Origin of the sequence: Rhizobium sp. BK196 (genome assembly GCF_014193255.1) — a bacterium.
Classification (GTDB): domain Bacteria; phylum Pseudomonadota; class Alphaproteobacteria; order Rhizobiales; family Rhizobiaceae; genus Rhizobium.
Genome location: NZ_JACHZB010000001.1, coordinates 329,093 through 438,693 on the forward strand (window position 1 = coordinate 329,093; position 109,601 = coordinate 438,693).

117 protein-coding genes, 3 pseudogenes and 1 riboswitch (2 of these 121 running past the window's edge) are annotated in these 109,601 nt (G+C 61.5%); of the genes and pseudogenes, 64 read left to right on the top strand and 56 right to left on the bottom strand.

All coding sequences use genetic code 11. The features are described from left to right. From FHT78_RS01785 to FHT78_RS01850, 14 genes are all read right to left on the bottom strand, one after another. Positions 1–547, bottom strand: the 5' portion of a protein-coding gene (locus tag FHT78_RS01785) for a stage II sporulation protein M (protein WP_183739716.1). The gene continues 521 nt to the left of window position 1, outside the view; 547 of the gene's 1,068 nt are visible here — the first part of the coding sequence; it begins with the start codon at positions 545–547; its stop codon lies beyond the left edge, outside the window. Further along, positions 544–1,851 (bottom strand): DUF58 domain-containing protein, encoded by a 1,308-nt coding sequence (locus FHT78_RS01790; RefSeq protein WP_183739719.1) that lies wholly within the window; start codon positions 1,849–1,851, stop codon positions 544–546. Before FHT78_RS01790 ends, FHT78_RS01785 begins: the two co-directional genes overlap by 4 nt. Then, a complete protein-coding gene (locus FHT78_RS01795) occupies positions 1,852–2,808 on the bottom strand; it encodes a MoxR family ATPase (RefSeq protein ID WP_183739722.1) in 957 nt (318 codons plus the stop codon). It lies immediately after the preceding gene. Continuing rightward, entirely contained in the window at positions 2,795–4,069 is a 1,275-nt protein-coding gene (locus FHT78_RS01800) for a hypothetical protein (RefSeq protein WP_183739724.1), read from the bottom strand. Before FHT78_RS01800 ends, FHT78_RS01795 begins: the two co-directional genes overlap by 14 nt. Beyond that, positions 4,062–4,814: a hypothetical protein gene (locus FHT78_RS01805; RefSeq protein ID WP_183741797.1), complete on the bottom strand. Its 753-nt coding sequence runs from the start codon at positions 4,812–4,814 to the stop codon at positions 4,062–4,064. The genes FHT78_RS01800 and FHT78_RS01805 overlap by 8 nt, the downstream gene beginning before the upstream one ends. Positions 4,815–4,819: 5 nt before the next feature. Further along, positions 4,820–5,260 carry a DUF805 domain-containing protein gene (locus FHT78_RS01810; RefSeq protein WP_183739727.1) on the bottom strand — a complete coding sequence of 147 codons (441 nt, stop codon included), beginning with the start codon at positions 5,258–5,260 and terminating at the stop codon, positions 4,820–4,822. Positions 5,261–5,453: 193 nt separating this feature from the next. Continuing rightward, positions 5,454–5,903 (bottom strand): DUF805 domain-containing protein, encoded by a 450-nt coding sequence (locus FHT78_RS01815; RefSeq protein ID WP_183739730.1) that lies wholly within the window; start codon positions 5,901–5,903, stop codon positions 5,454–5,456. 355 nt (positions 5,904–6,258) lie between these two features. Continuing rightward, entirely contained in the window at positions 6,259–6,561 is a 303-nt protein-coding gene (locus FHT78_RS01820; RefSeq protein ID WP_183739732.1) for a KTSC domain-containing protein, read from the bottom strand. A 181-nt stretch (positions 6,562–6,742) separates the two neighbouring features. After that, positions 6,743–7,009: a hypothetical protein gene (locus tag FHT78_RS01825; RefSeq protein WP_183739735.1), complete on the bottom strand. Its 267-nt coding sequence runs from the start codon at positions 7,007–7,009 to the stop codon at positions 6,743–6,745. Positions 7,010–7,057: 48 nt separating this feature from the next. Continuing rightward, positions 7,058–7,219, bottom strand: coding sequence for a hypothetical protein (locus FHT78_RS01830; protein ID WP_183739738.1), 162 nt, complete (start codon positions 7,217–7,219; stop codon positions 7,058–7,060). A gap of 50 nt (positions 7,220–7,269) precedes the next feature. Then, complete coding sequence (locus FHT78_RS01835; RefSeq protein WP_183739741.1) at positions 7,270–8,157, bottom strand: DUF1236 domain-containing protein; 888 nt, start codon at positions 8,155–8,157, stop codon at positions 7,270–7,272. A gap of 107 nt (positions 8,158–8,264) precedes the next feature. Beyond that, on the bottom strand, positions 8,265–8,663 hold the full coding sequence (locus FHT78_RS01840; RefSeq protein WP_183739744.1) for a DUF1236 domain-containing protein: 399 nt from the start codon (positions 8,661–8,663) through the stop codon (positions 8,265–8,267). A gap of 177 nt (positions 8,664–8,840) precedes the next feature. After that, positions 8,841–9,542, bottom strand: a complete 702-nt coding sequence (locus tag FHT78_RS29745; protein WP_348644698.1) for a DUF2314 domain-containing protein — start codon at positions 9,540–9,542, stop codon at positions 8,841–8,843. A 25-nt stretch (positions 9,543–9,567) separates the two neighbouring features. Beyond that, positions 9,568–10,974, bottom strand: a complete 1,407-nt coding sequence (locus tag FHT78_RS01850; RefSeq protein WP_183739747.1) for an adenylate/guanylate cyclase domain-containing protein — start codon at positions 10,972–10,974, stop codon at positions 9,568–9,570. A gap of 306 nt (positions 10,975–11,280) precedes the next feature. On the opposite strand from FHT78_RS01850, the gene FHT78_RS01855 reads away from it, so the two are divergent. After that, the gene (locus FHT78_RS01855; RefSeq protein WP_183741801.1) at positions 11,281–13,416 is read left to right on the top strand and encodes a M48 family metallopeptidase; all 2,136 of its coding nucleotides are present in this window, start codon (positions 11,281–11,283) and stop codon (positions 13,414–13,416) included. 49 nt (positions 13,417–13,465) lie between these two features. On the opposite strand, the gene FHT78_RS01860 is transcribed toward FHT78_RS01855, so the two are convergent. Next, the gene (locus FHT78_RS01860) at positions 13,466–14,683 is read right to left on the bottom strand and encodes a site-specific DNA-methyltransferase (protein ID WP_183739750.1); all 1,218 of its coding nucleotides are present in this window, start codon (positions 14,681–14,683) and stop codon (positions 13,466–13,468) included. After that, entirely contained in the window at positions 14,673–15,461 is a 789-nt protein-coding gene (locus tag FHT78_RS01865; protein WP_210289735.1) for an ApaLI family restriction endonuclease, read from the bottom strand. The genes FHT78_RS01860 and FHT78_RS01865 overlap by 11 nt, the downstream gene beginning before the upstream one ends. A 123-nt stretch (positions 15,462–15,584) precedes the next feature. On the opposite strand from FHT78_RS01865, the gene FHT78_RS01870 reads away from it, so the two are divergent. Then, entirely contained in the window at positions 15,585–16,091 is a 507-nt protein-coding gene (locus FHT78_RS01870) for a hypothetical protein (RefSeq protein WP_183739753.1), read from the top strand. 33 nt (positions 16,092–16,124) lie between these two features. Here the strand turns inward: FHT78_RS01870 and FHT78_RS01875 are convergent, their stop codons facing one another. The 6 genes from FHT78_RS01875 to FHT78_RS01900 all read right to left on the bottom strand — a co-directional run bounded on the left by FHT78_RS01875 (position 16,125) and on the right by FHT78_RS01900 (position 20,491). After that, positions 16,125–16,580, bottom strand: a complete 456-nt coding sequence (locus FHT78_RS01875) for a DUF4952 domain-containing protein (RefSeq protein ID WP_183739756.1) — start codon at positions 16,578–16,580, stop codon at positions 16,125–16,127. Positions 16,581–16,667: 87 nt separating this feature from the next. Beyond that, the gene (locus FHT78_RS01880) at positions 16,668–17,189 is read right to left on the bottom strand and encodes a cytochrome P460 family protein (protein ID WP_183739759.1); all 522 of its coding nucleotides are present in this window, start codon (positions 17,187–17,189) and stop codon (positions 16,668–16,670) included. Positions 17,190–17,290: 101 nt separating this feature from the next. After that, positions 17,291–17,692, bottom strand: a complete 402-nt coding sequence (locus tag FHT78_RS01885; RefSeq protein WP_183739762.1) for a response regulator — start codon at positions 17,690–17,692, stop codon at positions 17,291–17,293. Positions 17,693–17,701: 9 nt separating this feature from the next. After that, entirely contained in the window at positions 17,702–19,339 is a 1,638-nt protein-coding gene (locus FHT78_RS01890; protein WP_183739765.1) for a PAS domain-containing sensor histidine kinase, read from the bottom strand. A gap of 228 nt (positions 19,340–19,567) precedes the next feature. Beyond that, complete coding sequence (locus FHT78_RS01895) at positions 19,568–20,005, bottom strand: VOC family protein (RefSeq protein ID WP_183739768.1); 438 nt, start codon at positions 20,003–20,005, stop codon at positions 19,568–19,570. Positions 20,006–20,047: 42 nt separating this feature from the next. Beyond that, positions 20,048–20,491, bottom strand: coding sequence for an SRPBCC family protein (locus tag FHT78_RS01900; RefSeq protein ID WP_183739771.1), 444 nt, complete (start codon positions 20,489–20,491; stop codon positions 20,048–20,050). Between the two features lie 225 nt (positions 20,492–20,716). On the opposite strand from FHT78_RS01900, the gene FHT78_RS01905 reads away from it, so the two are divergent. Genes FHT78_RS01905 through FHT78_RS01915 form a run of 3 tightly spaced genes read left to right on the top strand, consistent with a single transcriptional unit; the run spans position 20,717 to position 22,801 of the window. After that, the gene (locus FHT78_RS01905; protein ID WP_183739774.1) at positions 20,717–22,033 is read left to right on the top strand and encodes a hypothetical protein; all 1,317 of its coding nucleotides are present in this window, start codon (positions 20,717–20,719) and stop codon (positions 22,031–22,033) included. Beyond that, the gene (locus tag FHT78_RS01910) at positions 22,021–22,425 is read left to right on the top strand and encodes an SMI1/KNR4 family protein (protein ID WP_183739777.1); all 405 of its coding nucleotides are present in this window, start codon (positions 22,021–22,023) and stop codon (positions 22,423–22,425) included. The genes FHT78_RS01905 and FHT78_RS01910 overlap by 13 nt, the downstream gene beginning before the upstream one ends. Positions 22,426–22,468: 43 nt before the next feature. Next, positions 22,469–22,801 (top strand): HNH endonuclease, encoded by a 333-nt coding sequence (locus tag FHT78_RS01915; protein WP_183739780.1) that lies wholly within the window; start codon positions 22,469–22,471, stop codon positions 22,799–22,801. 23 nt (positions 22,802–22,824) lie between these two features. On the opposite strand, the gene FHT78_RS01920 is transcribed toward FHT78_RS01915, so the two are convergent. Further along, positions 22,825–23,256 (bottom strand): helix-turn-helix domain-containing protein, encoded by a 432-nt coding sequence (locus FHT78_RS01920; RefSeq protein WP_183739783.1) that lies wholly within the window; start codon positions 23,254–23,256, stop codon positions 22,825–22,827. Positions 23,257–23,325: 69 nt separating this feature from the next. On the opposite strand from FHT78_RS01920, the gene FHT78_RS01925 reads away from it, so the two are divergent. Continuing rightward, complete coding sequence (locus tag FHT78_RS01925) at positions 23,326–24,582, top strand: MFS transporter (protein WP_183739785.1); 1,257 nt, start codon at positions 23,326–23,328, stop codon at positions 24,580–24,582. A 12-nt stretch (positions 24,583–24,594) separates the two neighbouring features. On the opposite strand, the gene FHT78_RS01930 is transcribed toward FHT78_RS01925, so the two are convergent. Next, positions 24,595–25,041 (bottom strand): hypothetical protein, encoded by a 447-nt coding sequence (locus FHT78_RS01930; RefSeq protein ID WP_183739788.1) that lies wholly within the window; start codon positions 25,039–25,041, stop codon positions 24,595–24,597. Between the two features lie 149 nt (positions 25,042–25,190). On the opposite strand from FHT78_RS01930, the gene FHT78_RS01935 reads away from it, so the two are divergent. Further along, entirely contained in the window at positions 25,191–26,258 is a 1,068-nt protein-coding gene (locus FHT78_RS01935; protein ID WP_183739791.1) for a DUF4375 domain-containing protein, read from the top strand. A gap of 54 nt (positions 26,259–26,312) precedes the next feature. Here the strand turns inward: FHT78_RS01935 and FHT78_RS01940 are convergent, their stop codons facing one another. Together FHT78_RS01940 and FHT78_RS01945 are read right to left on the bottom strand one after the other, a co-directional pair. Further along, positions 26,313–26,639 (bottom strand): hypothetical protein, encoded by a 327-nt coding sequence (locus tag FHT78_RS01940; protein WP_183739794.1) that lies wholly within the window; start codon positions 26,637–26,639, stop codon positions 26,313–26,315. Between the two features lie 139 nt (positions 26,640–26,778). Continuing rightward, complete coding sequence (locus tag FHT78_RS01945) at positions 26,779–27,537, bottom strand: SDR family oxidoreductase (protein ID WP_183739797.1); 759 nt, start codon at positions 27,535–27,537, stop codon at positions 26,779–26,781. A 201-nt stretch (positions 27,538–27,738) separates the two neighbouring features. On the opposite strand from FHT78_RS01945, the gene FHT78_RS01950 reads away from it, so the two are divergent. From FHT78_RS01950 to FHT78_RS01970, 5 genes are all read left to right on the top strand, one after another. Further along, positions 27,739–29,100, top strand: a complete 1,362-nt coding sequence (locus tag FHT78_RS01950) for a cation diffusion facilitator family transporter (RefSeq protein WP_183739800.1) — start codon at positions 27,739–27,741, stop codon at positions 29,098–29,100. Positions 29,101–29,175: 75 nt separating this feature from the next. Next, positions 29,176–29,454 (top strand): metal-sensing transcriptional repressor, encoded by a 279-nt coding sequence (locus FHT78_RS01955; protein WP_183741806.1) that lies wholly within the window; start codon positions 29,176–29,178, stop codon positions 29,452–29,454. Between the two features lie 4 nt (positions 29,455–29,458). Continuing rightward, on the top strand, positions 29,459–29,893 hold the full coding sequence (locus FHT78_RS01960; protein WP_183739803.1) for a YqaA family protein: 435 nt from the start codon (positions 29,459–29,461) through the stop codon (positions 29,891–29,893). Beyond that, positions 29,893–30,615 (top strand): sulfite exporter TauE/SafE family protein, encoded by a 723-nt coding sequence (locus FHT78_RS01965; RefSeq protein WP_183741808.1) that lies wholly within the window; start codon positions 29,893–29,895, stop codon positions 30,613–30,615. Before FHT78_RS01960 ends, FHT78_RS01965 begins: the two co-directional genes overlap by 1 nt. Positions 30,616–30,830: 215 nt before the next feature. After that, positions 30,831–31,496, top strand: coding sequence for a hypothetical protein (locus tag FHT78_RS01970; protein ID WP_183739806.1), 666 nt, complete (start codon positions 30,831–30,833; stop codon positions 31,494–31,496). 141 nt (positions 31,497–31,637) lie between these two features. Here the strand turns inward: FHT78_RS01970 and FHT78_RS01975 are convergent, their stop codons facing one another. The 3 genes from FHT78_RS01975 to FHT78_RS01985 all read right to left on the bottom strand — a co-directional run bounded on the left by FHT78_RS01975 (position 31,638) and on the right by FHT78_RS01985 (position 33,985). Continuing rightward, a complete protein-coding gene (locus FHT78_RS01975) occupies positions 31,638–32,576 on the bottom strand; it encodes a transglutaminase-like domain-containing protein (protein ID WP_348644699.1) in 939 nt (312 codons plus the stop codon). A 118-nt stretch (positions 32,577–32,694) separates the two neighbouring features. Beyond that, on the bottom strand, positions 32,695–33,126 hold the full coding sequence (gene crcB, locus FHT78_RS01980; RefSeq protein WP_183739808.1) for a fluoride efflux transporter CrcB: 432 nt from the start codon (positions 33,124–33,126) through the stop codon (positions 32,695–32,697). A 76-nt stretch (positions 33,127–33,202) separates the two neighbouring features. Then, a riboswitch (Fluoride riboswitch) is annotated at positions 33,203–33,264 on the bottom strand. Between the two features lie 445 nt (positions 33,265–33,709). After that, entirely contained in the window at positions 33,710–33,985 is a 276-nt protein-coding gene (locus FHT78_RS01985) for a DUF4242 domain-containing protein (protein WP_183739811.1), read from the bottom strand. Between the two features lie 153 nt (positions 33,986–34,138). Between FHT78_RS01985 and FHT78_RS29590 the strand changes: the two genes are divergently transcribed. After that, a complete protein-coding gene (locus FHT78_RS29590) occupies positions 34,139–36,727 on the top strand; it encodes a helix-turn-helix transcriptional regulator (protein WP_183739813.1) in 2,589 nt (862 codons plus the stop codon). 144 nt (positions 36,728–36,871) lie between these two features. On the opposite strand, the gene FHT78_RS01995 is transcribed toward FHT78_RS29590, so the two are convergent. Next, a complete protein-coding gene (locus FHT78_RS01995; protein WP_183739817.1) occupies positions 36,872–37,789 on the bottom strand; it encodes a LysR family transcriptional regulator in 918 nt (305 codons plus the stop codon). A 117-nt stretch (positions 37,790–37,906) separates the two neighbouring features. Between FHT78_RS01995 and FHT78_RS02000 the strand changes: the two genes are divergently transcribed. From FHT78_RS02000 to FHT78_RS02010, 3 genes are all read left to right on the top strand, one after another. Continuing rightward, positions 37,907–38,851, top strand: a complete 945-nt coding sequence (locus tag FHT78_RS02000) for an AEC family transporter (RefSeq protein WP_183739820.1) — start codon at positions 37,907–37,909, stop codon at positions 38,849–38,851. Between the two features lie 165 nt (positions 38,852–39,016). Beyond that, positions 39,017–39,202 (top strand): hypothetical protein, encoded by a 186-nt coding sequence (locus FHT78_RS02005; RefSeq protein ID WP_183739823.1) that lies wholly within the window; start codon positions 39,017–39,019, stop codon positions 39,200–39,202. A gap of 153 nt (positions 39,203–39,355) precedes the next feature. Beyond that, positions 39,356–40,078 carry a hypothetical protein gene (locus FHT78_RS02010; protein ID WP_183739826.1) on the top strand — a complete coding sequence of 241 codons (723 nt, stop codon included), beginning with the start codon at positions 39,356–39,358 and terminating at the stop codon, positions 40,076–40,078. Positions 40,079–40,083: 5 nt separating this feature from the next. On the opposite strand, the gene FHT78_RS29595 is transcribed toward FHT78_RS02010, so the two are convergent. Beyond that, a complete protein-coding gene (locus FHT78_RS29595) occupies positions 40,084–40,206 on the bottom strand; it encodes a hypothetical protein (protein WP_281412825.1) in 123 nt (40 codons plus the stop codon). 222 nt (positions 40,207–40,428) lie between these two features. On the opposite strand from FHT78_RS29595, the gene FHT78_RS02015 reads away from it, so the two are divergent. The 7 genes from FHT78_RS02015 (at position 40,429) to FHT78_RS02045 (ending at position 48,963) form a co-directional block, all read left to right on the top strand. Next, entirely contained in the window at positions 40,429–41,064 is a 636-nt protein-coding gene (locus tag FHT78_RS02015) for a hypothetical protein (RefSeq protein WP_183739829.1), read from the top strand. Continuing rightward, positions 41,057–43,150: a hypothetical protein gene (locus FHT78_RS02020; RefSeq protein ID WP_183739832.1), complete on the top strand. Its 2,094-nt coding sequence runs from the start codon at positions 41,057–41,059 to the stop codon at positions 43,148–43,150. The genes FHT78_RS02015 and FHT78_RS02020 overlap by 8 nt, the downstream gene beginning before the upstream one ends. Next, on the top strand, positions 43,131–43,625 hold the full coding sequence (locus tag FHT78_RS02025) for a hypothetical protein (protein ID WP_183739835.1): 495 nt from the start codon (positions 43,131–43,133) through the stop codon (positions 43,623–43,625). Before FHT78_RS02020 ends, FHT78_RS02025 begins: the two co-directional genes overlap by 20 nt. Further along, a complete protein-coding gene (locus FHT78_RS02030; RefSeq protein WP_183739838.1) occupies positions 43,618–44,130 on the top strand; it encodes a hypothetical protein in 513 nt (170 codons plus the stop codon). Before FHT78_RS02025 ends, FHT78_RS02030 begins: the two co-directional genes overlap by 8 nt. 8 nt (positions 44,131–44,138) lie before the next feature. Then, positions 44,139–46,667: a hypothetical protein gene (locus FHT78_RS02035; RefSeq protein ID WP_183739840.1), complete on the top strand. Its 2,529-nt coding sequence runs from the start codon at positions 44,139–44,141 to the stop codon at positions 46,665–46,667. 287 nt (positions 46,668–46,954) lie between these two features. Then, a complete protein-coding gene (locus FHT78_RS02040) occupies positions 46,955–48,553 on the top strand; it encodes a hypothetical protein (RefSeq protein WP_183739843.1) in 1,599 nt (532 codons plus the stop codon). Further along, the gene (locus FHT78_RS02045; RefSeq protein ID WP_183739847.1) at positions 48,550–48,963 is read left to right on the top strand and encodes a hypothetical protein; all 414 of its coding nucleotides are present in this window, start codon (positions 48,550–48,552) and stop codon (positions 48,961–48,963) included. The genes FHT78_RS02040 and FHT78_RS02045 overlap by 4 nt, the downstream gene beginning before the upstream one ends. A 59-nt stretch (positions 48,964–49,022) precedes the next feature. On the opposite strand, the gene FHT78_RS02050 is transcribed toward FHT78_RS02045, so the two are convergent. Then, complete coding sequence (locus FHT78_RS02050; protein ID WP_183739850.1) at positions 49,023–49,868, bottom strand: LysR family transcriptional regulator; 846 nt, start codon at positions 49,866–49,868, stop codon at positions 49,023–49,025. 133 nt (positions 49,869–50,001) lie between these two features. On the opposite strand from FHT78_RS02050, the gene FHT78_RS02055 reads away from it, so the two are divergent. Beyond that, positions 50,002–50,880 carry an aldo/keto reductase family oxidoreductase gene (locus tag FHT78_RS02055; protein ID WP_183739853.1) on the top strand — a complete coding sequence of 293 codons (879 nt, stop codon included), beginning with the start codon at positions 50,002–50,004 and terminating at the stop codon, positions 50,878–50,880. A gap of 261 nt (positions 50,881–51,141) precedes the next feature. After that, positions 51,142–52,133, top strand: a pseudogene (locus FHT78_RS02060) (carbon-nitrogen hydrolase family protein). Positions 52,134–52,190: 57 nt separating this feature from the next. On the opposite strand, the gene FHT78_RS02065 reads toward FHT78_RS02060, so the two are convergent. Continuing rightward, positions 52,191–52,523: a hypothetical protein gene (locus tag FHT78_RS02065; RefSeq protein WP_183739856.1), complete on the bottom strand. Its 333-nt coding sequence runs from the start codon at positions 52,521–52,523 to the stop codon at positions 52,191–52,193. Beyond that, entirely contained in the window at positions 52,520–53,230 is a 711-nt protein-coding gene (locus FHT78_RS02070) for a hypothetical protein (RefSeq protein WP_183739859.1), read from the bottom strand. The genes FHT78_RS02065 and FHT78_RS02070 overlap by 4 nt, the downstream gene beginning before the upstream one ends. A gap of 437 nt (positions 53,231–53,667) precedes the next feature. On the opposite strand from FHT78_RS02070, the gene FHT78_RS02075 reads away from it, so the two are divergent. Genes FHT78_RS02075 through FHT78_RS02095 form a run of 5 tightly spaced genes read left to right on the top strand, consistent with a single transcriptional unit; the run spans position 53,668 to position 60,794 of the window. Then, positions 53,668–55,908 (top strand): hypothetical protein, encoded by a 2,241-nt coding sequence (locus FHT78_RS02075; protein ID WP_183739862.1) that lies wholly within the window; start codon positions 53,668–53,670, stop codon positions 55,906–55,908. A 30-nt stretch (positions 55,909–55,938) separates the two neighbouring features. Beyond that, entirely contained in the window at positions 55,939–59,784 is a 3,846-nt protein-coding gene (locus FHT78_RS02080) for a hypothetical protein (RefSeq protein ID WP_183739865.1), read from the top strand. 55 nt (positions 59,785–59,839) lie between these two features. After that, on the top strand, positions 59,840–60,091 hold the full coding sequence (locus FHT78_RS02085) for a hypothetical protein (RefSeq protein WP_183739868.1): 252 nt from the start codon (positions 59,840–59,842) through the stop codon (positions 60,089–60,091). A 41-nt stretch (positions 60,092–60,132) separates the two neighbouring features. Then, positions 60,133–60,402, top strand: coding sequence for a hypothetical protein (locus FHT78_RS02090; protein WP_246715055.1), 270 nt, complete (start codon positions 60,133–60,135; stop codon positions 60,400–60,402). Further along, positions 60,399–60,794, top strand: coding sequence for a hypothetical protein (locus FHT78_RS02095; RefSeq protein WP_183739870.1), 396 nt, complete (start codon positions 60,399–60,401; stop codon positions 60,792–60,794). Before FHT78_RS02090 ends, FHT78_RS02095 begins: the two co-directional genes overlap by 4 nt. A 337-nt stretch (positions 60,795–61,131) precedes the next feature. Here FHT78_RS02095 and FHT78_RS02100 read toward each other — a convergent pair whose 3' ends face one another. Continuing rightward, the gene (locus FHT78_RS02100) at positions 61,132–61,581 is read right to left on the bottom strand and encodes a DUF2383 domain-containing protein (RefSeq protein ID WP_183739873.1); all 450 of its coding nucleotides are present in this window, start codon (positions 61,579–61,581) and stop codon (positions 61,132–61,134) included. 279 nt (positions 61,582–61,860) lie between these two features. Between FHT78_RS02100 and FHT78_RS29750 the strand changes: the two are divergent. The 3 genes and pseudogenes from FHT78_RS29750 to FHT78_RS02115 form a co-directional block, all read left to right on the top strand. Next, positions 61,861–62,229, top strand: a pseudogene (locus FHT78_RS29750) (hypothetical protein); the annotation flags it as partial. Between the two features lie 284 nt (positions 62,230–62,513). After that, positions 62,514–63,740, top strand: a complete 1,227-nt coding sequence (locus tag FHT78_RS02110; protein ID WP_183739877.1) for a biotin/lipoyl-binding protein — start codon at positions 62,514–62,516, stop codon at positions 63,738–63,740. A 125-nt stretch (positions 63,741–63,865) separates the two neighbouring features. After that, complete coding sequence (locus tag FHT78_RS02115; RefSeq protein ID WP_246715059.1) at positions 63,866–64,174, top strand: hypothetical protein; 309 nt, start codon at positions 63,866–63,868, stop codon at positions 64,172–64,174. On the opposite strand, the gene FHT78_RS02120 is transcribed toward FHT78_RS02115, so the two are convergent. Further along, positions 64,135–65,064, bottom strand: coding sequence for a LysR family transcriptional regulator (locus FHT78_RS02120; RefSeq protein WP_183739883.1), 930 nt, complete (start codon positions 65,062–65,064; stop codon positions 64,135–64,137). The two genes, FHT78_RS02115 and FHT78_RS02120, sit on opposite strands and share 40 nt — an antisense overlap. Before the next feature lie 90 nt (positions 65,065–65,154). On the opposite strand from FHT78_RS02120, the gene FHT78_RS02125 reads away from it, so the two are divergent. Both FHT78_RS02125 and FHT78_RS02130 read left to right on the top strand, forming a co-directional pair. Then, complete coding sequence (locus FHT78_RS02125) at positions 65,155–65,799, top strand: NAD(P)-binding domain-containing protein (protein ID WP_281412826.1); 645 nt, start codon at positions 65,155–65,157, stop codon at positions 65,797–65,799. Positions 65,800–65,811: 12 nt separating this feature from the next. After that, entirely contained in the window at positions 65,812–66,195 is a 384-nt protein-coding gene (locus FHT78_RS02130) for a limonene-1,2-epoxide hydrolase family protein (RefSeq protein WP_183739889.1), read from the top strand. Positions 66,196–66,233: 38 nt separating this feature from the next. On the opposite strand, the gene FHT78_RS02135 is transcribed toward FHT78_RS02130, so the two are convergent. Further along, entirely contained in the window at positions 66,234–66,857 is a 624-nt protein-coding gene (locus FHT78_RS02135) for a LysE family translocator (RefSeq protein ID WP_183739892.1), read from the bottom strand. Between the two features lie 230 nt (positions 66,858–67,087). Between FHT78_RS02135 and FHT78_RS02140 the strand changes: the two genes are divergently transcribed. From FHT78_RS02140 to FHT78_RS02165, 6 genes are all read left to right on the top strand, one after another. Beyond that, positions 67,088–67,384: a hypothetical protein gene (locus FHT78_RS02140; protein WP_183739894.1), complete on the top strand. Its 297-nt coding sequence runs from the start codon at positions 67,088–67,090 to the stop codon at positions 67,382–67,384. A gap of 78 nt (positions 67,385–67,462) precedes the next feature. Continuing rightward, positions 67,463–67,603 carry a hypothetical protein gene (locus tag FHT78_RS02145; RefSeq protein WP_183739897.1) on the top strand — a complete coding sequence of 47 codons (141 nt, stop codon included), beginning with the start codon at positions 67,463–67,465 and terminating at the stop codon, positions 67,601–67,603. A gap of 60 nt (positions 67,604–67,663) precedes the next feature. Next, positions 67,664–67,846, top strand: coding sequence for a hypothetical protein (locus tag FHT78_RS02150; RefSeq protein WP_183739900.1), 183 nt, complete (start codon positions 67,664–67,666; stop codon positions 67,844–67,846). A 64-nt stretch (positions 67,847–67,910) separates the two neighbouring features. Next, positions 67,911–68,156: a hypothetical protein gene (locus FHT78_RS02155; RefSeq protein ID WP_183739902.1), complete on the top strand. Its 246-nt coding sequence runs from the start codon at positions 67,911–67,913 to the stop codon at positions 68,154–68,156. A gap of 74 nt (positions 68,157–68,230) precedes the next feature. After that, entirely contained in the window at positions 68,231–69,130 is a 900-nt protein-coding gene (locus FHT78_RS02160; protein ID WP_183739904.1) for a transglutaminase family protein, read from the top strand. 68 nt (positions 69,131–69,198) lie between these two features. Next, positions 69,199–70,008 (top strand): transglutaminase family protein, encoded by an 810-nt coding sequence (locus FHT78_RS02165; RefSeq protein ID WP_183739906.1) that lies wholly within the window; start codon positions 69,199–69,201, stop codon positions 70,006–70,008. Positions 70,009–70,023: 15 nt separating this feature from the next. Here the strand turns inward: FHT78_RS02165 and FHT78_RS02170 are convergent, their stop codons facing one another. Further along, positions 70,024–70,656, bottom strand: a complete 633-nt coding sequence (locus FHT78_RS02170; protein WP_183739908.1) for a CatB-related O-acetyltransferase — start codon at positions 70,654–70,656, stop codon at positions 70,024–70,026. Positions 70,657–70,953: 297 nt separating this feature from the next. On the opposite strand from FHT78_RS02170, the gene FHT78_RS02175 reads away from it, so the two are divergent. After that, positions 70,954–71,490: a DUF1269 domain-containing protein gene (locus FHT78_RS02175; RefSeq protein ID WP_183739910.1), complete on the top strand. Its 537-nt coding sequence runs from the start codon at positions 70,954–70,956 to the stop codon at positions 71,488–71,490. A gap of 161 nt (positions 71,491–71,651) precedes the next feature. Further along, complete coding sequence (locus tag FHT78_RS02180; protein ID WP_183739912.1) at positions 71,652–72,164, top strand: hypothetical protein; 513 nt, start codon at positions 71,652–71,654, stop codon at positions 72,162–72,164. 30 nt (positions 72,165–72,194) lie between these two features. Here FHT78_RS02180 and FHT78_RS02185 read toward each other — a convergent pair whose 3' ends face one another. Then, on the bottom strand, positions 72,195–73,931 hold the full coding sequence (locus FHT78_RS02185) for a PAS domain-containing protein (protein WP_183739915.1): 1,737 nt from the start codon (positions 73,929–73,931) through the stop codon (positions 72,195–72,197). A 296-nt stretch (positions 73,932–74,227) separates the two neighbouring features. Next, positions 74,228–74,866, bottom strand: coding sequence for a helix-turn-helix transcriptional regulator (locus FHT78_RS02190; protein ID WP_183739917.1), 639 nt, complete (start codon positions 74,864–74,866; stop codon positions 74,228–74,230). A 285-nt stretch (positions 74,867–75,151) separates the two neighbouring features. Between FHT78_RS02190 and FHT78_RS02195 the strand changes: the two genes are divergently transcribed. The 8 genes from FHT78_RS02195 to FHT78_RS02230 all read left to right on the top strand — a co-directional run bounded on the left by FHT78_RS02195 (position 75,152) and on the right by FHT78_RS02230 (position 81,330). Beyond that, complete coding sequence (locus FHT78_RS02195; RefSeq protein WP_183739920.1) at positions 75,152–75,379, top strand: hypothetical protein; 228 nt, start codon at positions 75,152–75,154, stop codon at positions 75,377–75,379. After that, positions 75,372–75,578 carry a hypothetical protein gene (locus FHT78_RS02200; RefSeq protein ID WP_183739923.1) on the top strand — a complete coding sequence of 69 codons (207 nt, stop codon included), beginning with the start codon at positions 75,372–75,374 and terminating at the stop codon, positions 75,576–75,578. The genes FHT78_RS02195 and FHT78_RS02200 overlap by 8 nt, the downstream gene beginning before the upstream one ends. 79 nt (positions 75,579–75,657) lie before the next feature. Further along, positions 75,658–76,062, top strand: a complete 405-nt coding sequence (locus FHT78_RS02205; protein ID WP_183739926.1) for a hypothetical protein — start codon at positions 75,658–75,660, stop codon at positions 76,060–76,062. 95 nt (positions 76,063–76,157) lie between these two features. After that, complete coding sequence (locus tag FHT78_RS02210; protein WP_183739929.1) at positions 76,158–78,695, top strand: CHC2 zinc finger domain-containing protein; 2,538 nt, start codon at positions 76,158–76,160, stop codon at positions 78,693–78,695. Positions 78,696–79,044: 349 nt separating this feature from the next. Next, positions 79,045–79,836 (top strand): glycosyl hydrolase 108 family protein, encoded by a 792-nt coding sequence (locus FHT78_RS02215; protein WP_183739932.1) that lies wholly within the window; start codon positions 79,045–79,047, stop codon positions 79,834–79,836. A gap of 260 nt (positions 79,837–80,096) precedes the next feature. Next, complete coding sequence (locus FHT78_RS02220) at positions 80,097–80,438, top strand: hypothetical protein (RefSeq protein WP_183739935.1); 342 nt, start codon at positions 80,097–80,099, stop codon at positions 80,436–80,438. A 256-nt stretch (positions 80,439–80,694) separates the two neighbouring features. Beyond that, on the top strand, positions 80,695–80,973 hold the full coding sequence (locus tag FHT78_RS02225; RefSeq protein WP_183739936.1) for a hypothetical protein: 279 nt from the start codon (positions 80,695–80,697) through the stop codon (positions 80,971–80,973). A gap of 96 nt (positions 80,974–81,069) precedes the next feature. Beyond that, positions 81,070–81,330 (top strand): DUF982 domain-containing protein, encoded by a 261-nt coding sequence (locus tag FHT78_RS02230; protein ID WP_183739939.1) that lies wholly within the window; start codon positions 81,070–81,072, stop codon positions 81,328–81,330. Between the two features lie 479 nt (positions 81,331–81,809). On the opposite strand, the gene FHT78_RS02235 is transcribed toward FHT78_RS02230, so the two are convergent. The 3 genes from FHT78_RS02235 to FHT78_RS02245 all read right to left on the bottom strand — a co-directional run bounded on the left by FHT78_RS02235 (position 81,810) and on the right by FHT78_RS02245 (position 84,097). Next, entirely contained in the window at positions 81,810–83,153 is a 1,344-nt protein-coding gene (locus FHT78_RS02235; RefSeq protein WP_183739941.1) for a hypothetical protein, read from the bottom strand. Positions 83,154–83,361: 208 nt separating this feature from the next. After that, the gene (locus tag FHT78_RS02240; RefSeq protein ID WP_246715061.1) at positions 83,362–83,601 is read right to left on the bottom strand and encodes a hypothetical protein; all 240 of its coding nucleotides are present in this window, start codon (positions 83,599–83,601) and stop codon (positions 83,362–83,364) included. 292 nt (positions 83,602–83,893) lie between these two features. Beyond that, a complete protein-coding gene (locus tag FHT78_RS02245) occupies positions 83,894–84,097 on the bottom strand; it encodes a hypothetical protein (protein ID WP_183739944.1) in 204 nt (67 codons plus the stop codon). Positions 84,098–84,379: 282 nt separating this feature from the next. On the opposite strand from FHT78_RS02245, the gene dusA reads away from it, so the two are divergent. Both dusA and FHT78_RS02255 read left to right on the top strand, forming a co-directional pair. Then, positions 84,380–85,417 (top strand): tRNA dihydrouridine(20/20a) synthase DusA, encoded by a 1,038-nt coding sequence (dusA, locus tag FHT78_RS02250; protein ID WP_183739947.1) that lies wholly within the window; start codon positions 84,380–84,382, stop codon positions 85,415–85,417. Positions 85,418–85,521: 104 nt separating this feature from the next. Then, positions 85,522–86,040 carry a DUF992 domain-containing protein gene (locus tag FHT78_RS02255; RefSeq protein WP_183739950.1) on the top strand — a complete coding sequence of 173 codons (519 nt, stop codon included), beginning with the start codon at positions 85,522–85,524 and terminating at the stop codon, positions 86,038–86,040. A 15-nt stretch (positions 86,041–86,055) separates the two neighbouring features. Here the strand turns inward: FHT78_RS02255 and FHT78_RS02260 are convergent, their stop codons facing one another. Together FHT78_RS02260 and FHT78_RS02265 are read right to left on the bottom strand one after the other, a co-directional pair. Beyond that, entirely contained in the window at positions 86,056–87,372 is a 1,317-nt protein-coding gene (locus tag FHT78_RS02260) for an HlyD family type I secretion periplasmic adaptor subunit (protein WP_183739952.1), read from the bottom strand. Beyond that, positions 87,365–89,056: a peptidase domain-containing ABC transporter gene (locus FHT78_RS02265; protein ID WP_183739955.1), complete on the bottom strand. Its 1,692-nt coding sequence runs from the start codon at positions 89,054–89,056 to the stop codon at positions 87,365–87,367. Before FHT78_RS02265 ends, FHT78_RS02260 begins: the two co-directional genes overlap by 8 nt. Positions 89,057–89,482: 426 nt before the next feature. Between FHT78_RS02265 and FHT78_RS02270 the strand changes: the two genes are divergently transcribed. After that, a complete protein-coding gene (locus FHT78_RS02270; RefSeq protein WP_183739958.1) occupies positions 89,483–89,695 on the top strand; it encodes a hypothetical protein in 213 nt (70 codons plus the stop codon). 306 nt (positions 89,696–90,001) lie between these two features. After that, a complete protein-coding gene (locus FHT78_RS02275; protein WP_183739961.1) occupies positions 90,002–90,841 on the top strand; it encodes an SDR family NAD(P)-dependent oxidoreductase in 840 nt (279 codons plus the stop codon). Positions 90,842–90,878: 37 nt separating this feature from the next. Here the strand turns inward: FHT78_RS02275 and FHT78_RS02280 are convergent, their stop codons facing one another. Continuing rightward, positions 90,879–91,418, bottom strand: coding sequence for a Pycsar system effector family protein (locus FHT78_RS02280; protein WP_183739964.1), 540 nt, complete (start codon positions 91,416–91,418; stop codon positions 90,879–90,881). Between the two features lie 177 nt (positions 91,419–91,595). Between FHT78_RS02280 and FHT78_RS02285 the strand changes: the two genes are divergently transcribed. The 4 genes from FHT78_RS02285 (at position 91,596) to FHT78_RS02300 (ending at position 98,751) form a co-directional block, all read left to right on the top strand. Beyond that, a complete protein-coding gene (locus tag FHT78_RS02285) occupies positions 91,596–95,315 on the top strand; it encodes a FecR domain-containing protein (RefSeq protein ID WP_246715063.1) in 3,720 nt (1,239 codons plus the stop codon). 2 nt (positions 95,316–95,317) lie between these two features. Then, a complete protein-coding gene (locus FHT78_RS02290; RefSeq protein WP_210289737.1) occupies positions 95,318–97,330 on the top strand; it encodes an adenylate/guanylate cyclase domain-containing protein in 2,013 nt (670 codons plus the stop codon). 187 nt (positions 97,331–97,517) lie between these two features. Further along, the gene (locus tag FHT78_RS02295) at positions 97,518–98,210 is read left to right on the top strand and encodes a fumarylacetoacetate hydrolase family protein (RefSeq protein ID WP_183739970.1); all 693 of its coding nucleotides are present in this window, start codon (positions 97,518–97,520) and stop codon (positions 98,208–98,210) included. 10 nt (positions 98,211–98,220) lie between these two features. Then, a complete protein-coding gene (locus tag FHT78_RS02300) occupies positions 98,221–98,751 on the top strand; it encodes a gamma carbonic anhydrase family protein (protein ID WP_183739973.1) in 531 nt (176 codons plus the stop codon). Between the two features lie 27 nt (positions 98,752–98,778). Here the strand turns inward: FHT78_RS02300 and FHT78_RS02305 are convergent, their stop codons facing one another. Continuing rightward, a complete protein-coding gene (locus tag FHT78_RS02305; protein ID WP_183739975.1) occupies positions 98,779–99,477 on the bottom strand; it encodes a DUF1223 domain-containing protein in 699 nt (232 codons plus the stop codon). A gap of 310 nt (positions 99,478–99,787) precedes the next feature. Between FHT78_RS02305 and FHT78_RS02310 the strand changes: the two are divergent. Both FHT78_RS02310 and FHT78_RS02315 read left to right on the top strand, forming a co-directional pair. Beyond that, positions 99,788–99,961: pseudogene (locus FHT78_RS02310) on the top strand (molybdopterin-dependent oxidoreductase); the annotation flags it as partial. Positions 99,962–100,063: 102 nt separating this feature from the next. Then, positions 100,064–100,336: a hypothetical protein gene (locus FHT78_RS02315; protein WP_183739978.1), complete on the top strand. Its 273-nt coding sequence runs from the start codon at positions 100,064–100,066 to the stop codon at positions 100,334–100,336. Positions 100,337–100,425: 89 nt separating this feature from the next. Here FHT78_RS02315 and FHT78_RS02320 read toward each other — a convergent pair whose 3' ends face one another. The 8 genes from FHT78_RS02320 to FHT78_RS02355 form a co-directional block, all read right to left on the bottom strand. Further along, complete coding sequence (locus FHT78_RS02320) at positions 100,426–100,797, bottom strand: nuclear transport factor 2 family protein (RefSeq protein WP_183739981.1); 372 nt, start codon at positions 100,795–100,797, stop codon at positions 100,426–100,428. Positions 100,798–100,875: 78 nt separating this feature from the next. Then, the gene (locus FHT78_RS02325; protein WP_183739984.1) at positions 100,876–102,420 is read right to left on the bottom strand and encodes a DHA2 family efflux MFS transporter permease subunit; all 1,545 of its coding nucleotides are present in this window, start codon (positions 102,418–102,420) and stop codon (positions 100,876–100,878) included. A gap of 209 nt (positions 102,421–102,629) precedes the next feature. Next, positions 102,630–103,823 (bottom strand): arsenite efflux MFS transporter ArsK, encoded by a 1,194-nt coding sequence (gene arsK / locus FHT78_RS02330; protein ID WP_183739988.1) that lies wholly within the window; start codon positions 103,821–103,823, stop codon positions 102,630–102,632. Then, positions 103,798–104,226, bottom strand: a complete 429-nt coding sequence (gene arsC, locus FHT78_RS02335; RefSeq protein WP_183739991.1) for an arsenate reductase (glutaredoxin) — start codon at positions 104,224–104,226, stop codon at positions 103,798–103,800. The genes arsK and arsC overlap by 26 nt, the downstream gene beginning before the upstream one ends. Continuing rightward, a complete protein-coding gene (locus FHT78_RS02340; RefSeq protein WP_183739994.1) occupies positions 104,223–104,927 on the bottom strand; it encodes an MIP/aquaporin family protein in 705 nt (234 codons plus the stop codon). The genes arsC and FHT78_RS02340 overlap by 4 nt, the downstream gene beginning before the upstream one ends. Next, positions 104,924–105,367, bottom strand: a complete 444-nt coding sequence (gene arsN2, locus FHT78_RS02345) for an arsenic resistance N-acetyltransferase ArsN2 (protein WP_183739997.1) — start codon at positions 105,365–105,367, stop codon at positions 104,924–104,926. Before arsN2 ends, FHT78_RS02340 begins: the two co-directional genes overlap by 4 nt. Beyond that, complete coding sequence (locus FHT78_RS02350; RefSeq protein WP_183740000.1) at positions 105,367–105,897, bottom strand: arsenate reductase ArsC; 531 nt, start codon at positions 105,895–105,897, stop codon at positions 105,367–105,369. Before FHT78_RS02350 ends, arsN2 begins: the two co-directional genes overlap by 1 nt. After that, a complete protein-coding gene (locus FHT78_RS02355) occupies positions 105,894–106,250 on the bottom strand; it encodes a metalloregulator ArsR/SmtB family transcription factor (RefSeq protein WP_183740002.1) in 357 nt (118 codons plus the stop codon). The genes FHT78_RS02350 and FHT78_RS02355 overlap by 4 nt, the downstream gene beginning before the upstream one ends. A 42-nt stretch (positions 106,251–106,292) precedes the next feature. Between FHT78_RS02355 and FHT78_RS02360 the strand changes: the two genes are divergently transcribed. Continuing rightward, positions 106,293–106,811, top strand: coding sequence for a DUF6428 family protein (locus FHT78_RS02360; protein ID WP_183740005.1), 519 nt, complete (start codon positions 106,293–106,295; stop codon positions 106,809–106,811). A 230-nt stretch (positions 106,812–107,041) separates the two neighbouring features. On the opposite strand, the gene FHT78_RS02365 is transcribed toward FHT78_RS02360, so the two are convergent. Continuing rightward, entirely contained in the window at positions 107,042–107,695 is a 654-nt protein-coding gene (locus FHT78_RS02365; RefSeq protein ID WP_183740008.1) for a TetR/AcrR family transcriptional regulator, read from the bottom strand. Between the two features lie 184 nt (positions 107,696–107,879). On the opposite strand from FHT78_RS02365, the gene FHT78_RS02370 reads away from it, so the two are divergent. Further along, complete coding sequence (locus tag FHT78_RS02370; RefSeq protein ID WP_183740011.1) at positions 107,880–108,782, top strand: NADP-dependent oxidoreductase; 903 nt, start codon at positions 107,880–107,882, stop codon at positions 108,780–108,782. Between the two features lie 23 nt (positions 108,783–108,805). Further along, positions 108,806–109,601: the 5' portion of a TCR/Tet family MFS transporter gene (locus FHT78_RS02375; RefSeq protein ID WP_246715136.1), read on the top strand. The gene runs 416 nt beyond the window's last position; the window shows 796 of its 1,212 coding nt (coding positions 1–796); its start codon is at positions 108,806–108,808; its stop codon lies beyond the right edge, outside the window.

The window sequence follows — 109,601 nt, forward strand, 5'->3', positions numbered from 1 at the left end:
TCGTCGAGCGCAGGTAATCGGCCGATGCATCCGGCGTGCGCTGGTCGGCAAGCTCTGCCGGCACGAACGTATAGAACCAGCTGGGATCGCTGCTGCAGAGCCTGTATCCGGCAAAAGCGCCGAGAACGAGCGCCAGGAAGCCGATGAAGAGAGGCAGGGCCGAGCGGCGCACCGCCTGCGGAATGCCCTTCAGCAGCAGGCGGGAGATCAGCCCGCCGAGGCTTTCCTGCGGCGCATAGACGACGAGATAGGCGCGCGCGCAGAGGCTTTCCAGATAGGCGATCAGCGCCCGATCAAGCGAAATATCGCGCGCGACGCTGAGCGAATTCATCGCCTGCCGATAGCCGGCCGCAAGGTCGCGCACCTCGTTATAGCTGAGTGCCGCAGCGCCGCCCTCCTCCGCTCGGCTCACCAGATGGTCCAGCTTGCGCCAATGCGCCTCGCGCTCCAGCCTGAAGCGAGCCGAGCGCAGGAGGTCGTTCTGCACCCCGCCGGTATGGAGTGCAGCGCCACTATCCATCCTGGGGTCGATGCGCAGATCCGTCATATCATCTCCCGGGATTTGATTTCGATGTAGCGGGCAATGAGATCCGATGTCAGCGCCTCGGGCGTGCTGTCGAGGCAGAGCACACCGAGACGCGAAAGCTTCTCCATCACGGCTCGCCGCTCCTGCACGATCTGCCGTGCCGCGACCGAGCGGGCGATGGCATCGAGCGTCGTCTCCTCCGGCTCCACCAGCTTTGCCAGGACAGGATCGCGCAAGGCGACGTAAACGATGAAATGGTGCCGCGCGAGCACCTGCATATTCTCGATCATCAGCTCCGCCGTGATGCTGTCCACGAAATCGGAGAATATCACGATCAGCGAGCGGCGCTTGAGACGGCCGGAAAGATGCGTCAGCCCCAGCGTATGATTGGTCTCCTGGGTCTCATAGGCGAGCTCGCCGCATATCGTCTGCAGGCGCGCAAACGCCGTACGCCCCGGCAAGGCAGGCTGGAAGAGGCGCGGACGGCTGTCGAAACTGTAGAAGCCGACGAGATCGCCCGCGAGCCCTCCCGCCCAGCACATGGCGAGCGCCGCATTGATGGCGCGGTCGAGCTTGGTGAAGCCGCCGACCTGTTCGGCCATCAGCCGCCCGGAATCGACGCAGAGGATGATCTGGTGGTTTTTCTCCGCCCGCATCTCGCGCACCACGAGATTGCGCATGCGCGCCGAGCGCTTCCAGTCGATGCTGCGCGGATCCATGCCGGCGGCAAATTCCCGCAGCTGATGGAATTCCGACCCCTCGCCGCGCAGCCGCAAATCCTTCTGGCCGGCTTCGAGCGGCAGGATCTGCGTCTTGATCGCGCCTGACAGCACCGGCGAGATATCTGGAATGACGGCGATCTCGCGCGCCACCGGCAGGCGTACGATCCTGTCGATAAGCCTGAGGCGCGACGGCCATTTCAGCCAGAGCTCACGAACCGAAAACTGCCCGCGCCGCGTCAGCTGCAGATCGAAGGATGCCTTCACCGGCCCGGACTCGGCGCGCTCCATGCGACGCTCGCCGATGACAAGCTCCGGCGCGGCATCAAGTCTGAGATCGATCCCCTCGGGCAGCTTGCCCTTCTGCCTGTTGATGACAACAGTGAAAGAGGCCCTGTGGCCGACAAAACCCTGCGGCGGCAGATCGACATCGACGGCCATCCGGCCCGACAGCGCCGTGAAGACGAGATCGCCCGCCGTAACAACCGCCAGCACCACCCACAGGAAGACGAGCGGCATGCTCATGTCGCGCCACCACACGCTGACGATGACCGTCAGCGCCGCCATGGCAAGAACAAGCGCGATCAGGTGCGAGGACGGCCGCATTTACCGGGGCGCATCCACGCGGTTCCGGAGGCTGCGCAGCACATCGTCAGGCGTGCGCCCGTCGATCTCTGCCGAAGGCGACATCACGATGCGATGGCGCAAGGCCGGTGTCAGCAGCGCCTGCACGTCATCAGGCAGGCCGTAGTCCCGACCCTCGAAGGCAGCCCGCACGCGCACGGCCGCGGCCAGAGCATCGGCAGCACGGGTCGATGCGCCATAGAGAATATCGGCATCGGAGCGCGTCGCGCGCACGAGATCGACGATATAGGTCAGGATCGACTTGTCGAGATGGATCGCATCGATGAGCGCCCGGCCAGCGGCAAGCGCCTCGCTGGTGACCAGCGGCCGGATGCCGGCTTTGCCTATATCTGATTTCAGCGCCTGATCGGCATGGCGCGACAGGATCGAGATCTCCGTCTCGCGATCAGGGAAGTCGACCACCAGCTTGAACAGGAAGCGGTCGAGCTGCGCCTCGGGCAGCGGATAGGTGCCCTGCTGCTCGATCGGGTTCTGCGTGGCGAGCACGAAGAAATCCGGCCCGAGCGGGTAATCGACGCCGTCAAGCGTCACCATCCGCTCGTTCATTGCCTGCAACAGTGCCGATTGCGTCTTCGGCGGCGCGCGGTTGATTTCGTCGGCGAGCAGGATGTCGGTAAAAATCGGCCCCTTGGTGAGGTGGAACTGGTTGGTCTGAAAGTTGAAGAGATTGACGCCGAGCACATCGCCCGGCATCAGGTCCGGCGTGAATTGGATGCGCCGGTAATCGAGCGCCATGGCGGCCGAAACCGAGCGCGCGAGCAGCGTCTTTGCCGTGCCGGGAGGCCCCTCGACGAGGCAGTGCCCGCCCGAGAATATCGAGATCAAGACGAGATCGATGATCGCATCCTGTCCCTGCACCACCTTGCCGATCTCGCCCCTGACAGCGGCGATGAGATTGCGAAATTCACCCAGATCCAAAGTCGACGCCCCCTAGCGATTTCCTGAATGTCTCGAGATTGCGGTGCAGATCCGCAGATTTCATCAAATGCCCACGGTCGATCAGCGCCTGGGCCGACGAATGCAGCGCCTGCGCCTCCACCTGATCGCGGCGTGCCAGGCGTTTGAACAGCCGGTCTATGCCCGCCTCGTTTCCGGCTCCGGGGCCGAAGAGCAGCTGCGCCTTGTCCGCAAGCAGATGGAGCACGAACTGCGATACCATCCGCCCGTCATTGCCCGACAGGCGAAGCAGCCTGGCGGTTGCTTCGATCGCCGCAGATTTCGACAGCTCGATATTCCCCGATGCGTCCTTCAGCGGCGGCCCGAACCGCCAGAACCCGCGCCAGAAGCAGATCGCCACGACAACGAAGAGCGTGCCCCAGATGACGGAGAGCGGATAGGCGAAGAAGCGCTTAAGATCGGAGCTGGAACGCTCATAGGTGCGCCCTTCGTCCACGGGTTTCCTGGCCTCCAGCGGCGCGCCTGCTGTATCCAGATAGACCGGCCGCCTCTCGTCGACACCACGCAATCGCTGGATCAGCGACACTGCAAAAGCTGCGTTCTCGGCGAGAGCCAATCCATGATTGTTCAATAGATCAGGGTCCGACAGCAGATAGACTTGATGATAGTTTTCGCATCGGACGATCAGCGCACCCGTCTGCGTGCCTGCGAGCTCCTTGCAGGCGCTCGGCAGGCTTGCCAAATCGAAAGTCTGCGCCTCATACAAACCGATCCGGGCCGGTTGCCCCCAACTCGTACCCGGATGCGCCTCGGCAAATCCTGGATCGTTCCGATTGAGACGTAAATCTGCAGGCGCGATCCTGCCCAATTCTTCCTGAACCTCTTCGAGAGGCAGCAAATCGGCCTGCCGCGCAATCCCATCCGTCAACAGACGACTGCGCCATTTCGGCATGATGATCAGCGTCGGAAGCCCATAGCGTCGTGATTCGCTTCCCCAACTTTCCGGGCCAGCACTCTTGACGTCCTTGTCTGTACCGGAAGCGGCAGCTTCGTCGTTCTCCAGCGGCAGGGAAAGAACGCGCATGGAGATTTCCGCCCGCGCCCTGACGAAATGCGGATCGGAGCGGATCACGGGAATGCCCTTGGCCTCCAGCCACACCTGCAGCCCCTTGGCTCCGAGCGGCGAGTGATCGAAATCGTTCTCTCGCGGCCGCGCAAAGAGTGCCAGCGCCGCAAGCCCGACCAGAACCAGCAGGACGAGAACGGGCGCGGCATTACGCATGGCCGAGCCTGCCTGCGGACAACAAGGCTCGCGCCGAATTGAGAAGCGTATCGAAATGCCCATCCTGCAGTGGGCGACCGCCATAATGAACGAGTTCCGCCTCGGCCAGCAGGTGTTCCAGCCGCTCGCGGTCGGGCATGGTTGCCGGCAAGCGAGCAAAAACCGCCCGCTCCGTATCCGAGCGGAAAAGCCGCGTTCCCGTCACATCGGCCGCGTGCAGCAGGCAGTGCCGCAGCAGGAGCACTAGCGCCTGCCGGCGATCCGCCATGGCGGCAATGCGCTGTAGGAAATCACCGGGCCTTTCCTCGGTCCCGGCATCCGAAGTACGCCAGCTTTCCGGCGCTTCCCCCTGCCGCTTTTTCACGTCGCGCGGCGCCGACGAGAGCAGCACGCCCCCATTGCCGAAAAACATTGCAAGGCCGATGATGACGACAAGGGCGACGAGCACCAGTACGACCGCAGCGGAACCGCCGACGGCAGGCTCCTGCAGAGAAAACGAACGATTCTCACGCGAAAGCGTCGCGTCCGGCACAGCCTTCCGCGTTTCGGAACCATCACCATAGATGAGCTTGCAGCGTACGCCATTAAGCGCGCATTGCGTGGCATATTCGCTGCTGACGGAGCTGGAAGGCCGGTCGCCCTTCCCGCCCTGCTGACTACTGCTCTCCTGCGCCAGCGCAGGGGAAAGTTGGGCCGAGGCGGCCAGTGACAGGGCCACCAGCAACCCGGCATGACGAATGGCTATGCGGCTCAGGCAAAGACCTCCGCTATCGCTTCGGGATGCAGCGGGTCCGGCCCGAACCTGTTCGGACCTTCCGTGCCACGAAGCACACTGATCACGAAAATCGTCAGGCCAGAAATGACATTAAGATAGGGAACGAAACCGGCGATAAACAGCGCTAGGTACCACCAACCTGAAATGTTCCGATCGTGGAAGCGGCGAACCTGGAGCCCCACCTGCGGCAAAAACATTGCCAGAATAAATATTCCGCCGACGATCGTGATGATAGCAACCGTCACCGCAGGTGCGTCACGGCTACCCGAGGGCGCCAAAATGCTGATGATAAAAATTGCCAGCAGCACCAGCCAATAGAAAAGCTGAAACCACCAGCATTCCGAGCGGGAGGCTCGGCCGGAGAAGGTTGCATATTTCTGCCTGGAAACCGTCCAAACAGCTTCGGTAAACCCCATTGAAATGCCCCCATTGCAGCTTGCTGAATGATTCAAACACTTTAATGACAAAACGTCGGTTAGATCTGAACCCGGCGTGCGGTTCCATCGGCTGTGAGCCGCCCGCCCTGACCGCCTATGATCCGCCTCTGCTCAAGGAAAAATAGAGCCAGGGTGGCCAGCAACGGCGCCACCGGCAGCCCGACATCACACTTTAGGCAAAGACTTCCGCTCTCACTTCCGGACGCAGCGGATCCGGCCCGAACTTGTTCGGGCCGACAGTGCCGGGAAGCACGCTGATCACGAAAATGGCGATGCTCGCGATAAAGCCGACATAGGGAATCAGCCCCAGGATAATCAGCGCGAGATACCACCAGCCGGACATGTTGCGGTCATGGAAGCGGCGGATCTGGACGGCGAGAAACGGAATAATCGTTCCGAGCACAAACAATCCGCCGATAGCGCCGATAGCAATAATCGTTGACGGAACCCCACCCTCGACTCCGCCGGAAGCGGTGGCGACCCCGATAGCCACAACCGCAAACGCAAACGCGACCAGGACATAGAATAGATAAAACCACCAATATTCCGAGCGGGAAGCCCGGCCGGAGAAGGTTGCATATTTCTCTCTCAGAACTGTACGAACAGCTTCAGTAAACCCCATTGAAATGCCCCCATTTCAGCTTGCCGCGCGTGCGGTGACGACTCACCATCATCTTGGAATGACAGTAGTATCCAATGAAAAACAGCTACAATTCAAACGCAGAAATTGCAATAAGCCGGATGGATCGGGCTCGCGATTTAAAAAAGATCATACGGGGAGTTGTAGCGGGGGGCGAAAAGGGTGCTCGAGATCAGGAAGAGACACCCTTTTCATGCTGATTCTGGAGGCATCAGCGAAACGAAAACTAGCGGGCGGATCGGCGTCTTCAATCGGACTAAAGTCCGACCTCCGGAAATAAAGAAAGCCCGCGTAGCCTCGTTCGACGGACAAATGAAGAAAGTGACCGCGGCGCCGATCACACGGCATTCGCTGCTGCGGCAGTGTTCCGGGGAGCGGAATCCGCCGCCTCATCGCCTGGCGCTATCAACGCCATATTGGATCGAGCGATCTGGCTCTCGTAATAAGCCAGCTTGTCGGCTGCAATCTTGAGCCCGACGATGTGACCCAATGCGACACCGACATGGGTTCGGGTTTCGCCGCTGTAAAATTCCAGGAATAGCGTCGACGTCTCCGTCTCATACGTCAGACGCCGGAATGCTTTCGCCCCGCTATCAGCATCAGTTTTTTTGTTCTTCGAGCTTCTGAGCCACCGAAACATTGTTGCTTTCCCGATTTTGACGCCGGATATTTGCAGTCCCTGACGGACGCGACATACAGCTAGCGGAGCGGCAACCGGCGTCAATCGGACCAAAGTCCGGCCCTCCCCCGTCTTCGACAGTTCTTTGACGGCGAGCGACCAGGCTGGAACGTGGGAACCCTCACACCGTCGAACGATCGTTTCAGGTGCGCCGTCTTGCCGGTAGCCGGGTCGCCTGATCTTCGTCGGCTTCACTGAGTTCGCCGCTATCGCGCAGTTCCGAGATTCCCAGCTGGACGACTTTGATCAAATCCGCCATCCGTTTGCCGTGGCTGTTCTGGTACTCTTCCAGGGTCGGCGTGCTGAGCGTGACATAGGTCAGTTCAGAGATGCGATTGTTCTTCACCGCTTTGGCGCCAAGAGCCCAAACCCGGTTGAACAATATTCGGTCTGCTTCTGTAATCGGCATGTCGATTCGCTAGCTGGTCGAGCCCGATATCGGACGGGAGGAGATTCGCTATTTGCTGCCGGTTTCCGGCTGCTGTATCTGGACGAACACCCTGGCCTGCGGATGAGTTCCCGGGTTGGATATCAGAAGCATGACTATCCCGGCCATCGCCAGCAGAATGGCGATGACGGGCATGGTGAAACTGCCGGTTTTCGGCTCCTGGTAGATCATCCTTCACTCCATCAGAAACCGGCGGCGCGAACGCCGCCGGAGCCGGCCGGTCAGGCCGTGATAATGTAGACGATCGTGTATTCGGTCGGATCCACGATCACGATCCGGCCATCGGCCAGAATGAAGAACCGATAGGATTCATACTGCGGCACGATCTTGACGATGCGCGGCGGAAGCGGCTCCAGCCGTATCTTCTTCGGAATTCTGGTGCCGACCGACACCGTGAAGTCGGTCTCGCGGACCGGCTCGACATGCACTTCCTTGACGACCTGACGGATCTCCGTCTGCTGTTCGACGGAAATATTGACGTTCGTCTTGTTTACGGTGGTGTTGTTGTTTTCAGTGTTGCTGTTGACGGTCGTGTCGTTGGTCTCGGCATTCGTCTTGCTGTTGGTCTGCGTATTGGTCGAGCTGCCTGATGTAGTGGCGTCCGTGCCCGACTTCTGGGTATCGGTCGTGGACTTTTGTGCGGCCGTGCCGGATTTCTGAGTGTCCGTGCCGGACTTCTGCGTGTCGGACGAGGCAGCGCCGCTGTCCTGGGTGCCGGATTTCTGGGTTTCCGTGGTCGTCGGCTTGGCCTTGGCGCCATCCGAAGTCCCCGCCGAAGTACCCGATTGCGTGGAACCGCCGTTTGCCGACCCCGACTTCATCTGCGTCTGGCTCGTGCCGTCCTTCGTGCCGGAGGTCGACCCGTCGGAACCCTGTGCCGGTTGCTGCGCCTCCTGGCCGCCTGTTGCAGCGCCGGAACCGGAAGAGTCGCCGCTCGTGGCGTCGCCGGCGCCGGGTTGCTGCTGCGTCTGGCCACCGGACTGCTCGGTCTGGGCAGCACCTTTCTTCTTGATGATTGGCGCTTCCTGCGCCGAGGCGGATAGAAGCGTAATGGGCGAAACGCCGATCGACAGGGCCGTCACCAGGACGGCTAGGGTCTTACTTTTCATGATAGACTCGCTTTTTTGAGGCCGCACGACGCCATCGCTGCAGACGTGCGGCGAACTTCAATTTCTCTTGAGGGCGGGCGGACGCGGCTTGGCGCGTCCTGGTCCGGTCAGTTGATGACCTGGATCACCTTGCGTGACGACGGTTCGACGATGACGCGCTCGTCGTTCACGATTGCATAGGAATATTTCGGATTTTCGGGGACCGGCGTCACGACGACGGTTTCAGGAAGCGGCTGACCGACGACCACCTTTTCCTTGACCACGACGCGGGTCGAAGGCGCCGGCGCTTCACGGACATAGGTGACGACCTTTTGCGGCGGCGGATCGATCGCCGTGCCGACCACGGCACCGGCAACGCCACCGACGGCAGCACCAACCGGCCCGCCGACGATCGCGCCGGTGACCGCGCCGCCTGCAGCGCCGTTGACAGTGGAAGACTGGGCGAAGGCAACGCCCGACATCAGTGCCGCCGCTGTGGCAGCGCCTGCGATGAGCTTGACAAACATATGGATCCTCCTTTCGTTCGACGCGGCCTTCCTGGCCGCTGCCAAACCAACGACGGGAGTCCTTGGCTGTTCCCGGCATGCGACCTCAGTCCGGGGTGATACGGACCTTGGTCTGAGGTAGGAGATTTCCGGTGAGGTATCGGCTGCGTTGGCGCGCGATGCCGAGCGATATCGCGATCAATCGCAGACTATGCCGTATTTAACGCGATACTCTTCCAACTGCTCTTTCGGACCGGCCAACAGCAACGGGCAAACAGTATAATTTCCCTTCACCTGGCCATTCTCGACATAGAGCCAGTCGAAAATATCGGACTTCGTAAACTCGACGCGATCACCCGACTTGATATTGTGGATGTATTCCGGCGTATCGCCAAGAAGAGCGGTAAAATGATCGCCTGATCGCTGGATTTGAGAAACCCACATGAATTCCACCCCCTGCGCCATCTGATCCGTCGTCAGTGCCACACCCTTAGCCTTGTCTGTGAAACCCAGCTTGACGTTGTAATTTTCGGTTCCCGGCGGCGGATTGCTCAATTTCTCAAGGAAGGCGTCCAGGCCCTTTTCGGACTTCTCGTGAGCTTTGGCCATGGCCGGATCGCCACGTTTGATTATTTGAACGTTTGGATTGTCCTCGGCCAAAGCGAATTCGGTGGGGATGGCTTGTATGGACAGGCCAAACACCAGCGAAACTAGGAGAATGCTGCGCAACATCCGATAAACCCACAATTGTTGTCCCGTTCGACAGCAACATAAGGGTCTGAGATTGCTTTCCAATATTCGATCTCGAATATGAAGATCATAAGGCCGCGTCTTCGCATGCACGGCTTCGATCCGGCGGGATGGCTCGCCGAGTGCCCCTGCAACGAAGCCTGCCTCCACCTTACTGACGCCCCTGCACCACCCCTCACGACAGCGCAAATATCCTCACCTCGCGCCCGATGCCATGAAGCTCCTCCATGCGCGACACCGAGCTGACGCCGCCGTCGCGCAGGATCTCCGAAACCTGCTCGTTATCGACCACGGCTTCCGTCGTCAAAATCACATGCGGTTCGGCGAGCTCCTGCACGCGCGAGGCGATGTTGACGGTCTGGCCGAAATAGTCCTGCCGGTCGTTCATGTTGACCGCAAGGCATGGCCCCTCGTGGATGCCGATCTTCAGGAGGAGATCCTCGCTGCCGCGCTCGGCGTTCAGCTGCAGCATCGCTTCGCGCATTCTCAGCGCCGCCGCCACCGCCCTGTCCGGGCTCGGGAATGTCGCCATGACGGCGTCGCCGATGGTCTTGACCACCGCACCCGCCTCGGTGGCGACGATCTCGTGCAGGACGCGGAAATGCGTGCGCACGAGATCGAAAGCAGCGAGATCGCCGACGCGCTCGTAAAGAGCGGTCGATCCGCGCAAGTCGGTGAAGAGGAAGGTCAGGCTGGTGATCTTCAGGCGCTGATCGACATCGAGCGTGTCGGTCCGGTAGATATCCCGAAAACTCTGGTTCGTCAGCAGCCGCTTGGCCGTCAGGAAAGGTCGCCTGTGGCCGAGAATATCGTGCAGTTCGTCTCCGGCAATGCAGACATTCGGCAGCACCCGCCGATCGGTATGGTTTTCCAGCGTCAGCCGCAGCGGGCCTGGGCGCAGCGTCAGCGTTTCGTTCGGCGCATGCCCCTGGCTGATGACCATCGAGAGGTTCTGGCGTTCATCCGTCGGCAAGCCCTGCACGTCGATGAACTGCGCCGAATGCGTCACCGCATCGAAGATGATGACGAACTGCGGCGGCAGCTGCAGCGAGACAAGAGCTCTCTCGCCCGGCTCCAGCTCGACCTCCTCCAGAAGGATGTGCGCGAACCTTTCTTCCAGATTGTCAGGCAGGTCGACGCCGGTGCTGAAAAAGACCTGGCGGTAATATTCGAGCGAAGGCAACCGGTCGGGGTCGTGGGCGGCGATCCTGCGCACCCGCGGGCTGACCGTGAACGTGACCTCGACCATCTCGTCGAGGGTCGGCTCGTAGCCGGCCGCGCACAGCGCACAATGATAGGCCTCCCGGTCGACGGTCTTCAGGGTGGCACCACTGTCGAGCACGCCGCCGCATCCGGGGCAAAGCACGTTCCAGGTCATCTCGAAGGCGCCTATGCGGGCAGCATGGAGAAAGGCCGCGATCACCTTCTCTTCATCGAGATGATACGCCCCAGCAAAGGCGAGCACATTGATGCGGTTGAGTTCGCGATCGGCGCCGTGCCTGACGACATCCTCGATGCGCTCGACCGTTTGCGGGTCGGCCGATTGTTGCAAGGCTGCAAAAAGCACGTCCACTTCGCTCATCGGATCAGTCTCCGTGCACGCAACGGCTGGTAAGGCCGCCGGCAGAGAGCGATTATATCACGGAATCTCCTGATAGAAATCGGAATGCCTGGATGCCGTGCAGCGCCGGATCGGTCGCTCTTGCGAGCAAGGCCCGCGGACCTGCCCGCGTACCGATCGGGGAGTGCGTGCCTGACCGGCAACAGCGCGCCGATTTTTTTCAAGGTGCAGTTGATCTTAGCCACTCGCCGTACAATTGATACGGCAATATTCGGGGCCACTTTGCTGGCTGACTTATTGGCTGGACACCCCGGTCAGGGAGGGATGATGCGGAAACTCGAGCTTCCACGGAATGTAAGCCTTGCAGTCTGGCTGGTCCTTGTTCCGGCCCTCCTGTTCGGCCTCGGTCTATGGCAGCTCGAGCGGGCAGCCGAGACGCTTGACCAGTCGAAGGAGTTGTCGGAAGGGCTTACGACGACACTCGCTCAGGTCAAAAAAATTGCCGAAACCGAACCGGGAGCCATGCTGACGTTTCAGGGAGACGCGGGAGCGAAATCGCTCTCCGCAATGGTCGCCGTACCGCAAGTCGCTGCGGCGCTGGAGCGAGCCGAAGAGGATCTCGAGATTTCGTCGATCCGCCGGCCGCTTCCCTGGGGCACAATCGGCGGTGCGATCCTGGCATTCGCAAGCGGCATCCTCGGGCTTGCCACGGCAACCGTCAGCGGCTTGAGGGCGCGGCGATCTCAGGAGCAGCTGGTCAGGAGTTTCGGACGCCTGCGCATCATACTGCCTTTCATCCTTGCGGCGCTCGTCATCGGATTTTGCATCGGCATCGTCTGTGCAGCCGTGTTCGAGGCGATCAGCATGGGCCTCTGGGCGGATTTCTCATCCGGCAGCGCCAAGCTTTTCGCCCTCGCCCTGATGCTCGCCGGTCTTGCCCTCTACAGCGCCTTCCTTGGATTGCGCGGTCTCAAGGATGTCTTTGCGCTTTTCGCGCCGCAGCCGATGGATATTTTCGGGCGCAGGGTGCAGGAGGCCGATGCGCCCGGTCTTTTCCGCTTCGTTCGCGATCTCGCCGACCGGCAGCAGGCCGTGCGGCCGGACACTGTTGTCGTCGGCCTCACCCAGGGGTTCTTCGTCACCGAAAGCGAGCTGCGGCTTTGGCCGGAAAACGAAGTCGTCGCCGGGCGAACGCTCTACCTGCCGGCCCCCTATCTCGACCTGCTCGACGAGCCGGAAGTGGCTGCGGTCATCGGCCACGAACTGGCGCATTTTTCCGGCAAGGACACGCTCTACAGCCAAAGGTTCACGCCGATCTATGCCGGCCTCTGGCGATCGCTAACGGCTCTGCAGCGCGGCGACGGCGGCAGCTTCGTCCTCTATCCCGCAGCCCTGCTGGGCTTTCATGCCCTTGAGCAGTTCGACCACGCGGTAAACCATTGGAGCCGCATCCGCGAGTTCGATGCCGACCGGAGCGGCGCGCGCTCCAGCTCCGTCGTCGGCGCGGCCTCTGCCCTCATTCGGACCGGGCTGATCGCCCCTGCCCTCAATCACGTCTTTGGCCTTGCTGCAGAACGGACGCTTGCCGCTGACAATTCCGAGCCCGCGTCCGACCTGGTGGCCGAAACCTCCGATCTCGTTCGCGCCAACGGCTGGTCCGATCCGGTTTCCCTGCTCGAAGACCGGCAGCCGCATCCGACCGATACCCACCCGCCGACCATCCAGCGCATTCAGGCAATGGGGCTGACGGCCGACGAGAGATTGCTCGGCATCGCCACCCGCGCTCCGAAACCAGCCGGTCTCACCTTCGCCTTCGAGCTTTTCTCGGATTGGAAGGCGCTCTGCAGGCAGCTGAGCGGCGATTACCTGAACCACCTGCGCGACCTGCGCTCGGCTCGCAGGCAGACGCTCGAAGCGCTTGCCGCAGCCGCGCCGGGCGAAACCGTTGTCTACGACAACGTCAAGCCGATGATCTGGACGATGGCGATCGTTGCGGCGATCTTCGCAGGATTCGGGCTGATGGTTACGGTCTTTGCGGCGGAGATCGGCTTCGCGCACGATTATTTCGCCAGGGCATTGGTATCCGGTATTGCCGCAGCCGGCGTCGTCATGTGCGGCCTTTACGCGCTCTATCTTCACAGATCGGCGGCGCAGCCCCTCATGATCCTGACGCCGGCGGAGCTGCGGGCCTGGATGCTCGACCGGCCGGTCGCCTGGACTGATATCGACGCCCATAAGGTCTTTGCCTCCAACCGGTTTGCGCTGCGGCTTTTGCTGGCGCCGTCCGCCTCGCTTCCCGCAAAGAAGTGGCGCGCGCTTCACAGCAAGATCGACCGCAAACAACGCATCGTCACGATCGGCGCAATGGGCATCCGCGGCATGAAGGCGGCCGAATTCAGCGCGCTCGTCGAGCGTTACCACAACGCGGCCCACGCGCTGAAGGAGCTTTCCAGGTTGTCCTGAGAGGCGCGTCTGAGGCAAATGAGACGATCAGAGGGTCTTTACCGAAGCTCTATGCAGTTCGGCTCATCGGTATGTCTGATATGTCATCGGCATCAGGCAGATTGACGAGTTCGCTCAGTTGCAGTGCAGGTGAGCGAAGGATGTGAATGTCGCTATCGGTGTAGCCGAAAAGATCGCTTTCCGTCGCGATCAGTACGCCGACCGCGTCGCCTTTACTGCGCACTGTCTTTTTAAGGGCGGAAGCGGCCTCCGCCACGCTTTCCCCCTGGCGTTGGACCCTTACGAAGGCTGCTTTTCCACCAAGCCCGTCTTTCAAGAGACCGTCCGCACCCGTATTGCGCTGAATGCGGGTCACCGCTAGCCCTGCAAGATGTGCTTCAACCCATGGGTCATTGTTCAGGTAGGCCTCAACGCCTTTCCTGAGGAGGGCGGAATCTGTTCTTACCGGTGCTTCCAGCCGCGCCTTGGCCAATGTCGTGGCGTCATTTGATACATCGATGCCAAGGAATCTTCGATTCAGGAGCTTTGCCGCGACCAAGGTTGTCCCGCTCCCGCAGAAAGGATCCAGCACAAGATCGCCCTCATCGGAGGCTAACGCCACGATGCGTTCCAGGAGCAGAAGAGGCTTTTGGGTGGGATAGCCGGTTCGCTCCCTTGCTTTAGGGTTGAGGAAGGGGATATTCCAGACATCTCCCAGCGGAACGCCTTTTTTGTTGCCGTCAAAAACGATCGAACCATCTTCGCCGGTTGCATAGACCGACTTGCCGCGTTCGTCCCGTGTTCTCTTTTGCAGGATCTGGTCGACATTCGTCGTCGCGCTGTAATCCACGAACGCCGGATTCCACTTAAAATCAGGGCCGTTGCCATAGAAGAGGATGTTCTGGTGTTGCTGGAGCAGCCCTCTTTTTGCATTGGACCAGCGCTTGTAGGCCCATATGATTTCGGACTGAAAGTTCTCCGAGCCGAAAACCAGGTCGAGAGCCTGTCGTGCAATATGGGTGCTGTTGTGATCGCAATGGAAGAATATCGATGCATCAGCTTTCATCGATCGCCTGCAAAGCAACAGCCGCTCGACCAGGAACTCGAAATACTCCGACGAATGTTGCCAGATGTCGTCGAAGGAATAACGTTTTGAGCCGTCGCGAGACGAACTGCTATGTTTTCGTCCGGTGAAGAAAGGCGGATCCAGGTAAACCAGATTCACGGAGTTCGCCGAAATGGTTCGGAGAACCTCGAGGCAATCCCCGTCAAGAACCTCATTTTCCACCGGTTTTCTCCTCCGCGATGCGGCTTATGACCGCTAAGAGATCAACGCCCGTGTACTCTCTGATGAACTTCCAGGCGCTGTCCGCGTAATAGTACTCGCCCTTAAGGCTTATATAGAGATCTTCAAGGACCTGCTGGATTTTTCGAGCCTGGGCACGATTGGGATAATAGAACATCACTCGAACCGGCTTGTAACCGGCGGCGTGGATGACCTTGAGCCGCGTGTGCTCCTTGGTAATATGGTCACCATCTGTGGTTGCATCACGCCACTTGATTTCGATCGCATCCTTCAGAGGCGTCAGGGAATCGATTTCAAAGGTTTTAGGCCGCTGGCCAAGAGTGTTGTCGATGCGTTTGGAACCAGCTTGAGGGAAACGATACTGGACGCAGAGTTTTGCGGCAGCTTCAAGAAATGACCCCGCATACTTGTAAAGAAATCGGCCCTTGTTCTGATAGACATCGATATCATGGCCTTCAGCGGCCGTAATTCCGAGGACTTGGTAAAGGATATGATGGGATCGATCGTCGTCATCCATCTCCAGGACGCGATCTTCGATTTGCGACTTGAGCCGCCTCTCAAAATCGTCGGACAGCGCCCGAATCTCTTTATATAAAATCATAAACGCCCCTTTTTCGACAAAGGAGCATACTCCAGACTCGCGGTCCAGATTATTCAGCGCCTCTCCCACATCAATATGGATGCACGCATAGCTAGAGCAATTCCAGCAAAACCGCTGTGGACTTTTGCGGGCACTCCCTCTGTGGGAAAGCGAAGCCAACGTAACGTGCTGTCCGGTTCGTGAAATTAGCAACAATCAGTTTTGCCCGTCACAATCCCCGACTAGAAATTTGGCTCGAACCGTGAGACTTGACCACGCCGGACAGGAAAAGAGGATAACCAATTGCAGCAGCGAAAGTCATTCAAGGTCGCATTTACTCTCGCAGTCGCCGCATCCCTATGGTGCGCGCCTCCTCTGCAGGCGCAGGAGCCGGCAGGCAGCCTGACATGGTCCAAGGATCCGGCCAGCCATTGCGAATTCGTGTCTCCCGCGTCGCTGACGTCAGGTCCGACCTACTGGATCGGCGCATGCCCTGATAACAAAGCTTTCGGACCCGGAATGCTGCGTCGCCGCGACGGCGATCGCGCCGGACCTGCTTTTTATGGGGACATGCGCGCCGGAGTCCCCGTCATCGGGGTGATCGACGATGAAGGCTATCGGGTCGGCCGCTTCAAGGACGGCGATATCGGCGGCGATGCGGAATTGGAACCGCAGGTCAGGCTCGACGCGTTCCGCGCGGCAGCGAAGGCCGCTCGCGAAGTCGCCGGCTTATACGCCAAGCAGGGGAATGCCGCCTCGTCGCGCCACTATGAGACGGTCGCGCAGCAACTGGATGAGCAGATCGAATGAAGGCCCGGCGCGGACCGCTTCGTGCCGCTTTTGTTACATCTCTTCCGTAAACGTCTCCACCGTGATCGCGAACACGGCGATCCGGTGCCATTCGCTGCGGCGGGAGACAAAGGTTTCCTCCGAGCCCATCGAAATCAGAAAGTCGCGCCCCAATGAATCGCGGAACTGGCTGGCGGGCGAATCCCAGATGCAACAGGAGCGCTTGAGGCGGTTCAAACCCACGGCCTTGATGAGAAAGGCTTCGGTGGAAGCCGCGTACCGGCCGGATAGGCGGTATGTCGCCTGAAGCGGTTTGCCCTGCCGATCCGGCACGTAGCTGCACCCGGCATATTCCACATGAGCGGGCTTCCTGTGCATCTGCGCCAGGAAGTCACCGCAATCCTGCGCCGTCACCTTGGCATCCGGGATGCCGGCGGACGCTGCCATCAGCGGCGTTGCGGCGGCGCCAGCCAGCGACCACATGGCAAAACGACAAACGGCGAGCTTCATATCCAACCTTAACTGCGCCGCCCGGACGACCCCATGAACGGCATGGGCCTTTATAGCGGACAATCGATTTCAGGACAGACAGGCCAGTCAGGGCGCATACCAGCTGAACACGAAGTCGCGGTCCTTGACGACCGAGTGGCAGGCAAAACACGCTTCGGGCATTGCTGTCGCTGAAGGTTTGCCGTCGTCGAATTCGACATATCCCCAGCCGCCGGTCGAAGCATATTTTTTCGCGTCCTTGATCATGAACTGCACGCCGTTCTTGGGCACCCCGGCAACGAATGACTGGGCTGCGCCAAAGGCTGCCTTGCTTTCTTCCAGCGGGTGATAATCCCAGGCCAGGCGGCCGATGATGGTACCGTCGGGATAGGTGGTGGCCCCTTCCCGGAAGGCTTTGATCGCAATATCATTGCCCAGAATGGCCCTGATATCGTTGAGCTTGCCTTCCTCATGCGCCACGGTGATCAGCGGCCAGTCGCGGTAGCCGGCAGGCAGCTCAGACAGAGCCGGTGCGTGTCCCTCATCGGCCGCCCCGGATGCGGCGGCATTGTAACCGATCAGGCCGGTAACCAGGCCGACGGCCAGCGACACCACGATAATCTGCTTCATCGAAATATTCTCCTGCGATCAGACGACGAAGCGATCCTCGCAGATATTCCGGCAGGCGAAATCATACTTTGATATGGTGGACACCGCCCGCGGCAGGCCGCCTACAGGCCATGCCCCACCCTGCGTTCGTTCTCGATGCGCGTGACACACCCGGAGACCTTTGCCATCAGCAGATCGAAGTCGATCGGCTTGGTAAAATAGGCTTCGGCGCCGGCCTGCAGGCCCGACAGCATGTTGTCACGGTCGGCCAAAGCCGTCAGCATGATGAACGGCGTTCGCGCGAGCTCCGGGTAGTTCACCTGTAGTTCGGCCAGAAGCTCATGACCGCTCATCACGGGCATGGAAATATCGCAAATGACGAGATCGGGCCAATGCGAGACGATCATTTCAAGCCCCTCCTGGCCGTTCGAAGCCTGTAAGGTCTTGAAGCCGGCGTCTTCGAGTTCCTCCACCAGGATCTGCCGAAGTTCCGTCTCGTCATCTATGCAGAGTATGCTGATCATTGTTCTCTCTCAGGCTGATTGTTTTTCAATGCATTCGTCGAACGGCAGCTCGACTGTAAAGGTGGTGCCTCGCCCCAGAGTGCTCTCCACGGAAATCGATCCGCCATGCAGTTCGACGATTTCCTTGACGATGTTGAGGCCGATCCCCGTCCCGGCGATCCCGGTGGCGCTGCGGGCGCGGAAATAGGGCTCGAACAGCTTCGGCAGATCATCCGCATCGACGCCTATCCCCGCATCGGCGACGCTGACGCGAACCTGCCTGCCGTCCCTCCAGCCGGTGACGCGGATGTTCGAACCGGCGGGTGAATATTTCACCGCGTTCGACAGCAGATTGGAAAAGACCCGTTCGATTGCGGCCTTGTCGATCATCTGCAGCTCCGGCAGTTCCGCAAGATCGTGGCTGATCGTGTGGCCCTTGCTGATCTCCGCCCGGCTGGCGATACATTGGCGAAGCACCGCGCTCAACGAGCTGGCCTCCTTGTTGATGGCAATGGTTCCCATCTCCAGCCGCCCAGCGGCAAGGATGCTTTCCATCAGTTCCACCATCCGGGCGACGGCCCCTTTGATCTGCGCGGCCTTGTCCTCCAGAAACTGCGGCGTGACCGCCGCCTTTGTCCGCGTGAGTCGCTGAGCCGCTCCGTCGATGACGGCCAGAGGCGTCCGGAACTCGTGCGAGATCATCGCCACGAAGCGGCGCTGCAGCGCGTTGATCTGCCGCTCGTGCTGGAGGAGGCGGTCGAGCTCCATATTTTTTTCTTGAACTTCCGCCGTCCTTACCTGCACGACCTTTTCGAGCTCGTCGCGATGCTGGCGCAGCCTGCGCTCGCTGGTTTCGAGCGCCTTGAGAGCCAGCTGGCGGTCGTGGACGTCTTCGAGGAGGCCATACCAGCGGACCACCCTGCCTTCGCCATCGCGCTTGGGCGCGGCACGGTTGCGATACCACCGATACCGCCCTTTGACCGTCCCGATCCGGTAGATCATGTCGAACAGCGCCCCGGTCCCGACCGCCGCCTCCCATGTCTTCACGACATCAGGCAGGTCGTCCGGATGGAGGGTCCTGTGCCAGCCCTGCCCCATCGCCTCATTGACTTCGCGCCCGGAAGCGTCCTGCCAGCCAGGCCCGACCTCGATGACGTTTCCTTCCGCGTCGGCCACCCAGGGCGTCTGGGGATGGAGCTCGATCAGCGACCGGTAATGTTCCTCGCTGGCCTTCAAGACCTGCTCGGCATGACGAAGCTCGGTAAGATCGTAGATAACGACGACGACGATCGGCTTCTTCCCCTCGGCCGTGGGAATGAAGGACCGCCGCTTGTGGGTCTGGAACGTGCGGATCGAACCATCCGGCGCCGTGATCTCTTCTTCGATCAGACATGCCTTGCCTGTCGCCAGGACCTGTGCATCCGCTTCCCGCACCCGTGCCGCCTCATCGGCCGGGAGGAAGTCATCGTCGGTGCGGCCGAGGATCTCGTCGAGCTTGAGGCCGAACATCTCGCACGCCTTGCCGTTGATGAACAGAAAGCGCGATTGATCGTCCTTGATGATCGTCGGCCTCGCTGCATCCTCGAACAGGTCTTTCAGGAGATCGGGATGAGGCGATTGCAGAGCAGGCTCGGCGGAAGAGCAATGATCGACTTTGGAGATGTTCACGACGCACTCTCTCAACTTAATTGAGTGCTAATCTACAACCAGAGCGTTACCGAATACTGAAGCGGGCGGGCTTTGTTTTAGCCATGAAGAAATCCGAGGATAGGGCGATCCGCGTGCTCTTGCCGGCCGTGGGTGCTGCACGCAGCCATCTTCGGCAACACGGAGAAGCCGGATCTGGCAGAGTCCAGACCCGGCTTCCTCTTTGGTTTGGATGCGTATTGCCGGATATCAGCGGAGTTCCTCGGCGAGCCCGATGAGAATCCCTTCAGGCCCGCGGATGTAGCAAAGCCGGTACGCGTCCTTGTACTGGACGACTTCGCCCACGAGCTCGGCGCCGCGCATGCGAAGCCTTTCAAGCGTCTCGTCGATGTCATCGACAGCGAACATGACGCGCAGGTAGCCGAGCGCGTTGACCGGGGCGCTCCTGTGATCGGCGACGACATCGGGCGCAAGGAAGCGCGAGAGCTCGAGCCGGCTGTGTCCGTCAGGCGTGCGCATCATGGCAATCTCGACATGCTGATTGCCCAGCCCTGTGACACGTCCGGCCCATTCTCCTTCGATCATAGCCCGCCCTTCGAGTTCGAGGCCGAGTTCGCGGAAGAAATCAATCGCTCTTCCGAGGTCTTCGACGACGATTCCGACATTGTCCATTCGCTTGAGCGCCATGTCCGGTCTCCAAGGTGTCGTTGTAATCTACAAGTGTCGGGCTTACTGCTGGATATCGGGCTCGACGAGACGTGCGAGATTGCGCAGCGATTCCTGCCAGCCGAGATAGCAGGCTTCCGGCGGGATGAGATCCGGGACGCCGGCCTGCACGATATCGACTTCGGTGCCGACCGAGACCTTCGTCAGTGTCACGGTGACCTCCATCTCGCCGGGCAGGTTGGCGTCGTCAAATTTGTCGGTGTAGCGAAGCTTCTGGCCGGGAACGAGTTCGAGATACTCGCCGCCGAAGGAATGGCTGTGGCCGGTCGTGAAGTTGCGGAAAGACATCCTGTGCGTTCCGCCAACGATCGGCTCCAGATGGTGAACCGTGCAGGTAAAGCCGTTGGGCGGAAGCCATTTGGCCACGGCATCCGCTTCCAGGAAGGCGCGATAGACCTTGTCCGGTGTGGTTGCCAGGACGCGGTGAAGACGAATTGTGCTCGGCATGATGATCCTCCTTCGGATTGAACTTATGCAATGCCTCTAGGACGGGCCGGCTTCTGCCGATCCGACAGCGCGATTGATTTTTTTCTTCTCCCCTGTCGCCGACCATGGAGCGGCCTTCCGAAACAGACGACCGCACAAACATATTCCCAACCTGCCGCCAGGTCATTGCCCTGTCTCCAACCCGTCCTATTTCTCGCGCGGGACGATCAGCGAGAGAGGACGCGCATGCCGATAGACAATGCGAAATTGGCGCCGATGCAGCCGGGTGTATCCGTGGAGGAGCTGAAGGCGGCTTTGGGGACGAGCTGGGAGGAGCCGAGCATCCAGGCGGAAGGCCGTCTGCATGTCGAGGAATTCGGCACGCGCATTACCGCCGATGGCAGGCTCGGCGAGGTTTATTTTCGAGCACCCTTCAAGCTTCCCCCTATCCATGGTGTCACGATGGGAATGCCGGCCGACGAGCTGCATCGGCTTTATCCCGGCGCCGAACGCATTTCCGACGAGAGGGAGAAATATGGCTGGACCAACCTGAAGATGCACCTGTCGGATACGCTGGATCTCGGCGTCGCCATCAGGGAGAACGTCGTCAGGATGATCAGCCTCACGGACCCGACGGCGGTCTATCCGGAGCGGCCCTATAAATATGCCGATCCCGATCTTACCGAGGCCTATGACCTGACGCTCACCGACCCTGTCAATCTCGCCCGCCGCCCGAAGAATGGCTGGTGCTACGGCCGCCCGCCCGGCATCGATGGCGACAGATGGCCGATCAGCGCTACCAATGGCATGCCGCTTCGCCACGCCTTCACAGTGAAACTGCCGCCGCAATACCGCACGCAGGGTGATGAATACGTAGCGATCTCGCTCTTCGTCGACGAACAATGGGAAACGCCGCCGGCAAGCAGGAACGCCGGAGCCGGCGGCGCACGCCGCGCGGATCCTCACCGCTTCGACATGGAATTCATGGACAACAACTATGTTCTCTTCTGGCTGACGGAGGAGGAGCTTGCAGCTCCGCTCGGCGTCCCACCGGAGATCGAAGGCGCCCCTGTTCCCGGCTGGCTTTCGAAATCGCCGCTCGATTATTTCGGCGAATTCAACCTGCCGAGGACGGCGGCCGAGCAGCAGGCAAAGAACGTCTTTTCGCCCGGCGGACTTGCCGTCAACGAGCTTCTGGCAGCAGCCCGTCCTCAGAACGGCTGGAAGAACCTGCCCGGCCGCGAGGCGCTCGATTACGGCTGGCCGGTCGTGATCACATTGCGCGAGGGCGATCCGAATGTCGGCAGGCCGGCGCGCGAATTCAGCCACGAGAATGAGCTCAGCGGCTATATCGCCGCCTATTCGGAGGAAGGCCAGGAACTGAGGCTGGACCGCTTTCAGGACTGGCATGCCCATCTCGGCGGCACGATGTTTCCCATGCAGGGCTATCCCGATTTCTCGCCCTATTACATCGAGATTTCGGAAATCTTCGGCAGCTTCAATTTTGGCGACGGCATCGCCCAGATCGACCTCAAGGAGATGAAGCTCGAATGGGCGTGCTGATGCTGGAGAAATTTGGCGACGGCTGCCAATTGCCGGGCGCAAGCCCGGCCGAGATCGCCGCCTGCGAGGCGAAGCTGAAGATCACCCTGCCGGAGGAGATCAAGGCCTTCCTCGCCGCCTCCAACGGCTTCAACGGCGAAATCGGCCAGGGCTATCTGATCCTCTGGAGCGCGGCGGAACTCTCCGGCGCTGACGGCTACGAGATCTTCGAATTCCGCGACGACCAGTTGCTGATCGGCTCGAACGGAGGGCCGACCGCCTATGGTTTCGTCAAGGGCGACTATATTTCCATTCCCTTCGTCTTTGCCGGAGACTGGGCAAACGAGGTGCGTATTCTCGGCCGCTCCTTCGAGGAATTCATCGCGGCGATCGAGCGCGGCGACGGCTGGTAATGGCCCGTTGCCTGCCGGTCCGGCTTGCGGCTAATCTTGCCTGATGGCGCGAAAGAGAAACCGAGACGTCATCTCCTGGTATGAGGCGCCGACGCCTGATATCTGCCCGCTCTGCGGCCGGGTCGTTCCGGCCGAGCAGCGGGACGAGCATCATCTGGTGCCGAAGAGCCGCGGCGGACGGGAGACGCAGGTCCTGCACCGCATCTGCCATCGCCAGATCCATGCGCAGTTCAGCGAAGCGGAGCTGGAACAGTCCTACTCGACCGTCGAGGCTCTGCTTGCCCATCCCGCCATCCAGACCTTCGTCGCCTGGGTGAGGAAGAAGCAGCCGGGATTTTATGATGGCACGCGGCGGAGCAAGCGCCGGCGAGAGTGAGCCATACAAGCCGTCGCCCGACCCTACTGGACCTTGCCTGCCCGCCTGCCCTTGCCCGCGCCCGCTCGCTTACCCGCAACCTCGACCAGCCGCCGGAAGGTCGGGCATTCCATATGCGAGGGTGCCGAACATTCGGCGACGTGGCGCAGCGTGTCGCTGAGCGCCGTCAGCTCCCGGATCTGGCGATCGATCTCATCGGCCTTCTGATGCAACACGGCGCGCGGCAGGTCCGGAGCCCCTGTCTTGCCGAACATGCCCGATATTTCCTCGAGCGAGAATCCGGCTGTCTTGCCCATGGCGATCAGCTTCAGCTGCAACAGCACCTCGGGCGGAAACTGGCGGCGCAGCCCATGGCGGAAGACCGAGGTGATGAGCCCGATCTCCTCATAGTAGCGCAGCGCCGAAGGCTTGATTCCGCTCCGTGCGGAGACTTCTCCGATATCCAGAAATTTCATGCTTGACCTCAAGTCGGCTTGAATTCGTAGCCTGCGCTTGAACGACATTTCAAGCAAGAGGGTATCGATATGCAACAGGCAGAAATGACAGGATCGGAGCAAACGGAAAGACGGGGCGTGACGCTGACGCTGTCGCTTTCGATGCTGCTCGCCTCGCTCGGCACCAGCATCGCCAACATCGCCCTACCCGATCTGGCGAAAGCTTTTTCGGCGCCCTTCGCTGAGGTGCAGGGCGTCGTGGTCAGCTATCTCGCAGCCTTGACGATTTCGGTCGTCATCGCCGGCCGGCTCGGCGATCTCTACGGGCTGAAGCGCATGCAGCTTGCGGGCCTTATCCTCTTTGCCATGGCTTCGCTGCTCTCGGCTGCCGCACCCGATTTGCCGCTGCTGATGGCGGCGCGTGCCGTTCAGGGCATCGGTGCTGCCTTCCTGATGACGATCTCGATGGCGCTGATGCGCGAGACCGCAAGCGAGGCGCGCATCGGCCGCGCCATGGGCCTGCTTGGCACGGTTTCCGCGCTCGGCACGGCGCTCGGGCCCTCGCTCGGCGGCGCGCTGATCCCGCTTGCCGGCTGGCGCGGCATCTTCTGGGTGCAGGTGCCGCTGGCGTCACTTGTGCTGATCCTGGCGATCGCGACGCTGCCCGTCGATAGCGCCAGGGGCAAGGTGCGCCCGGCGGGTATGCTTGCCGTGATGGAAAAGCGCCTCCTCCCCAATCTCATCGTCAATATCGTGGTGGCCGCCGTGATGATGACGACGCTGGTGGTCGGTCCCTTCTATCTCGGTCTGGCGCTTGGCCTGACACCCGCAGTCGTCGGCCTCGTCATGTCCGTCGGTCCGGTCATTTCCATCGTCAGCGGCGTGCCCTCAGGCCGGCTGGTCGATGCCTGGGGCGCGCGCGCCGTGCTTTCGATCGGCCTTGCCCTGCTCGCCGCCGGCGCCTTCCTGCTGGCGATCCTCCCGCAGATACTGGATGTCGCGGGCTATATTGCCGCCATCATCGTACTGACGCCCGGCTACCAGCTTTTCCAGGCCGCCAACAATACCGCAGCCCTTGCCGATGTGCCGAAGGAGCGGCGCGGCACAGCTTCCGGCCTGCTCGGCCTGTCGCGCAATATCGGCCTGATGTCGGGCGCATCCCTCATGGGCGCCGTCTTCGCCTACGGCGCCGGCACGGAGGATTTCATCCATGCCGCACCTGAAGCCATCTCGGCCGGTATGCGGCTGACCTTCCTGCTTGCCGGCGGGCTGATGCTATCAGCCATGGCAGTCATCTTCGCGGGCGCCTTCAAACGGACGTCGACCACGACTGCTTCCGGTGGCTGATATCCAGTCACGTCACGGCGCACCGCCGGATAACTCTTCAAAAGCTTTGCGCGAGACGTAAACTGTAATGGTCGCGTCGGCAGATGGCGCGAACTCCACGACCGCGGCGACCTTAAAGGTCGTCGTTCTTGGCACAGCACCAAACGGTGCCCGCGCGCCTCGAGGGTCAATCAGAAGGAACCGATCACCGACCTTGACGGCAAGCGCATCGGCCACCTGCCGGCTGATAACGGCATGACGACCCGCGGCAAAATCGGCTGGCGCCACACCGATCCGAAGGTTGAAGCTGCGAAGATCATCGGCTTCGATGCCTTGCACCATGACGCCGGTACTCCGATCATTGGCAGCCGCCAAGGCATTGGAGGACTGAGTGGAGATCTGCCCAAGGCCAGCGTTCGTGAAAACAAAAACAACTATGATCGCAACGACAAAACCAAGAACATTCTTCATGAGCGCCATCTGTTCAGCCTACTCCAAGCGAACTTCCCGTCATGATGCGGTGCGCCCTTCGGCGGGAGAGGTAGGTGACCTCATTCCCTGCGTGTCCGCCGGGCTTGACCTCTGCAGGTAGTCCGCCAAATCTACCAGCGCCACGGGAAAAAATATCCATGAAATATGCCAGTGTTTTGCTCGCCGCCCTGCTTACCAGTGCGATCGTAGCCACAGCTTCCGCGGCATCCGATCAAACGCAACCGGAGGCGCGCGATTTGCAGGCCCTGACGACCATGTCCACCGAATTCGTCATCGAGACGACCTTCCTGCCGCAGATCATGCGGGTGAAATATGATGACGACAAGGGGCCGATACTGGCCGATATCGGCCGGCTGGAGCCTGATGTGCGCAACCTCTTCTGGCTCTCGTATCTGCACTACGTGGCGCCGGGCAGCGGGCTGCACCATTTCTTCACCACGGTCGCCGAGGGGCGCAAGATCACGGAGGAAGCCAAGAAACTGCTGGTCGCGCAGGGCCAGTCCGTCAGCGAGGATACGTTCCACGAGATGACCGCGATGACCGAAAAATCAGATCCGGCACGCAACGCCGATGCCGTGCTGAAAGGGCTGACAGCGGCCGGCCTGACACGGCAGGCTGAGGCCTTCGCCGCGGAGCGCGATCTCGCGGCCCAAAATGCGGACGCCGATTTTGCGGCGCTCGACGCCGCCTTCGGTGAGATGACCGAGCTTCCGGCCGCCATCCGCAACTATGTCGAGCGCACCCCTGTGCTTGTCGAATGGGCCGCCAGGGCGCGCGCCGAGATCGATGACGAAGACCGGCTCAGCTATCTGACGGGAAAACTCAACAAGATGGAGGATGCCGAGATCGATCGCCTCCCGAAAGCGCTGAAGCAGATCCACGTCGTCGATTATTTCAACGCCGAGATGCTGAACGGCGGCGTCCACCAGTTCTTCTCCAATTCGTCCGGCCGTTATGCCCCCGATGTCGCAGTCGCCTTGCGAGAGCTCGGACTGGCCAAGCATGCCGATGTTATCGAGCGCGGCATCGACATGTTCAGCAAGCCGTATCCGACCGATACCCAGAAACGGCGGGTATTGAATTTTGCCGGCGAATGGGGGCCCTGGGATGATGCCCTCTCCGCCCTCACCTATGAGGTCGACGACGGAGAAATAACGCCTGCCCTGATCACGCTCGCCAAACGCGAAAACCTGCTGCCGCGATAGGCCGGAAATACTTCGAAGGCTAGCCGCCAATCATATGGAGTAACGCAGGGCAACTCAGGCAAATACGGTAATGCAGACGGCCGTCCAGATTAACCCCGTCCCGAGTGCCATCGCTCGCCTGGCAACGGCGACCTTGTCTGCCTCATCCTCTGCGACGGGTGTGGTCACAATCCAGGGAACGCAGCCAAGTGCTGCAAATCCGATGACGGCGACGATCATCACAAGATAATCGACAGCACGCCAGCTCCCCTGTTCATAGACCCCCCAGTAACCCAGAAAGGCCATTCCGACCGCAAACATGGTGGCGGACGCAGAGCAAAGCCCTGTAACGGACCCGGTAGGTGCACGCAGGTTGCTTTTTTCACGTGTCTGCGAGTTCATGGCGCATTATCCACGACGGTTAGCTGTCCCTCTGCAAATATGTCAGGAATTGAGCCCGTCGTGAAGCACTGGTGCCCCTCTGGAACGGCCGCGAAATTCGCCGCCTCGGGCGGCGCAACACCGCCCGAGGCCACGTCTGCTAAAGCAGCCGAACCGACATGCCGCCATCGACGATCATCGGGCTGCCGGTCATGAAGCTCGACTGGTCCGACAGCAGGAAGAGTGCCGCCTGCGCGATCTCCTTAGCCGTCGCCATCCGCTTCATCGGATGCAGGCCGGAAATATAATCGAGGAATTCAGGATTATTCTCCCCGCCGGCGGGTGTGATGGTTCCGCCGGGAAGCAGGCTGTTTATCCTGATGCCATCGGCCGCGTAATCGGCGGCGACCGATTGCACGAGGCCGATCAGGCCGGCCTTGGAGGCCGCATAGGCCCCCATGCCGGGCAAGCCGCCATTGCTGTATCCGACGAAGGACGAGGTGAAGACGATCGAGCCGCTGCGCTGCGCCTTCATCACCGGGAGCTGTGCCTTCAGCGCAAAGAAGGCGCTCGTCAGGTTCGTGGAAATCACCGTCTCCCAATTGGCAGCGCTCATGTCCGTAAACGCACCCATCTCGCCGACGACACCGGCATTGTTGAAGGCCCCGTCGAGCCTGCCGTAGGCATCGAGCGCCCGATCGACGAGAGCCTGCGCATAGGCCTCATCGCGCACATCACCGGCCAGGGACACAGCCATGCCGCCCATTTCGATAATCTCGGAAACAAGCTCCGCGAGGTTCTGCTCGCGGCGCGCACCGAGCACGAGCTTTGCGCCTTTGGCCGCAAACAGCCGGGCGGCAGCGGCTCCGATGCCGCTGCTTGCGCCGGAGATGATGATGACCTTGTCTTCCAGTTCCATGTCCAAACCTCCTTTATTGATGGTCATGGAGGGGTAGGAAATAGGGAGACCGGCAGCCACCCGATTCCAGATCGGATGGAGAGTAATCACGCAAGCGCCCGGGGCACCCCTCTTCGCTGCCGCTCAGTCTCGCAATCATTACGCTTGCCATATCCTATCCTGGGGGATAGGTGATAGCGATCTTCAATAACGGAGCGGCACATGCTTTCGGTAGTCAGGGAATGGTTTGGCTTCGGGCAAGCCGCCAACGGTCATTCGCATGCCCACGGATCTCACGGGCACAGTCATGGGGTGCATGACGAAGGCGGCCACGGCCATACGCATGGCGTCGTCGATCCCAGCATTGCTTCGTCCGCACGCGGCATCTGGGCGATCAAGTGGTCCTTCGTCATTCTGGCCATTACCGCCGTCCTGCAACTGATCGTCGTCTTCTATTCGGGCAGCGTCGCGCTGCTTGCCGATACCATCCACAATGTCGGTGATGCCGCGACTGCGATCCCGCTCTGGATCGCCTTCTCGCTTGTGCGCCGTCCCGCCACCAAGACCTTCAATTACGGTCTCGGCCGCGTCGAGGATTATGCCGGCCTCGTCATCGTGCTGATCATCCTCTTCAGCGCGCTCGTCGCCGGTTACGAGGCGATCGACCGGCTGATCAATCCGCAGCCGATGACCCAGATCCTGGCGGTCGCCATTGCCGGTGTCGTCGGCTTCATCGGAAACGAGGCGGTTGCGGTCTTCCGCATCCGCGTCGGTCGCGAGATGAACAGTGCCGCATTGATTGCCGACGGCTATCATGCCCGAACCGACGGCCTGACCAGTCTCGCCGTGGTGCTCGGCGCATTCGGCGTGTGGATGGGCTTCCCGCTGGCAGATCCGATCATCGGCCTGCTGATCACCATCGCCATTTTCGGCATCGTCTGGCAGTCGGCGCGCGCCGTCATCACCCGCAGCCTCGATGGCGTCGAACCGGGTATTTCCGAGGAGATTACCCATGCAGCGGAGCATGTGCCGGGCATCGACCGTGTCGTCGACGTCAAGGCGCGCTGGCTTGGCCACAAGCTGCACACCGATATCGTCATCTCCGTCGATCCGTTGAAGTCGCTGTCAGAGGCGAATGCCATTGCCGCAAGCCTGCGCCGCGAGTTGCAGGCGCATCTTCCCTCGCTCGGCAATGCGACCGTGCAGTTCGACGATTACGGCATCGAGCCTGCGGGCGCGGCGCATGATCATGGCCACGGCCATCACCACGCACCCGATCCCTTCAGGGTGGACTGTGAGATTGCCACCGGCCTGCTGGAAATCATCGACACGCCCCGTGGCGAGCGGATGCGCTTTGCGGTGGCCACTCACGCGCCCGGCCTCAAGGTGACAGTCGAAATCAAACGCGACCACGGGCTGGAAGTGCTGCCGCTCGTCGCCTCGCCGGATGACCATCATGCGCTGCAAAGCCTCAAAGCGCCGGCCGAGCCGCATGAATTCGACGCGGTGCTGAAGCTCACCTCCGATCGCGGCAATGTCGATCTGCCCTTCCGCATGGAAGAGCCGGAAGGTCACCATCACTGACTGACTTGCAGGTGCGGCGGTCCGGAGCGTAAAGTCGGGCCGCCTCCACTGCCGGAGGGACATGACATGGATATGATGAGCGAACCACACACACATGAGACCCATCCCGAGATCGTCAAGCGCCTGAAGCGGGCCGAGGGGCATCTGAAGAGCGTTATCGCGATGATCGAAAGCGGCAAGCCCTGCCTCGATATCGCCCAGCAGCTTTCCGCCGTCGAAAAGGCGATTACCAACGCCAAGCGCACGCTGATCCAGGATCATCTCGACCATTGCCTGGAAGAGACCGTCGGCGCACTGCCGCGCGAAAAGCGCCAGTCGATCGACGAATTCAAATCCATCACCAAATATCTTTGAGCCTATGGAATTCGCAGCCTATGGCGGCCTGTTCCTGACGGCGCTCGGGGCTGCGACCATCCTGCCCATGCAGTCAGAAGCCGTACTTGTCGGGCTGCTTCTGACCGGGGACTACCCGGTCTTCTGGCTGATTGCGGCCGCAAGCCTCGGCAACGTGCTCGGCTCCCTCGTCAACTGGTGTCTCGGGCGTGGCATCGAGCGTTTTTCCGGGCAGCGCTGGTTTCCGGTCGGTGCCAAGGCGCTCGACAGGGCAAAGCACTGGTATGGCCGCTACGGGCGCTGGTCGCTGCTGGCAAGCTGGCTTCCTATCGTCGGCGATCCGATCACCGTGGTGGCCGGCATCCTGCGCGAACCCCTGCCGACTTTCCTGCTGCTCGTCACTTTCGCCAAAGTCGGGCGCTATCTCGTTCTCGCAGCGGCAACGACGGGCCTTTCATGATGCTGTGGCAGACGATCATCGATTATCAGCGCGAGATCTACCTGACCTTCGCCGGCCACATCAAGACGTTCGCGGCCGGCGGCGGTTGGCTGCCGTTCCTCGCCTTCCTGCCGATGGGGATTGCCTTCGGCGCCGTCCATGCGATGACGCCCGGCCACAGCAAATCGGTGCTTGCCACCTATCTCGCCGGCTCTTCGATGCAGGCACATCGCGCCCTTCTCGTTTCGATTGCCCTGTCTTTCACCCATGTGGGCATGGCGGTGCTGATTGCCCTGCTTGCCCTGCCACTCGTCTCGCACTCCTTCGGCGATGCCGGGTCCGCGCCGCTGTTGCAGGCGGTCAGCCGCGGGTTGCTGGGCCTGATCGGCACCTGGATGCTGTGGAGCGCGCTGTTTCGCCCAGCGCATTTCCATTCTCACGGCGAAGGCGTGGCCGTCGGCTTCTTTGCCGGTCTCGTTCCGTGCCCGCTGACGCTTTTCGTCATGACCTTCGCGATGCTTCACCAAGTGGTGGTAACCGGCATTCTCTTTGCGATCACCATGATGATCGGCGTCGGCCTGACCTTATCGGTCGTCGCCCTGCTGGCCGTATTCTTTCGCGATCAGCTTTCCCGGCTGCTCGCGACTCGCCCGAGACTGCTTGCTGCTGCATCGAAATCGATCGAGGCGATCGCCGGCTTCGCACTGCTTGCAGTCGCGATTCATGAAGTGCTGTTTGCCTGAGATCACACTGTTCCCCCGGATGCCTGAGGAACGGTCCGTCGGCGAAACCTGTTAACCATCTACCGCTCTCTAGGACCATAGTCCGGCGGATGCCGGACCTCGGTCCGATGCACGCTTTGCAATTCGCACCTAACATCATGGTCATCCTGATGGCCGCCTTCCCGAGTCGGCGATCCCATGACTTTCGATGAACCTATCCTGCGAAGGAGAGACCAATGCGTATTGCAACTTTTGCGTCCATAACTGCGCTTTCAATGATCATGGCTTCCAGCCCTCTGGCGATCACCGGCTTCGATATTGCCGCCATGGCAAAGGACGGCGGAAACGGCGGCGGCGGAGGTAATGGCGGCGGCAGCGGGGGTGGACACGGCGGCGGCAACGGCAATGGCGGTGGACAAAGCGGCAGCCATGAAAACCACGGCAACCAGGGTGGCAGTTCATTGCGCGACGGTTCGAAGTCCGGCAGTGCGACGAAGGGGAAATCCGGCGATGCGAAGGGGAAATCTCTGTCAGCGAAAAAGACCACTGACGATAGCAAGCAAAAGAACATTCACTCCGAGCTTGCGGGCCTGAACTCCCTCAACCGGAGTTACAAGGCCTATATGCACACGTCCGATCCGAAGATGACGGCGATCTCCGCCTACGCCATGGCCTATGCCCAGTTTGAGCTCGATAACGGCATCGAGCCTGCAGCCGACGATCCGGTGCTCGGCGATGCGGCACTGGAAGACGCGCTGGCCGCCGCAACGCGCACCGGCGAAGTGAGCCCGGCAGCCCTCGCCGAGGCAAAGACCATCCTCGGCGTCGGAGACGCCGACGGCAAAATCGACCAAATCCGTGAATCCCTGTCCAATTCCGCCCCGACCTCGACAGGGAATTAACGGCCGCTCGATCCGCCGGGCCGCATACCCGGCGGATCGATTGCACCTCTCGTGGGTTTTCCCGCGGGCAGAATAATCTCTTCCCCCCTCATTGCGCCCGTCGCCGCGCGGCCGCCGGCCCTCGGGGAAAGTGTCGATGTCTCAGGAATTATGCAACACCACAGCCACAGCCTCTCCCTGTGGGAAGCTGATAACCTCGTCTGGTAAAGGCCAGTCCGCTAAAGCGTCCGGCTCGTCCTCCCCGTCGATAGTGACGGTCGTGAGCCGTGACGCGAGATCGTCTAGCTCTGTCCTCGCCTGTTGCGACAACTCGGTTGAAACGGGGGACAGGTTCTTCGATAGACCCCAATAATCCCACGGTTTCAGTTCCAGCTTACGCAGGGCTGCCATTTCTCGAAGCAGGCTTCCGGCGACGAACCACTCTCCCCCAAGGTTGAGACTCGATACGCCAAATCGCGAGGCCATCTCCGCGTCGCCCTTGATCCGAATCCAAGCCTCGCTTGCTGTCAGGAACCGCTCGTCTGGCACATCCAAGGTGTCGAAAGACACTCCCCCGATAGCCGCAAACTCTACATCGAGCCGTTTCCAACGCCCACCGTCATGCCATTCGCAAAGCCAATGATCTTCCCAACGGTCGGCCACCAGATAGTCGGCAAACCCCACACGAAGGCGAGCCGGGATGCCGCTCTCACGAAATCTACTAACCGCCATTATAGCGAAATCCCGGCATACGCCGCCGACCTTGTGCTGTTGGCAGTCGCCTTCAAGCAAATTGCGTTTTACGGCGACAGACAGAATCTCTTCAACCGAACGAAGCTCCAGATCGGCGGCCTGTTCGGGTTTGAAACCTCGCTCTTCGGACTCCGCCCCGCGAGGATGCTGCATGAATGAACTAATCCATCGAGCAATTGATTTGGGCTCTACGCCACCGCCCATCAATGTTTCGCGATAGGGGCCAGGTTCGGAGTAGACGCTTTGGGAAGCATAGAAGGATTTGCGCATTGTTGTCTCTTTCCAGTTGAGATTGAGACACGACAAGAAGGGCAAATTTTCAAAAATTGTCAATTGCGCGCCTGCCACTGGAAGTTCCGCTCCAGTTAAGGGTGCGCAGCGGCATAGTTCACTCACCTGCCTCGGTGGGGATACTGCCTGAGAAGAATGCCGCCCCTAGATCGTTGGGGGGGTGAAGCGACTCCCCTTACGCCTGTTCCTCGATCGCCACCTGCGCGACATCAGGCGCGCTGCTGTTGATCCGCGTCGCGATGAAATGGCCGACAGCCACCGCCCCGATGCAGAGCACGACGGACGCTGCCACATTGATGCAAGCCCGCACCACGGCACCTGTTCGCAATAACTCGAGCGTCTGCAGGCTGAAGGAGGAGAAGGTCGTATAGCCGCCGCAGAAGCCGATTATCACGAAGAGACGCATATTGTCGGAAACCGGAAAGCGGCCGTTGGCGAGCGTCAGCGTGCTGAAAAGGCCGATCACCAGCGAGCCTGTAATATTGATAATGATCGTGCCCCAGGGCAGATCGCGGCTGATCGGCATGGCGAGGACCGAGACAGCGTAGCGGGCGAAAGTGCCCAAGGCGCCACCGGCCATAATGATGAGACAGGTATAAAGTGACATACTCGCTCCAAAAATCTCGGGCGGGCAACAAAAAACCCGCCTGCAGCGGGTTCCGGACAGATTCCCACCGCGGTTGAACACGGTAGGAGTCATCAGCCTTTACGGCGGTTTCGGGGGTACTCCATCCCCATCGGCGCGATATATAGCGCAGACTGCGGCAGGGTGGCAAGGGGAAGACGGACGGCTGGGTGGAGTTGTCGCGGCGAAGAGCCTTCGTCCACAGGTTAGCTCTGCTATGCTGTGAAGGGTCGACCCAATGTCGTTTCCCCCGTCCCTCTCATTCCTGTGCCCTCGTGTTGGCGCAAAGGAGGATCCAGCAGCGGCGTGTCGACGTGGCGAAAGGCTCACTTGTCCCGGGAGTGGGAATGAGCCTTTCCTGCCCAAGAATTTGGCCAGGCTGGATTCCGGGACACCCCTTGTGCGGACACGAGGGCACAGGAATGAGGAAGGTGTCGGTCGGCCTTTCAGCTCGCTCGCGATTTCGCGAATACCTCCCGTCCCCCATCCCCTCCCGGAACGTATCCGAGGAGGGAACGAGGCAAGCGCCGGCCGCCGCCCCTCGCAAACAGCCGGGCGCGGGTAATCAGGCGCGTGCTGTTTGCGGGCCGATCTCCGAGGCGATCTCGGTCACCAGATCGGCCGGGAAGCCGCCTTCGCGGGCGTGGCGGTAGACGGTTTCGGCGCTGTCGGCCTCATGCACGCAATAGATCTTGTCGCCGGCGACATAGCTGGTGATCCAGTTATAGGGACGGTCGAGACCGGCAACCACCTTGTTGGACGTGGCGGAAATCTCCCGCAACTGCTCGGGCGTGAGCTTGGCTGCGCCGGGAATGTTCCGTTCGATGAGATATTTCGGCATGGCGACCTCCTGTTCGCGCTGGCATTGACGGGATGGACGCTACGCCGAAGAGCCAGCCTCCACATCGGGATATCTCCCCATTTTCTTCCTTTCTCCGCCCTATTTGGGCACGCTGCTATTTCCAGCCGCTGGGGATGCTGGCAATAATTTGCCATGCGACTAATCGAGCGCGCCCCCAATCTCGATCATCTGCAGTCGTTGTTGCGCGAAGCCGCCGACGGCCGGGGCCGCCTCGTCCTGCTCGAAGGGGAAGCCGGCGCCGGCAAATCCTCCCTTGCGGCCGCCTTTTCCCGCGCCGTCCCTGCCGAGACACGCGTGCTGTCCGGCGCCTGCGAGAATTTCGGCACGGCCGAGCCGCTCGGTCCCTGGCGCGACATTGCGCGGGAAGCGCGCTGGACGCTGACCAGCGTTTCGGCCGGCAACTGGATTTCCCTCTTTTCCGAAGTGCTCGATCTCCTGGTCGGCGATCGCCAGCCGACGCTTCTCGTCATCGAGGATATTCACTGGGCGGATGACGCCACGCTGAACCTGATCCGCTATATCGGCCGGCGCATCCGCAATACCTGCCTGCTCGCGGTCCTGACGGCGCGGAACGACGACACACCGGGCCAGATGCGGCTGAGGCGGCTGCTCGCTGATATTCCGCCGGCCCATTGGCTGAGGATCGACGTGCCGCCGCTTTCTAAGGCCGCCGTGCTGGAGCTTGCGCAGCAGAAAGGTCTCGATGGCGAGGCGATCTTTTCCGCCACCGGCGGCAATGCCTATTTCGTCAGCGAACTCGTCGATGCCGGAAGCCGCGACCGGTTGCCGGCCACCATCCGCGATGCCGTGCTGGCGCGGGCCGATACCCTTTCGGAGGCAGACAGGGAGGTGCTGTATGCGGGCTCCACCTCGCCCGAGGCCTTCGCCCCTGAGCTGATCGACGCGATCTGCGGCGATGCCTCCCGCACGGCACTGGAAGCCTGCACGGCTTGCGGGCTTCTCGTCCCGGCTGGTGACTTGTTCATGTTCCGCCATGAGATCGCGAGACAAGCGATTGAGCAATCGCTGCCGCCGCTTCGCCGCCGGGCGCTGAACGAGCGCGCGCTCGCCTATTTCCGGCAGTGCGGCGAAGCCTCCGTGGCGCGCATGGTCCACCATGCCAACGAGGCGCAGGATATAGACGCGATCCTGGAGCTCGCGCCGAAGGCGGCGGCCGAGGCCGGCAGGCTCGGCGCCCACCGGCAGGCGGTGCGCCATTACGAACTGGCGCTCGGCCATGCCGCGGCTTTGGACGATGCCAGGCGCGCCTGCCTCTATGAGAGCTATGCCTTCGAATGCCACCTCACCGGCCAGATGGAACGCGCCATCACCGCACAGACGAACGCGCTCACGCTCTACCGCGCCCTTGGGGATATGAGGCATGTCGGCGACAACATGCGATGGCTGTCGCGGCTGAGCTACCTCGCCGGAGACCGCAAGGGCGCCGATGCCTTCGGGCGCGAGGCAGTCGAGGTGCTGGAGCAGGCAGCCGCCCCCGCCGAGCTCGCCATGGGCTATTCCAACCTGTCGCAGCTCGGCATGCTGGCTGGTGACGCGGAAACCGCCATCCTCTACGGCGAGCGCGCCATCGCGCTGGTGACGACGGAAGACATTGCAAGGCCCGAGGTCCTCTGCCATGCGCTGAACAATGTCGGCACGGCCATCTGCTGGCGCGAGCCCGACCGCGCCCGGCAAACACTCGATGAAGCCTTAGCGATCGCCCTCGACCACGGTTTTCAGGAACACGCGGCCCGTGCCTTCACCAACCGCGCCTGGGTGGAAATCCAGCTGCACGCCACCGCTGCCGCCGAAGATATTCTGGCGCGCGGCATCGCTTACTGCATCGAGCACGACCTCGATACCTGGCGCGACTATATGCGCGGCGAGCTTTCCGAACTGCTGACCTTTCTCGGTCGCTGGGACGAGGCCGCTGTAGCAGCGCAAGCCGTGGTCGACAACCAGAATGCCCCGGCGCTCTCCCGCTATCCCTCACTCGTGGCGCTGGCGACGCTCCGCACTCGGCGCGGCGAACCCACTGACGCGCTGCTGCAGGAAATGGAGAAATTCCTCGCAAACACTTTCGAATTCCAGCGCCTGTCAGCCCATGCCGCGCTGATGGCCGAGCGCGCCTGGCTTGGCCTTACCGACGGTGATGCGGCACTGGCCGGTCTGCGGCAGGCCTCATCCCTCTGCAGCGAAGACGCGGCCGGCTCGATGATCGGCTTCTGGGCGCATATTCTTGGCGAGACTGGCTTTGCAGCTGACAGCACGGGGGGTGATGCCGCCGTCATCGCCATGCTCAACGGCCGCTGGCAGGAAGCCGCCGATATCTGGACGGACCGCCGCGCGCCCTATTTCGCCGCCCTTTCCCTGCTCGACGGCGACAGCGACGCGCTCTACCGCGCCCTGACGGCGCTGGAAGCCCTCGGCGCCACCGCCGTCGCCGCCCACGTGAAGGACATGATCCGCAAACGCAGCGGCCGGCTTGCCACGCGCGGCCCGAGGGCAAGCACCCAAGCCAACGCCGCCGGCCTGACGACACGGGAAATGGACGTGCTGCGGCTGATCGACGAAGGCAGGTCGAATGCCGAAATCGGCGCGCGGCTGTTCGTCTCGGCGAAAACGGTGGATCACCACATTTCCTCGATCCTGGCGAAGCTGAACGCGAAATCCAGGGGCCAGGCGGCGGCTGAGGGACGGAGGCTGGGGCTGCTGGGGTAGATTGGGCCTGCCTTATCGTATTGGTAGCTGAAGAAAGTAGATGAAATCCCCTCCCCAACCCATCCCCACAAAGGGGAGGCCTAACCTGGGGCACCGCCTCGCTTGTTCCGAAACGTCGAAGTTCTGGAAAGCCAGTGCGGCAGGTTAAGCCCCTCCCTTTTGTGGGGAGGGGTTTGGGGCGGGGTCTCTGATCGCCCTCGCCGCCACCTCGAACAACTCCGGCACCGCGGGGTTCTTCGCCGTCCGCAAGGCACAGAGCACAACATCGAACCCCGGCGCATCCTCAATCGCCCGCGCAACCACCCCTTCGGCCAGATCGCTGCACAGCGATTGCGGGATCAGCGCCACGCCAAGCCCCTCCTGCACCAGCCGGATGATCGTGTGCTGCAGGCGCGGCTCGAAGGCGTAATGCGGGATGACGCCGCCGGCCGCGCAATAGAGACCGATCCCCGAACGCAAGGTCGGCGCCACCGTCGCGGGCGCGGCAATCAGCTTTTCGCCGGCGAGATCCTGCGGCCCGATGCCTTCGGCCTTAGCCAGCGTATGGCCTGAAGGCACGATCAGGCACAGCCGGTCGCGGGCAAGCAGCAGCGTCCTGAGATGCGATGCCGGGCCGCCGCCGAAAGTGACGGCGGCATCGAGCAAGCCCTCTGTCAGCATCTCCTCGATATCGGTGGGTATGCGCTCCTCCAGGATCAGCCTCACATCCGGCCGTGCCTCGGAGTAAAGCCGCACCAGCGCCGGGATAACGCTATGGGCGGCATGCATCATGAAGCCGAGTTTCAGCTCACCCTTCATGCCGCTCGCAACCAGCTGCACATCACGGCAGGCGGCATCGAACCGTTCAAGCACGGCGCGACAATCGGCAAGGAAATGCTGGCCCGCAGGCGTGAGCGCCACATTGCGCGAGTTGCGCTCGACGAGCCTGACGCCAAGCCGCTTTTCGATGGCTGATATCTGCCGGCTGAAGGGCGGTTGGCTCATGTTCACCCGCGCCGCTGCATGGCCGAAATGCAATGTTTCGGCAAGCGCTACGAAATACCGCATATGGCGTGTGTCCATTCGATACTCCAGAGGTATCAATCAGCATCCGAGATGACATTGGATTATCTTGATCGCAAAAGCTAGGCAAGGATCGCTCCCGATCGCGGAGCTCTGCCGAAATGCCCGAGTTGCCCGATGCTGACGAACCTGTCGATTGTCCTGCCAATCTTTGCTCTCATCCTCGCCGGCTGGATTGCCCGAAAGACCGGGGCGCTTGGCGAAAATGCCACGCGTGAGGTCAACCGGCTGGTTGTCTATCTTGCCCTGCCAGCGCTGCTCTTCGACATCATGGCCAATGCCAGACCCGCCGAGATCTGGCAGCCGGGCTTCATTCTCGCCTTCACATCAGGCTGCGCCGTGATCTTCGGTGCCACGCTCTTCTGGCGCGTCGCCAAGGGCCGGCATCTTGCCGATGCGGCGATCGACGGGCTGAACGCGAGCTATGCCAATACCGGCTTCATCGGCTTTCCGCTCGTTCTGTCATTGGTCGGAGACACCGGTATGGCGCCGACATTGATCTCCACAATCCTCACCGTCTGCGTGCTCTTCGCCATCGCCATCATCCTCATTGAAGGCGGGCTGCAATCCGAAACACGGCGACGCGATATCGCCGTCAAGACCGCCCGGTCGCTTGCCAAAAACCCGCTGCTCGTTGCACCCGCCCTTGGCGCGGTGGTCATGGTCTCGGGTGTGGCGCTCCCCGCCCCCATCCATGCCTTCCTGAAGCTTCTCGGCGGCGCCGCCTCGCCCTGCGCGTTGATCGCGCTCGGCCTGTTTCTCGCCGGTACCAAGGCCGGCGAAGCGAGCGCGCGGGCAACAACGACAAGCATTCTCGTCGGCCTGAAGCTGATCGCCCAGCCCGCCGTCACCTGGCTGATCGCTGCACCGCTCCTGAACCTGCCCCCGGCCGCCACCCATACCGCCGTGCTGCTCGCAGCCCTTCCGACCGGCACCGGCCCCTTCATGCTGGCCGAATTCTACGGCCGTGAGGCAAGCGTCACGGGCCGCGTCGTGCTCGCCTCGACAGTGCTTTCGGTGCTGACGATTTCGGCCTATCTGGCAGTGGCGGGGCGGGTATAGGAACTGGCGGCACCTTTCATCCCAGAGCCCAGGAAATCAGCGCAGCAGTTTATCCATATCCCGCCTCTTGAACCGGCGCGGCGCTGCAGCATGTCCTGACTAATCACTTTTCGTTAGTCGCCATTTCACAGTGTGGCGGTATTTTTGTTCAGGGAGGATGCAGCCATGGAACGCGTAGAGCCTGCAGATGTCGAACATGATGCCCTGACCAAGGTCTGGTCCGTCACTGAGTTCTGCGCGCGACATCGGATCGACGGCAAGGAGGAGAAGCGGCTGCTGCAGCTCTTCGGCACTTTCGCCACCGCCAGCGAACTTCTGCACAACGCCCGCCGCGAGCCACGTTTCCGATAATCATCCGGCAGCATCAGGCATTCGGGAGCAGGCCGTACATCCCCTTCGGCGTGCAGATTTTACCTGCTGTTGTGTGGTAGCCCACCTTTTTTTTCATCCACCGGCTGCACTAGCTTCTGTCGCGGAGACCCGATCCCTGGTGCATGAGGCGGCATGATCCGAAGACGCAATCTACTGGTCGGCGCAACGGCCGCAACCATGCTTGGCACGGCGAAAGTGACCCGCGCCGCCTTTTATCCCGAACCTTCGGGAGCGCCGGGCGCCCCCTTCGGCGATCCCAATCTCAAGCTCGTCGTCATGTCCGCCATGATGGACAAGGGCATCATCGATCTCGGCACGCGCGAGGAGTTGGCGGAACATGTGCTTGACCGCCCCGTCGATCTCGACAGGGAGGGATATCATCCGCTTCTGCCGGTGCGCACCTATCTGGAGCGCTATCCGCTGACGCGGGAGATGCTGGACAAGGTGGATACGCTTTATTTCGACGGCGGCAACACGATCTATTCCTATATCTGGAAATTCTGGGGCGGCGAAGATGAGAGCTTCGATGTGGCCGACATGTCGGGCATCGCCAATTGCCCCAACATCACCACGCTCGATTTCACCTCGATGGTCCGCCTCGTCGATCTCGAAACACTGAGACCACCAATGAAGCTGCAACATCTCACCCTCGGCGTCGATCTCGCCAACCTGCCCGCGCTGCTCGACATGCCCGATCTGCGCGGCGTGAAGATCTACGACGACGATATCTATCGCGATGTCATGACGCCGGGGAGCCCGGCCCGGCAAGTAATGGAGAGGCTGAAGGCGCGCGGCGTTTCAGTCTTCGTTCACTGGATATCAAGTGATCAGGGAGAGCCGCCGGCCTATCAATGAGCAGGCTAGAACAGGCCGACCAGCCGGGCGGAACTGATCGCAAGGCCGGCGATCGCAACCAGCAGGACGGCGCACATGATGATGAGAAAGACCGGGTTCTTCACTGTTGTTCCTTCGAGGTCGGGCATGGCTGGGAGGATGCCCTAGCAGCCGCCGGAAACAACGACAACCATTCCGCCGAGACCTTGTTTCCCGCCTCTCCTTTGCGAACCCGACTGTGCGGGCTGCATCATCGACACCAATTGCTTTTACTGTTCGCGTTTCGTCACTGCCGAACGGATGAAAGTCTAGCCACTTCACCCCGACAACCATCCACACGCTAGCCCTATTCCAACTCAAGAGGTTGGTTCATGGCTACCGTCGTCTCTATCTGCAATCTCGCCCTTTCCAATATCGGCAAGGACAATATCAACGATCTCACCGAACAGAGCGCGGAAGCGCGCGCCTGCAATCAGTTCTATGCGCAGACCCGCGACGTCCTGTTGCAATCCTTCCCTTGGGCTGCGGCGGGCAAGACGCTGGCGCTCGGCGCGCTGGACAACGACAAGCCCGGCGTCTGGCGTCATTCCTACGCGCGGCCGGCAGATTGCCTGCAGATCCGCTGGATCAGGCCGCGTTATTCCGCTGACGTCGCCGCGCCGCCCGAAGAGCTGCACCCCGATCTCGACGAGGCCGGGCGCGAGCTGCAGTACCCCTATGCGCTGGAGGGCGACCGCCTCTATTGCGATCTCTCGCCGGCCCTGCTGCGCTACACCTTCCGCCTGACCGACCCGAGCAGATATGCTCCGCTCTTCGTCGAGGCGCTTTCCTGGCATCTCGCCGTGCGGCTCGCCATGCCGCTGACGCGCGATCCGAAAATCCGCGCCGATGCGATGGCGATGGCGCAAAACAGCCAGCGGGCGGCCGAGCAGGCTGAGGCCAATCAGATAAGGCACACGAGCGAGAATTTCGTCAGCGAACTGATTGCGGTGCGCACCCATGGCTGATTTCCGCGCCTACCAACCCTCCTTCACCGCCGGCGAACTCTCGCCCGCACTCGGCGCGCGTGTCGATCTCACCAAATATCAGAGCGGTCTGCGCACGGCGCTGAATGTCTTTGTGCATCCGCATGGCGGTGTCTCGAACCGGGCCGGGCTGCAATTCGTTCATGAGATCAAGAATAGTGCGCTCCGCGCACGGCTGATCCGCTTCCAGTTCAATACCGAGCAGACCTATATCCTTGAGTTCGGCGACCACTATATCCGCATCTTCCGCGATGGCGGGCTGGTACTCTCGGGTGCGTCCCCCTACGAGGTCGCGACCGCCTACACGGCTGACGATGTGCAGGATCTCGTCTTCGTGCAGGAGGCGGATGTGCTCTACCTCTGCCACGTCAACCACCCCGTGCGCAAACTCGGGCGGCTGGCCGACGACAATTGGACATTGGTCACTGTCCTGTTCAAGCCGCTGATCAATCCGCCGGCGGGCACACCGACGGTCAGCAAACCCGGCGATACAGCGGGCAAGCCGGGCTATGTGGCAACCACATACCGCTATCGCATTTCCGCCGTGGCCGACAGCGGCGAGGAAAGCCTGCCGTCCAATGCCGGCGCCGTCGTCAACGATCTCGCCATCCAGGGCGGCATCAACCGTGTCACCTGGGCGGCGGTGTCAGGCGCGGCGCGCTATATCGTCTACCGCGACGACAACGGTATTTTCGGCTATGTCGGCGGCACGACGGGCCTCTCCTTCGATGACGAGAATATCACGCCCGACCTTTCCGACACGCCGCAGAGCGGCCGCAACCCTTTCGATGCGGCAGGCAATTATCCGCGCTGCGTCACCTTTATCGAGCAGCGCCTCGCCTTCGCCTCGACACAGAACGACCCGCAGGCTGTCTGGCTCAGCCAATCCGCCAATTACGAGAATTTCGGCGTCTCCTCGCCCGCCAAGGCAAGCGATGCCGTCACCTTCCGCATCCGCGCAAGGCAGGTGAACGAGATCCGCTCGATGATCTCGGTGCGCGGCCTGCTGCTGCTGACATCAGGCTCCGAATGGATCGTCACCGGCGGCTCGGCAGCGGATGCGATTTCCCCCTCCGCCATCAAGCTCGATAACCAGGGCTATCGTGGGGCCGCCAAGGTGCAGCCGATCGTCGTCGGCAATACGGTGCTTTTTGCCCAGCGCCTTGGCGGCGTGGTGCGCGACTTCTCCTATGACTATACGCAGGACAGCTATGTCGGGAAGGACCTGACTATCCTCGCCCGCCACCTCTTCAAGGGACGCGAGATATCAGCCTGGGATTATGCCCAGGCGCCCGATTCCGTCGTCTGGGTGGTGCTCGACGACGGGGCGTTGGTCTCGCTCACCTACATGAAGGAGCAGGATGTCTGGGCCTGGACGCGCCACGAAAGCGGCGCCGATGCCGTCTTTGAAGATGTCACTGTCATCGAGGAGAACGGTGAGGACGTGCCCTATTTCATCGTTCGCCGCACAATCAATGGCCAGCAGAAACGCTATATCGAGCGGTTACACAGCCGCGCCTTCGAGGATGTGCAGGATGCTTTTTTCGTTGACTGCGGCCTGACCTATTCCGGGCTTCCGGCCACCACGCTGAACGGCCTCGGCTATCTCGAGGGTCAGACGCTCGTGGCGCTCGCAGACGGCAATGTCGTGCGCAACCTGACCGTCACAGGTGGCAGCGTGCGGCTGCAGAACGCCGCCTCGAAAATCCATATCGGCCTGCCGGTGACGGCGGCGATCCAGACGCTCGATCTCGATGTCGGCCAGGTGCAGGGCCTCGGGACTGTGCAGGGCCGCAGCAAATCCGTTTCCGAAGTGACCTTCCGGGTGGAGAATACCCGCGGCATCTTCACCGGGCCACAGGATGGTGCGCGCGAGGACGGCACATTGGTCGAATACAAACAGCGCCGCAACGAGAACTGGAACGAGGCGATCAGCCTCTATACCGGCGACCTGACCATCACTCCCTATTGGGACTGGAACACCAGCGGCGCCATGTGGGTGAAACAGTTCGACCCGCTTCCGATGACGATCCTGTCCATCATGCCGGATGTCACCCTTGGCCGCTGAAATCGCCATCATCAAGGCGCGGGCGAGCCATATACGCCAGATTGCCGGACGCATGCGCCAGGCCGACCGCGATGAGGTCTTCGCCGCTTCCGGGCGCTCGCCGCTTTCGGGGCTCTCCTTCTCCTACCGCCACTCTTCCCTTGCCTGGACCGCACTCTTCGATGGCCGGCCGGAGGTGATGTGGGGTGTCGGCGATATCAACATCCTAACCGGCATCGGTGCGCCCTGGCTGCTCGGCACGGACGCCGTGGAGAAGAATTTCCGCAGCTTTCTCAAGATCTCGCGCAATTGGCCGGCTCAACTATTGAGCCGCTACGGCTTGCTTCGAAACTTTGTGGATGCGCGCAACGCGATCTCCCTGCGCTGGCTCGAATGGTTAGGCTTCCAGCTGTTCGAGCCGGTCGAGATCAACGGGCATTCATTCCGGCTATTCGAAATGCAGACAGCCCCTAAATCGGGAGAGACGAATGTGTGATCTTGGTCTTGCGCTGACACTGGGCTCGACGCTTCTCGGCGCCGCCGGCCAGGTGCAGCAGGCAAAGGCAACGGCAGAGGCGAACAAATACAACGCCCAGGTCGCCGAAATGAATGCGCAGATCGCCGATAAACAGGCGAAGGATGCAATTGAGCGCGGCAAGCAGGAAGAGCAGCAGAAGCGCCTGCAGACATCCCAGCTCGAAGGCCGCCAGCGCGCGGCGATGGCCGCAAACGGCGTCGATCTCTCCTTCGGCTCGCCGCTCGATACGATCGTCGACGCCGCCAAGATGGGCGAGATCGACGCGCTGAATGTGCGCACCAATGCCTATCGCGAGGCCTACGGCTATAAGGTGCAGGGTACCAATCAGCTCGCGAGCGCCAAACTCGACCGCATGCGCGCCGACGCCGCCGTCAAGGGCGGTTATCTCGATGCAGTGGGAACGATCCTCGGCGGCTCGGGCAAGGTTTACACCCAGGCGAAAACGCTTGGATATATCAAGTGAGGTGAAGAATGCCGACTGTTCCGACCTATCAGGATACGCAGCAGCGCGTAGCACTCCGCCCGGAATATACCGAGGGCTTCACGGTCAGGGCCGATGCGGAGGCGTTCGGCGCCGCCATCGGCCGCGGCATGCAGAATGCGGCAACCGGCCTCGGCACTCTGGCCGATGCCGTCGTGAAGGTCGAAGAGCTGGACAATGCCAACGCCGCCAAGGATCGCCAAACGAAATTCGGTGACTGGTCGCGCGAGGCGCTTCATGGCAAGGGGGGCTTCCTGACACTGACCGGCCGCGCCGCCGTGGAAGGCCGCGCCGCCTTCGAAAAGCTTGCCGAGCAGAAGCGCGCCGAATTCGGCAAGGGGCTGACGCCGGGTGCTGCCCGCACCTATGAAGAGACCAGCCGCGCCAGCATGAACACGCTCCTGGACAGCACGATCCGCCACACATTCGACCAGCGCAAGGCGTGGTTTGCCGAGACTTCGGCCAACAGCATCAAATCCGCCGGCACCGGCGCCGTCGCCGTGTACCGCGATCCGGCCAAGGTGGATGCCGAGATCGGCAAGGGCGTGGCCGAGATCGAGCATCAGGGCCATATGCAGGGCTGGAGCAAGGAAAGGCTCGACCAGGAACGCGCCCGGTTCGTCTCCGACACGACGAAGAATGTCGCGCTGCGCATCGCCAATGACAGCGCCATCAAGGCCGAGCAATATGTGAAAGACGCCCGCGACCGTATGCTGCCGGCCGACAGCACCGCCCTGCTGAAATCGCTGCAGCCCGCCGTCACCGAGGAAAAGGCCCGGCAGAACACAACAGACATCATCGCCGGCCGGCCGCCGACCTATACCGGTGTGCCTGACGCCAATGCCGCTCCCGCAAACGCCGATAGCGGTACAGGCGGCCAGCCGCAGATCGACAGCCCGGTTCAGTCCTCCGCAGCAGGCGCAAGAACCACCGGCCTCGAAACGGACGGCGTCGGCAGCAGAACCGGGGGAACCCGCACACTTGGCGCGCAGCCTTCGACGGGCAAGACAGCAGCCCCGCAGATCGCCCGCTCTCAAACAACTGGCCAGCAACCCGCCGGCCCGCAGGTGTCGACCACTCAGACCCCGCCGCGCCAGCCGGGCGGCGCGGAGGATTTCCGCACCGTTGCCGCCACGCTTACCTTCCCCGGCAAGGTGAAGGACGATCTGGCGGTGGCCAGCTTCGTGAGGAATGCCGCCGGCACCACGGTCGCTCCGTCGCTCCAGCCCTGGTTGACCGATGTCACGGGAGCCGTCCTCGGCATGGCCGCAGGCCCCGTCGGAAGCACTGCGGCCGATGCCACAAGCTTCCGCCATTTCGGCCTGCCGACGCAGACACCCCGCCCCGGCGATATCGTCGTGCTGGACTCGCCTCAAAGCAAAGGTGCCGGGAAGAACGGCGGCAACACCCCGGATGATCGCGAGAAGGGTCAGATCGGCATCTTCCGCGGCTACGACGCCGACGGCAACATCCTCGTGCTCGGCCGCGATCCCAGACGCGCCGGCGAAACCGCGCTGACGGCCCATACCGCAAACCAGATCATCGGCTTCCGCACATCCGGCACCGTCGACGAGAAAACCATGTCCTTGCCGAACTACAATCCCGAGAGCTTGCGCAGGATCGAAGAAAGCCTGAACAGCATCGCCGACCCCGCCTTGCGCGCCGCCACCGAGGCACAGCTGAACGGCTATACCGTCTCGCTGAAGAAGGCGATCGACGCCCAGCGCGTGCAGGTGCAGGAATGGGCCAACAACCAGGTCATCGCCGACCCGACCTTCGACCCGACGAAACTGCCCGTCCACATCCAGCAGGCCATCGGCCCATCCGGCATGCTGGCGCTGCGCGACTACAAGGAAAAAGTCCGCGCCTACGGCCAGCCGGCGACGGACACGCAGACGCTCTACGACCTGCAGACCGAGTTCGCCAGGGATCCGGCGGCCTTCTCGCAGATCGATCTCCTTGGATATCGCTCCAAGCTCTCCGACAAGGACTGGGAAAAGGTCACCGGCTGGCGGCAGATGGCCCTCACCGACCAGCGCCAGGCCCGGCTCGAAAGCCTGGATATCAATAGTGCCTTCGAACTCGCGAAACCTCAGCTGGAATCGCTCGGCTTCTTCGCCCAGGACGGCGGCTTCGCCACCTCCTACAGTGTCCCGCACCGCGTCGCTGAGTTCCGGTTAGCGCTCCTGGACCAGATGGACGTATTCAAGGACAAGAACGACGGCCAGAACCCGACCCAGAGCGATATCCAGAAAATGATCAACCGCCTGCTGTTCCCGATCGTCATCAGCTCGCCGGGCTCATTCGTCACTGGCTGGAATCCCACAAAAGACCGCGGCCGCCTTTATCAGGCAAACTCGCTTGCCGACGATCAGAGCTACGATATCGCCGTAGAATATCAGGATATTCCACGCGATCTCAGGCAGTCGATCGAGGCGGATTTGACGAAGAAAAACCGCAGGAAGCCGTCTCAGGACGAAATTGTGAATGAGTACGAGACATCCATACTTAATCGCTGAGTGACAGGGAAAACCTGGCGGCGAGAAATCGCAGGCACCCTGGCAAAAGCCTCACTTTCCGACCGACGCCTTCTCGAATTTCCCCTTCAGCCTTACCACTTCATCCGCCGTCCGCCACCGCCAGCCACGCATTGATATAGTGCTGCGGCCCGTAGACATGGCCGTAGCGCCTGCTGTCACAGCCCCGTGACGAGGCAAGACCGTCTCGCCGCTCAAGGCCGATAGTCGCCACGTCAGGCCGACAACCTTCCTGAGCCTATGGTTCAGGAAACCAGAGGTACAATCATATGACCATTTCGAGCGAGATAAACCGATCCGGCCCGTATAATGGGGACGGCGTCACCATGGCTTTCGAATACCAGTTCAAAATCCTGGAGCCCCATCATCTCCAGGTGATCCGGACGGACGCATCTGGCACGGATTCGATCCTGGTACTCGACGCCGACTACACAGTGACCGGCGCTGGCAACGATGGCGGCGGCAGCGCGGTCATCGTGCCGGCTCCGGCGGACGGCACCAGGATAACTCTGCTGCTGGACGTGCCCTTCACTCAGGAAACCGATCTGGAAAACCAAGGCGCCTATTATGCGGAGACAGTCGAGCAGGCGCTTGACCTCGTCGTGATGAGGCTCCAGCAACTCAAGGAGAGAGCGGCCCGTGCAGTCACCATCCCGCCGTCGTTCGATTCAGCAACGATCGACAAGCTGATTGCGGACGTTCTGGCGCTCAGCGGCAAAGGCGATGCGCTGGAGGCCGTCGCCGCCGTCTCGCAATACCTGGAGACTGTGGCTGATATTGCCGATGACATTCCCAATGTTGCCGATCTGACGCAAACTGCCCAGCAAAAAGCCGCTGAAGCGGCTCAGTCGGCGACGGACGCAAATGCCAGCGCTGGCCTTGCGGCCGCCTATGCAACGAATCCGGAAGATACTCCGGTCGCTCGTTCGGGAGGGCTATTTTCAGCCTTTCATTGGTATCGCAAGACGCTCGCGATCTACAACGACGTTGCCAATACCCTTGCCGGCTGGCTTCACGGTGCAGCAGCAAAGACCGACATCGTCGATGCCGACGAATTCGCCATTGCGGACAGTGCGGCAGGCTGGGGTCTAAAGAAGGTTCTGGCAAGTAGTGTTGTCAAATATGTCTGTGTTGCTACCGGACTTGATTTCTTTACAGGATTCATCCCCGCTTATGCCGGCGTTGCGTCCGTAACCATCGCCCCGGGCGTTGGCTGGTTTGGCGGCAAGAAGCATCAGACAACCCTTGTGACGGCAAAAACGCTTGTTCAGCTACTCGATACGGGGGCTGTGCAGGCGTCAAAAACCTATTTCCTGTATGCCGTTAGGAATTTATCAGATGGCACCACAGATTTCGTCATGTCGCTGTCGGGATCAGAGGCAGGAGTCACGAAGCCGGCCGGGTGGGAATGCTTGCCCGGGAGCCGCGTCGGCCTCGTCATCACAAACGCATCGGGGAATATCGTTCCGTTCTGGCAAACGGGCAACGAGGTCAAAACCGATACCTATACGTGGTTCACGGCCAACGCCAATGTGCAGGGCTTGGCAATACCGAGCAATATCCCTGTGGGACTGAGTGTAGATGTCTGGGTGCTGATTGACACCGTTGTTGCAAGCACGGGACAAGACTGCCTCGGGATTGTCTCAGATGCCGCTGCTGCCAGCTACACAACCGGTGCTGCCCATCAAGTGCGATGCCGATCGCGCTCAGGCAATGATTATCCCGACCAAAGTGCTGCAGCAGGCAAGGCGCGCAGCAATGTTAATGGTCAGCTCTGGAGGTACGTCTCGGTAACGAGCACGGCGGCTGCTGCCTCCTTCTTCGTATGCGGCTGGCATGATTACACCTGCAAGAGGCTATTTGCATGACCACTGTGTACGTTCGCTACGATGGAGCCGGGACGATCCTCGAAATATTCACCCGTGATCAGCCCAATTTGGATCTCATCGCTCATGACGACCAAGAGCCCGCCATTGCGAAATACCTTCGCGACCCAACGGGGTCGGAAGACCGCTTCCCGCCCCTCCGGAAGTGGCAGCTCTGGCTAGCCGCTCTCGAACTCGAACCGCCGATCTTCAAGGCCGATGTCCTCTCGGCCGTCGACCGCTTGTCCGATCTGTCGGCGAAGGACAAGGAAACGGTGCGCATCATGATCGAAGACGCACAGGACTATGCGCGCGAAGATTCGCGCATTGATCTGCTCGCGGTGGCCATGGGCATTCCGCCAAACCAGATGGACGATCTCTGGAGATGGGCGGCACTGATCGAGCCTGCGTGATGTAAGCTATCGTAAAACAGCCAGCGGGCCGGTTTAATCCGGCCCCGCTTGCAATCTCCTCATTGCGGCAGCAGCCTCCCCGGTCTGCTCTCCCACCAGGGCTCCCGCACCGGCTCCAGCGCGCCGCTCTCGAAACAGGGCCTCAGCCAGTCCTCGAAGGTGAAGATGACGCCCGTTCCGGCAACCGCCGCATCTATGGCGAGATCGGTGCCGCCGCCATTCTGGACGATCAGCGGGCTTGGCGGATCGACCTTGACGAACTCGCCGTCGCGCTCGAATTCCCACACCGGGATGGCACGGCCGGCAAAACGCCCGCGGATACAGGCATGGTGGAGGAGATCGCGCGGATGTTCCGGCCGCCCATGTTCGGCGAGATAGGCAGCTGAGGCGCCGCCGGCAAAACGTTGGATGCGTGGGCCGATCGGCACCGCGATCATATCCTGCTCCAGCCGTTCGTCATAGCGGATGCCGGCATCGCAGCCGGCGGCGATGATATCGACGAAATTCTCCTCGGTGACGATTTCGAGCCGGATATCCGGGTAGGCTTTCAGAAACGGCGGCACGATGCGCGGCAGCACCAGCCTTGCGGCACTGACGGGCACATTGAGCTTCAGCGTGCCGGCCGGACGATTGCGAAAATCCTTGACGAAATCAAGCGCCGCGTCGATCTCGCTGAAGGCGGGGCCGAGCCGCTCCATCAGCCCGCGACCGGCCTCCGTCGGCACCACGCTGCGTGTCGTGCGGTTGAGCAGCCTGACACCAAGCTCCGCCTCCAGCCGGCGCACCGCATCGCTGAGCGCCGATGAGCTCATATGGCCTGCCCGCCCGGCCTCGCGGAAACCGCCAGCTCTCGTTACGGCGACAAAAGCTCTGACGTCGCTGATTTCAGGTCTGCCCTGTTTCATGCCCCGCCTCAATTTATTGTCCTTTTTGCCGGACAGCCTGTCCGGACTATAGCCAATTGCCGAAGCAATGTTAGAGGCTTAATTCCATTCTCACGTGAAAGTGGCCTTGCCTTCAAACGGAGATCCAGAATTCATGTCTACTGCCGAAAAATCCGGAACCTTCAAGATCGGCGACCGCATGGTAAAACGGCTCGGCTATGGTGCCATGCAGCTCGCCGGCAAGGGCGTCTTCGGCCCGCCGCGGGACCGAAACGAAGCGATCGCCGTGTTGCGCGAAGCGGTTGAAAGCGGCGTCGACCACATCGACACCAGCGATTTCTACGGCCCGCACGTCACCAACCAGATCATCAGGGAAGCGCTGCACCCCTATGGCGACGATCTCGTCATCGTCACCAAGGTCGGGGCGCTGCGCGGGGCCGATGCTTCCTGGAACCCGGCCTTCTCGAAGGAAGAACTGACCGCGGCGATCCACAGCAACCTGAAGAACCTCGGCCTCGATGTCATCGAGGTGGTCAATCTGCGCGCCATGTTCGATGTGCATGGCGCGGCCGAAGGCTCGCTCGAAGCGCCGCTCACGGTTCTGGCCGAGCTGCAGCAGCAGGGACTGATCAAACATATCGGCCTCTCGAATGCTACGGCAAAACAGGTGGATGACGGCCGCAGGATCACCGAGATCGTCTGCGTCCAGAACCAGTACAACCTCGCCAACCGCGGCGATGATCCGCTGATCGACAAGCTCGCCGCCGAAGGCACCGCCTACGTGCCCTTCTCCCCGCTCGGCGGCTTCTCGCCCCTGCAGCCCTCGACGCTCTCTGATGTCGCTACCCGCTTGGGCGCCACGCCTCTGCAGGTGGCCCTCGCTTGGCTCCTGAAGCGCGCGCCGAACATCCTGCTGATCCCCGGCACCTCCTCGCGCGGCCATCTCAGGGAGAACCTCGCGGTGGCCGATATCGAATTGTCGGCAGACGTGATGGCGAAACTCGACGGCATTGCCGCAGCGAACGGCGCCTGACCCTACGTGAGGAGCCGAAACGCGGCGGATGTTCCGCCGCGTTCGCCGATCTTCCTTCGCAGCCCTTCCCAGATTGACGAATCGCCACGGCATCGACATCTTTCTCGTCAGGCGTGGCCTGTGCCCAACCTCCAGCGATCCTCCCCGGCAGGGTCTTCAACATGGAGGCAAAGGGACTTCCGTCTCGGGTTCGAAAACCTAGGTCCGATCGCTCGGGCGTGGTTGCCGGGGAACATGCGTCCGTGACGGAAAGGCCAGACCATGACCCAGAATGGAAATCTCAAACGCAAGGTTCGCGCCCGCGCCGCACGAACCGGCGAATCCTATACTTCAGCCCTCAGCCATATCCGCAAGAAGCCGACGGATGAGCCCGCCGGCAAATCCCTGCGGCTGGCGGTCGCCCAGACTTCGGTCTGCCTGGATCCGCGCGATGCCGCAGCATTCCGCGCCAACGGCGCCGAGACGCGCCACCTAATGCGCCAGGCGAGCAAGGCCGGCGCCCGGCTGATCCACTTCCCGGAGGGAACGCTCTGCTTTCCCAGCAAACGCCTCCTCTCCGAAATCGGCCCCAGGGAGATCGGCGCTGCCGACTGGAGCCGTTACCAATGGGAGGTCCTGTGCGAGGAGCTGGAGGAGACGAGAAAGCACGCAAAGAAGTTGAAGCTCTGGACGGTCTTCGGCGCCCCCATCGGCTGACCCCGCCGCACCGGCCACATAACAGCCTCTATGTCATTTCCGATCGGGGCGAACTGGTGACGCGTTATGACGAGCGCCTGCTTTCCCACACCAAGATTTCCTTCATGTATTCGCCGGGCAGGATTCCCGTCACCTTTGAGGTGGACGGCATGCGCTTCGGCTGCGCTGCCGGCATAGAGTCGCACTATCACGAGATCTTCACCGAATATGAGCGGCTCGACGTCGATTGCGCGCTCTTCGCCACATCCGGCGAAGTCCCCTCCGCCGCCCCTCCCTTCGCCGCTGAAGTCCTGGGAGTTGCGGCCAGCAACACATTCTGGGTGAGCTACGCCGCCCACGCGCCGCAAAGCGTCATCGCCCCCTGCGGCATCGCCGGCCCCAAGGGCCAGTGGGCAGCTCGTTGCCCTGATGATGGCAGACCCGGCATCGCAATCGCCGAGATCACCGCCGACCCGGCCAATCTCGCCCGCCCCTGGCGGCGCAACGCCCGTGGCGATCTCTACCGGCCGCAGCAGGTCGAGGGGGATCCGAGAAGCGACAGCCGCGAAGCCTTTTGAAACCCATCAACGGACCGGCGGGCGCCCTGCCCGCCGGCGCTCGGTTCCGCCTGCCGATCAGCCATCTGCCGGCGGTGCGGCGGCCTTCGCCCGGCGTCTGTTTCGGTAGAACCAGACGACAAAGGGCGAAGCAATCAGAGCCAGGAAAAAGTTCTGCATCTCCTTGATGATGATCTCACCGTTCGTGACATAGGGGTGCGGAAGGCTACCCTTGATGAAGAGCACTGCTGCAAGGCCAACGAAGGCGGCCAGCACCGTCAGCAGCCATATGGCAAGCGAAACAAGAAGCCCGTGGGCAATGCCTCCGACAGGCGATTGCAGACGTAAAGAACCAGCAAGACGACGATAATTTCCATGAACCCCATGGTTGCACTTTCCGCAATGTTTCACTTATTGCCATCCCGCGCCTCAGCTTCGCAATTTTCGATGCAATGCCCCGGAAACAGCATCGGTCGCTGCGAGGCCGAAGGCAGAAAACTCACGATCGTGAGCTCATCGAAATAGAGCGATACGGAAATCTCGACTGCACCCGGCGGCAGGCTTCTCAGATAGGCCTTGGCATCAGGGAACGCCGTTTCCGGCGGCAGATCCATTGGAACGATCGTCACCCGCTGCAGATTCGGATTGCCGTCCGCCAGATAACGCGAAAACCTGTTCAACGCCTCCTTGGGACCGAGATCATGAACCGCCTTGACCACATCGATATCCGCGTTCTTGGTGTGGAATTCGACGAGGTTGCTGACACCACCATTGAAAGTCTTCGTTGCTCTGACCGTCGGCCAGAAGGCGTGAGGACCAGACGGCGTGAAGAGGGCGAGATATGCCCTGCCCTCCACCATTCCAATCTCATACTTGCCGACCTGGCCGAGAACCCTTGCCTCGTCAAAGCAGGCGGCCTGTCTTTTGGCATCGCCACAGGCATACCAGCCTTGCTGCGACAGGATGCTCTCGTAGCTGTCTCCCGCCCTGATGCCGAAGAGAAATTCCGGCGGGAAACGGGTGTCCTGACCGGCAACTCCCAAAGCGAAGGAGACGAGAGAGGAAGAGATCGCAATCACGGCCGCGGCCAGCCGATGGCCGAAATTCTTCGAAAACATACTGCCCCCGTTACGCTCACGCTACGCTATTGAGTTAGCCCACGTGAAGGAGCTCGCCCCTGTACTGCGCATAGGATACGGCAAGGACGACGATCATTCCGCTAAGCAGGCCAGCGAATGGCCGTCCAGGCCGGCGTCGGAAGGACCGGACGACTGAGAACACGATCAAGCCCAATATGAATGACGGCGCCGCGCCGCCTATTGTCTCGCCGATAAATCTGGGCAAGCCAGCCGCCGGATAGGCACCAACTGTGATGAACCTTGCGATTTCGCAGACCAGCGCGACCGCAGCCAGGATCGCGATTGCCAATCTGCCGCTATTGCCTCCGGCCGAAGCCCCACGCACATCAGTCTCGTTTGCCATCGGCATTTCCCCCCGATTTATAAAACAACCCTTGCGCACCTAACCCTGTCTCTCGACCGAATGGGAGACAGTCATGGATAGCATGCAGGACAATAACGCCTTGTCGCGGAAGCGGGACCAGCAGGCCGCAGCCACCGCAAGCAGCATTATTCAATCCTCGGATGAAAATCCAGATGAGGTTGCGGAAGATAAAGATCTCGCGGTTACATATGTTCGCGTTACGGGAAACCCACCCCCACCCCTCCAGATGATGCCGGGGAATCGCGAGTTTTTTCAGGGACTAATCGACGCCGAACGCAACAGACGCATTCTGGCGCTGTCGCCGCGGACGGCAAGCTGGCTCCGCGAAAACCCCTCTGCAGCGATGCTGACGAAGGACGATATCCACAACCTATCTTCCTTCGAAGAGATGGCGCAGCGGTTCGGCCAGGTGCCGAAGGCTTTCGATGATCCAGCGAAGGAGCCGGTCGCCTCATCCACGAATCCCGAAACTCCTCCGTCTACAAGCCCTGTAAGCCCAGCGACACTGCAACAGGCGCCAGCCTCAAATGCCGTTAGGCCAGACACCGCGGAAAACGCTCCCTCCGCCGCCGAAAGCGGTCTCAGCGAAGACGATAGGAAAAAAGAAGAACTCATTGCTGAGATCCGTAACGCGAAGAAGCTGTCTAGCGAACAGTACGAGGTGCTCAAAGAAAAAGTCCGAACGCAGCCTTGGTTCGACGCAGGCACCGGCACGCTTTATCTGGATGCCGTGCGGGAAGGAAAGACCACGGACAAGGAAGTAAATGCGGTACTGAATTCCAAGTCCACCACTGTAACAACCGAGAGCGCAATCCAAAATTTCAAGGAGCTGGGCAAGGGCACAGCTACGGGTGTTGTTGTAGGTGGTGGCCGCATAGTCGAAGGCGCGGGTCAGCTGCTCAACACCCGCCCCGCCGAAGGGAAAAAGGCGCTCGTAGACGAAATCGCCATTGCAGGATCGCTGACTCCTGACGAGGTCGATAAGCTGCGATTGAAAATCGATCAGCAAAGCATCCTTCCGCGCGATCTCGCCCAGAGGGTGATGTCCGAAGTGCTGGCAGGAGACCTGACGCCCGAAGACGTCGAGCAGAGATTCGAACCTCTGTTGAAAGAGATTTCCGAAAACTTGCAGCACGGAGGCGAACACGTCGCCGATTACGGCAAGACGATGCTGCCGGCAGCGCCTGGATACGAAAACAGTTACACCCGGCAGACCGGTGAAACCCTCGGCCAGGCACTGATTGCGACCGGAACGACAATTGCTCTCGGCCCTACAAGCACCGCGGGCATTGTAGGCGGCCTTGCTGTGGAATCGTTGCGAGCGGCAGGAGACGGAACTGCCGCTGCGAGAGAAGCGGGTTTGCCGGAGGATAAGCAGACCTTGGCGGCCATGCTTTACGCCCCGACCGCGCTCGCCGATCTGATCCCGTTCGGAAAAGCCGCATCGTCAGTACTGAAGTTCCTTCCTATAAGCACGGTCGCGCAACATTTGGTCAAAACAATCGTCAAGGATGGTGCGGCGCAGGCAACTCAGCTCGTCGCCCAGAACACCATCAAGCACTTTCTCATCGACCCCAAGCAGGAGATTATCGAAAAATTCGAGGACACGTTCATTGCCGGCGGCTTTGCCGGTGTGGGCAAGGAACTCTTGACCGATCTCGGCGAGAGACTGCTTCTACGCAAGCGCGGTTCCCTACACATTTCCGCATCAAAACCCGAAGCGGCCGTTCAGGCCCGCCAGCAACTTGAGGAGCTGGCGACGACAGCGGAGTCGTCGAAATTTCGCGAGCGCGACCCGGAGGGACATCAACAACATACCGCCGAAGTGCTGAAAGACACCAAAGCCGAACATGTCTACGCGTCGTCGGAGGATATCGAGAAATATATCGAGGCGACAGGCAAGGATCCGTCCGGAGGGGCCGACACCCACGCAATGCGGGTGGCAAAGGATACCGGCAGCGACTTCAAAATCCCCATGGCCGGCTACCTGGCCCGTTCCTCCCCATCTAAAGCGGATGCGGACTTCAGGGACAGTCTGCGCTTCGGCTCGGACGCCCTCAACTATTCCGAAGTTACCGCCGCGCATATTGGCGCTCCCGCGCGCCGTCTTGTTCCGATGGGCAACCGCGGCGATTCCGCCCCCGAACCGATACTCCTCGGCTACGCAAGGGTCGGCGATGGCGCGGTGTCGCCTTCCCCTGTCCTGAAGAAGACAGGCCGCGTCACAAATTCCGGAAACACGAAGCGCAATCCAGACGGGCTGAGCATTACCAGTCCCCACCCGCAGCCCTGACCGCCAGTCGATTTCTTAAGAGGATCCCCGTTGAACAATCTGACCAACAATTCAGCCGATAGCGAAGTCCTGTCCGCTAAAACCTCGCCCCGCATCCAGTCGGCGGAAGCACATATTCCCGCCGCAGCCGGCCTCCTATTCAGCCGCGAGAACCGCAATGCAGATGCCACGCCCCGAGCTCCGAACAGCGCCGACGGCGAGGCGATCCTTGACATTTTCCGTAAGCCTGATCTCTCCACTGTCCTGTTTGGAGCAAGCCGCTATTTCCTCGAAACCATGCAGGACATGGCGGCACACGATATCCCCATCGTGACCGAAGATTTCGCCCATCTCGAAAACTGGTGGAGCGAAAACGCCCGCGCCATTGCAGCCGATTCCGCTCGCGCGGCATCCGGCATCAAAATCACCGCAAGAGACGTACTCGCCGCGCTCGATCGCGGCACCACCGGCAATCCCCGCAAGGACGCGGCCATCGACGCCAGCATGCAATCCCGCTTTGCACATGCCGCCGAAACCTATCTGATTGAAGCCAAAGCACCCTCACCCGAGATGCGCGGCGTCTTCGAGCAATTCCGCGACTGGTTGCTCTCGATCTACCGCCGCCTCGTCGCCCTCGACATTTCCCTCGCCCCCGACATTGCCGCCATCTTCTTTCGGATGCTCGCCAGCGACACCGCAATCGAGATGGCGGAACAGAATGTCGGCGGCGATGAACCCGTCTTTGCCAATGCGCAAGATGCCGGCCTGACACAGCCGCACTACGATCGGCTGCTGAAACTGCGCGCGCTGGCCTCGCAGGAAGCAAAAGCCCGCCTTCTGCGGCAGATGATGGAGCCTGTACGGCGAGAGGGGCAGAAGGCTTACAAAGCGGAAAAAGCTGCCGTACAGCGCGAGGTCGAAAAAGAGATCGACGCCACCGGCCTCTACCGCGCCACCGAATGGATGGCGAACCGCCGATGGCTCGATGCGCAAACACCGCCACCATCAGGTGACATCCGTTTCGACAAGGCCACGCTCGTGGTGCGCTATGGCGCCGCCATCCTCGAAGCCCTGCCCCGCGGCAAGCACTCCCTCTATGCCGATGACGGCGGACTCGATCCGGATATCGTCGCCGATCTCTTCGACCTCGGCTCCGGCGATGAGCTGGTGGCGGCCATGACGCTGGCCCCGCCTCGCGCGGATGCGATCGCTTTCGAGGTCGACCGCGTGATGCTGCAACGGCACGGCGACATGCTGATCGATGGGTCTGCCGAGAAAAGGGCAATCGCCGCCGTGCATAATGACAGGCGGGCGGAATGGCTGGCGGCCGAATTGCAGGCGATCGTCGAGGCCGCCGGCAGCGGCGAGGCCCTGACGGCGAACGAAGCCAGGGCCTATGCGCTCTCGGCAACCGCGGGCATGGAGGTGGCCGATGCCATGGACGGCGCGCGCTTCCTCGCGGCCGGCAGGCGTACCGCTATCGAGGCTATCAGGCTGGGTAACGAACTGGCGCAGGATGAGGCATGGCGCGAGAGGGCAAGCCGCAAAGCTGCCGGCGATGCAGACGCCGCCCCTCATGGACAGGACGAGCGTATCGCCAGGTTGATCACCGCCAAACGCCGCCAGCTTCTCAATCACGCGATCTATGCGGATAGCCTCGACATTATCGGCGAGGTGGAAAAATTCGAGGCCGAAGCGCAAAGCCTCGTAAGCGGCCCCGCGCGCGAAAGGCTCGCCGCGGCCGTCCTTCGAGACAACGTCCGTATCGATTATGTCGGCGCGATCGACACCCTGCTCGACCGCTACGGTCTCGGAGGGCGGGCGGATCGTCAGACCGGAGGTCAGCCGGGTGGACAGGGTGATCCGCGCATCGCCCTCAGAGATTATATTCTCGCCATGAAGGAAGCCGGCAGGGAAAACGAGCTTGCCATTGCCGATAGCGTGTTGATCGCCTCCGGGCGCCAGTCCTACAAGGAGATCACGCTGGAGCGTTTCCGCGCCGTCATGGCGGCGGTGAAGAATCTCGAACACGCCGCAGAGCGCGCCGGCCGGCTGACCGACGCCGATGGCGAGGCCGATTATGACGAGATCGTCACCGCGCTCGCCGATGCCATCGGCAAAGCCCCACCGCCGGCTGCCTCCGTTTTCCTGGACCTTCCGCACCTCGACCCCGCGCTGGAGGCGAGCACGCAGCTGCGACAGATCGGCGGCATTGCATATCAGGCCATCAAGGCACCGCTCGATGCGGCCGCAGACCGGCTCGCGTTGCGCCGGCAGAAGGCCGCCGCCGATCTGCAGGCGCTCTATGATGTCTATTCGCCAGAAGAGATCAGCGGGATGGGCGAGCCCCGGTATATTGCGGCCCTTGGCCAGTCCCTGTCGAAATGGGAGGCGATCACCATTGCGTTCAATACCGGCAATGAGGCGAACCGCCGGCGCCTGACGGATGCTCGCATCCCCGGCGCGTTCGATGAAGCCGGGCTTGCCGCCGTGCTCGCCTCACTGGATGCGCGCGATGCGGATTTCGTGCAGTCCGTGTGGGATTATCTCGCCGCCTTCCAGCCCGATATCGCCGCGCGCGAAAAGCGTCTGACCGGCGTCGCACCGCGATGGGTCGAACCCACTCCCGTCACCATCGCCGGCAGGGCGCTGAAGGGCGGCTACTACCCGCTGGCCTATGACGGCGCGGATGCGGCGCCGGACCGGGCGCAGGCGCTGGCATCAGGCCGCGTCGCCAAGTCGCAAACCGAGGCCGGCCACGGCCGGTCCCGCACCGATCTCAAGGCCCGGCCGCTCGATCTCGATATCGCCGTGCTGCACCGGCACGTCAATCATCTGCTCTACGACCTGGAATTCTGCGAGCCGCTTGCCAATGCCAGGCGCCTGCTGGATCATCCCAGGCTGGGGAACGTCTTCGATCGGACCAAAACCTTCGCTGTCCAGCACCGCCTGAAAGTCTGGCTGGACGAAGCCGGCGCCGGCGAACTGCGCGCCGCAGACGGCATCGGCCGCATGGCCCGCCTGACGAAAAAGAACGTCACCGCAACAAGCCTCGCCAAAAATCTCGCGACCTCGCTTTCGCACCGCTACCGGCTGGACGACATCATCGCCGCAACAGGCAGGGGCGATTTCGCCACGGCACTTCAAAGTGCCTTCCGCCCCGGCATCATCGACCAGGTCACCAGCCGCTCATCCCTCATGCTTGGTCGTCAGGCCTTTTCGGATGCCCGAACGGCGTGGAAGACGCTGACCGGCTGGCTTAAGGGGACGCTACGATACTGTTTCATCGAAATACCGGCCTGGCTCGCGCATTATCACAAGGGGCTCAAGCAATTCGTCGGGGATGAAGCGAAGGCTATTGCCTATGCCGATACCGCCATGGAGCAGGCGATATTCAACCCGTTCCCGGCCCATGCCGACGGGGACGAAACCCAGCGCCTCTTCAAGGCCCTCGGCGCGCATCTCGCGGAGAAGTTCAGGGCCAGCGCCGCAGGCGTAGATCAGAGCGCCGCAGCCATGGATCAGGACGCAGCCGCCCGGCAGGGCATCGCGCTCGCCATGGATCTGATCGCGCTCGCCATGACGGACAGGGTGTTTACCGCCGCCCTCGGCGGACACGATCATGATGCGACATGGCCGGCATATCTGGCAGAGCATACCGGCTATTCAGTCATGGCCGCCCTACCCGTGATCCGCGATACGCAAAGCCCGGCCTCCGGCACGGCGAGCGATGCAAGGGCGCTCGTAAAGGCCATCCGCCCGCCGCGCGGCGATCTTGGCATCGGCAACGAGCATATCACCGAAATCCTCGAAGCGACCGGCCTGTCGGCGGAGTCGCCCGCAGACGCGATGCTCAGCACGGCGAATGCAGGGCTGGGAAGGATCGATAGGCGGTGATTTTCGCTCTCAACCTTCCGCACCCTATCCATGATGCCAAACAAGGAATGGCATCATGGATGAAACGACCCGCAACGAGCTTGAAAAGCTGCATGGCAGGATCAACGATTTGAAGGAGCGCGTCGTCTCGCTGGAAGCCCAGCAGCCGCATATCAACGCCGCCCTGTTGCGCATCGAAGGCAGCGTCGAAAAACTCGCAAACCGCATTGGCAAGGCGCTCTGGGCGGTCGTCGCCATCGTGCTGACACCGCTTGCCGGGTTGTTGATCAAGGCGATCGTCTCAGGCGCGCTGGCGCGGTTTCTGTAGCTTCGGGCTGAAGCGTGGCGCGGCCTGCGTCCAGAATAGCCGTGATTTCACCCAGACAACTTTCCTCGGCCCATCCTGCCGCCATCCATCACAACAAGGCAGCACACATGACCCTCGTCTTCATCCGCATTCTCTTGCGTTACCTCGCCGCCGCCCTCGTCACCCGGGGGCTGATCGCACCCGATCTCGGCGAGATGATTTCGCGTGATCCCGATATTGCTATGGCGCTTCAGGTCGCCTCTGGCGCACTCATCGCGGCAACAGCCGAAGGCTGGTATTATCTGGCGCACCGCTGCGGATGGGCGAAATGAAGTGGCTGAGCGACCTGCTCTTCGGCGGCATCATCGAGAAATTCACCGGCCCGCTGCTCGCTGCCTATCAGGCGAAACTAGAGGCTGAAACCGATCAGCAGAAGCTTGCTGCCGAAGAAGCGATCAAGGGCATCGAGGCCGCCCGCGATATCGCCGTCGCCGAAACTGCCGACCGCTGGAGCGCCACCCGCCTCGGCCGCCTTCTCATCGTCATCCCCTTCGGGCTCTGGTGGGCGGCAATCTACATGGTGCAGATCCTCAATCCCTGGTTCGGCCTCCACCTCGTCGTCGTCGATGTGCCGCCGCGCATCAATGACATGGCGCTGGTGCTGATCCCGGCCATCGTCATCGGCGATGCCGGCGCGCTACTCGCGCGGCATCTCAAAAGATAATCAGGACACGCCCTCAACCATCTGCTGCCATCATCATCCCATCAAGAGAGCGCTGGGTTGGGGGCCGAATTCCTCCGGTGACCTTGCGAAACGCGTTCGGCCGGCGCCAGGCGCTCTCTTGATGCCAGCCTTTCGGAGCCTTGCCCCACGGCGCTAATCGCTAGCAGAGACGCCACTACCGGCGCTTTACAATTGATGCCGTTGCGATGTCGTCATAGCCGAATGTCTGGATGCGCCATCCGCTGGAAGATGCCCGCTGCTGATGGTTCCCTGAGACTGACCGTCAGGCATGTCTGTAAACGTTACAGCCAATCCCGCGACCGGGCCGCTCACCGCATCACGCGTTCTTCGCATTCTCCTCCATCCAGGCGCGATGACGCTCCTCATCGAGATGCGCCTTCATGAAGAAGGCTTTCGATGCCGGGATGGCGTCTTCGTGGCGCAAGGCGCGCTGATAGGCAGTGACCGTATCGTCCTCGTTGGTCTTCATCGCCTTCAGGATGGCGCGGTCGCCGATGATATCCGCAAGCGCGATCTTGCCCGTCGTCAGCATCTGCTTCATGTCGCCTTCGGTCGGCGCCTGAATGCCGAGTTCGCGCGCCATTTCCCTGAGCACGTCGAGATGCTGCAGATGATCTGCCTTGAAAGCCGCGATCTGGCCGGCAAACAGCTTGTTGTCGAGGCGCTCGATGCAGGAATCATAGGCCGCAATCGCATCATGTTCGAGATAGATGAGATCCTTGACCAATTCCTTGATGTCCGATTCGTTGCCAACCATTGTCACCATCAGTCGTACTCCTTTGTGCCTGGAAGCAGACAAACACATAGGCGGCACGGTTGTTCCCGCATGGAATTCGCCTTTTTCCCGGCTTGGGACAGGAGTTTTACGCCCTACTCCCGGTTGCCCACTTCCGTGTCGCCCATAAAGAGCCTAAACTTAAGGCCACACTAAAATGCCGTTCGGGGGGACATGGGCATGGGGAGCAAGACGACAAGGCAGCGCAGCCGCCACTGGAGCGCCGTCGGCGCGACGGCCGCAACAGCATTCCTGGCTGCCCAAACCGCAATGGCAGCCGATGGAGCAGCGGCGCAGCCCTATCACGCCGCCCTGACCAACCATGTGCCGGGCTTCATCACCGCGCCGGGTGAGACCGATTATCTCTTCGTCGCCGTCGTCGTGCTGCTGCTGGTGATCCTTCTCGTCATCGGCAATTTTTACTTCCAGCTCCACGCCGTTCCCGAACGGATCGCCCACCGGGCCAACAAGGGCCAGCTGGAGATCGTCGCGGTGCTGGCGCTGATCTCGCTCTTCACCCACAATCATATCTACTGGATCATCGGCCTGCTGCTCGCCCTCGTGCGCATCCCCGATTTTTCGACGCCGCTCTATTCGATCGCCCGCTCGCTGGCCCGGCTCGCAAGCCGCGATGCCGAAGCCGGCCGCGCCGCCAACATCTCGCCGGCGGCCACTGTTCCGGCAGTCGCTGAGCGGGCGGCCGGTGCGCCGGTGATCGCGATCCCAGTCGCCAATGCCCCAGTCCCAGATACCCCAGCCGCCAATGCCCCGGTAAAAGGCGCGCCGATCGCCCCGGTGCCGGCCGCCGCTACGCAGCCGCAGCCGCCCCGCCCGGCAAATCTGCTGCATGATGGCGCCAAGCCCGGCGCGCAGACGATCCAGCCGGCCATCAAGACCGGTCCGCGGGGGGAGGATATCTGACCATGCTCGAACTCACGCTCTGCTCGATGCTGACCATCCTTCCCGATTATCTCTACCGGCGCTATGTCCAGGACAAGCGTATCGGCCGCGAAATCACGCTCTACAGCATGTGGTACGAGCTGCGCTGGGGCATAACCGCCTGTCTGCTGCTCACCATCTCGCTGATCACCATGATCTTCTATTTCCATCCCTCCACGAAGAGCGTCACTGCCGTCTTCCGCACCGTCACCATACTGCCGGAAGCCATCGGACGGGTCGACGAGGTCTATGTCGGCGTCAACCAGAAAGTCGCAGCCGGCGCGCCGCTCTTCCGCCTCGACGATTCCGCCCAGAAGGCTGCGCTCGATGTGGCGCACAAGCAGATCGCCGAGGTGGAAGCTGAGACCAGGGTGGCGGAAAGCGAGCTTGCCAGCGCCGACGGCGTGATCCGGCAGGCCGAAGGCGCCCTGCAGGTCTCGATCGACGAGCTGCAGATGAAGACCCAGCTTCTGAAGAACGACGCCGTTGCCCGCCGCGAGGTAGACCGGCTCACCAATACGGTCGAAAGCCAGCGCGGCACGGTCAGCGCCGCCTATGCCAACAAGGAAACGCTGCAGACCAAACTCAACGTCCTCCTGCCGGCAAAGAAAGCGAGCGCCGAGGCGGCCTTGGCACAGGCCCAGGTCGAGCTTGACAAGACGGTCGTCAAGGCCGGCGTCAGCGGCACCGTCCAGCAATTCACGCTGCGGCGCGGCGACGTGCTGAACGCCATGTTGCGTCCGGCCGGCATCCTCGTGCCGGAAGAGGCCGGCCGCGGGACGCTGGTTGCCGGTTTCGGCCAGATCGAGGCGCAGGTCATGAAGCCCGGCATGGTGGCCGAAGCTACCTGTGTCGGCAAACCCTTCACCATCATCCCGCTGGTGGTGACAGAGGTGCAGGACGTGATCGCCGCCGGCCAGCTGCGCCCGACAGATCAGCTCGTCGACGTCACGCAGCTGGCAAAACCCGGCACGCTGACGGTCTTCCTGCAGCCCCTCTTCCCCGGCGGCCTCGATGACGTGCCCCCCGGCGGCAGCTGCATCGCCAATGCCTATACCAACAACCACGATGCGCTCGCCGATCCCGGTATAGGCACCTTCAAATGGATCGGCCTGCATGTCATCGATGCGGTCGGCGTGGTGCATGCCATGATCCTGCGTATGCAGGCGCTGTTGCTGCCGGTTCAGACGCTGGTGCTGACGGGGCATTGAGGCCGAATATGGCCGTCATGCTCGGGACAAGCCCGAGCATGACGCCGCGTGGCGGCTGACGCAGCCTTGCGAAACGCTTCCCGCCCCGCCACCTATGTGGTATGCCCTCACCCCTCAAGCATTCCATGAACCCCGCCCCCTTCACCCGCGCCCTTGCCCTTATCCCCGAGGGCTATAGCGAAGGCAGCTTCGAGGGCCGCCGCTGGGGCGCGACCGTCAAGCGCTCGGCCGATGACAAGCGCATCTGGCTCTATGCCGAGGATCTCGCCGGTACCGATATCGTCAGCTTCAACCTTTATCTCCTGGAGGCGAGCGGCAGCACGCTGAAACCCTGCGAAATGTCGTCGGGAAAGGTCATCGCCTTCGTGCTCGGCTACCAGCCCGACAAGCAGGGTCAGCCCAGGCTGCCGGCGAAACGCTCCGCAAGCCGGTGACGCCTAAACTCGTCTATGACAAAATCGATGAATACCCGCGTCTTCAAGGGCAGCAATGTCCTGTTGGCGTAATAGATCGAGATCGGCCCGATATCGGCATACCAGGAAGGGACGAGCCGGATCAGTTCGCCGCTGTCGAGAAAAGGCAGCGCGTCCGGCTTGGAAATCAGCGTGACACCGAGGCCAAGAAGGGCTGCACCCCGCATGGCGGCGGGATCGTTGACGACGATCCTTGGCGTAAGATCGACAGGCTGCTCCTCTCCCGCTGCGTTACGCATCTGCCGTTGCGGAATGCGCCCGGTATTGATCGATTTCATGACGATGCCGTCGAGCCCGGCAAGCCCGGCCGGATCGACCGGCGGCACGCGGCCCTGCATATAGGCGGGTGACGCCACGGCCACGAGATGGGCCGGGGCGAGAGGCCGCGCCACAACACCCGAGGCAAGCTCGAAACCGCCGCCGATTGCCGCATCGTACCCCTCCCCGATCAGATCCACCTGCCGGTTCTCGAACATCCATTCCGGCCGCACCAGCGGATAGCGTTTCATGAAATCAGGCAGCATCGGCAGGATATAGCCCGTGCCTAAACCCGACGGCAGGCTGACCTTCAGCACGCCCGCCGGCTCCGCCTGCTCTTTGGAGATTTCGGCGATCGCCCCCTGCAGCCCCTCGAGATGGTCGCGCATGGAAAGGAGAAAGCGCTCGCCCGCCTCCGTCAGCGTCAGGCTGCGCGTACTGCGGTGAAAGAGCCGGAGCTTCAGATTGGCTTCGAGCGCCGCGACATTGCGGCTGACCGCCGCCGGCGTCAGCCCGAGCCGCCGCGCCGCCGCCGAAAAACCGCCAAGCTCGGCGCTGCGCACGAAGGATTCGAGATTTGCCAAACTCTCCATCTCAGAAGCCTCTCCATCGCCACCTTCAAGGAAGACTTGAAACTGATACCATGCACTCCTGTCTAATCAAAGGGGAATGACGGCGCGATATTGGCGCCATCGAAACCAACGCGACCTTTAAAAAGGAAACTTGTCATGTCCATCGGCATCATCGGCGCCGGCAATATCGGTTCAGCCTTCGCCCGCGCTCTCTCGCGCAACGGCATCGCCGCCACCATCGCCAACAGTCGCGGTCCGGAAACGCTGGCCGAGCTCACCGCAGAACTCGCCCCGCATATCACGGCCGGCACCATCGAAGAGGCGGCAAAAGCCGATATCGTCCTCATCGCCGTGCCCTGGTCGAAGCTGCCTTCTGCCCTTGGCGGCCTACCGGAATGGGCCGGCCGCATCGTCATCGACGCCAATAACCCGATCGAGGCACCCCTCTTCAAGCCAGCCGAACTGAATGGCCGGCTGTCGAGCGAAATCGTCGCCGGCCTCGTGCCCGGCGCCCGCCTGGTGAAGGCCTTCAACCACCTCTTCGCCAATCTCGTCTCGGCCGACCCGCACGCCGAAGGCGGAAGCCGCGTGCTCTTCTATTCGGGAGACGATGCGCAAGCGAAGGCCGGAGTCGCCGATCTCATCGCCCGCATCGGCTTTGCCGGCGTCGACCTCGGCTCGCTCAAGGTGGGTGCGGCCCTGACGCAATTCCCCGGCGGCCCGCTGCCGGCCCTGAACCTCGTCAAGTTCGGCTGAAGGAGAAGCACCATGTCACCTATCGAAACCGCAAAAACCTTCTTCGCCCATTGGAGCGCAACCCGCATCGAGGAGGCACTCGCCATGCTCGCCGACGACGTGCTCTACGACAACGTGCCCCTGCCCGATATCGTGGGCCGCGAAAATGTCCGCAAATTCAACGCCGATTTCGGCATCGGCACCGCCTTCAAGGTGGACTGGCAGGTCACGCAGATCGCCGCATCAGGCAACGTCGTTCTGAACGAGCGCATCGATATCTTCACCCATGAAAGCGGCAGCAAGATCACCCTGCCGGTCATGGGCACGCTGACGGTAGAAAACGGCAGGATCACCGTCTGGCGCGACTATTTCGATCTCGCGAGTTTCGAGCGTCAGCTGGCCGAGATAAAGCGGTAGCAACTCAAAGCCCGGTCGTATCAGCGGCCGGGCGCCGCTTATTGCTGCTGAAACGCCAGCCGCACGCCAAGAGCCATGTAGATCGAGCCGATGACCTTGCCCTGCCAGCGGCCGATCGTCCGGTTCCTGTTGAGCCAGCCGCGCACCGTGCCGGCACTGATCGCGAGCGCCGAAGTCACGCAGATGCTGAGCGCCACGAAGATGATGCCGAGCAGCGCGAATTGCCCGATCACCGATCCACTCTCGGGATGGACGAATTGCGGCAGGAAGGCGAGGAAGAAGAGCGCCGTCTTCGGGTTCAGGATCTCCGTGAATATCCCCTGCCGGAAAGCCTTGCCGGGGCTGATCTCAGGCGCAGCCGCCATATCGAGATTGCCGGACTTTTCGATAAAGGCCCGGTATCCGAGATAGATGAGATAGGCGACACCGATATATTTGACCACCTCGAAGGCAAGGGCCGAAGTCGCGAGCAAGGCCGAAAGGCCGAAGGTCGCCATGGTGGAATGGATGAGATCGCCGACCCCGATGCCGAGCCCCGTTGCAATGCCGGCCCGCCTGCCGCCGCCCACCGATCGGGCGAGAACCAGCAGCGTCGCAGGCCCGGGAATCACCATCAGCCCGAGCACGACGAGAACATAGGTCGTCAAAACAGCGATGCTCATCTTCGATTTCCCACCTTCGGTTTCCATGCCTGAAATAGCCGTCGGCAGATTAACGGCTTCGGCCGCCGGTGCAATATTCGAAAAGTTACGTTGCGACAGCAGCCGGGAAACCTATCCTGCGAGAACGTGCTTGCGTAAAGCACGGAATAGGCGCAGCATTCGAGCATCGGCAGCCGCACAGGCGCTGCCGGTTTGGGCGTTAGCCCTGGCCCCAACGAAAGGAGGACGCGATGTCTTCCGACTTTTATCCGTCAAGCCTGTCGCGCAATCTCATCCGAACCGGCGCATTCGCCTACCGCGAGAATGTGGCGCTCGGCATTCTCAATCGTGCAGAAGACGCCGCGCGGCAGCAGCGTGATCGTTTCGAAGCCGTCGGAAGTTTTGCCGCTTTTCCCGATTTCAGCCATGGGCCGCAGGCCGGCCGGGGAACAAACGCATGGCCTATCCATTCCCTGGGGCAGTTGCGCCTTTCCACATTGGCAGCCTCTCTGGACAAGCGTTCGGGCATCGGACCCCTGCCCCTTTGATACCACAGCGACCGCCGGCCAGCCGGCGGCAGGCCGCAATACCTGATCTGTCCCGCATCACCACACCAGGAGGAAACCATGGCCAAGGGTCAAGTGCGCAGCAACAAAGAAGCCCGCAAGCCGAAGAAAGACCGCTCTGCTTCAGCGGCACCTGCTGCCGCACCCGGCGCGCAGGTCAAGATGGCAAGCAGCAATACGGGCAGCGACAAGAAGAAATAGCGCCCGCCCCGGCGCGACGACCTTTCGGCCGTCCCGCCCATCGTCCGAGAGGATAGCAATATGACCACCGACAAGCGTGCAGCGGAAAATCTCTTCCGCGCACAGCAGCCCGAAAAAGCCTCCGATGCCGAAAAGCTTCAGGATGTTCGCAAGCGGCTGCGCTTAAGACAGCGCGAAACCAGGCAGGACGAACGCCGCCAGCGCCAGAAGACGCGGGCTGGCCTACCCGTCGTTTCATCCTGAAACCGCCGGCCCCGAAGACACCAGAATGGCTCGGCCATATCAAGGAACGAGCAAGGACGATCACGTGGCAGAATTCAACTATATGACCGAAGCCGGGCTTTACACCGGCAAGACATTGCGCGGCACCCGTGCCCCTCGCTATAAGCGCTTCGAAACCGCCGCGGAAGCGGTGCGTTTTGCCATGGAAGACATGCCCGGCTCGCAATTGCGCGGCTGCGTGCTGGAGGTAAATGAAGCCCGCTTCGACGAAAAGCAGATTCGCATGCTTTACGATGCGCCCGCCTATCCGCTTTCGCGCAGAGAGAAGTGACGGGCGCCCGCGGATATTTTCACCGCGGTCATGCCCCCATGATTAGTGCCGCCTCACGAAAATAGGGAGGCAGGATGACGATTTTCTCCGTCCGCCACATCACGTCCTACCATTACAAAAAGCCGGTGCATTTCGGCCAGCACCGGCTGATGTTCCGCCCCCGCGACAGTTTCGACCAGACGCTTCTGGGCTGCAGTCTGAATGTTTTTCCCGGGCCGGCATCGATCCGCTGGATCCACGATGTCTTCGGCAATTGCATCGCGCTCGTCGAGTTCGCCGCCGCCTCCGCCGAACTGCGCTTCGAATCCGTCATCCGCCTCGACCATACGGCGCAGGTCCCGCTCGATCTCTCGATCGACACCGAGGCGCTGAACTTTCCCTTCGCCTATGACGAGGACGAGGCGGTCGATCTCAAACAGACCATCGTCAGGCACTATCCCGACCCCGGTGACGAGGTCGGCAGATGGGCGCGGCAATTCGTGCCCCTGGGCCATCAGGCGCGCACCGGCCATATCCTGATGACGCTCTGCTACGCCATCCACGAGAGCTTCAGCTATGCCAGGCGCTCCGAACATGGCACGCAGCCGCCTCTCACCACGCTGCGGCTGCGCAGCGGCACCTGCCGCGATTTCGCGCTGCTGATGATGGAGGCGACCCGCTCCCTCGGCTTTGCCGCCCGCTTCGTCACCGGCTACGTCTATGTGCCCGATCGCGACGGCTCGGTGACACTCGGCGGCGGCGCGACCCACGCCTGGTGCCAGGTCTATCTGCCGGGTGCGGGCTGGGTGGAGTTCGATCCCACTAACGGCATCGTCGGAAACCGCGACCTGATCCGCGTCGGTGTGGCCCGCGACCCGCGCCAGGCGGTGCCGCTCTCGGGTAGCTATGACGGCGGATCGGGCGATTTCGACAGCATGCGTGTGCAGGTCAACGTCACCACCGAACAGGAATATGATGCCGCAAGAGCGAGGTGACGGAACGCCTGGCCCACTTGTGCATTCGCCTGCAGGACGTTTGATTTGACCAAGGGAAATACAATCCCATGAAGATACGTGCAGGCTTTCACATCGGCTATGAATGCAAACACGAAACCCCCATGCTGCTGGTCCTCAACGTCCACCCCTCCCGCCGCGTGGATCTGCTTACCGAACAGGCGCTCGTCTTCGACCGGCCGATCGAGGCCTGGTCCTATACGGACAGCTTCGGCAATACCTGCAGCCGCATCACGGCGCCACCGGGTCTCACGACCATCTCCACCGAATTCGAAATCTATGACAGCGGCCTGCCCGATCCCGTGCCCGAAGACGCCCTTCAACACGCCATCAACGATCTGCCTGACGACGTCCTCGTCTACCTGCTCGGCAGCCGCTATTGCGATACCGACAGGCTCGCCGATTTCGCCTGGAAGACCTTTTTCAAGAAGCCGCCCGGCTGGCCGCGCGTCCAGGCGATCCTCGATTTCACCCACAAGCGCATCGCCTTCGATTACCAGAAAGCCGATCCGCTGCGCACCGCCTTCGGCGGTTATACCGACCGATCGGGCGTGTGCCGCGACTACGCCCATCTCGCCGTCACGCTCTGCCGCTGCATGAACATCCCGGCGCGCTACTGCACCGGCTATCTCGGCGATATCGGCGTGCCCAAAGACCCGAACCCGATGGATTTCAGCGCCTGGTTCGAAGTTTATCTCAGCGGCCGCTGGTACACGGCCGACGCCCGCCACAACACGCCCCGCATCGGCCGCATCCTGATGGCGACCGGCCGCGACGCCACCGACGTCGCCATGTCGACGGCCTTCGGCCCCGCAGTGCTCAAACGCTTCGAGGTGATAACGGAGGAGGTGCCGGTTTGATCGGCATGGTCGCATTCAGGCCCGTTTCAGCGCCGCAAGATCGCCGCTTTCCAGCGCCGGCAGATTGGCCTCGATCTTGTCGATCGGCCAGTCCCACCATGCAAGGTCAAGTATCTCGCTGATGATCTCGACGGGATAGCGCATACGGATAATGCTCGCCGGATTTCCGCCGACGAGCGCATAGGGCGGCACATCGCGGGTGACGACCGAGGAAGCGGCAACGATCGCCCCGGCGCCGATCCTGACGCCCGGCATGATGACGGCGTCATGGCCGATCCAGACATCGTGCTCGACCACGGTATCCTTCACCGGCAGATCCTTGTAGCCGAAGGTTTCCGGCTTGAAGATGCGGAACGGATAGGTGGTGATGCCGCCCATCGGGTGATTGGCCGAACTGGTGATGAAATAGCTGCCGCGGGCAATCTGCACGAACTTGCCGATCACCAGCTTCTCCCGGCAGCCCCGCCCGAGATAGGGCGCAAGGATCTCGGCCGTCTCCTCCAGCTTTCCGTAATGCGTGAAATAGCTGTAATGACCGACCTCCATGCGCGGATGATCGATGACATTCTTCAGGTACACCGTCGTCTTCGAAACCTTGCCATCGGGATAGGTGATGGGAAAGACTGAATTCGCATCGAGAAGCGGCATGGAAAGACCTTTGCGCGGAGTTTTGCGGCAGCAGGTGCTGCGCCGGACGGAATCCAGGAGCAGGATTCCCTATAGCCGATCCATCGGCAGGATCCAAAATCTCTCGCCTTCAACCAATGCCCGCCACCCTTCATCGCCCTCTCACATCCCCGTGCTAGAGCAACTCCCGCAAACGGGGCAACAGTCTTGTGCCCGGAATTGCCTGAACAGAAACCCCGTCAAATGGCGGCCGCCTTATGGACAGAGCGCCGCCGACGCCTATCTGCCGCATCTGTAAATTCAACAGGAGGGAAAGCCATGTCAGAACTCGTGGTGCTTGGTTTCGATACCGCCGATAAGGCGGATGCCGTGCTCAACCGGCTCGTCCAGCTGGAGAAGGAATATCTCGTCGACCTCGAAGATGCCGTTATCGCCGTGCGCGACCCCGCCGGCAAGGTACGCCTCAAGCAGAGCGTCAATCTGACGGCCGCGGGCGCGGCAAGCGGCGGCCTCTCCGGCGCGCTCTGGGGCTCGCTCGTCGGCCTCCTCTTCCTCAATCCGCTGGCCGGCATGGTCCTCGGCGGCGCCTTCGGCGCAGGCTCCGGCGCGCTCGCGGGCTCGATGACCGATTACGGCATCGACGACGACCTCATCAAGAAACTCGCCGACACCATCCCCGTCAACAGCTCCGCCCTCTTCCTGCTCTTGCGCAAGGTGCAGCCCGAAAAGGTGCTGGCCGAATTCAAGGGCGAACACGCCACCATCCTGCGCACCTCGCTCTCGCCGGAGCAGGAGGAGCAGTTGCGCAAGGCGCTGGCGACGGAGCCGGTGGTCGGGGCAGCGCCTGCGGCTTGAACAGGATCGGATTGAGAGACGATGCCGGGCGCAAACGCCGCGCCCGGCACATCTGTTTTCGGACCATACTGTAAGGCCGCGTTGTGTTGTCTAGTGGATTGATAACTGACAAGGGCTGACAACAAGCTAATTGACCTCAGGATGAATAAGAAAGATAGCGGTTGCTTCCCCAACGCACATCCGGCGGCAATGGGAGGGAACACGGCATAAATCGTGAGCACAAATCAATGGATCTAATCCGCCTGAATGAAATCGCCACGATTTTGAACACCGGTGCATTAAACTACACCGTCTTTCTAAAGTCCTTCGACATTCCCCTGACGCGCCCATTGCCGTCGGAAGTCCTCATTCGACAGGCTTTGGGAGAAGCCGCGACTGTCGGCGGCATCGAAAAAGTCCAAAGCGCATCAGTCTGGCCAGAGGTACAAGAAGCCTTGCTCTATGCCGGCGAACCCGGCGCCGGTCCTTCGGCAATCATGCTGACGTCGGAGGCATTTGCGGCATCGATGAAGATGCTCGAACACACGATCGGAGAGCTTGCCGGCACGGCGGCCGAAATCGAGTCATTCTGGCTGCGGAAGGGTCACCCCGCCTATCCCGTGTTCTGGGACTTCGCGTTCATATTCAAAGCGAATACGCGCGCCACAATCCTGATAGGATCAAGTTCAGACTGATGCGAGCTGCCGACCAGACGCCGAATTCCCTCACCCCCTCACCTTAATCACCTCCCCCAACGGCGCCTCAAGCCGAAACTCAAACCCCGCCGCCTCATACCGCAACTCCGCCTTCCCCTGAAACGAAGCCGGCAGCAGCCTCCCGATCATCCGCGCCCCAAACCCTTCCCGGCTCGGCGCACTGATTTCAGGCCCGCCGCTCTCGCGCCACCCGAAGGTAAATTGCGGTTCGCCTTCCGGATCGCTCCCGATGCCCCAGCTGAGATCCACCACCCCCGCCCCATTGCTCAGCGCCCCGTACTTCAAACTGTTCGTCGCAAGCTCGTGCAGGGTCAGCGTCAGCATCAGCGCCTGTTGCGGCGCAAGGTCGAGATCGGGGCCGGAGATGCGAATGCGCTCGCTGAAATCGCCGACCGAGGTCAGTCCGGCCTGGACGAGGCTGTGCAGGCCGGCATCCGCCCAGGCAGTCTCCGTCAGGATATCGGTCGCCCGCCCGAGCGAGATGAGGCGCGCGCTATAGGTCTCGGCCGCCTCGGTGAGATTGTCGGCCTGACGAAAGGTCTGGTTGGCGATCGACTGCACGAGGCTCAGGACGTTTTTCAGCCGGTGGCCGAGCTCGTGGTTCAGCATCTGCTGGCGCTCGCGGGCGTTCACGCGCTCGGTCACGTCGGTAGCCATGCCGAACCATTCGGCGATCTCGCCCTTCGCATCGAAGATCGGGATGGCGCGCGCAAAGGTCCAGCCCTCTTTGCCATCGACCCGGCGCACGCGATGTTCGAGCTCGAAGGGCCGCCGCTCTCGAATGGCATGGGCAACCGCCGCGCGGATCCGCGCCCGATCCTCGGGAAAGAGATAGTCCTCCATCCAGCGCACCGTCGGCCCCTCGACATCGGAGCCGCGGCCGTCGAGCTGGCGCATCTCCTGCCAGTCCGCGCTCATGCGGTAGACGGCATCGGAGGTGGCATTGATCAGCGCGCGCATACGCTCTTCGCTGCGGCGCATCGCCTCCTCCGCCCGCCGCCGCTCAGTGATGTCCTGCATCACGGCAAGCAGCCGCGGCGGCTTCTGGCTGAGGCGGGAGACGAACATTTCCAGCACCATCTGCTGCGGCTCGGACTCCCGCTCGAAGCGGATGGGCTCGCCCGTTGCCAGCACCCGGTCGTAATCGTCGTACCAGTCCTCCACCTCGTCGGGGAAGAATTCGCGGATCGCGCGGCCGGAGAGATCGGCGATGCCGAACATCGCCTGCATCGCCTTGTTCATGGCGATATAGCGATAGTCGCGCCGCCCATCGGGCCGCACAGGCAACTGCTCGATGATGCAGGCGCCCTCGTCGATGCAATCGAACAGCGCCCGGTATTGCGCCTCGCTCGCGCGCACCGTCGCTTCCGCCTGCTTCCTGTCCTCGATGTCGCGAAAGATGATGGCGACCTGCCGCTCTTCGGCCGCGCCGATGCGGAAGACATGAACCTCGTGCCAGCGCCCGCCGGGCGCGTCGCCCTGATGCTCGAAGCGGGCGGGCTCGCCCGTCAGCGCCACCTTGCCGTAAATATCGAACCATCCCTCATGGCTCGGCGCGAGCTCCCGCATCGTCCGCCCGGCGACCCGGAGCAGCCCCGTCTGCCGCTCGAAGGCCGGGTTGGTCAGCAGGAAACGACAGTCCCGCACCCGGCCATCGTCGTCGAACAACACCTCGATGGTGCAGAAACCATCATCGACGGAGTCGAAGAGAACCCGGTAGTGATGTTCGCTATCGTTCTCTGCCATCCCCGCCCGACCGGAGCCATGTGACTCGGTACCCATCCAACCCGCCTTCGCGGCCGCTCCTATCCCCACCTGCCACAGGCGCATGGCTGGATGCAGATGCATCCGCCGCTGGTCGCCCGGGCCCGATGAACGGCCATTCCTGCTGCGTAATTAGCGCTGGGCGGATGATTTCCAAGGGAGGGCTTTGGGGGTGTCGAACGGCGTGCCGTGGGATACCCCCTCTGTCCTGCCGGACCGCCACGTGGTGTACCCGTGCTTCTCTCTTTTCCGCGCGGCTATGCCCCGCCATCGCCGCTCTAAGGCACCACCGCCAGCACCGGCGTCGCCGTCGTGAGCGCCGCCTCCACGATCCCGCCATCAGAAAGAACCACCCTCGCCTCGCCGGTCTTGCGGGCGCGGTCGAGTTTGGCGAGGATCTGCCTGCCGCCGGCAAGGCCACAGATCGAAAGCGCGCCGATCGCACCGGGCTCGATGCCATCGGCGGGCGGAAAGAAGAACACCGCGTCGTCCCAGATCGACAGCGGACCGGAGGAGGCCCGCACCTCGGCGGCGATGATCCGCCGATTGCGGCTGGCGCCGATCGAAAGCTGCGCCTTGTCGAGCACGGCCTGCGGCAGTGGCTGCGGTTCGGCAAGCGGGCGCACTTCGCCATCCTCGCCGATCACGGCCGAAAGCAGGATCTTCGGCCCCAGCCCCTCGCTATCTCGGGGCATGCCTGCACGCCCGGCAATCCCCGCATGGTGCATGACCTCGCTCACGGATACGCCGAGGAAGGCGGCGATCTCCACCGCCTCCTCCATCGTCATGCGGCGCTTGCCCGAGAAGGTGCGGGAGACGGCGGAGGCATCCTTGCCGAGATGGCGGGCGAGCGCGCGCAGCGATTGTCCCCTGCCGTCAAGCTGGTTGTGAAACCAGTCGCCATCGATCTCAGCCATCGCGTTCCCCCATCAGCGCCCTATGCACATATGCAGTGTTGCTTATTTGTTGCAAAAAAACGCAACGAGGCGCAAGCAACCGCACCGGGCTTTTTAGCCTCAACCTTTGACATGGTTGATCTGCTCAAGTTGCATCGTTACCCGGCCTTTAGGCCTGAAAATGACCCATCTGGCGTCGAAACATAAAAGATAGGTATTTTTTCCTATTTTGGATTGACGTTGCGATTTCGACAACATAATCTCAACTCCAACAACAAGGGCCGCATCAGATGAGGGAGGATCAGCATGGCTAAGGCGAAGACGCCCTGGCAGAAAGTCGCCGCCAAATTTGCGCTGACGCCTTCCAGGCTCGCAGCCGAACTCCAGCGTCATCGCTCCAAGATCTGCAGGGCGCTAAGGGACGAACACGGCCTGATCAACGGCCGCGACCAGCTGCTGCTCTTGCAGGCCGCAAGGCGCCGCGGCGTAACGCTTGCCCCTTCGGACATGACGCCGGAGGAGGAGGATGCGTAAGGAGCCGCTTTCCATGCTGGCGCAATCGGATCTGATCGACACGCTGATCGGGCGCTGCGTCATGCGCGACGGGGCTGCGGCCAGCGAGACGCTGCTCTTCATCGATAGCGAGACCCTTGACGACCTCGTGCATCTCGCCAACCGGCTGCGACGCCTTGCCCTCTTCGAAGACCGCATCCGCGCGATGGCGTCTCAATAGGGCATCGGCCGCGCCGGAAAACCAGTTCGCCAAATCAATTCGCATTGTCACCAGAATTCCAGATCCAGTGAGGACCGATATGCAGACGATCACCACACGCCCGCCCGCAGCACCCGCGCCCGCCCCGCTCACCATCACCAAGCCGCTGCTCTGCCCCTGCTGCAAGCAGCCGGTCACCACGCCGCAGCCGGAGATCGTCATCGATCGCTACGGCCTGACGCCGATGGAAGGCCGCATCTTCCAAGCGGTCTGGAAGGGCAAGGGCCTGCCCGTAATCACCGAGCGCATCTTCACCGCCATGTATATCGACGATCCCGACGGCGGCCCCTCGCCTGACAAGATGTATCTCGCCTTCAAGGTTGCGCTTTGCCACATGCGGCAGAAGCTCGAAGGCTCCGGTATCGGCATTTCCACTGTCGGCTATCGCCGCGGCTACCGGCTGGTGCTGGAAGGCAAGTTTCCGGCCGCCGCCGCGTCCCGCTGAATCCCCGGCACGAATAGGTGAAATGACCATGGCCGCCGCCCGTTCCGCGCCGGCCATGTTGCGATTACAACAACACTTCTTGCAAGAGCCGCAACATGCCTTCAGATGTCGAACGGCTTCGCCGCGATGTGTCGCTGCCCGGGACGGCGGCGGGCTATGGCTGCAGGCTCAAGAGGAACGGGCATGAGCATGTCGCCTGCTGCCCCTTCCACGCCGAGGAGACCCCGTCCTTCACCGTCTTCAGAGGGCAGGACGGCATCGAGCGCTTCCATTGCTTCGGCTGCGGCGCCGGCGGCGATGTCCTGGATTTCGTGCAGCAGATCAAGGGTGTGGATCTCGCGCAAGCCGTCCGTATCCTCGATGGCAACAGCCATCTCGATGGCGGCGATCATATCAGGCCGAACCTGGCCCCGCGCGCGCCGCAGGTGCGCGACCCCTACGAGGGCATCACACCGATTGCCCCTCCGTCCGAGCCGGTCAAACCGGGCGCCCGCATCCGCCTCTATAACCCCAAGCGCAAGGGCGACCGCTCCGAATGGGGCTCATTTTCTCCCTCCATGGTTTTTCCCTATCGCCGCGCCGACGGCGCGCTGATCGGCTATGTGCTGCGCCATGACCTCCCCGATGGCGGCAAGGAAACGCCGATGGTCATGTTCGCCCGCCTGCCCGACGGCAAGGAGAGCTGGTGCCGCTATCCCTTTCCCAAGCCGCGCCCGCTCTATGGCGTCGAAACGCTCGGCAAGACGAAGCAGGTGATCGTCGTCGAGGGCGAGAAATGCCGCGACCGGCTGGCGGCGAAAACGGGCCGTATCGTCCTCTCCTGGGCCGGCGGCACGCAGGGCGTCAAACACACCGACTGGTCGCCGTTATCAGGCCGCGATGTGGTGATCTGGCCGGATTTCGATGCGCCTGGCCTTTCGACGGCAGACGAGATCGCCGCCATCCTCGCAGGCCTCGGCGCCCGCGTCCGGCTGACGGGTTTTGCCGATGCAAGTGCCGCCTCGGATATCGCACACTTCGCCTATTGCGACTGGCAGGCGGGCCGCCTTCCCGGCCGTAGCTGGGATAGTGCCGATGCCGTCGATGCCGGCTGGACGCGCCTTGAGCTCGATGCCTTCATGCGCGCCACCATTCGCCGCCACGTGCCCGCCCCGGTCGAGCCGCCGCCGGCAGCGGAAGAGCTGCACCCGCAGGCACCGAAAGCGCCGCCGGTCGGCGCCGACGGCATAGACCGCATGCCGGAATGGTTTCCGAGCCAGCCCTTCGGCTCCGAAGTCTGGCTGGCGCGCATCTTCGACGAGCACCTGGCGGAAGCCTGCGGCGGGCGGATCGTCCGCGCCGATGGCAAATTCTGGGCCTATGGCCCCTCCGCCTGGCGCCCCATTCCCGAACAGAAGCTCCGCCTTGCCATGCATGCCTTCGATGCCGTCGGCATCGGCCCGAAGGAAAAGCCGCTGAAGCTCGGCAGGCACATGATCGACGGCATCCTCAACGAGCTCGGCACCCGCACTGCCGATGCCGGTTTCTTCCGCAATCCCGCCATCGGCGTCAACGCGCTGAACTGCACCATCACGCTGGATGAGGCCGGCAAGGTGATCTGCCGCCCGCATGAACCGGATGACCGCTTCCGCTTCACGATATCAGCCGATTACAACCTGCACACCGAAAACACCCCGCCCGAGGGCTCGCTCTTACACAAGCTGCTCCACGGCGCCTTTCAGGGCGATCCCGATGCTGCCCGCAAGATCGACCTCGTCGCCGAAATGCTGGGGGCTGCCGCCTTCGGCCTTGCCACCCGTATCCGCCAGCCGAAGGCCTTCATCCTGCTCGGCGAAACCGCCAGCAACGGCAAATCCACCATCGCCTCGCTCTTTCGCGCGCTCCTGCCCGAAGGCGCCGTCTCCTCCATCTCGCCTGCCTTCTTTAATGACGAGAAGCGCATCATCAATCTTTCCGGCAAGGCGGCGAACGTCGCAGACGAGTTGAGCGCGGCGGCCATATCAGGCGAGGAGTTCAAGGCAGCCGTGACCGGCAACCCGATCGAAGGCCGCAGACTTTACAAGGATGTCGAGAGCTTCATCCCCCGCGCACTCCATTGCTTCACCACCAACACGCTGCCGCGCTTCAACGGCGGGATAGACCGCGGGCTTCGCCGCCGCCTCGTCGTCATCCAGTTCAACCGCAGCATTCCCGAAGACGAGGTCATCCCCGATATCGCCGAGCGTATCGCGAAGGAAGAGCTGGAACTGCTGCTCGGCTTTGCCGTAGCAGGCGCCCGGCGGCTGAAGCGCAACGGCCACTACACCATCCCCGAAAGCTCCAAGGAGGCGCTGAACGCCTGGCTGCTGCTCGATCCGCTCAACGAATGGTTCGATATCCGCATCGAGCCCACATCGAACGAACCCGCAGGCGGCTGGCTGCGCACAGTAAAACTCTTCGAGGACTTCCGCAAATGGGCGATCGAACAGGGCTATCGCGAAAGCTTCCTGCCGCCCGTCAACACCTTCTCCCAGCGCCTGAAATCCATGCCCGATGTGCACCTGGTGCGGTTCGCAAGCGGGATGGTGGCGCAAGGCGTGAGGCTGAAGGAAGGCGCGATGAGCGCCGCGGCCAGCTACGCCGATGTGTTCTGAGACACGCGGACAGCGAAAGCGCAGGATAAAAGTCATCCAGCTCGTCATCCTGAAGCTTCGTGACAGAGGCGAACTGCAGGAATCGTAACGAGCTGGCGTGAGTTGCCTCGCCTTGTACCGGCATTTCCGGGGCGGCATTCCACCCTGCGGATATGCCCATAGCCCTAATTGATTAGGTTTCATTCCGGAACGATCTCTCAGGATTATGGTTTTGGTACCGGCCTTCAAAAGCCGGCCGCCGCGCCCCACTCCGTTTTTCCTGTAGCGGAGGCGGCGGTCCCCCTTGTCGTGCAACAGGCACAACCGTTGCCGTTCGATCTTGTCGCGATCCATCAAAAAGGAACGCGGCATGGCCAGCACGAATTTCTCCGAATGCCTTTCGATCACGCTTGCATCCGAAGGCGGCCTCTCCCTGGAGCGCACCGATCCCGGCAACTGGACCGGCGGCAGGATCGGCAAGGGCACGCTGAAAGGCACCAAATACGGCATCTCGGCCGCCGCCTTTCCCGCCCTCGACATCCGCAGCCTGACGCTCGACGACGTCAAACCCATCTACAAGGCCAGATACTGGGACGAGATCGGCGGCGACACCCTGCCTGCAGGCTTCGACCTCGCCACCTTCGACTACGCCGTCAACTCCGGCCCCGCCCGGGCGCTCCGCGACGCCCAGGCCGTCATCGGCGCCCCCGCCGACGGCAAATCCGGCCCGCTGACCCGCGCCAAAGCCGCAACCGCCGGCACCAGGGAAATCAAGGCCCTTTGCGCCCGCCGCCTGAGCTTCATGCAAAGCCTTGCGATCTGGAAAACCTATGGCAAGGGCTGGTCGGCGCGCGTGGCGAAGATCGAGGCGAAGGCGGTCGCGATGCATCTCCGTGGGCAGCCGAGCGTGGATGCGAAGGCGGCGCTGGCGGATGAGGCAAAGAAGGCCGAGAAGGCGGCCGCAACGCTGCGGAAGGCGGGAGCGGCAATTGCCGTATCGGCGTCGGGCGGGGCCGGAACGGGCGCGGCGCTGCCGGCGGAGCCGAATTTGCTGGTGCTTGGTGGGGTGATGATCGTGGGGCTTGTGGCGGCGGGCTTGCTGGTGGTGAAGGCCGCAAGAGAGAAGGAACGCGCAGAGGCATACCGGGCGGCCGGGCGGTAAAGACGGAAGCAGGTCCTCTCGGGTGTGAACGTCACCGGCTCGCTGAGCAGCCCACAGATCCACTTATCCCAAAGGTGCTTCCGCGAAAGGGTCCGTCGATCGCGACTACGCACACGTCATCCACTCATGAACTTTTCAACCAGCTATAGAAGAAATGAGAAACTGCGAAGAACAGAATTCCCGCACCACGAGAATCAAAATAAAGGTAGCCCGCCAATCACAGCACAAGAGGCTGTCAGCAGCATAATTGAGGGATAATCATGCGCGCCTATATTGCATTGACATTGATTGCCACCGGATTGCTCACCGGCTGTATGCCGACCGAGAAACAATATGATGCAGCTGTCAGAGTGGCGCGTGGCAGCGAGAGTCAGAGAAACGGGCTTTTGAACGAGTGCATCAGGCAGCTCGGCTTATCCGACACGAAGGCCCGCCATAACGCCGCACTCTTCCTGAACGTGGCAGAGAAGGACGCTCCGAAGATTGCCTGCAGCCGATACACAAATGCGATCGTTTCCGGCGACATAACTTATCAGGACATGCTCGACATCAAGAACCGCCGCTACACTCCCAAGCTGATCAAGATCTTCCAGGGCCGATAGGCTGAGCGCCTGTCACTCCTGCCCTCTCACGCTCGCCGCTTCAGGCGAGAAGCGGGCGTGACGCGATTACAGGCGCCAGCACAAGGCAAACGGACACGTCATCGCTTGTATCGGCTTGAGAGCCCCGGCAACTGGGTCTGACAAGGAAACCTTGGGCGTCCGCACATTGCATTCCTTCGCTTCCTTCCCAGATCACTCATAATGGCTTGCCCGGCGAGCGCGTCGCCACCTGGATGCGCACGTCGCAGGGGAACACATGAAAAAGCCGAAGCGGATCGAAGAGATGAATACGATGGAGCGCGCCGATACGCTGCGGCGGCTGAGCCAGACGCTGCACTTTTCGGCTGTCGTCGCCAGGCAGGCAGGTGACAGGGCTTGCAAGCAGCTGGAAGAACTGGCCGACAGGCTGCTGCGCGATGGCCCTGCAATATCGGCAGATCGCTCCGAAGTCGCGCTTAACGTCATTGCCGAAGCCATGGATCTGCTCGGGCGCTTCGAGATGAACCATCCGGGCAGCAAGTCGATACTGCATTGACCCCGGCCCCGTGGCCGATCATACCCTTGCCTCCGAACGCGGCCTTTGACGATGAGCGGCAGCAGGCGTTATCTTCTGCCGCAGGAGGATGAGCGCATGAGCAAACGTCGGTGGGAAACGCCTGTCATGGTCGTCTGCAAACGCAGTGGACAGATGCTGCTGGTCGCGACCACCGAGGAAGCGCTGAACATGCTGCTCACAGCCTGGCCGGTCTCGACGGGAAAGGCATTTTTCCGAGCGCTGCAGGCCTGCGCCGATGTCGAATCCGGGCTGCGCACGCCGCACGAAGCCCGCGATTGTTTCATTGCCGCTGCCCGGGAAGCAGAGATTCCGATCGAGGTGGCGCTTACGGGCTGAAAGCGCCCGCGGAATGCAGCCCACTTCCCTAAAGTTTTGAGTGGCCGAATTTTGGTATCGAGACACGACTGCCGATTTTTTAATGAAGATCGGTGACCCCGATATGCGGCGACCCCAAAAAGCGCTCGCCACCTCGTATGACTAAGCGCTTTTTGACCTGACGGAATCTCCCGCCGAGCCGTTACAGCATCGGCGGGAAGATCGGGATCGATTTTCGGAAAGCCCGATGTGCGGGTTCAAAAAGTCGAAGCGTTCTTGGCGCGTGCGAATGGACGCACGCCGGTTTTTCGATAACGAGCCGTTTAACAACGCGCTGCGGCCTGCGGCTTTTTACGGCCGAGCCGCCTATCAGGACATGCTCGACATCCAAAATCGCCGCTATACACCCGAAGCTGATCGATATCTTGCAGGGCCGTTGAGGCCGAAGCCGGATGCGTTGGCGCCCGCCATTGCGCAGGGCCGGCGCTGGACAATGCCGCTCAGCCACTCCACGACATTGCAGCTCTAGCCCAGATGCCGCGCTGCGCCTCCGGCACGGGGTCTATCGCGTTGAGCCTCATTGTTATCGAGCAAGCCTCTTCGTCGCTGAGTTCGGAAAGTTTCGTCAGTTTATTCAACTCGTCTACGCTCACGCCCAGGCGCTGCGTGATCATTTGCGCGATGTCCTGAGCGGTCAGCTGAACGGCCGCAGGCGGGCGTGTCTTCCCGTCCTCGTAAGCCAGACGTTTGGCTTCCAGATATCGGAAGTAGCGCTCTTTCACCTGCGGAATGGCCTGCGCGCTCTGCGACACCCTCATGGTCACGAAACCCTTGCAGCCCTGCGGATAGTAACGGGCGAGGGCCTCGTTGAGCTCACCCGCCTTCTTCAAGACATCGATCGCAATTGCATCGCTTGCTCGCGACAGTGCGGGATTGCCGTATTTCGCCACCATCGCGTCCGCTTGTACTCGCGGATCGATCTTGCCTCCGGAGGCTTGGGTCTCGACAAACAACTGCCGGGCCTCATCCTCGTGATCCATGAAGACTGCGTGAACGAAAGGATTGATGCCGGCGAGACCCTGCATCTCCTTTTCGAAGGAGCCAGCCTTCGTTTCCTGCGCAACCGCGCCCGGCGCGGCCTTCGCAGCTGCAGCGGGCTTTTGCTTCTCCGGGGACGGGCCGAGCGAGAGCAATGCCCTCCCCCAATAGCCGTGCATCTCCTTCGGCAGAGCGCCCAGGTTATAAAGTTTCTTTGCGATCGAGCACATCTCGTCGTCACTCACGCCATTTGGTGCCGCTCGCGCTTTTCGCACCTCCTCAGGCGTCATCCCCAGAAAGTGCGTCATAAGGTGGTGTTGGGCGTCGGAAGACATCAAGGCAACCGGAGCGCGGAATTTCCCATCCTCGTAAGCATAGGCTTTCGCTCGCAGATCATCCATTCGGCCGTTTCTGACCTCCACAACGGAATACCAGTCAGGCATATTCCCTGTGAAAAAATACTCGCAGCCTTCGGGATATTTGGCGGCCACGATATCGGCAAGCGCGGCCGTCTTCTCCATGATTGCAATCACGGCACTGTCGCCTGCGCGAGAGAGGACCGGAGTACCATACGTGGCGATGACCGTCGCAAGGGTTTTCTTCTGTTCAACCCATTTCTGACGGCCCGCCTCCGCGTAGACTTTCAGTACGATATCCCTGTGATCCCGATAAATGGCCTGCAGATAAGGATCTGTCCGTCCGGTCAATCGGATCACCATATCCACAGGATCTTCCTCGGCATCTTGCGCGATTGCGCCCGAACCAAGCAGCGCCATCGCAGCCAGCAGCGAAAATAATCTCTTCATGAAACCTTACCCCAAATAGTTGCAATTCTTTTACGTCTGAAATTCCAGACAGTCCACGGCCCGCTCGGAAAATGGTAAAAATATCAGAGGAATGCGCATGATGCCTCGGCGGTGGCCCCTTGCACATCCCGCAGCGTTAGCCGCCCAGAGATGATCGAACGACAGATTCCGGCCGCCCGTTCGGGCACTCACAAGGACAGTCCACACCTCAGCTATCCAGCTTCAGCGCCAGCTGCTGCCCGCCAAAAACCTTCAGCACATGCTTGTTGATCGGCCGCATCGCCTCGATGCGGCGCTGTTCTTCCCGCCTGCGCGCTTCGTGACGCTCGCGGTCTGCGCGCAGCTGCGCGGCAAAGGCCAGGGCCTTGTCTGCTGCTCCTGAATAACTCGGGCTTGCTGCCATCGAACTCTCCATCAGAACATAGATGAGAAAATAATTTGTTCTCATTTTGTTCTCATTTTCGGAGAAGTCAAGAGTATCGTTTCAGAGCAGTATAATGCTTGGGGAACCGGCGCGGGATGAGCGGTGCCGGCGAAGAGACGGGAAAGCGTCAAACCATTGACGCAAAAGCTTATTCTTTCGTCTGGATCCAGATCATGGCGAAAGACATTAGACCGCAAAGCGTGGCGATCAGAAGCAGGTCGTCCATCGAATTCCTCCTGTTTGTGGCAAAAACGCGGCAGAAGGATTTTGGTTCAATCGAGCCTCTGTGTCAGGCGATCTTCTCGCCCTCTTCTCATCATGCCGGCCTGATGACGGTCATGATGACGATATTGCCGGCTTCGTCCCGGGCGCTGTCCGTCGTCGCGATGACCTTGCCGCCAAATTCCGCCTCAGCTTCGGCGAATGCCTCTTTCACCAGCCGGAGCGTTTCCAGGTAGGCGCTGTTGTCACGCCTCGGCATTTCAAGCAATGCCTTGATCGCTGCGCTATCGTCCGCCATGGGGCTGATCATCCTCTTCTGCTCGATCCAGACATCGAGAATATCAGGATCGTTTCGCGTGCCTTCCCCGAAAACGGAACATGGGTCAAGCGCGGGAAGCCTTCAAGAAGATGACAGCCCGCCCCTCGAACACCCATCTCGCTTTATCGCCATGCGTCATGTATAAGCCCTCGTCCCGTTGACGCCCGCTCCGGCCTTTCGCCAACCGGCCTTGCAGGATCGGGCCTCTGCCACGACATGAGGCCACGGGACATGCGACCGGACGAAAGAAGACTTGAGATCATGACGACGGTAAACACGGCTATTTCAGAACGAAACCAGCGCTATTTCAAGGCGCCGGTCTTTGCCGTCGCGCCCATGATCGACTGGACCGACCGCCATTGCCGTTTCTTCCACCGTCAGATCAGCGGCAATGCTTTGCTCTATACGGAAATGGTCGTCGCCGACGCGATCATCCACGGCCCGCGCGAGCGCCTTCTCTCCTTCGATGGCACCGAACATCCCCTCGCCCTGCAGCTCGGCGGCTCGGACCCGGCAAAGCTCGCTGAGGCCGTGCGCATCGCCGAGCCCTACGGATATGACGAGATCAACCTCAATGTCGGCTGCCCGTCGGATCGTGTCCAATCCGGCACCTTCGGCGCCTGCCTGATGCTCACACCTGAGACCGTTGCCGAATGCGTCGCCGCCATGAAGAAGGTCGCCAAGGTCCCGGTCACGGTCAAATGCCGCATCGGCGTCGATGAGCAGGAGCCGGAAGAGGCCCTGCCCATGCTGATGCGCCAGGTGCTCGACGCCGGCGCCGACGCGATCTGGATCCACGCCCGCAAGGCCTGGCTGAAGGGCCTGAGCCCGAAGGAAAACCGCGAGATCCCGCCGCTCGATTACGAGATCGTCTATCGCATGAAGGCCAGCTTCCCCGATGTCTTCATCGGCATCAATGGCGGCATCCAGACGCTGGACGAGGCTGAAGGCCACCTCGCCCATGTCGACGGCGTCATGCTCGGCCGCGCCGCCTATCAGAATGCCGCGATCCTTTCCGATGTCGACCACCGTTTCTACGGCGCACCTGCCGCCAAGCCCGACTGGAACGATCTCCGCGACCGTATGATGGCCTATGCTGCCGGCCATATCGCCAATGGCGGCCGCCTGCAGCATATCGCCCGCCACATGGTCGGTCTCTTCACTGGCCTGCCGGGCGCCCGCCGCTACCGCCAGATCCTGTCGACCGATGCCGCAAAGCCGAAAGCCGGCCCGGAAGTGATTGCCGCCGCCTTCGCCGCGGTCGATTTCTTGGGTGCGGCGGAAGCCGTCAGCGCGTGACGGCATAATGGCGCAGGCCGGTGCATTTCCCTTCGACGTCTGAACGAAGTTCTTTTGAACGCGTTTATAACCATCCCCGCGATGGAAGGTGAAAGGAAACGCTCATGAAGAACCTCATGATATTAGCCGCTGCCGCTTCCCTCGGTTTTGTCCCCGTGGCGCAGGCCGCGAGCCAGCATAAGCAACCGAAACACGCTAGCCAGCAGGTCGTCAATGAACCGAGGCAACGCCTCGGCACGCTTTCCTGTGAGGTCGCCGGCGGTGCCGGCATGATCATCGGATCGAACAAGGCGATCGATTGCCGCTTCAAGCAGCAAAGCGGCAAGGTGGAGCACTATACCGGCTCGATCGGAAAGCTCGGTCTCGATATCGGCGTTACCGGCAAATCGTACCTCAGCTGGATCGTCGTCAACACGGCGCCTACGCGCGTCGGCGATGGCGCTCTCGCCGGTACCTATGTCGGCGCATCGGCCAGCGCGTCCGTCGGCGTCGGCCTCGGGGCAAATGCCCTGGTGGGCGGGAATTCGAAGAATTTCGCATTGCAGCCGCTCAGCGGCGAAACCGGAACCGGCGTGAATGTGGCCGCAGGCGTTTCCCGCCTCCAGCTGAAGGCAGCGCGCTAGGTCCCGAACGCCGCCTTAGCGTTCGTGCAAGCTATCCTGAAACGTCTTGATGAGCGGAGAAAAGAAATAGCTGATCAGACGTCTCTCGCCGGTGACAATGTCAACGCTCGCGGTCATTCCCGACGCAAGGCGAATAGGCCGGCCATCGATCTGCATGGCCGGTTTGTCGAGTTTCAGGCGAACGGCATAGACCCAGTTCGATTGGTCGGCATTCTGCCGTGCATCGGCCCCCACCCCAGTTACTTCCGCCGCAAGCATCCCGAAACGCTCGGCCGGGAAAGCTGCCAGTTTGACGTAGGCCCGTTGACCTGATCGCAGAAAACCGACGTCACTGTTGTCAAAGAGCGCCTCCAGTTCAAGGGGGGAGTCCTGGGGGACGATCGTCATGGTCGGCGTGCCTTCGTCGAGGAAGCCGCCAATCGTCGAGACGCTTAAGTTTTCGACGATGCCATCCACCGGCGACACCAGCGTCATGTTGGCGAGATTTTGCTTAGCGGCCTTGAGTTCGGCGGCGGCCCGCGCCATCGCAGTCGCTGTATCATTCAGCTGCTTTTGATAGGTCACCAGAGCTGCGGAGATGACTTTCTGGCGCTGCTTGCGGATTTCATCCTTTTCGGCTGCGAGTTGCTGCAGCGTTTTTGAAGCAATGTTGACCTCCCCTTCGACCACGGTCACTTCCCGCAGTCGGTCAAAATAATCTGCCCGGCTGATGACGCCCTGCTTCTCCAGTGCGTCATAGGATTTGAACTTGTCGGCCACGATCCGATAATCGGCATCGGCGTTGGCGAGGCGGGCCTGGCTGACGCTTTCGGCTGATTCAGTCTTGCGCAAGGCGGAATCCAGCTGGGCGACATCGTCGCTGACCGACACAAGGGTGGCGCGAACCAAGGCCGACGTAGCATCGGAGGCTGCATAGGGTTGACCAGACAGCCGTCCCAGTCCCGAGGATACGAAGATGGGAGATGCGGGATCCACCTGAGACAACGGCGCCAGGATTGCCTGAGCGGCCAGGTGATCCTGTTCGAGCGCTCGAAGGTTCGCGGTGAGTTGGTCGACGAGGCTGCGAGCCTCCGTATCTTCAAGACTGATCAGCGCATCCCCTTGCGAAACCCGCTGGCCTTCACGGACATTGATCGCGGCAACCTTACCCTGAAAACGCGATTGAATGGTCTGCACTCGCGCGACCGGCACGATGCGCCCCTGCCCGGTCGCAATGATCTCGGTCTTGAACACCACGCTACCGACAACGAAAGATACGAACATCAGGAGAAATATCCAGATCGTCAGGCGAAGGGTGGGCGACGGCGCGGAGATGCCGATTGCATCAGGCATGCAACACCTGCAACGGGGAACGAATTGCCGTGCCCATATCGATGACGTTGACATCCTCGCCCAGCAGATCCCGACGATGGGTGATGACAACAGTCGCGACCGTCTTGCTGACGTTGGCGATCGTGGCGACGACGACGCTCTCCGCCTCATCGTCCAGCGCGCTCGTCGGCTCATCGAGCACGAGGATCGAAGGTTTCGCGAGGAGCGCGCGCGCAATCGACAGCCTCTGGCGCTGGCCGCCCGACAGAAAGCCCCCTCGTTCGCCGACCTGCTGCTCGATACCGTTTTCCAGGCTCGCCACAAATTCATCGCTGGCGCTTGCCTGCAGCGCCCATGCGATTTCTTCGGCGGTCGCCGACGGGTTGGCGATCATCAGGTTTTCAAGAATCGAGCCGGAAAACAGCACCGGTTCCTGTGGCACGTAGGACAGGCTCCTGCGCAGGCTGTATGGGTCGAATTGGGAAATATCCCTCCCGTCGACAGCGACGATGCCCGATGTCGGCTGGTAGAGCCCGACCAGGATTTTCCCGATGGTCGACTTGCCGCAGCCCGATGGCCCGACGATGATCGAAGGCCTGTCCGCGCTAATCATGACCGAATATCCTTTGATGACGAAATGATCCGGCTGGTAGCCGAACCAGATGTCTCTCATCTCAAGTTCGGCAATACCTTGCAGATCGAACGCTGGCTTGGCCGTTTCTTCTTCCGGGGGCTCGTTGATGAGATCCCCGAGGCGATAACGAGCGACCTTCAGGCCGAGCCACTGCTGCCAGATCGTGGACAACGACATGATCGGCCCCGAAACCTTATCGGACAGCATGTGGAACGCGATGAGCTCCCCAAGCGTAATGGTGTTGGCAAAAACCAACTGTGCGCCGAAGAAAATGATCAGGATGTTGGAGGCGCTGCCGAGCACATTCTGGATGGCTCCCGAGCCGATATCCCACTTGATGACTCGAAACCGCTCGGTGAGGCTCGCGATTAACGTTTCCTGCAGCCGGGCGTGCTGGATGCGTTCGCCGGCCATCGCCTTCACGGTGGTGAGATTGCCCAGGATCTCGACGAGCCGGGTCTGGTGAAAGGATTCGGATAGGAAAGCAGTCTGCATGCGGTTGCGCAGGAACGGTCCGAGCGCACCAAAGACAAGCAGTTGCAGCGGCAGCGCAATCACGACGATCAGGGTGAGGAAGGGACTGAGTGCGAGGAGCGCAACGACGTAGATCACGGCAAACAAAGCGTCGACCACAACGCTTGCCACCGTTCCCGTCAGGAAGCCGCGCACGGTGTCGATTTCGCCGATCCGGGCCAAAGTCTCGCCCACCTGCCAGCGTTGCAGGAAGGCGAGCGGCAGATTGAGGACGTGCCGGAAGATCCGGTTGGCCAGCTCGGCGGTCAACCGGTTGGCGATGTGGTTGCTGAGATAGGTGGAGAGAGCGTCCAGGATGACCGTAAAGACGGCCGTGGCCGTCAGAATGCCGACGATCAGGACCAGCGACGCCTCGCGCTGGAACGGCAGCACGCGGTCGATCACCGTCTGGAAGACGAACGGCTGCACCAATCCCATTAACCGGATGACCGAGGCGGTCAGCATAACTTCGGCGACGAGAGGCGTATAGGGCAAGGTCGATTTGGCGAACCACGCCAATGAGGCCGGCTCACCGCTGTTGCTTGAGGAAACTGACATGGAAAAGCTGAGAACCGCCCGAATTAAACGCGCCTTTGATTAGCGCAGATAAGCATTGTCCGCAACCTACCCTAGAAAGTTCCAGATACCTCAAACTTGCACGCACTTCGGCCACATTATCGAAGGTGAAAACTTCAGCTGAACGCTTCGGCGAACTTCAGAAGGCTGACCTTCCTCGCCGCGAAAAGCATGAAAACCGCGGATGCTCAGTATGGACGGGCACAGTGACTGTCGATCGCTATAGCGATACTCTAATTAAGGATATTGATCTCGCGCCGGCCGCGCAGCCCTCAGCAGCGATACCAGACAGGACAAGGAAAAGCTGCTCAGCAAAAGAATTTTATTGATTAAGTTGTAAAAGCAAGCATATTTCTTGCGCGTAAATCGCGCATCTACAACATATTTACATTTTAAAGGAGAATATCCATGGCTTTCGGTAGCGCTATCGGCAAAGTCTTCCCGGCGATCACATCGATCACGAAAGTGAACCCGAGCCTTTTCACCCCAAAGCTGGGCACCAGTTTCCTCCCAGCCACAAGCAACCCACTGTCAGCGTTGCTCGCGACGGCCTCCAAGAACGCCCTACAGAATCTTACCCCGGCCCAAATCGCCGCCGTACAGGCCCTGCTCAAGAAGTAATGCAATCGGCGGACCGTCCGATTGTGATTACGGTCCGCCGGCCACATCCTTAGAACAATTCGTGCAACAGACTTGTCGAGGATGACGAAACGCTGATCGGGCGACACGGGCCAACCAGCTGGTGCGCACCACTCCGCCTCCCCAAGTGTCTCCTTCTTCGCTGCCACCCGTCAGCGCAACTGCTAGTCTTCCGTCTTCTCAATGGCACGGTGGCGTCGTACTTTGCGCTACAGCAAGACATTTCGCAGCGCAGATCCACGTTTACGAACCGCGCCTGTAAACTGCTATCTACACGAGGCCAGCAGTATGAACGATATCGTCGCCTTGGTAACGGGCGCAAGTCGCGGCGTCGGCCGCGGGGTTGCGCTTGCCCTGCTCGCTGAGGGCGCCACAGTGCATGTCACCGGCAGGACGCGTTCGGAGGCGGACGCAAGCGCGGGCAAACGCGCAGGCTCGCTGGACGGGCTTGAACTTGAGGCCGCAACACTGCCCGGACGCCTTATCATTCATCATTGCGACCACAGCAACGACACTGAGACCGAGCGCGTGGCCGAAGAGATCAGAGCCGGCAACAGGCTGGACATTCTGGTCAACAATGCATGGCCCGGCTATGAAAACATGGTCGAGGATGGCGATTTTACCTGGCCCCGCGCCTTCTGGGAGCAGCCGCTCTGGCGGTGGGACGCGATGATGGGCACCGCACTCAGGGCCGCCTTCCTGATGTCGCGTGCGCTGGCACCCGTCATGATCCAGGCGCAGCGCGGCCTGATCGTCAATATCTCATTCTGGGCAGCGCAATTCTACGACGGCAACGCGATCTACGGCACTGCGAAAGCCGCCGCCGACAAGATGGCCGCGGACTTCGCTCATGATCTGCGCCCGCACCATGTCGCCGCTGTCGCCCTCTATCCCGGCCTGGTCCGCACCGAAGCGGTCATGCAGAACGCCGAATATTTCGACCTGTCCAATTCCGAGTCACCGCAATTCATCGGCCACGTCATAGCAGGACTTTGGCGAGACCCGGCGCTGATGTCGAAATCCGGAAAGGTCCTGGTTGCGGCCGAACTCGGCCAGGAATACGATATCGCCGACGTCAACGGCTATAAGCCTGTCCCCCTCACAGCGGCGGACTTTGCCAAAAGCTGAAGTCATGCCGGAAGCGACGGCAAACCGGAACGTGGACTTAAGCCGCGACCAGCAGCAGCACATAGGCTACGACCGTCACCATCAGTCCGCGAAAGGCAATCGTCACGAAGCGGTACTTGCTGCAGGCGATATGCGAGAGAATATCGGCATTTTCCACATACTGATCGAAGAGATAGCGCTCGTCGCGGCGGATCGCCGCCTCGAAGAAGGCGTCGCGGTGCCTGGGCCAGGCGCCCCAGAACATCGACGTGGACTTGTCGAGCCGCCGCGGCAATACCACCATGATGGCCGATAGAATCGAAAAGACCGAGGCTGCCGCCAGAAGCCCGGAAAAGAGAATGGCCTGCGGTGTGCCCTGCGCATAGCGCGCAAAAGTGAAGACTGCCCTCACCTCGGCGGAGCTCACAAGAAAGGCGAGCATAAAAGTAAAGATATAAGCTGCCTTCTGATCCGATATCTTGATCTGATCATAGAATACGTCGTTGATTTTCTTGATATGGTCGAAATATTCCGAGCCAATATCCTCGGTCGACGGAGAGCTCGAAGGCAGCTCCGCAAAATTTTCAAACTCGCTCAAGGAAGCCCTACCCCGCAATAGTGTTTCCCTAATAATACACTTGATTGCGAAAGCAAGAACACGTGTGCAGTCAGCTTGACTTTTACACCGCGCTTGGCCAAAGGGGAAAAAGGTGCGGGGGTATCTGAAATGTCGGGGCTGAAGTCTTTTCTGCGCGCAAGTACATCTCTTGCGCTCATGTCAACGTTACTTTCATTTCCGGTTGCGGCCGAGCCGCTGCAGCGCCCGACCCCGGTTGCAGGCTCGGTCATCGCCCGCAAGACCGGTGAGGAAGTGCGCTTCGTCGATGTCAGCAACTGGCGCGTCGTCGATCTCAATCAGGACCTGCTCGATGGTGACGTGCTGCGCACCAATGCCACCGGCCAGCTCGCCATCCTCTTTTCCGATCACACGCAGATCCGCCTCGGCCGCAATTCCGCGCTGCAAGTCAAGAAAATGTCTGCGACGGGCGACACGATCCTCAACCTTCAGTCCGGCACCATCTGGGCGCGCGCCCAGCGCGGCGGCCAAGGCCTGACCGTCGAGACGCCTGCCGCCGCAGCCGCTATCCGCGGCACGGACTGGACCATGACCGTCGAAGGCGCGAAGACCTCGATGATCGTGCTCGAAGGCCGCGTGGCGCTCAGCAATCCGCAGGGCAGCGTCGACGTCAACGAAGGCGAAGGCGCCGTCGCCACCATCGGCCAGGCGCCGCACAAGATCATCAGCGTCAATCCTGACGACCGCGAACAGATGCTTTTCTATCTGGACCTGCGCGACGGCTTCGACCTGATGCCGACCTCGCCGCTGCGGGCGGACCGCATGGCGAGCGAGCGCCGCCGCCTGCTGGCTCTGCAGCCGGAGCGCCGCACGACGGAAGACTGGCTGGAACTCGCCGAAGTGCAGAGCGCCTTTGACGGCCGCCAGGCTGCAGCCGCAACATTGAAGAATATCCGCGGCCGCAAGCTGACGGTCGCCCAGCAGGCCCGCGTCGACCTGATCGACGCCACCATTGCCGGTTCGGAAAAGCGCTATGGCGATGCCGCCAGGCTCTTCCAGAAAGCCCTGCCGCATCTCGATCCGACACGCCGCAACATGGCCCAATATGGCGGCTATTTCGCCCGTTCGCTCGCCGATCCTGCCCATTCCGAACCGCTGCCGGCCAACCCCACCGGCCCGTATGGCGCGATGATGGAGGCCTATGCGACAGGCTTCCTGGAAAACCCGCGCGCGGCGATCGAGATCATCAGGAAAGCGGAAAAGCGTTATCCTAATGACGCGACTCTGCCGGCGGTCCGCGCCCAGCTGGCGGAGCTCATCGACGACCGTGAGCAGATGAAGGAAGCGATAGAACGCTCGCTGGCGCTCGACCCCGATCATCCGATGGCGCTCTCCTCCCGTGCGAGCTACAGGGCCACCTACGAGCGCGATGTCAACGGCGCGCTTGCCGATCTCGAACGCGCCATCGCGCTCGCGCCCGGCTACTCGGGCGCGATGAATTCGCTCGGCCTGCTGCAAAGTTCGCGCGATGCCAATGACGAAGCGGAAAAGGCCTTCAAAAAGGCGATCGAGCTCGATCCTCAGGATCCGCTGCTGCACGCCAACCTTGCGATGCTCTATCTCGATCAGTCGCGCATGAAGGAAGCCAAGCGTGAGATTGACACCGCGATCGCGCTCGATCCTTCCTTCGATCTCGCCCTGTTTGCCCGCGGCCGCTACTACCTGCAGTCCGGCGAGCGCGACAGGGCGCTGGAGGACCTGCTCGCCGCCAGCACCGCCAATCCCGCTCATTCGCAGTCCCAGTTCCTGCTTGCAGCCACCCACTACGAAAAGGGCGACCGGCTTCCTGCCGAACAGGCGCTCGACAACGCCAACCGTCTCGACGATGACGATCCGCTTATCTCGTCCTTCCGCACCGCTATCGATATCGACGATTACAATGCCGATGGTGCCATCCGCAACGCGCAGGAATTCCTGCGCCGCTCCCGCGCCCGCGGCGGCGATTACAGCGGGCTCGGCGCCAACGCGAGCGCCGGTTCGACGCTGAATGACGCCTTCCGGCTACAGGGTCTGGATGCCTGGGGCCGCTATTATGGCGATGCCGTCTTCGATCCTTTCAACGGCACCGGTTACATCGACCAGTCGATCAAGGGGAGCATCTTTCCTTTCGTCAACGCAACGAGCTTCAGCGACGACAGCATCAGCCAGTATCGCCTCAATTCATCGACCTACTCATCCTTCATCCAGGGCCTTCTGCTCTCTCCGCACATGCTCTCCGGCCGTTCGCGCTCGGCATCGCTGTTCGATGTACCCTTCATCGAAGGCTCGCTCGGCGGCGGCATCAACAGCGTCGACGGTCATACGCGCCGCATCGGCGAAGCCGAAATCCAGGGCTATTCGAACGCAACCGTTCCAATAAGCTTCCGCGCGGATCTGACCTGGGAAGAGCTGGCGCTGGACGGCGATTACCGCGATTTCGGCGGGTTCGATCTGGACAAGAAACTACTCGCCGGCAATGCCTACCTGACCGCCACGCTGACGCCGGATGACCGTATTGTCAGCTTCTTCAATCATGGCAAAAGCTACGGGCCGCTCAATGCTCTGACGACAAGCACGGCATTCACCGACCGCCTGAATGAAGAATTCTTTCTGCCGGTCGTCGGCGGTGTAATACCGACGCTGGATCTACCTCTCTATCAAAACAGATATGATGAGGGTGAGACGACGATTGGCGGCATCGGCTGGAGCCACACTTTCGGGTATCGGAATGTGCTCAATACCGCACTCCTCTATTCCGAAGGTAAAGCGAAAACCGTCTTCGACCAGACATTTGATGTCTCCGACGTGACTGGCGCTCCCCCTCCTGATTTTTTTCCGTTCATGGAGACGAGCCTGGAGAGCGCATCCAAAACCTACATAGCCGCGATCAGCCACAGCATCGGCGATGACACGCTGACCTGGCGGTACGGTATCGAAGGCGGATGGACCGATAGCAGCAACAAGACAACGATTCATCTCGATACTCTTTTACCAGGCTTTGTGGACGAGCGGACATTTGGCCCGGACGACGAGAGCAGCCGCGTCAATATCGGCCGCGCCTATATCGACCTCCTTCATGAGATCACGCCTGACCTGAAGGGCGAATACGCATTGTTCGCCACGCGACTGGAAGGCGACGATACCGATGTCAGCCGGCTTGAACCGCGTTTCGGCCTTGCCTGGGAACCCGTGCAAAATCAGTGGCTGCGCGCCGCCTTTATGCGCCAGGGCCTTGACACCGGCGTACCATCGCTGGCGCCCGTCGGCATCCTTGGCCTGCAGGCCAACCAGTTCTCAGTCGGTGCAGAGGGATACGCCGATACGATTGCCTTGCAATGGGATGCCGAATGGACGGACCGTTTCTTCACGTCAGTCGAATACCAGCATCAGGAATTGCACGATTTCTCAATCGGTCTGCCGGTCACCGGCCTCGCACTCGTCGACAGCCAGACTTACGGGCGCGGCACCATCGATCGCGCCGCCGTTACGGCCAACGTTGCTCTGGGGTCCGGCTTCGGTCTCTCGGCCACTTATGCCTATATGGATTCCGAGAACGAGGATCCGACGACCTTCAACTACCACGGCGATCTGCCTTTCATCCCGCAAAACTCCGGCCAGATCGCGCTGACCTGGGTCAATGAAGCCAAGGTGAAAGCCACTGTTGCTGCAAATTATGTCGGCGAGCGCTCCGGCGATCTGGTCGGCACGAAACTCGACGATTACTGGAGCCTGGATGCCCATCTCATCTGGGAACCTTTCGACAAGCGCATCGCGCTCGAGGCTGCCGCCTACAATCTGCTCGACGAAGATTTTGAGGTTCTGCCCGGCACCCCAGGCTGGGGCCGCGCCTTCAAGGGCAGCCTGAAGATCCGTTTCTGACGATGGCGCGCCCGGCCGCCCTGCGACGCCTTCAGGCAGAACGGCCGCCGGAGCAGAACCGCCCGTCGCAGCGCCCACCCGGCTGGCCCTTCTCCAGCCGCGGCATCCGCCTTCTCGTGCTGGCGCTGGTCACACTGGTAACGATCTCGCTGATCTCCCGCCTGCCCGCCTGGACGCTGACGGAGCTGCGCACCTTCGACTATCTTTCGACAGTCGAGGATCCGACGCCGCCCGACGGCGGGCCGATCATCGTGGCGATCGATGAGCCCTCACTTGCCGATATCAATGCGCAATGGCCCTGGCCGCGCAGCCTGCATGCCGAACTCGTCAAACAGCTGCGCGCTGCCGGCGCAAAGGCGATCGCCCTCGATATCATCATGGCCGAACCCTCGACGCCCGAGAACGACCAGGCGGTATCATCGGTCGTCGGCGCCGATGTCGTGCTTGCCGGCGACGAAACGCTCATTCAGACGCCGCAGGCCGCTCAGCTGCTGCGCACCACGCCGCTGCCGCAGATGACCGAGGCCGGCGCGCGCACGGGCATCGCCTCCATCACGCTGAATGGCGACGGCGTCTTCCGCAATATTCCGTCTTATGAAGATGGCTTCGCCATGGAGCTTGCGAAGGCTGCGGGCATCAAGACGCCGCACCTGCCGGGAGGTTTCCTCATCCAGTCCTTCGGCCCGGCCCGCAGCTACCCCACCGTCTCCTATTATCAGGCGCTCGACCCGAAGAATTTCCTGCCGCCCGATATCTTCAAGGATCGCGTCGTGCTTGTCGGCCTCAGCCTGCAGAATGCGCCCGAGATCGACCAGGGCGGCGTCGATGCCTATGCCACGCCCTACACCGTCCACACCGGCAAGCTCGTCTCCGGCGTCGAGGTGCAGGCCACCATCTACGACAATATCGTCCATGGCCTGGCGATCACGGAAGCCGGCCTGCCGGTCGTTGCGATCTGCATCCTCATATCAGTCGCTCTTGCTGCCGCCACCGTCTGGAAATCCACGAGCTGGCGCACGCTGGTCGCCACCGCCGCCGCAATCCTCGCCTTTGCGGCAGCAAGCTACGCCGGCATCCGCTTCGGCCATGTCTTCGTCTCGCCGCTCGGGCCGACCGTCGCCTTCGTTGCCGTCGCCTTCGGCCAGGCGGCCTTCGATTATACCGAGGAGCGCCGTCAGAAACGCCAGATCACGCTGGCCTTCGCCCAATATATCTCGCCCGATCTCGTCAAACGCCTCTCCAACGATCCCTCGCAGCTGAAGCTCGGCGGCGAGCGGCGCACGCTGACGGTCTTGTTTTCCGATGTGCGCGGCTTCACCACCATCGCCGAAACGATGAAGGACGATCCCGAACAGCTGACGACGCTGATCAACCGCCTGCTGACGCCGCTGTCCGATGTCGTCATGGATCACGGCGGCACGATCGATAAATATATGGGCGATTGCATCATGGCCTTCTGGAATGCGCCGCTCGACGACCCCGATCATGCCCTGCACGCGGTCAAGGCCTCGATTGCCATGCAGGATGCGATCGGCACGCTGAACCGCGAGCTCGAGCGCGAAGCCGCCGCCACAGGCCGGCCGCTGCATATCCTCAAAATGGGCGTCGGCATCAACACCGGCGAATGCATCGTCGGCAACATGGGCTCCACCCGCCGCTTCGACTATTCCTGCCTCGGCGACAGCGTCAACCTCGCCTCCCGCCTCGAAGGCGCTTCGAAGAATTACGGCGTCGCCCTCCTGCTCGGCGAGGAAACCGCCCGCCTCGTCGCCAACAGTTACACCGTGGTCGAGCTCGACCGCATCATCGTCAAGGGCCGCACCGTGCCCTCGCCGGTCTTCACCGTGCTCAACGGCTCCCACCGATCGGCCCTGCCGGATCACAATGCCTTCCTCGAAGCGAAATATGCGGGAACGCTCACCATGACCGACCCTGCCTTCGAAACCCTGCCGAACGCCATTCCGGAGCTGTCGGCCTATTACGCGCTGATGCGCGGCGCTCTCGCAAAGGACTGAGGGGGCCGATACCGCACTTTCCCCTGGGCGGCCCTTTGCGTCTACAGCGCCGCGCGTCTTTTCGGACGCGCAAAGGACGCTGTAGCACTTTGAATTGCTGCATAATTTTATCCTTAAATCGATTCCGATTTAGGGAATTAGGCAGTAGGATGCAGGCAGACTCGTCAATCAGCCAAGAAGTCCCGCCATGTCCCTCCCCGCCACCGTCATCCCCCTGCCGCAGCCCGTTCTTCTGCCCGTCGAAGGCAGCGCCGAGGCCTTCCCGGTCCGCCGTGTCTATTGTGTCGGCCGCAACTATGCCGACCACGCCATCGAAATGGGCCACGACCCGAACCGCGAGCCGCCCTTCTTCTTCCAGAAGAACCCCGACAATCTCTTCGCCGGCAAGGATTTCCCTTATCCGCCACTGTCCAATGACGTCCATTTCGAGGTCGAATGCGTGCTGGCGCTCAAAGCCGGCGGTGCGGACATATCGGCCGAAAAGGCGCTCGACTGCATCTATGGCTATGGCGTCGGCATCGATTTCACCCGTCGCGACCTGCAGGCCGAAGCCAAGAAGCTCGGCCGCCCCTGGGAGCTCGCCAAGGCCTTCGAACATTCCGCCCCCGTCTCCGCTCTCGTCCCCGCCAGCCGCCTCGGCCATCCCGTGAGCGGCCGCGTCTGGCTGGACGTCAATGGCGTCAGAAAGCAGGAAGGCGACTTAAACCAGATGATCTGGAAAGTCCCGGAAATCATTGCAGAGCTTTCGAAACTCTTTGTTCTCGCCCCCGGCGATGTCATCATGACCGGCACGCCATCAGGTGTTGCCGCCATCAACAAGGGCGACAGCATCTCCTGCGGCGTCGACGGCATTGCGACGCTCTCGCTGAAAGTGGTCTGAGGAGACGGAAATGGCGATCTATGCGCTCGGAGGCTTGAACCCAAAACTGCCACCGCACGGCACCTTCTGGATCGCCCCCGACGCGCATGTGATCGGCGATGTCGAGCTTGCCGAAGAAGTCGGCATCTGGTTCGGCGCGGTGCTGCGCGGCGACAACGAGCCCATCGTCATCGGCAAAGCTACCAACCTGCAGGAAGGCGTCATGGTCCACACCGACCCCGGCTTCCCCACCACGATCGGTGAAAACTGCACCATCGGCCACCACGCCATCATCCACGGCTGCACGATCGGCAACAACTCACTCGTCGGCATGGGCGCCACCATCCTGAACGGCGCCAAAATCGGCAACAATTGCCTCGTCGGCGCCAATGCGCTCGTCACCGAAGGCAAGGAATTCCCCGACAATTCCCTGATCGTCGGGTCGCCGGCGAAAGCTATCCGCACGCTGGATGATGAGGCAGCCGCTAAGATCACCCAGTCCGCGAGGAAGTATGTCGGCAACTGGCAGCGCTTTGCGCGGGATCTCAAGCGGATCGATTGAAAAATCGACCGCGCGATCGACGCGGTTTCAGTCGGTCGTTGCAGCGAGAATCCTGCCGCCTTTCGCCTCCTGAACGATGATGGCGCTCTTGAGGTCGCCGGTTGCAGCCGGGATCGGCAGCTTCAATATCTTGCCGTCCCAGGTGCCAATACGCGTCAGCCCATGCACGACATGGGTGTGCGGCAATGTCTCGCCGGCATTCTCGCCTCTGGTGACCGGAACCTGCACGGTGCCCGGAGAATAGCGGACGAGCCATACGTCGGCGGGGGCGGTCCTTCCCTTCGCAGCGTCGATGACGGCCACGTTCCGGGAGAGCGAGATCCCGGGGCCGGACAGTGCGGGCTCGGACGCGATCACCCGCCGGATCTCGTTGAGATCATAGCCGACGGTCGACTGGTGGCCGTTGATGACCATCTGCGGCGTGAAAGGGCCGGATTGGCCGAGTGCAGGCTCATAAGTCACCTGCCGGTCGGTAAACTCCTTCTTCCCAAAAATGTCTTTCCATCCGAGATAATCCCAATAGGTCACCGAGAAGCTCAAGGCGAGCACATGAGGATCGTTGCTGAGCTTGACGAGATTGGCATTGGCCGGAGGGCATGAGGAACAGCCCTGGCTGGTGAACAGTTCGACGACTGCAGGCGACTGCCCGGCGGAGGCCTGAACGGTGGAACCAAAAGCGAAGACTGCTGCGATGATCGCAAGATTGAACGCGGCTGAATGTTTCATGGCAGTGCTCCCTGATGATCTGCATCTCGTTCTCCTTCGCAGGTGGAACGCCATTCGTTACAGCTTCACGCAACTGTGACGGCATCGTCCGGACGCCGCGAGGCCGCGGCCTCGGCCTTCCCCGGCTGCAAACAAAAAACTTCGAGACGCCTGTAACAAATCCCGCTTCGCCTCCGTACGGGCTGTAGGACGCGACGGTACCGGACATCGAAAACGATCATGGCGAAACTCGACGATCACAGCCAAGCCACTCCGACAGGCCTGATGACAAGGGTCATTCGCCGGCATTCGCTGGCGACTCGCGTTACGCTGCGCAGACCAGCTCGAACAGACGCTGGGCGGCAGCGGAACCTATTACGAGAGCATAGATCTCGACGCCTTCCACCCGCAGACCATGCTCGCCTACCGGATGAACGGCAAGGATCTGGAGGTCGCTTACGGCGCGCCGCTTCGCCTGCGCGTCGAGCGCCACCTTGGCTACAAGCATCGAGAAAAATGGAAATGCTCCAGGCACTCGTGCCAGCGGACAATCTTGCCGCGGAACAGTCTTGCAACGGGCAGTAGCGCCCACAAGGAGGAGAAGGTCATGTTGAAATACACAATAGCAGCAATCGCCCTGGCAGCGGCTTCCGCACTGCCCGCCTTTGCACAGGACGCGATGATGTCGGCGAAATGCGACGAGGCTTCGATGATGAAAATGCAGGCCGACATGGATGCCATGAAGGATCCTGCCATGAAGGAAAAGAAGGAAATGGCATCCAAAGAGATGATGATGGCCAAGGATTCCATGAAGGCCAACAAGATGGAAGACTGCAAGACGCACATGGAAAAAGCCATGAAAAGCATGAGCGACATGTAAAGCCTGTCAGAGAGACGCGGGCGGCCCCTGGGCTGCCCGTGACAGCGTGGAAATGAACGCCGCTGCACGATCGGCAACAATTGCCTCGCTCAATCGCCAATATCGAAGCGAACGATCCTGCCACCTTCCATGCGAAAGACATGCAGCACCGTTTTGTCCTTCAGACCATGGGTCTGCCCCTCCAGCGGGCGGCCGTCGAGATCGAATACCCTCTGGATCACCTCCACCTCTATGACACCCTCCTCCGCCTGCCGAAACGCGACTGGCTCCACATGCGGGCTGATGATCGTCCATTGACGGGTCCAATATTCGCGAACCGCCTCACGCCCATGAACATGGCCGCCCTCCATGCCGTTCGCCCAGTCCACATCATCGGCCAGCACGGCAAGCACCGCGTCGATATCCCGCGCATTGAAGCGCTCATAGATGTGCTTGATCAGCTGCGTCTGTTTTTCAGACATGCTGTTTCCTCTCTCCCGATCTGAATAAGATCGCCAGCGCCGACCCTACCCTGTAATTCTCACCCTCTGCGCAGGCCATCATGCGGCTGGCTCCACCTTCTTCGCAAACGGCACCCAGAGCAGCGCACAAGCCGTCAGCACCGCAACCACTAACCACGCCTCGTTGAGCGCCTGAACCGTGGCCGCCGTCTGCACGAGCGGATCGAGCAGGGATGTCGTATCCGCATCGAACTCTCCCTGATGCCCCGCAACCACCTGCAGCGGCGCACCGATGAAAGCCGCAACGTCCACGTCCCCCGCCTTCAGCCGATCCCACAGGCCCTCACCGAACGGCGCCGAGCGGGTGTAGACGATGGTGTCGATCAAGGCGATGCCGATTGCGCCGCCAAGGTTGCGCATCAGGTTGAACAGGCCGCTGGCGTCGGGAATGCGCTCCGGCGGCAGAGTGCCGAGTGCGAGCCGCGTCGGCGGCAGCAGGCAGAACATGATGGCGATGCCGCGGATGATCTGCGGCCAGAACATCGCGTCATAATCGGTCTGCGGGTCCTGAAAGGCGCTCATGCCGATGCCGATGGCAAAGAGCGTGAAGCCGAGAGCAGAGAGCAGCCTTGCATCCATCCGCTTCTCCAGCGCCACTGCGATCGGAGCGGTAACGAGCTGGGCAATGCCCGTCACCAGCATCGTCATGCCGATTTCGAGAGCGTTGTGGCCGCGCACGAAAGCCAGAAAGACAGGCATGAGATAGACGGAGCCGAAAAGGCCGATGCCGAGAATGAAGCTCATCGCCGAACCTGCCAGAAAATTCCGGTCACCGAAATTCCGGAGTTCGACCACGGGTATGGCTCGCCTGAGCGACCGCCACGCGAACACGCATCCCGAGACCACCGACAGACTGATGAGCCCGGAGACATAAAGCGAGGTCCAGCCGCTCGTCGGCGCCTCCTTGAGACCGATTTCCAGCGCGGTAAGGCTTGCCGCCATCAAGAGCAGCGACAGGGCATCGAGATGCCAGAGCTCGGAGAGATTGACGCCCGCGCGCGGAAGCGAGCGCATGGCGACGAGTGCTGCGACAATGCCGGGGATGATATTGATGAGGAACAGCCAGTGCCACGAATAGGTCTCGGTCAGCCAGCCGCCGACAATCGGCCCGATCGTCGGCGCAAGCACGGCCAGAACGCCCGCAATCGTCGTGGCAAGCGCCTGCCGCTCATCCGGAAACAGGATGAAAACGGCCGAAAACACCGAGGGGATCAGCGTGCCGCCGGAAAAGCCCTGAACGACCCGCCAGGCGATGAGCCCACCAAAACTGCCGCTTGCCGCACAGCCTGCCGAGGCGATCACGAACAGCGACAGCGACACGACGAACAGCCAGCGCATGGTCAGCAGTCGCGTGAGAAACCCCGTCAGCGGTATCGCCACCACTTCTGCGATGAGATAGGCGGTTTGAACCCAGCTCATCTGATCGGGATGAATATCGAGCGCCGACTGGATGGTCGGAAGCGAGGTTGCGACGACCTGAACGTCGAGGATCGCCATGAACATGCCCAAGCACATCGCCAGAAAGCCGACCCATCTGAGCTGTGATGGAACTGCGGCTAAAACGGGTTCGAACCGGTCGGGCATGGAATAGTCCTACAGCAGCTCCAGTAAAAGTGCGCAGCAGTCCGGAGTTGCCTGAAAACAAAGAGATAGAGCATCGTTCTCAGCCCTGATCTGCATGCCGGGATCAACACATCGACGACGGACAATAGCAGGGCATGGAGTGGCACACCAAAGTTTAATGGGAGGATTGCGATTGCGGCGATCAAGAGCTGGTGTTCGGCAGATGCCGCTTAACGCGCTGCCGCGATGAGAAGAAACGCAACAATGGCAAGCCCGCCCAGGGCGGCAGTGATGCTGAGCGACGGCGTGATGCCGATAGTCGCCATGCCGAAGGCCAGGACGAAGGGCGCGAGCGCCGAAAGGATCAGCCGCGCCGCCATCATCCTGCCCTGCAATTTGCCGTAGCCGTCGCTGCCGAAGAGCTGCAGCGGCAGTGTTCCGCTTGCGATGCTGAGCAGGCCGTTGCCCATGCCGAAGATGATGGCAAAGAGCATTGCCCCCACCACTGATGGTGCAGATAGCAGAAGCACCAGAACGCCGCCGGGGATCAGCACCGCCGCAATCAGCGCCAGCCAGAGCGCCGGCAGGCCCTTGCCGAAGATCATGTTGATCAGCCGGCTGCCGACCTGCGAGGGGCCGAACAGGGTTCCGACCAGAGCCGCGGCGCCGCCGAGCCCGAGACCCGACAGGAGCGGCACCATATGCACCAGCATCGCCGAGCCGACGAGCGACATCAGCGAGAAACCTATAACCATCAAGCCGAATCCGAGGCGGCGGCGCGCCGGCGGCAGAATGCCCTCCACCCGCAGCGCAGCCGGCGATGTCGTTGCCCGGCGCTTGGCTGCACCGCGTGAAAGCCACGCATGAACCGGCACGCAGACGGCCATGTTGAGGACCGCAAAGACCAGATAGACGCTCTGCCATGACAGGGCGGCATGCAGCGCCGTGGTGATCGGCCAGAAGATCGTCGAGGCAAAACCGGCGATCAGCGTCAGGTAGGTGATGCTGCGGGAAGCGGCCTGCGGCCGCAATTGCACGAGCAGCGCGAAGGCGGCGCCATACTGCACGAAGTTTGCGGCAACCTCGATGGCGATGAGGGCGGCGACATAGGACGCCTTGCCCGGCGCATAGGCGCAGGCAACGAGGGCGATTGCGGCAGCGGCCGAGCCCGATGTCATCACCCGCCCTGCCCCGATCCTGTCGATCAGCACGCCGAGCCAGGGCGCCGTCAGGCCGCCGGCCAGAAGCGCAACGGAGAGTGCTCCGAAAGTCCATTCGTTCGACCAGCCGAGTGTGGCCGCCATATCGGGCGCGAGGATGCTGAAACTGTAATAGAGCGTGCCGTAGCCGATGATCTGAGTGACGCCGAGTGCGGCGATGGCAGAGACCGGTATGCGTTCAGACAAGGCGCTTGCCGTCGGCATCGAGAACCTGTTCGCCGTCTTCCTTGGCGAACGGGCCTTTATGCGTATGGGGCAGGATGTCCAGAACCGCTTCCGAGGGCCGCGCGAGGCGGGTGCCGAGCGGCGTGACGACGAAAGGACGGTTGATCAGAATCGGATCCTTGAGCATCGCGTCCAGCAGTTGCTCATCGGTGAGATCAGGGCTGTCGAGGCCGAGCTCCGCATAAGGCGTGCCCTTCTCGCGGATCGCTTCGCGAACGCTCAGACCAGCATCCGCAATCATCTTGATCAGCTGTTCGCGCGACGGCGGATTTTGCAGATATTCGATGACTGATGGCTCGATGCCGGCGTTGCGGATCATCGCCAGCGTGTTGCGCGAGGTGCCGCATTCCGGGTTGTGATAGATCTTGACGTCCATGGTCATGGTGCAGATTCCGTTTCAGCGAAGGGTTCAGGATTACGGGCGTCCATCAGCAGCCATCCGGAAAACATCAGCGCCAGCAATGCGCCGACGACTTCAGCGACGATAAAGCCCGGCAGATCGATCGGGCGGATGCCGGAAAATGTGTGCGTCAGCGATCGGGCGATCGCAACTGCCGGGTTGGCAAACGAGGTCGACGCGGTGAACCAATAGGCGGCGGTGATATAGAGGCCAACCAGCCACGCCACCGCATCGGCGCGGAAGCGCACACCGGCGAAGATAATGAAGACAAGACCGAAGGTTGCCGTCACTTCGGAGAGCCATTGCGCGCCGCCGGTGCGCGCGGTTTCCGAGGCTTGCAGCAGGGGAAGGCCAAACATGGCATGGGCAAGCATCGTCCCGGCAATGCCGCCGATGACTTGCGCGGCGATATAGGCCGGAACGAAAGAGGCAGGCAACTCGCGCCGGAGCGCAAAAACCAGCGACACGACCGGATTGAAATGCGCGCCGGAAATCGGCCCCAGGATGGTGATCAGAACGACGAGGATTGCCCCCGTTGTCAGCGTATTGCCGAGCAGCGCAAGGGCGGTATCGTCCGTCAGCTTGTCAGCCATGATGCCGGAGCCGACCACGGTTGCGACCAGCAGCATCGTGCCGAGCGCTTCGGCAGCCACGCGCCGCGATAGTGGAAAGACCGTACTCATGCCGGCAGGCTCCGCACCATCAGGGCGGCCGATGCCGGGCAGAGGCTTGCTGCCTGCCGCGTTGTCTGGATTGCAGCCGGCGCTTCATCGCGGGCGATCGGATGAAAGCCGAGCGACTGAAAGAAAGCGGCAGCTGATTCCGTCAGCAGATAGGCAGCGTCAGCACCTCTCCTGTGAGACTCATCGAGCAGACCGAGTGTGATCGCATGGCCGAAGCCGAAACCCCGCCGATCGGGCAGGACGACGATGGACCGCAGCAACGCTGCCTCGCCGTAGAGTTCCAGCCCGCCGAAACCGACCGTCTCACCACCCTGAGAAAAACGGAAGAAGCTGCGGCCGGCATCCGTCAGGTCATCGACCGGAAGACCGGCGCCGGCGAGTGCCGAACGCAGGCCGTCGTCATTGCCTTCTACTGCCTGTTGATGAAGGGCAACACCCATCAGCTTGCCTTTGGCTGTTTGAAGCTTGCGCCTTCCATAGTGCCGATCTGGCGCAGATGCGTTTCAAGCGTCAGCTTGTCGATCGACGTGATCGGCAGGCTAATGAAGGACATGATGCGATTTTTGAGGAAGCGGGCGGCTTGAGCGAAGGCGCGGCCAATTTCCACTTCGCTGCCTTCGACCGCGGCGGGATCTTCGATGCCCCAATGAGCCGTCATCGGGTGGCCGATCCAGACTGGGCAGGCTTCGCCGGCAGCACTGTCGCAGACCGTGAAGATGAAATCCATCTCGGGCGCACCGGCCTCGGCAAATTCATCCCAACTTTTCGAACGGAAGCCGATTGCGGGATAGCCGAGCACTTCAAGCTCCTTCAGCGCATGCGGATTGACCTCGCCCTTCGGCTGACTGCCGGCCGAATAGGCCCTGAAGCGGCCCTTGCCCTCCGCATTCAAAATGGATTCCGCCAGGATCGAACGGGCAGAATTGCCCGTGCAGAGAAAGAGCACATTATAGACGCGATCAGCGGTCATTGCAGTTTCTCCTCCACTTTGGGCGTGCAGCAGGCCGCGACCTCCGCGGCAGGCGCACAGATTTCCGGATGACCGGAACAGCAGTCTTCCATCAGGAAGCGGACAAGGCCGCCGAGCGCTTCATAATTCGCCGTGTAGATGATCGAGCGGGATTCGCGCTGCTGCGCGATCAGGCCGGAGCGTTCCAGTTCCTTCAGATGGAAGGATACGTTCGACGGCGACACTTCCAGCCTCTCCGCAATGGCACCGGCGGCCATTCCGTCAGGGCCGGCGACGACAAGCATGCGGATGACCTGCAGCCGGGTTTCCTGCGACAATGCGCCGAATGCGATGAGGGCTTGACGCTGATTCATATTTCAACAATCCTAGAATGATTGAAACGAGGAATAACGCAGATGAACGCGATCGACAACAGCAAAATGCAGAAGGACGATATCACTCTCGGCGAACTGATGAGCATCCTCTCGGGCGCCAAGGATTCACCGCTGGTTTTTTACTATGATGACCGTCCAGTGAAGCCCGGCTACCACGTCACCGAAGTCAAGGCTGGGCAGTTTTCGGCGCTCGACTGCGGCGCCAATCCGGAAGCCTGGAGCGAGATCTTCATTCAGCTTTGGGACATCGAGGAAGGCGACCGCACCCATATGCCGGCCTGCAAGTTCCATGCGATCATCCGCAAGGTCACCGAGCATGTGAAGCTCGACGATACGGCCAAGCTGACATTCGAAGTCAGCGACGGCGTGCAGCCAATGCAGCTTTATTGCGCCGCGATACCGACGCTGCGCGCCGGAGCCGTGCATGTCGAGCTTTTTCCCCGGCCGGCAAGCTGTAAACCGCGGGACCGGTGGTTGGCGGCACAAAGCCAATCGACCTCCTGCTGCGCTCCGACCAGCGCCGCCAGGTGCTGCGGCTGAACGACTGCCGTCGGCCTTAAACGTGGTGTCGGCTACGGCGATAGATCCGTGCAGGAAAATCGCAGATTCCAGCTTTTGCCTCTTGCAATCCGCTCCGCCACGCATCATATCCCGGCTTCACCTGAAAACGGACTTGCGCTTGGTATCGACGTTGGTCGAGCCGCGTTCGAGCTCCACAGGACAAGGGCGCTCCCCGCAAGGGTCGAGCGCCCTTTTGATTCCCGCCAGTTTCAGCCGTAAGCCGTGCCCGCCACGGCAGCCTTCACACCCACGCTTCCCTGATCGACGAGCGCGAGAAAGACAGCCTTCGCCTTGTCCGTATTCCGGTATTGCCGAAAGATCCTGTGCGCCTCGATGAAGGCGACACTCCAGCTCGCAAGCAGCATGGCGGCGGCGAGTTTCGCCTTGGCGTCGGCTGCGTCCTGCCCGGCACTTTCGGCAAGGGCCACCGCCAGTTCTCCCGCGATCTCGTCGCGGATCGCCCGCGCTCTCGCCTTCAGCGTCTCACTGTTCTCCACCGTTTCGATGAAGCCCTGGCTCGCGGTCGAAAATAGCAAATAAGGCGTCTGCTGCCTGACGAGCTGATGCGCGAGCAGGCGTAATGTTTCGATGGGTGAAACACTGCTGTCGCGCTGCCGCAAGGCTTGACGCAGGGTCTCGCGTGCTTCCTCGTCGCGATCGAAGAACATGTCCTCCTTGCGCGGGAAGTGGTTGAACACAGTCATCCGCCCGACATCGGCAGCGGCCGCGATTTCATCGACCGTCACATTCTCGAAGCCGCGCTCGAAAAACAGCCGGTCGGCGGCAAGCGAGATGGCGCGGCGCGTGGCAAGGCGCTTGCGAGATCTCCGGTCGGAAGGTGCTTCGTCTGATGGCGTCGTCATGACGCTCTCCATAGCAGCGTTTGTGTACTGAGTACATCATTGTTGACAGACGTGACCCAGCATCCTATAACTATACTTAGTACATATTTATATTGAGTACACAATCCGCATCGCTGTGGGCCGGTCGGCGTGCCCGCCACCGCGAGCGGCCGGACTTTGCCTGCATCCGCCGAAAGGAAATTCCATGAAAGCCGTTCAATTCAGCCGTTACGGCGGCCCGGAGGTCATCGAGATCGTCGAGATCGACCCGCCGCGTCCCGGCCCCGGAGAGGTGCGCATCGCGGTGCGTGCCGCCGGCGTCAACCAATCGGACTGGAAGCGCCGCGAAGGCCGATATCGCGAATTCGAGGAGACAATCTTTCCCGCAGGTGTCGGCGTCGAAGCCTCCGGCATCGTCGATGAGGTCGGCCCTGGTGTATCAAGCACTTTCGTCGGCGACGCCGTCTTCGGCTATGGCGAGGCGACGATGGCCGGACGCGCCGTCTTGACGCATTGGGTTCACAAGCCCGACGACCTGCCCTTCAAGATCGCCGGGGCCCTTCCCGTCATATCGGAGACGGCATGGCGCAGCTTGGACGAACTCTGCGTAAAATCCGGCCAGACGCTGCTCGTCAACGGCGCGGCCGGCGGCATCGGCTCGGCCGTTATCCAGCTTGCGAGGATCAGGGGCATCACCGTCATCGGCACGGCGAGCCTGCAGAAGCATAACTATCTCAGGGAACTTGGCGCGATCCCGACGACCTATGGACCCGCCCTCGCCGAGCGGGTGCGGCAGCTTGCGCCCGATGGCATCGACGCGGCCATCGATGTCGCCGGCTCCGGCATCATCCCCGAGCTGATTGCCTTGACGGGCAACCCCGCCCAGGTGCTCTCCGTCGCCGATTTTTCGGCCGAAGAGTACGGCGCGAAATTCTCCCGCGGTCCGCCCAAAGAGCCGGAGCGGGTGTTGGCCGATGTGGCCCGGCTCTATTCCAAGGGCTTCTTCCGCCTGCACATCGAGCAAAGCTTTCCGCTGGAGAAGACGGCCGAAGCGCAGATCGTAAGCGCCGCCGGGCACGTCACCGGCAAACTCGTCATTTCTCCATGAGCTCCCCAATGAACAAACCCGGCATGAACAAACCGCTCCTCGTCATCTTCGCCGCCATCTGCCTCGATGCCGTCGGCATAGGGCTGATCTTCCCCATTCTGCCCCGCCTCCTTCAGGACGTGATGCAGACGCGGGACATCGCCTTCGATGTCGGCCTCATGACGGCACTCTATGCCGCCATGCAGTTCGTCTTCTCGCCCGTGCTCGGCGCGCTCAGCGACACGATCGGCCGGCGCCCCGTGCTGCTGATCTCGCTTGCCGGCGCCGCGATCAATTACGTCATCATGTCCTTTGCGCCATCCCTCCTCCTGCTTTTGATCGGCCGCGCCATCGCCGGCCTCACCAGCGCCAATATGTCGGTCGCATCGGCCTACATTACCGATATTTCGCCCGCCGATCAGCGCGCCCGCCGCTTCGGCCTGTCCAACGCCATGTTCGGCGCCGGCTTCATCATCGGTCCTGTTCTCGGCGGGCTGCTCGGCGACTATTGGCTGCGCCTGCCCTTCATCGCCGCCGCAGCGCTGAACGCCTGCAATCTGCTGCTCGCTCTCCTCGTCCTGCCGGAGTCCCGCATCCGCGTGTCCCGCATGCCCTCGCGCCGGAAGATCGATCTCGCTGCGCTGAACCCGCTGCGGCCGCTGAAACGGATCGCCTCGATGAAAGGCCTGCTGCCCATCGTATCCGTCTATTTCGTCTTCAGCGCCGCCGGCGAATCCTACGGCACCTGCTGGGCGCTCTGGAGCTTCGATACGTTCGGCTGGAACGGTGCCTCAATTGGCCTGTCGCTCGGCGCCTTCGGCATTTGCCAGACCGTCTGCC

What these genes read in the sequence shown, in the direction of transcription:
- FHT78_RS01790 (WP_183739719.1), bottom strand. Translation starts at nt 1,851, where the DNA reads ATGCGGCCGTCCTCGCACCTGATCGCGCTTGTTCTTGCCATGGCGGCG.
- FHT78_RS01800 (WP_183739724.1), bottom strand. Translation starts at nt 4,069, where the DNA reads ATGCGTAATGCCGCGCCCGTTCTCGTCCTGCTGGTTCTGGTCGGGCTT.
- FHT78_RS01810 (WP_183739727.1), bottom strand. Translation starts at nt 5,260, where the DNA reads ATGGGGTTTACCGAAGCTGTTTGGACGGTTTCCAGGCAGAAATATGCA.
- FHT78_RS01815 (WP_183739730.1), bottom strand. Translation starts at nt 5,903, where the DNA reads ATGGGGTTTACTGAAGCTGTTCGTACAGTTCTGAGAGAGAAATATGCA.
- FHT78_RS01820 (WP_183739732.1), bottom strand. Translation starts at nt 6,561, where the DNA reads ATGTTTCGGTGGCTCAGAAGCTCGAAGAACAAAAAAACTGATGCTGAT.
- FHT78_RS01825 (WP_183739735.1), bottom strand. Translation starts at nt 7,009, where the DNA reads ATGCCGATTACAGAAGCAGACCGAATATTGTTCAACCGGGTTTGGGCT.
- FHT78_RS01830 (WP_183739738.1), bottom strand. Translation starts at nt 7,219, where the DNA reads ATGATCTACCAGGAGCCGAAAACCGGCAGTTTCACCATGCCCGTCATC.
- FHT78_RS01835 (WP_183739741.1), bottom strand. Translation starts at nt 8,157, where the DNA reads ATGAAAAGTAAGACCCTAGCCGTCCTGGTGACGGCCCTGTCGATCGGC.
- FHT78_RS01840 (WP_183739744.1), bottom strand. Translation starts at nt 8,663, where the DNA reads ATGTTTGTCAAGCTCATCGCAGGCGCTGCCACAGCGGCGGCACTGATG.
- FHT78_RS01850 (WP_183739747.1), bottom strand. Translation starts at nt 10,974, where the DNA reads ATGAGCGAAGTGGACGTGCTTTTTGCAGCCTTGCAACAATCGGCCGAC.
- FHT78_RS01855 (WP_183741801.1), top strand. Translation starts at nt 11,281, where the DNA reads ATGCGGAAACTCGAGCTTCCACGGAATGTAAGCCTTGCAGTCTGGCTG.
- FHT78_RS01875 (WP_183739756.1), bottom strand. Translation starts at nt 16,580, where the DNA reads ATGAAGCTCGCCGTTTGTCGTTTTGCCATGTGGTCGCTGGCTGGCGCC.
- FHT78_RS01880 (WP_183739759.1), bottom strand. Translation starts at nt 17,189, where the DNA reads ATGAAGCAGATTATCGTGGTGTCGCTGGCCGTCGGCCTGGTTACCGGC.
- FHT78_RS01885 (WP_183739762.1), bottom strand. Translation starts at nt 17,692, where the DNA reads ATGATCAGCATACTCTGCATAGATGACGAGACGGAACTTCGGCAGATC.
- FHT78_RS01895 (WP_183739768.1), bottom strand. Translation starts at nt 20,005, where the DNA reads ATGGCGCTCAAGCGAATGGACAATGTCGGAATCGTCGTCGAAGACCTC.
- FHT78_RS01900 (WP_183739771.1), bottom strand. Translation starts at nt 20,491, where the DNA reads ATGCCGAGCACAATTCGTCTTCACCGCGTCCTGGCAACCACACCGGAC.
- FHT78_RS01905 (WP_183739774.1), top strand. Translation starts at nt 20,717, where the DNA reads ATGCCGATAGACAATGCGAAATTGGCGCCGATGCAGCCGGGTGTATCC.
- FHT78_RS01910 (WP_183739777.1), top strand. Translation starts at nt 22,021, where the DNA reads ATGGGCGTGCTGATGCTGGAGAAATTTGGCGACGGCTGCCAATTGCCG.
- FHT78_RS01915 (WP_183739780.1), top strand. Translation starts at nt 22,469, where the DNA reads ATGGCGCGAAAGAGAAACCGAGACGTCATCTCCTGGTATGAGGCGCCG.
- FHT78_RS01920 (WP_183739783.1), bottom strand. Translation starts at nt 23,256, where the DNA reads ATGAAATTTCTGGATATCGGAGAAGTCTCCGCACGGAGCGGAATCAAG.
- FHT78_RS01925 (WP_183739785.1), top strand. Translation starts at nt 23,326, where the DNA reads ATGCAACAGGCAGAAATGACAGGATCGGAGCAAACGGAAAGACGGGGC.
- FHT78_RS01930 (WP_183739788.1), bottom strand. Translation starts at nt 25,041, where the DNA reads ATGGCGCTCATGAAGAATGTTCTTGGTTTTGTCGTTGCGATCATAGTT.
- FHT78_RS01935 (WP_183739791.1), top strand. Translation starts at nt 25,191, where the DNA reads ATGAAATATGCCAGTGTTTTGCTCGCCGCCCTGCTTACCAGTGCGATC.
- FHT78_RS01940 (WP_183739794.1), bottom strand. Translation starts at nt 26,639, where the DNA reads ATGAACTCGCAGACACGTGAAAAAAGCAACCTGCGTGCACCTACCGGG.
- FHT78_RS01945 (WP_183739797.1), bottom strand. Translation starts at nt 27,537, where the DNA reads ATGGAACTGGAAGACAAGGTCATCATCATCTCCGGCGCAAGCAGCGGC.
- FHT78_RS01950 (WP_183739800.1), top strand. Translation starts at nt 27,739, where the DNA reads ATGCTTTCGGTAGTCAGGGAATGGTTTGGCTTCGGGCAAGCCGCCAAC.
- FHT78_RS01955 (WP_183741806.1), top strand. Translation starts at nt 29,176, where the DNA reads ATGAGCGAACCACACACACATGAGACCCATCCCGAGATCGTCAAGCGC.
- FHT78_RS01960 (WP_183739803.1), top strand. Translation starts at nt 29,459, where the DNA reads ATGGAATTCGCAGCCTATGGCGGCCTGTTCCTGACGGCGCTCGGGGCT.
- FHT78_RS01965 (WP_183741808.1), top strand. Translation starts at nt 29,893, where the DNA reads ATGCTGTGGCAGACGATCATCGATTATCAGCGCGAGATCTACCTGACC.
- FHT78_RS01970 (WP_183739806.1), top strand. Translation starts at nt 30,831, where the DNA reads ATGCGTATTGCAACTTTTGCGTCCATAACTGCGCTTTCAATGATCATG.
- crcB (WP_183739808.1), bottom strand. Translation starts at nt 33,126, where the DNA reads ATGTCACTTTATACCTGTCTCATCATTATGGCCGGTGGCGCCTTGGGC.
- FHT78_RS01985 (WP_183739811.1), bottom strand. Translation starts at nt 33,985, where the DNA reads ATGCCGAAATATCTCATCGAACGGAACATTCCCGGCGCAGCCAAGCTC.
- FHT78_RS29590 (WP_183739813.1), top strand. Translation starts at nt 34,139, where the DNA reads ATGCGACTAATCGAGCGCGCCCCCAATCTCGATCATCTGCAGTCGTTG.
- FHT78_RS01995 (WP_183739817.1), bottom strand. Translation starts at nt 37,789, where the DNA reads ATGGACACACGCCATATGCGGTATTTCGTAGCGCTTGCCGAAACATTG.
- FHT78_RS02000 (WP_183739820.1), top strand. Translation starts at nt 37,907, where the DNA reads ATGCTGACGAACCTGTCGATTGTCCTGCCAATCTTTGCTCTCATCCTC.
- FHT78_RS02005 (WP_183739823.1), top strand. Translation starts at nt 39,017, where the DNA reads ATGGAACGCGTAGAGCCTGCAGATGTCGAACATGATGCCCTGACCAAG.
- FHT78_RS02010 (WP_183739826.1), top strand. Translation starts at nt 39,356, where the DNA reads ATGATCCGAAGACGCAATCTACTGGTCGGCGCAACGGCCGCAACCATG.
- FHT78_RS29595 (WP_281412825.1), bottom strand. Translation starts at nt 40,206, where the DNA reads ATGCCCGACCTCGAAGGAACAACAGTGAAGAACCCGGTCTTTCTCATC.
- FHT78_RS02015 (WP_183739829.1), top strand. Translation starts at nt 40,429, where the DNA reads ATGGCTACCGTCGTCTCTATCTGCAATCTCGCCCTTTCCAATATCGGC.
- FHT78_RS02020 (WP_183739832.1), top strand. Translation starts at nt 41,057, where the DNA reads ATGGCTGATTTCCGCGCCTACCAACCCTCCTTCACCGCCGGCGAACTC.
- FHT78_RS02025 (WP_183739835.1), top strand. Translation starts at nt 43,131, where the DNA reads ATGTCACCCTTGGCCGCTGAAATCGCCATCATCAAGGCGCGGGCGAGC.
- FHT78_RS02030 (WP_183739838.1), top strand. Translation starts at nt 43,618, where the DNA reads ATGTGTGATCTTGGTCTTGCGCTGACACTGGGCTCGACGCTTCTCGGC.
- FHT78_RS02035 (WP_183739840.1), top strand. Translation starts at nt 44,139, where the DNA reads ATGCCGACTGTTCCGACCTATCAGGATACGCAGCAGCGCGTAGCACTC.
- FHT78_RS02040 (WP_183739843.1), top strand. Translation starts at nt 46,955, where the DNA reads ATGACCATTTCGAGCGAGATAAACCGATCCGGCCCGTATAATGGGGAC.
- FHT78_RS02045 (WP_183739847.1), top strand. Translation starts at nt 48,550, where the DNA reads ATGACCACTGTGTACGTTCGCTACGATGGAGCCGGGACGATCCTCGAA.
- FHT78_RS02050 (WP_183739850.1), bottom strand. Translation starts at nt 49,868, where the DNA reads ATGAAACAGGGCAGACCTGAAATCAGCGACGTCAGAGCTTTTGTCGCC.
- FHT78_RS02055 (WP_183739853.1), top strand. Translation starts at nt 50,002, where the DNA reads ATGTCTACTGCCGAAAAATCCGGAACCTTCAAGATCGGCGACCGCATG.
- FHT78_RS02070 (WP_183739859.1), bottom strand. Translation starts at nt 53,230, where the DNA reads ATGTTTTCGAAGAATTTCGGCCATCGGCTGGCCGCGGCCGTGATTGCG.
- FHT78_RS02075 (WP_183739862.1), top strand. Translation starts at nt 53,668, where the DNA reads ATGGATAGCATGCAGGACAATAACGCCTTGTCGCGGAAGCGGGACCAG.
- FHT78_RS02085 (WP_183739868.1), top strand. Translation starts at nt 59,840, where the DNA reads ATGGATGAAACGACCCGCAACGAGCTTGAAAAGCTGCATGGCAGGATC.
- FHT78_RS02095 (WP_183739870.1), top strand. Translation starts at nt 60,399, where the DNA reads ATGAAGTGGCTGAGCGACCTGCTCTTCGGCGGCATCATCGAGAAATTC.
- FHT78_RS02100 (WP_183739873.1), bottom strand. Translation starts at nt 61,581, where the DNA reads ATGGTGACAATGGTTGGCAACGAATCGGACATCAAGGAATTGGTCAAG.
- FHT78_RS02110 (WP_183739877.1), top strand. Translation starts at nt 62,514, where the DNA reads ATGCTCGAACTCACGCTCTGCTCGATGCTGACCATCCTTCCCGATTAT.
- FHT78_RS02115 (WP_246715059.1), top strand. Translation starts at nt 63,866, where the DNA reads ATGAACCCCGCCCCCTTCACCCGCGCCCTTGCCCTTATCCCCGAGGGC.
- FHT78_RS02120 (WP_183739883.1), bottom strand. Translation starts at nt 65,064, where the DNA reads ATGGAGAGTTTGGCAAATCTCGAATCCTTCGTGCGCAGCGCCGAGCTT.
- FHT78_RS02130 (WP_183739889.1), top strand. Translation starts at nt 65,812, where the DNA reads ATGTCACCTATCGAAACCGCAAAAACCTTCTTCGCCCATTGGAGCGCA.
- FHT78_RS02135 (WP_183739892.1), bottom strand. Translation starts at nt 66,857, where the DNA reads ATGAGCATCGCTGTTTTGACGACCTATGTTCTCGTCGTGCTCGGGCTG.
- FHT78_RS02140 (WP_183739894.1), top strand. Translation starts at nt 67,088, where the DNA reads ATGTCTTCCGACTTTTATCCGTCAAGCCTGTCGCGCAATCTCATCCGA.
- FHT78_RS02145 (WP_183739897.1), top strand. Translation starts at nt 67,463, where the DNA reads ATGGCCAAGGGTCAAGTGCGCAGCAACAAAGAAGCCCGCAAGCCGAAG.
- FHT78_RS02150 (WP_183739900.1), top strand. Translation starts at nt 67,664, where the DNA reads ATGACCACCGACAAGCGTGCAGCGGAAAATCTCTTCCGCGCACAGCAG.
- FHT78_RS02160 (WP_183739904.1), top strand. Translation starts at nt 68,231, where the DNA reads ATGACGATTTTCTCCGTCCGCCACATCACGTCCTACCATTACAAAAAG.
- FHT78_RS02165 (WP_183739906.1), top strand. Translation starts at nt 69,199, where the DNA reads ATGAAGATACGTGCAGGCTTTCACATCGGCTATGAATGCAAACACGAA.
- FHT78_RS02170 (WP_183739908.1), bottom strand. Translation starts at nt 70,656, where the DNA reads ATGCCGCTTCTCGATGCGAATTCAGTCTTTCCCATCACCTATCCCGAT.
- FHT78_RS02175 (WP_183739910.1), top strand. Translation starts at nt 70,954, where the DNA reads ATGTCAGAACTCGTGGTGCTTGGTTTCGATACCGCCGATAAGGCGGAT.
- FHT78_RS02185 (WP_183739915.1), bottom strand. Translation starts at nt 73,931, where the DNA reads ATGGCAGAGAACGATAGCGAACATCACTACCGGGTTCTCTTCGACTCC.
- FHT78_RS02190 (WP_183739917.1), bottom strand. Translation starts at nt 74,866, where the DNA reads ATGGCTGAGATCGATGGCGACTGGTTTCACAACCAGCTTGACGGCAGG.
- FHT78_RS02195 (WP_183739920.1), top strand. Translation starts at nt 75,152, where the DNA reads ATGGCTAAGGCGAAGACGCCCTGGCAGAAAGTCGCCGCCAAATTTGCG.
- FHT78_RS02200 (WP_183739923.1), top strand. Translation starts at nt 75,372, where the DNA reads ATGCGTAAGGAGCCGCTTTCCATGCTGGCGCAATCGGATCTGATCGAC.
- FHT78_RS02205 (WP_183739926.1), top strand. Translation starts at nt 75,658, where the DNA reads ATGCAGACGATCACCACACGCCCGCCCGCAGCACCCGCGCCCGCCCCG.
- FHT78_RS02210 (WP_183739929.1), top strand. Translation starts at nt 76,158, where the DNA reads ATGCCTTCAGATGTCGAACGGCTTCGCCGCGATGTGTCGCTGCCCGGG.
- FHT78_RS02215 (WP_183739932.1), top strand. Translation starts at nt 79,045, where the DNA reads ATGGCCAGCACGAATTTCTCCGAATGCCTTTCGATCACGCTTGCATCC.
- FHT78_RS02220 (WP_183739935.1), top strand. Translation starts at nt 80,097, where the DNA reads ATGCGCGCCTATATTGCATTGACATTGATTGCCACCGGATTGCTCACC.
- FHT78_RS02225 (WP_183739936.1), top strand. Translation starts at nt 80,695, where the DNA reads ATGAAAAAGCCGAAGCGGATCGAAGAGATGAATACGATGGAGCGCGCC.
- FHT78_RS02230 (WP_183739939.1), top strand. Translation starts at nt 81,070, where the DNA reads ATGAGCAAACGTCGGTGGGAAACGCCTGTCATGGTCGTCTGCAAACGC.
- FHT78_RS02235 (WP_183739941.1), bottom strand. Translation starts at nt 83,153, where the DNA reads ATGAAGAGATTATTTTCGCTGCTGGCTGCGATGGCGCTGCTTGGTTCG.
- FHT78_RS02240 (WP_246715061.1), bottom strand. Translation starts at nt 83,601, where the DNA reads ATGAGAACAAATTATTTTCTCATCTATGTTCTGATGGAGAGTTCGATG.
- FHT78_RS02245 (WP_183739944.1), bottom strand. Translation starts at nt 84,097, where the DNA reads ATGGCGGACGATAGCGCAGCGATCAAGGCATTGCTTGAAATGCCGAGG.
- dusA (WP_183739947.1), top strand. Translation starts at nt 84,380, where the DNA reads ATGACGACGGTAAACACGGCTATTTCAGAACGAAACCAGCGCTATTTC.
- FHT78_RS02255 (WP_183739950.1), top strand. Translation starts at nt 85,522, where the DNA reads ATGAAGAACCTCATGATATTAGCCGCTGCCGCTTCCCTCGGTTTTGTC.
- FHT78_RS02260 (WP_183739952.1), bottom strand. Translation starts at nt 87,372, where the DNA reads ATGCCTGATGCAATCGGCATCTCCGCGCCGTCGCCCACCCTTCGCCTG.
- FHT78_RS02265 (WP_183739955.1), bottom strand. Translation starts at nt 89,056, where the DNA reads ATGTCAGTTTCCTCAAGCAACAGCGGTGAGCCGGCCTCATTGGCGTGG.
- FHT78_RS02270 (WP_183739958.1), top strand. Translation starts at nt 89,483, where the DNA reads ATGGCTTTCGGTAGCGCTATCGGCAAAGTCTTCCCGGCGATCACATCG.
- FHT78_RS02275 (WP_183739961.1), top strand. Translation starts at nt 90,002, where the DNA reads ATGAACGATATCGTCGCCTTGGTAACGGGCGCAAGTCGCGGCGTCGGC.
- FHT78_RS02285 (WP_246715063.1), top strand. Translation starts at nt 91,596, where the DNA reads ATGTCAACGTTACTTTCATTTCCGGTTGCGGCCGAGCCGCTGCAGCGC.
- FHT78_RS02290 (WP_210289737.1), top strand. Translation starts at nt 95,318, where the DNA reads ATGGCGCGCCCGGCCGCCCTGCGACGCCTTCAGGCAGAACGGCCGCCG.
- FHT78_RS02295 (WP_183739970.1), top strand. Translation starts at nt 97,518, where the DNA reads ATGTCCCTCCCCGCCACCGTCATCCCCCTGCCGCAGCCCGTTCTTCTG.
- FHT78_RS02300 (WP_183739973.1), top strand. Translation starts at nt 98,221, where the DNA reads ATGGCGATCTATGCGCTCGGAGGCTTGAACCCAAAACTGCCACCGCAC.
- FHT78_RS02305 (WP_183739975.1), bottom strand. Translation starts at nt 99,477, where the DNA reads ATGAAACATTCAGCCGCGTTCAATCTTGCGATCATCGCAGCAGTCTTC.
- FHT78_RS02315 (WP_183739978.1), top strand. Translation starts at nt 100,064, where the DNA reads ATGTTGAAATACACAATAGCAGCAATCGCCCTGGCAGCGGCTTCCGCA.
- FHT78_RS02320 (WP_183739981.1), bottom strand. Translation starts at nt 100,797, where the DNA reads ATGTCTGAAAAACAGACGCAGCTGATCAAGCACATCTATGAGCGCTTC.
- FHT78_RS02325 (WP_183739984.1), bottom strand. Translation starts at nt 102,420, where the DNA reads ATGCCCGACCGGTTCGAACCCGTTTTAGCCGCAGTTCCATCACAGCTC.
- arsK (WP_183739988.1), bottom strand. Translation starts at nt 103,823, where the DNA reads ATGCCGACGGCAAGCGCCTTGTCTGAACGCATACCGGTCTCTGCCATC.
- arsC (WP_183739991.1), bottom strand. Translation starts at nt 104,226, where the DNA reads ATGACCATGGACGTCAAGATCTATCACAACCCGGAATGCGGCACCTCG.
- FHT78_RS02340 (WP_183739994.1), bottom strand. Translation starts at nt 104,927, where the DNA reads ATGAGTACGGTCTTTCCACTATCGCGGCGCGTGGCTGCCGAAGCGCTC.
- arsN2 (WP_183739997.1), bottom strand. Translation starts at nt 105,367, where the DNA reads ATGGGTGTTGCCCTTCATCAACAGGCAGTAGAAGGCAATGACGACGGC.
- FHT78_RS02350 (WP_183740000.1), bottom strand. Translation starts at nt 105,897, where the DNA reads ATGACCGCTGATCGCGTCTATAATGTGCTCTTTCTCTGCACGGGCAAT.
- FHT78_RS02355 (WP_183740002.1), bottom strand. Translation starts at nt 106,250, where the DNA reads ATGAATCAGCGTCAAGCCCTCATCGCATTCGGCGCATTGTCGCAGGAA.
- FHT78_RS02360 (WP_183740005.1), top strand. Translation starts at nt 106,293, where the DNA reads ATGAACGCGATCGACAACAGCAAAATGCAGAAGGACGATATCACTCTC.
- FHT78_RS02365 (WP_183740008.1), bottom strand. Translation starts at nt 107,695, where the DNA reads ATGACGACGCCATCAGACGAAGCACCTTCCGACCGGAGATCTCGCAAG.
- FHT78_RS02370 (WP_183740011.1), top strand. Translation starts at nt 107,880, where the DNA reads ATGAAAGCCGTTCAATTCAGCCGTTACGGCGGCCCGGAGGTCATCGAG.